General features: G+C 73.8%; 99 protein-coding genes, 4 tRNA genes, 3 pseudogenes and 1 riboswitch (2 of these 107 cut by a window edge). Of the genes and pseudogenes, 53 read left to right on the top strand and 53 right to left on the bottom strand.

Annotated features, from left to right (window positions below; genetic code table 11):
- From ACZ466_RS01805 to ACZ466_RS01770, 8 genes are all read right to left on the bottom strand, one after another.
- On the bottom strand, positions 1-498 hold the 5' portion of the coding sequence (locus tag ACZ466_RS01805; protein WP_378285490.1) for a methyltransferase domain-containing protein. It extends 117 nt beyond the left edge of the window; only the first 498 of its 615 coding nucleotides appear in the window; it begins with the start codon at positions 496-498; its stop codon lies beyond the left edge, outside the window.
- Between the two features lie 21 nt (positions 499-519).
- Positions 520-1,380 (bottom strand): hypothetical protein, encoded by an 861-nt coding sequence (locus tag ACZ466_RS01800; protein WP_378285489.1) that lies wholly within the window; start codon positions 1,378-1,380, stop codon positions 520-522.
- A gap of 10 nt (positions 1,381-1,390) precedes the next feature.
- Entirely contained in the window at positions 1,391-2,173 is a 783-nt protein-coding gene (locus ACZ466_RS01795) for a MerR family transcriptional regulator (RefSeq protein ID WP_378285488.1), read from the bottom strand.
- A 33-nt stretch (positions 2,174-2,206) separates the two neighbouring features.
- Positions 2,207-2,893: a hypothetical protein gene (locus ACZ466_RS01790; RefSeq protein WP_378285487.1), complete on the bottom strand. Its 687-nt coding sequence runs from the start codon at positions 2,891-2,893 to the stop codon at positions 2,207-2,209.
- 124 nt (positions 2,894-3,017) lie between these two features.
- Positions 3,018-4,409 (bottom strand): glycoside hydrolase family 5 protein, encoded by a 1,392-nt coding sequence (locus ACZ466_RS01785; protein WP_378285486.1) that lies wholly within the window; start codon positions 4,407-4,409, stop codon positions 3,018-3,020.
- A 17-nt stretch (positions 4,410-4,426) separates the two neighbouring features.
- On the bottom strand, positions 4,427-5,293 hold the full coding sequence (locus ACZ466_RS01780; protein ID WP_378285485.1) for a carbohydrate ABC transporter permease: 867 nt from the start codon (positions 5,291-5,293) through the stop codon (positions 4,427-4,429).
- Positions 5,290-6,165 (bottom strand): carbohydrate ABC transporter permease, encoded by an 876-nt coding sequence (locus tag ACZ466_RS01775; RefSeq protein ID WP_378285484.1) that lies wholly within the window; start codon positions 6,163-6,165, stop codon positions 5,290-5,292. Before ACZ466_RS01775 ends, ACZ466_RS01780 begins: the two co-directional genes overlap by 4 nt.
- A complete protein-coding gene (locus ACZ466_RS01770; RefSeq protein WP_378285483.1) occupies positions 6,162-7,478 on the bottom strand; it encodes an extracellular solute-binding protein in 1,317 nt (438 codons plus the stop codon). The genes ACZ466_RS01775 and ACZ466_RS01770 overlap by 4 nt, the downstream gene beginning before the upstream one ends.
- Before the next feature lie 182 nt (positions 7,479-7,660).
- Here ACZ466_RS01770 and ACZ466_RS01765 point away from each other — a divergent pair, with 182 nt between their 5' ends.
- Together ACZ466_RS01765 and ACZ466_RS01760 are read left to right on the top strand one after the other, a co-directional pair.
- Complete coding sequence (locus ACZ466_RS01765; protein ID WP_378285482.1) at positions 7,661-8,701, top strand: LacI family DNA-binding transcriptional regulator; 1,041 nt, start codon at positions 7,661-7,663, stop codon at positions 8,699-8,701.
- A 117-nt stretch (positions 8,702-8,818) separates the two neighbouring features.
- Entirely contained in the window at positions 8,819-10,003 is a 1,185-nt protein-coding gene (locus ACZ466_RS01760; protein WP_378285481.1) for a phospholipase D-like domain-containing protein, read from the top strand.
- Here the strand turns inward: ACZ466_RS01760 and ACZ466_RS01755 are convergent.
- Together ACZ466_RS01755 and ACZ466_RS01750 are read right to left on the bottom strand one after the other, a co-directional pair.
- Positions 9,992-10,840 carry an NAD-dependent protein deacetylase gene (locus ACZ466_RS01755; RefSeq protein ID WP_464042704.1) on the bottom strand — a complete coding sequence of 283 codons (849 nt, stop codon included), beginning with the start codon at positions 10,838-10,840 and terminating at the stop codon, positions 9,992-9,994. The genes ACZ466_RS01760 and ACZ466_RS01755 overlap by 12 nt on opposite strands.
- 33 nt (positions 10,841-10,873) lie before the next feature.
- Entirely contained in the window at positions 10,874-12,088 is a 1,215-nt protein-coding gene (locus ACZ466_RS01750) for an endonuclease/exonuclease/phosphatase family protein (RefSeq protein WP_378285480.1), read from the bottom strand.
- 211 nt (positions 12,089-12,299) lie between these two features.
- Here ACZ466_RS01750 and ACZ466_RS01745 point away from each other — a divergent pair, with 211 nt between their 5' ends.
- The 5 genes from ACZ466_RS01745 (at position 12,300) to ACZ466_RS01725 (ending at position 17,153) form a co-directional block, all read left to right on the top strand.
- Positions 12,300-13,685, top strand: a complete 1,386-nt coding sequence (locus ACZ466_RS01745) for a cytochrome ubiquinol oxidase subunit I (protein WP_378285479.1) — start codon at positions 12,300-12,302, stop codon at positions 13,683-13,685.
- Between the two features lie 2 nt (positions 13,686-13,687).
- The gene (locus tag ACZ466_RS01740; RefSeq protein WP_378285478.1) at positions 13,688-14,686 is read left to right on the top strand and encodes a cytochrome d ubiquinol oxidase subunit II; all 999 of its coding nucleotides are present in this window, start codon (positions 13,688-13,690) and stop codon (positions 14,684-14,686) included.
- A gap of 126 nt (positions 14,687-14,812) precedes the next feature.
- Positions 14,813-15,724 carry an SDR family NAD(P)-dependent oxidoreductase gene (locus tag ACZ466_RS01735; protein WP_378285477.1) on the top strand — a complete coding sequence of 304 codons (912 nt, stop codon included), beginning with the start codon at positions 14,813-14,815 and terminating at the stop codon, positions 15,722-15,724.
- A gap of 2 nt (positions 15,725-15,726) precedes the next feature.
- Positions 15,727-16,608 (top strand): amidohydrolase family protein, encoded by an 882-nt coding sequence (locus tag ACZ466_RS01730; protein ID WP_378285476.1) that lies wholly within the window; start codon positions 15,727-15,729, stop codon positions 16,606-16,608.
- Between the two features lie 89 nt (positions 16,609-16,697).
- On the top strand, positions 16,698-17,153 hold the full coding sequence (locus ACZ466_RS01725) for a MaoC family dehydratase (RefSeq protein WP_378285475.1): 456 nt from the start codon (positions 16,698-16,700) through the stop codon (positions 17,151-17,153).
- On the opposite strand, the gene ACZ466_RS01720 is transcribed toward ACZ466_RS01725, so the two are convergent.
- Entirely contained in the window at positions 17,144-18,067 is a 924-nt protein-coding gene (locus tag ACZ466_RS01720) for a PaaX family transcriptional regulator (RefSeq protein WP_378285474.1), read from the bottom strand. The two genes, ACZ466_RS01725 and ACZ466_RS01720, sit on opposite strands and share 10 nt — an antisense overlap.
- A gap of 38 nt (positions 18,068-18,105) precedes the next feature.
- Here ACZ466_RS01720 and ACZ466_RS01715 point away from each other — a divergent pair, with 38 nt between their 5' ends.
- Positions 18,106-18,909 (top strand): putative protein N(5)-glutamine methyltransferase, encoded by an 804-nt coding sequence (locus ACZ466_RS01715; RefSeq protein ID WP_378285473.1) that lies wholly within the window; start codon positions 18,106-18,108, stop codon positions 18,907-18,909.
- A 10-nt stretch (positions 18,910-18,919) separates the two neighbouring features.
- On the opposite strand, the gene ACZ466_RS01710 is transcribed toward ACZ466_RS01715, so the two are convergent.
- On the bottom strand, positions 18,920-20,116 hold the full coding sequence (locus tag ACZ466_RS01710) for a cytochrome P450 (protein WP_378285472.1): 1,197 nt from the start codon (positions 20,114-20,116) through the stop codon (positions 18,920-18,922).
- A 118-nt stretch (positions 20,117-20,234) separates the two neighbouring features.
- Between ACZ466_RS01710 and ACZ466_RS01705 the strand changes: the two genes are divergently transcribed.
- Complete coding sequence (locus ACZ466_RS01705; RefSeq protein WP_378285471.1) at positions 20,235-21,353, top strand: TetR/AcrR family transcriptional regulator; 1,119 nt, start codon at positions 20,235-20,237, stop codon at positions 21,351-21,353.
- Positions 21,354-21,433: 80 nt separating this feature from the next.
- A complete protein-coding gene (locus ACZ466_RS01700) occupies positions 21,434-21,730 on the top strand; it encodes a DUF1905 domain-containing protein (protein ID WP_378285470.1) in 297 nt (98 codons plus the stop codon).
- Here ACZ466_RS01700 and ACZ466_RS01695 read toward each other — a convergent pair.
- The 3 genes from ACZ466_RS01695 to ACZ466_RS01685 are packed head-to-tail and all read right to left on the bottom strand — an operon-like array spanning position 21,727 to position 24,068.
- Positions 21,727-22,521 (bottom strand): DUF4097 family beta strand repeat-containing protein, encoded by a 795-nt coding sequence (locus tag ACZ466_RS01695; protein ID WP_378285469.1) that lies wholly within the window; start codon positions 22,519-22,521, stop codon positions 21,727-21,729. The genes ACZ466_RS01700 and ACZ466_RS01695 overlap by 4 nt on opposite strands.
- The gene (locus ACZ466_RS01690) at positions 22,521-23,090 is read right to left on the bottom strand and encodes a hypothetical protein (RefSeq protein ID WP_464042703.1); all 570 of its coding nucleotides are present in this window, start codon (positions 23,088-23,090) and stop codon (positions 22,521-22,523) included. The genes ACZ466_RS01695 and ACZ466_RS01690 overlap by 1 nt, the downstream gene beginning before the upstream one ends.
- Before the next feature lie 27 nt (positions 23,091-23,117).
- Complete coding sequence (locus tag ACZ466_RS01685; protein WP_378285467.1) at positions 23,118-24,068, bottom strand: alpha/beta fold hydrolase; 951 nt, start codon at positions 24,066-24,068, stop codon at positions 23,118-23,120.
- A 209-nt stretch (positions 24,069-24,277) separates the two neighbouring features.
- On the opposite strand from ACZ466_RS01685, the gene ACZ466_RS01680 reads away from it, so the two are divergent.
- Positions 24,278-24,994 (top strand): hypothetical protein, encoded by a 717-nt coding sequence (locus tag ACZ466_RS01680; RefSeq protein ID WP_378285466.1) that lies wholly within the window; start codon positions 24,278-24,280, stop codon positions 24,992-24,994.
- Positions 24,995-25,003: 9 nt separating this feature from the next.
- Here ACZ466_RS01680 and dacB read toward each other — a convergent pair whose 3' ends face one another.
- Positions 25,004-26,578 carry a D-alanyl-D-alanine carboxypeptidase/D-alanyl-D-alanine endopeptidase gene (dacB, locus tag ACZ466_RS01675; protein ID WP_378285465.1) on the bottom strand — a complete coding sequence of 525 codons (1,575 nt, stop codon included), beginning with the start codon at positions 26,576-26,578 and terminating at the stop codon, positions 25,004-25,006.
- 217 nt (positions 26,579-26,795) lie between these two features.
- Between dacB and ACZ466_RS01670 the strand changes: the two genes are divergently transcribed.
- A complete protein-coding gene (locus ACZ466_RS01670) occupies positions 26,796-27,590 on the top strand; it encodes an SAM-dependent methyltransferase (RefSeq protein ID WP_378285464.1) in 795 nt (264 codons plus the stop codon).
- Positions 27,591-27,889: 299 nt separating this feature from the next.
- Here ACZ466_RS01670 and ACZ466_RS01665 read toward each other — a convergent pair whose 3' ends face one another.
- Both ACZ466_RS01665 and ACZ466_RS01660 read right to left on the bottom strand, forming a co-directional pair.
- Entirely contained in the window at positions 27,890-28,693 is an 804-nt protein-coding gene (locus tag ACZ466_RS01665) for an alpha/beta fold hydrolase (protein ID WP_378285463.1), read from the bottom strand.
- Positions 28,683-30,218, bottom strand: a complete 1,536-nt coding sequence (locus ACZ466_RS01660) for an MFS transporter (RefSeq protein ID WP_464042700.1) — start codon at positions 30,216-30,218, stop codon at positions 28,683-28,685. The genes ACZ466_RS01665 and ACZ466_RS01660 overlap by 11 nt, the downstream gene beginning before the upstream one ends.
- 92 nt (positions 30,219-30,310) lie before the next feature.
- On the opposite strand from ACZ466_RS01660, the gene ACZ466_RS01655 reads away from it, so the two are divergent.
- Complete coding sequence (locus ACZ466_RS01655) at positions 30,311-30,910, top strand: TetR/AcrR family transcriptional regulator (RefSeq protein WP_378285461.1); 600 nt, start codon at positions 30,311-30,313, stop codon at positions 30,908-30,910.
- A 15-nt stretch (positions 30,911-30,925) separates the two neighbouring features.
- Here ACZ466_RS01655 and ACZ466_RS01650 read toward each other — a convergent pair whose 3' ends face one another.
- Entirely contained in the window at positions 30,926-32,113 is a 1,188-nt protein-coding gene (locus tag ACZ466_RS01650; RefSeq protein WP_378285460.1) for an aminotransferase class I/II-fold pyridoxal phosphate-dependent enzyme, read from the bottom strand.
- 147 nt (positions 32,114-32,260) lie between these two features.
- Between ACZ466_RS01650 and ACZ466_RS01645 the strand changes: the two genes are divergently transcribed.
- The 5 genes and pseudogenes from ACZ466_RS01645 to ACZ466_RS01625 all read left to right on the top strand — a co-directional run bounded on the left by ACZ466_RS01645 (position 32,261) and on the right by ACZ466_RS01625 (position 39,517).
- On the top strand, positions 32,261-33,490 hold the full coding sequence (locus tag ACZ466_RS01645; protein WP_378285459.1) for a hypothetical protein: 1,230 nt from the start codon (positions 32,261-32,263) through the stop codon (positions 33,488-33,490).
- Positions 33,487-35,733, top strand: coding sequence for an MMPL family transporter (locus ACZ466_RS01640; RefSeq protein WP_378285458.1), 2,247 nt, complete (start codon positions 33,487-33,489; stop codon positions 35,731-35,733). Before ACZ466_RS01645 ends, ACZ466_RS01640 begins: the two co-directional genes overlap by 4 nt.
- Positions 35,730-36,794: a fatty acid desaturase family protein gene (locus ACZ466_RS01635; RefSeq protein WP_378285457.1), complete on the top strand. Its 1,065-nt coding sequence runs from the start codon at positions 35,730-35,732 to the stop codon at positions 36,792-36,794. The genes ACZ466_RS01640 and ACZ466_RS01635 overlap by 4 nt, the downstream gene beginning before the upstream one ends.
- Before the next feature lie 43 nt (positions 36,795-36,837).
- Positions 36,838-37,581: pseudogene (locus ACZ466_RS01630) on the top strand (5'-3' exonuclease); the annotation flags it as partial.
- A gap of 643 nt (positions 37,582-38,224) precedes the next feature.
- Complete coding sequence (locus ACZ466_RS01625; protein ID WP_464042697.1) at positions 38,225-39,517, top strand: DNA polymerase; 1,293 nt, start codon at positions 38,225-38,227, stop codon at positions 39,515-39,517.
- Positions 39,518-39,707: 190 nt separating this feature from the next.
- Here ACZ466_RS01625 and ACZ466_RS01620 read toward each other — a convergent pair whose 3' ends face one another.
- The gene (locus ACZ466_RS01620; RefSeq protein ID WP_378285455.1) at positions 39,708-40,166 is read right to left on the bottom strand and encodes a helix-turn-helix domain-containing protein; all 459 of its coding nucleotides are present in this window, start codon (positions 40,164-40,166) and stop codon (positions 39,708-39,710) included.
- Between the two features lie 238 nt (positions 40,167-40,404).
- Here ACZ466_RS01620 and ACZ466_RS01615 point away from each other — a divergent pair, with 238 nt between their 5' ends.
- The gene (locus ACZ466_RS01615) at positions 40,405-41,214 is read left to right on the top strand and encodes an SAM-dependent methyltransferase (RefSeq protein ID WP_378285454.1); all 810 of its coding nucleotides are present in this window, start codon (positions 40,405-40,407) and stop codon (positions 41,212-41,214) included.
- A gap of 5 nt (positions 41,215-41,219) precedes the next feature.
- Here ACZ466_RS01615 and ACZ466_RS01610 read toward each other — a convergent pair whose 3' ends face one another.
- The 4 genes from ACZ466_RS01610 to ACZ466_RS01595 all read right to left on the bottom strand — a co-directional run bounded on the left by ACZ466_RS01610 (position 41,220) and on the right by ACZ466_RS01595 (position 48,072).
- Positions 41,220-42,530, bottom strand: coding sequence for a serine hydrolase domain-containing protein (locus ACZ466_RS01610; protein ID WP_378285453.1), 1,311 nt, complete (start codon positions 42,528-42,530; stop codon positions 41,220-41,222).
- 112 nt (positions 42,531-42,642) lie between these two features.
- Positions 42,643-43,926, bottom strand: coding sequence for an SLC13 family permease (locus tag ACZ466_RS01605; protein ID WP_378285452.1), 1,284 nt, complete (start codon positions 43,924-43,926; stop codon positions 42,643-42,645).
- A 70-nt stretch (positions 43,927-43,996) separates the two neighbouring features.
- Positions 43,997-46,915 (bottom strand): FAD-binding and (Fe-S)-binding domain-containing protein, encoded by a 2,919-nt coding sequence (locus ACZ466_RS01600; RefSeq protein WP_378285451.1) that lies wholly within the window; start codon positions 46,913-46,915, stop codon positions 43,997-43,999.
- The gene (locus ACZ466_RS01595; protein ID WP_378285450.1) at positions 46,912-48,072 is read right to left on the bottom strand and encodes a pyridoxal-phosphate-dependent aminotransferase family protein; all 1,161 of its coding nucleotides are present in this window, start codon (positions 48,070-48,072) and stop codon (positions 46,912-46,914) included. Before ACZ466_RS01595 ends, ACZ466_RS01600 begins: the two co-directional genes overlap by 4 nt.
- A gap of 90 nt (positions 48,073-48,162) precedes the next feature.
- Here ACZ466_RS01595 and ACZ466_RS01590 point away from each other — a divergent pair, with 90 nt between their 5' ends.
- Together ACZ466_RS01590 and ACZ466_RS01585 are read left to right on the top strand one after the other, a co-directional pair.
- Positions 48,163-48,906: an IclR family transcriptional regulator gene (locus ACZ466_RS01590; protein WP_378285449.1), complete on the top strand. Its 744-nt coding sequence runs from the start codon at positions 48,163-48,165 to the stop codon at positions 48,904-48,906.
- Positions 48,907-48,988: 82 nt separating this feature from the next.
- A complete protein-coding gene (locus tag ACZ466_RS01585) occupies positions 48,989-49,381 on the top strand; it encodes a DUF6221 family protein (RefSeq protein WP_378285448.1) in 393 nt (130 codons plus the stop codon).
- Between the two features lie 12 nt (positions 49,382-49,393).
- Here ACZ466_RS01585 and ACZ466_RS01580 read toward each other — a convergent pair whose 3' ends face one another.
- From ACZ466_RS01580 to ACZ466_RS01570, 3 genes are all read right to left on the bottom strand, one after another.
- Positions 49,394-50,329 (bottom strand): AEC family transporter, encoded by a 936-nt coding sequence (locus ACZ466_RS01580; RefSeq protein ID WP_378285447.1) that lies wholly within the window; start codon positions 50,327-50,329, stop codon positions 49,394-49,396.
- Between the two features lie 111 nt (positions 50,330-50,440).
- The gene (locus ACZ466_RS01575) at positions 50,441-51,850 is read right to left on the bottom strand and encodes an amidohydrolase family protein (protein WP_378285446.1); all 1,410 of its coding nucleotides are present in this window, start codon (positions 51,848-51,850) and stop codon (positions 50,441-50,443) included.
- Positions 51,847-53,124: a CoA transferase gene (locus ACZ466_RS01570; RefSeq protein ID WP_464042693.1), complete on the bottom strand. Its 1,278-nt coding sequence runs from the start codon at positions 53,122-53,124 to the stop codon at positions 51,847-51,849. The genes ACZ466_RS01575 and ACZ466_RS01570 overlap by 4 nt, the downstream gene beginning before the upstream one ends.
- Before the next feature lie 57 nt (positions 53,125-53,181).
- Between ACZ466_RS01570 and ACZ466_RS01565 the strand changes: the two genes are divergently transcribed.
- A complete protein-coding gene (locus ACZ466_RS01565) occupies positions 53,182-54,225 on the top strand; it encodes an enoyl-CoA hydratase/isomerase family protein (RefSeq protein WP_378280859.1) in 1,044 nt (347 codons plus the stop codon).
- 10 nt (positions 54,226-54,235) lie between these two features.
- On the opposite strand, the gene ACZ466_RS01560 is transcribed toward ACZ466_RS01565, so the two are convergent.
- The 4 genes from ACZ466_RS01560 to ACZ466_RS01545 form a co-directional block, all read right to left on the bottom strand.
- On the bottom strand, positions 54,236-54,673 hold the full coding sequence (locus ACZ466_RS01560) for a nuclear transport factor 2 family protein (protein WP_378280860.1): 438 nt from the start codon (positions 54,671-54,673) through the stop codon (positions 54,236-54,238).
- Between the two features lie 67 nt (positions 54,674-54,740).
- Complete coding sequence (locus ACZ466_RS01555) at positions 54,741-55,517, bottom strand: Fpg/Nei family DNA glycosylase (protein ID WP_378280861.1); 777 nt, start codon at positions 55,515-55,517, stop codon at positions 54,741-54,743.
- Between the two features lie 44 nt (positions 55,518-55,561).
- Positions 55,562-56,158: a hypothetical protein gene (locus tag ACZ466_RS01550; protein WP_378280862.1), complete on the bottom strand. Its 597-nt coding sequence runs from the start codon at positions 56,156-56,158 to the stop codon at positions 55,562-55,564.
- 23 nt (positions 56,159-56,181) lie between these two features.
- Positions 56,182-56,685, bottom strand: a complete 504-nt coding sequence (locus ACZ466_RS01545) for a hypothetical protein (protein WP_464042690.1) — start codon at positions 56,683-56,685, stop codon at positions 56,182-56,184.
- A gap of 99 nt (positions 56,686-56,784) precedes the next feature.
- A riboswitch (cobalamin riboswitch) is annotated at positions 56,785-57,011 on the top strand.
- A gap of 110 nt (positions 57,012-57,121) precedes the next feature.
- On the opposite strand from ACZ466_RS01545, the gene metE reads away from it, so the two are divergent.
- Both metE and ACZ466_RS01535 read left to right on the top strand, forming a co-directional pair.
- Positions 57,122-59,407, top strand: coding sequence for a 5-methyltetrahydropteroyltriglutamate--homocysteine S-methyltransferase (gene metE, locus ACZ466_RS01540; protein WP_378280864.1), 2,286 nt, complete (start codon positions 57,122-57,124; stop codon positions 59,405-59,407).
- 91 nt (positions 59,408-59,498) lie between these two features.
- Positions 59,499-60,074: a helix-turn-helix domain-containing protein gene (locus ACZ466_RS01535; RefSeq protein WP_378280865.1), complete on the top strand. Its 576-nt coding sequence runs from the start codon at positions 59,499-59,501 to the stop codon at positions 60,072-60,074.
- A 23-nt stretch (positions 60,075-60,097) separates the two neighbouring features.
- Here ACZ466_RS01535 and ACZ466_RS01530 read toward each other — a convergent pair whose 3' ends face one another.
- The 4 genes from ACZ466_RS01530 to ACZ466_RS01515 all read right to left on the bottom strand — a co-directional run bounded on the left by ACZ466_RS01530 (position 60,098) and on the right by ACZ466_RS01515 (position 63,265).
- Positions 60,098-60,514, bottom strand: coding sequence for a PaaI family thioesterase (locus ACZ466_RS01530; RefSeq protein ID WP_378280866.1), 417 nt, complete (start codon positions 60,512-60,514; stop codon positions 60,098-60,100).
- Positions 60,511-61,152: a TetR/AcrR family transcriptional regulator gene (locus tag ACZ466_RS01525; RefSeq protein ID WP_378280867.1), complete on the bottom strand. Its 642-nt coding sequence runs from the start codon at positions 61,150-61,152 to the stop codon at positions 60,511-60,513. Before ACZ466_RS01525 ends, ACZ466_RS01530 begins: the two co-directional genes overlap by 4 nt.
- Before the next feature lie 60 nt (positions 61,153-61,212).
- Positions 61,213-62,655 carry a GntP family permease gene (locus ACZ466_RS01520; protein WP_378280868.1) on the bottom strand — a complete coding sequence of 481 codons (1,443 nt, stop codon included), beginning with the start codon at positions 62,653-62,655 and terminating at the stop codon, positions 61,213-61,215.
- Between the two features lie 61 nt (positions 62,656-62,716).
- Positions 62,717-63,265 carry a gluconokinase gene (locus ACZ466_RS01515; RefSeq protein WP_378280869.1) on the bottom strand — a complete coding sequence of 183 codons (549 nt, stop codon included), beginning with the start codon at positions 63,263-63,265 and terminating at the stop codon, positions 62,717-62,719.
- Between the two features lie 136 nt (positions 63,266-63,401).
- On the opposite strand from ACZ466_RS01515, the gene ACZ466_RS01510 reads away from it, so the two are divergent.
- A complete protein-coding gene (locus ACZ466_RS01510) occupies positions 63,402-64,136 on the top strand; it encodes a FadR/GntR family transcriptional regulator (RefSeq protein ID WP_378280870.1) in 735 nt (244 codons plus the stop codon).
- A gap of 782 nt (positions 64,137-64,918) precedes the next feature.
- On the opposite strand, the gene ACZ466_RS01505 is transcribed toward ACZ466_RS01510, so the two are convergent.
- The 6 genes from ACZ466_RS01505 to ACZ466_RS01480 all read right to left on the bottom strand — a co-directional run bounded on the left by ACZ466_RS01505 (position 64,919) and on the right by ACZ466_RS01480 (position 72,854).
- Positions 64,919-65,773 carry a geranyl diphosphate 2-C-methyltransferase gene (locus ACZ466_RS01505; protein WP_378280871.1) on the bottom strand — a complete coding sequence of 285 codons (855 nt, stop codon included), beginning with the start codon at positions 65,771-65,773 and terminating at the stop codon, positions 64,919-64,921.
- A gap of 26 nt (positions 65,774-65,799) precedes the next feature.
- Complete coding sequence (locus tag ACZ466_RS01500; RefSeq protein WP_378280872.1) at positions 65,800-67,266, bottom strand: family 2 encapsulin nanocompartment cargo protein terpene cyclase; 1,467 nt, start codon at positions 67,264-67,266, stop codon at positions 65,800-65,802.
- A 151-nt stretch (positions 67,267-67,417) separates the two neighbouring features.
- Positions 67,418-69,091, bottom strand: coding sequence for an alkaline phosphatase family protein (locus ACZ466_RS01495; RefSeq protein WP_378280873.1), 1,674 nt, complete (start codon positions 69,089-69,091; stop codon positions 67,418-67,420).
- 92 nt (positions 69,092-69,183) lie between these two features.
- Complete coding sequence (locus ACZ466_RS01490; protein ID WP_378280874.1) at positions 69,184-70,878, bottom strand: ArnT family glycosyltransferase; 1,695 nt, start codon at positions 70,876-70,878, stop codon at positions 69,184-69,186.
- Positions 70,879-71,439: 561 nt separating this feature from the next.
- Positions 71,440-72,033 carry a TIGR04222 domain-containing membrane protein gene (locus ACZ466_RS01485; protein WP_378280875.1) on the bottom strand — a complete coding sequence of 198 codons (594 nt, stop codon included), beginning with the start codon at positions 72,031-72,033 and terminating at the stop codon, positions 71,440-71,442.
- A gap of 77 nt (positions 72,034-72,110) precedes the next feature.
- A complete protein-coding gene (locus ACZ466_RS01480; RefSeq protein WP_378280876.1) occupies positions 72,111-72,854 on the bottom strand; it encodes an SDR family oxidoreductase in 744 nt (247 codons plus the stop codon).
- 95 nt (positions 72,855-72,949) lie between these two features.
- On the opposite strand from ACZ466_RS01480, the gene ACZ466_RS01475 reads away from it, so the two are divergent.
- Positions 72,950-73,648: a TetR/AcrR family transcriptional regulator gene (locus ACZ466_RS01475; protein ID WP_378280877.1), complete on the top strand. Its 699-nt coding sequence runs from the start codon at positions 72,950-72,952 to the stop codon at positions 73,646-73,648.
- Between the two features lie 13 nt (positions 73,649-73,661).
- On the opposite strand, the gene ACZ466_RS01470 is transcribed toward ACZ466_RS01475, so the two are convergent.
- The gene (locus ACZ466_RS01470) at positions 73,662-75,518 is read right to left on the bottom strand and encodes a cellulase family glycosylhydrolase (protein ID WP_378280878.1); all 1,857 of its coding nucleotides are present in this window, start codon (positions 75,516-75,518) and stop codon (positions 73,662-73,664) included.
- 77 nt (positions 75,519-75,595) lie between these two features.
- On the opposite strand from ACZ466_RS01470, the gene ACZ466_RS01465 reads away from it, so the two are divergent.
- Positions 75,596-76,204, top strand: coding sequence for a TetR/AcrR family transcriptional regulator (locus ACZ466_RS01465; protein WP_378280879.1), 609 nt, complete (start codon positions 75,596-75,598; stop codon positions 76,202-76,204).
- Between the two features lie 113 nt (positions 76,205-76,317).
- On the top strand, positions 76,318-77,892 hold the full coding sequence (locus tag ACZ466_RS01460; protein ID WP_378280880.1) for an amidohydrolase family protein: 1,575 nt from the start codon (positions 76,318-76,320) through the stop codon (positions 77,890-77,892).
- 15 nt (positions 77,893-77,907) lie between these two features.
- Here the strand turns inward: ACZ466_RS01460 and ACZ466_RS01455 are convergent.
- Positions 77,908-78,725, bottom strand: a pseudogene (locus ACZ466_RS01455) (SAM-dependent methyltransferase).
- A 478-nt stretch (positions 78,726-79,203) separates the two neighbouring features.
- Between ACZ466_RS01455 and ACZ466_RS01450 the strand changes: the two are divergent.
- Positions 79,204-79,419: pseudogene (locus ACZ466_RS01450) on the top strand (SAM-dependent methyltransferase); the annotation flags it as partial.
- 37 nt (positions 79,420-79,456) lie between these two features.
- On the opposite strand, the gene ACZ466_RS01445 reads toward ACZ466_RS01450, so the two are convergent.
- Positions 79,457-80,755 carry a cryptochrome/photolyase family protein gene (locus ACZ466_RS01445; RefSeq protein ID WP_378280881.1) on the bottom strand — a complete coding sequence of 433 codons (1,299 nt, stop codon included), beginning with the start codon at positions 80,753-80,755 and terminating at the stop codon, positions 79,457-79,459.
- A gap of 119 nt (positions 80,756-80,874) precedes the next feature.
- Here ACZ466_RS01445 and ACZ466_RS01440 point away from each other — a divergent pair, with 119 nt between their 5' ends.
- The 9 genes from ACZ466_RS01440 (at position 80,875) to clpB (ending at position 90,602) form a co-directional block, all read left to right on the top strand.
- Positions 80,875-81,807: a MerR family transcriptional regulator gene (locus tag ACZ466_RS01440; RefSeq protein WP_378280882.1), complete on the top strand. Its 933-nt coding sequence runs from the start codon at positions 80,875-80,877 to the stop codon at positions 81,805-81,807.
- 118 nt (positions 81,808-81,925) lie between these two features.
- Entirely contained in the window at positions 81,926-82,423 is a 498-nt protein-coding gene (locus tag ACZ466_RS01435) for an RNA polymerase sigma factor (RefSeq protein ID WP_378280883.1), read from the top strand.
- Positions 82,420-83,385, top strand: a complete 966-nt coding sequence (locus ACZ466_RS01430) for a YbgA family protein (RefSeq protein ID WP_378280884.1) — start codon at positions 82,420-82,422, stop codon at positions 83,383-83,385. Before ACZ466_RS01435 ends, ACZ466_RS01430 begins: the two co-directional genes overlap by 4 nt.
- 198 nt (positions 83,386-83,583) lie before the next feature.
- Positions 83,584-84,051 (top strand): Hsp20/alpha crystallin family protein, encoded by a 468-nt coding sequence (locus ACZ466_RS01425; protein WP_378280885.1) that lies wholly within the window; start codon positions 83,584-83,586, stop codon positions 84,049-84,051.
- Positions 84,052-84,274: 223 nt separating this feature from the next.
- Complete coding sequence (gene dnaK, locus ACZ466_RS01420; protein ID WP_378280886.1) at positions 84,275-86,161, top strand: molecular chaperone DnaK; 1,887 nt, start codon at positions 84,275-84,277, stop codon at positions 86,159-86,161.
- A 4-nt stretch (positions 86,162-86,165) separates the two neighbouring features.
- Complete coding sequence (locus tag ACZ466_RS01415; RefSeq protein WP_378280887.1) at positions 86,166-86,684, top strand: nucleotide exchange factor GrpE; 519 nt, start codon at positions 86,166-86,168, stop codon at positions 86,682-86,684.
- Positions 86,684-87,652, top strand: a complete 969-nt coding sequence (locus tag ACZ466_RS01410) for a DnaJ C-terminal domain-containing protein (RefSeq protein ID WP_464042683.1) — start codon at positions 86,684-86,686, stop codon at positions 87,650-87,652. The genes ACZ466_RS01415 and ACZ466_RS01410 overlap by 1 nt, the downstream gene beginning before the upstream one ends.
- Positions 87,652-87,960 carry a chaperone modulator CbpM gene (locus tag ACZ466_RS01405; protein WP_378280889.1) on the top strand — a complete coding sequence of 103 codons (309 nt, stop codon included), beginning with the start codon at positions 87,652-87,654 and terminating at the stop codon, positions 87,958-87,960. Before ACZ466_RS01410 ends, ACZ466_RS01405 begins: the two co-directional genes overlap by 1 nt.
- Before the next feature lie 2 nt (positions 87,961-87,962).
- Positions 87,963-90,602 (top strand): ATP-dependent chaperone ClpB, encoded by a 2,640-nt coding sequence (gene clpB, locus ACZ466_RS01400; protein WP_378280890.1) that lies wholly within the window; start codon positions 87,963-87,965, stop codon positions 90,600-90,602.
- A 562-nt stretch (positions 90,603-91,164) separates the two neighbouring features.
- Here clpB and ACZ466_RS01395 read toward each other — a convergent pair.
- The 3 genes from ACZ466_RS01395 to ACZ466_RS01385 all read right to left on the bottom strand — a co-directional run bounded on the left by ACZ466_RS01395 (position 91,165) and on the right by ACZ466_RS01385 (position 91,436).
- Positions 91,165-91,236 (bottom strand) — tRNA-Val (locus ACZ466_RS01395).
- Between the two features lie 31 nt (positions 91,237-91,267).
- Positions 91,268-91,338, bottom strand: a tRNA-Cys gene (locus tag ACZ466_RS01390).
- Positions 91,339-91,364: 26 nt separating this feature from the next.
- Positions 91,365-91,436, bottom strand: a tRNA-Gly gene (locus tag ACZ466_RS01385).
- Between the two features lie 130 nt (positions 91,437-91,566).
- Between ACZ466_RS01385 and ACZ466_RS01380 the strand changes: the two genes are divergently transcribed.
- Genes ACZ466_RS01380 through ACZ466_RS01370 form a run of 3 tightly spaced genes read left to right on the top strand, consistent with a single transcriptional unit; the run spans position 91,567 to position 94,074 of the window.
- Entirely contained in the window at positions 91,567-92,265 is a 699-nt protein-coding gene (locus ACZ466_RS01380; RefSeq protein WP_378280891.1) for an ArsR/SmtB family transcription factor, read from the top strand.
- Positions 92,262-93,368: a chorismate-binding protein gene (locus ACZ466_RS01375; RefSeq protein WP_378280892.1), complete on the top strand. Its 1,107-nt coding sequence runs from the start codon at positions 92,262-92,264 to the stop codon at positions 93,366-93,368. The genes ACZ466_RS01380 and ACZ466_RS01375 overlap by 4 nt, the downstream gene beginning before the upstream one ends.
- Complete coding sequence (locus ACZ466_RS01370; RefSeq protein WP_378281023.1) at positions 93,256-94,074, top strand: aminotransferase class IV; 819 nt, start codon at positions 93,256-93,258, stop codon at positions 94,072-94,074. Before ACZ466_RS01375 ends, ACZ466_RS01370 begins: the two co-directional genes overlap by 113 nt.
- Positions 94,075-94,093: 19 nt before the next feature.
- Here the strand turns inward: ACZ466_RS01370 and ACZ466_RS01365 are convergent, their stop codons facing one another.
- On the bottom strand, positions 94,094-96,736 hold the full coding sequence (locus ACZ466_RS01365; RefSeq protein WP_378280893.1) for a hypothetical protein: 2,643 nt from the start codon (positions 96,734-96,736) through the stop codon (positions 94,094-94,096).
- Between the two features lie 370 nt (positions 96,737-97,106).
- Between ACZ466_RS01365 and ACZ466_RS01360 the strand changes: the two genes are divergently transcribed.
- On the top strand, positions 97,107-99,980 hold the full coding sequence (locus ACZ466_RS01360) for a glycoside hydrolase family 38 N-terminal domain-containing protein (RefSeq protein ID WP_378280894.1): 2,874 nt from the start codon (positions 97,107-97,109) through the stop codon (positions 99,978-99,980).
- A 10-nt stretch (positions 99,981-99,990) separates the two neighbouring features.
- On the opposite strand, the gene ppgK is transcribed toward ACZ466_RS01360, so the two are convergent.
- From ppgK to ACZ466_RS01345, 3 genes are all read right to left on the bottom strand, one after another.
- The gene (gene ppgK, locus ACZ466_RS01355) at positions 99,991-100,917 is read right to left on the bottom strand and encodes a polyphosphate--glucose phosphotransferase (RefSeq protein WP_378280895.1); all 927 of its coding nucleotides are present in this window, start codon (positions 100,915-100,917) and stop codon (positions 99,991-99,993) included.
- A gap of 81 nt (positions 100,918-100,998) precedes the next feature.
- A complete protein-coding gene (locus ACZ466_RS01350) occupies positions 100,999-101,316 on the bottom strand; it encodes a DMT family transporter (protein ID WP_378280896.1) in 318 nt (105 codons plus the stop codon).
- A gap of 1 nt (position 101,317) precedes the next feature.
- On the bottom strand, positions 101,318-102,061 hold the full coding sequence (locus tag ACZ466_RS01345; RefSeq protein WP_378280897.1) for an SDR family oxidoreductase: 744 nt from the start codon (positions 102,059-102,061) through the stop codon (positions 101,318-101,320).
- Between the two features lie 269 nt (positions 102,062-102,330).
- Here ACZ466_RS01345 and ACZ466_RS01340 point away from each other — a divergent pair, with 269 nt between their 5' ends.
- Together ACZ466_RS01340 and sthA are read left to right on the top strand one after the other, a co-directional pair.
- Positions 102,331-102,942, top strand: coding sequence for a TetR/AcrR family transcriptional regulator (locus tag ACZ466_RS01340; protein WP_378280898.1), 612 nt, complete (start codon positions 102,331-102,333; stop codon positions 102,940-102,942).
- A gap of 59 nt (positions 102,943-103,001) precedes the next feature.
- Positions 103,002-104,411, top strand: coding sequence for a Si-specific NAD(P)(+) transhydrogenase (gene sthA / locus ACZ466_RS01335; RefSeq protein ID WP_378280899.1), 1,410 nt, complete (start codon positions 103,002-103,004; stop codon positions 104,409-104,411).
- A gap of 1 nt (position 104,412) precedes the next feature.
- Here sthA and ACZ466_RS01330 read toward each other — a convergent pair whose 3' ends face one another.
- A complete protein-coding gene (locus tag ACZ466_RS01330) occupies positions 104,413-104,829 on the bottom strand; it encodes an SsgA family sporulation/cell division regulator (protein ID WP_378280900.1) in 417 nt (138 codons plus the stop codon).
- 310 nt (positions 104,830-105,139) lie between these two features.
- Here ACZ466_RS01330 and ACZ466_RS01325 point away from each other — a divergent pair, with 310 nt between their 5' ends.
- The 8 genes from ACZ466_RS01325 (at position 105,140) to ACZ466_RS01290 (ending at position 110,998) form a co-directional block, all read left to right on the top strand.
- Positions 105,140-105,598, top strand: a complete 459-nt coding sequence (locus tag ACZ466_RS01325; protein ID WP_378280901.1) for a PGPGW domain-containing protein — start codon at positions 105,140-105,142, stop codon at positions 105,596-105,598.
- Positions 105,599-105,679: 81 nt separating this feature from the next.
- A tRNA-Val gene (locus ACZ466_RS01320) sits at positions 105,680-105,751 on the top strand.
- Positions 105,752-106,268: 517 nt separating this feature from the next.
- Complete coding sequence (locus ACZ466_RS01315; protein ID WP_378280902.1) at positions 106,269-106,520, top strand: Tn3 family transposase; 252 nt, start codon at positions 106,269-106,271, stop codon at positions 106,518-106,520.
- Positions 106,517-106,645, top strand: a complete 129-nt coding sequence (locus ACZ466_RS01310; protein ID WP_464044001.1) for a hypothetical protein — start codon at positions 106,517-106,519, stop codon at positions 106,643-106,645. The genes ACZ466_RS01315 and ACZ466_RS01310 overlap by 4 nt, the downstream gene beginning before the upstream one ends.
- A 321-nt stretch (positions 106,646-106,966) precedes the next feature.
- The gene (locus ACZ466_RS01305; protein ID WP_378280903.1) at positions 106,967-108,187 is read left to right on the top strand and encodes a tyrosine-type recombinase/integrase; all 1,221 of its coding nucleotides are present in this window, start codon (positions 106,967-106,969) and stop codon (positions 108,185-108,187) included.
- A complete protein-coding gene (locus tag ACZ466_RS01300) occupies positions 108,187-110,334 on the top strand; it encodes a tyrosine-type recombinase/integrase (protein ID WP_464044000.1) in 2,148 nt (715 codons plus the stop codon). The genes ACZ466_RS01305 and ACZ466_RS01300 overlap by 1 nt, the downstream gene beginning before the upstream one ends.
- Positions 110,331-110,744, top strand: a complete 414-nt coding sequence (locus ACZ466_RS01295; protein WP_378280905.1) for a DUF6262 family protein — start codon at positions 110,331-110,333, stop codon at positions 110,742-110,744. Before ACZ466_RS01300 ends, ACZ466_RS01295 begins: the two co-directional genes overlap by 4 nt.
- 110 nt (positions 110,745-110,854) lie before the next feature.
- Positions 110,855-110,998: a hypothetical protein gene (locus tag ACZ466_RS01290; protein WP_378280906.1), complete on the top strand. Its 144-nt coding sequence runs from the start codon at positions 110,855-110,857 to the stop codon at positions 110,996-110,998.
- A 107-nt stretch (positions 110,999-111,105) separates the two neighbouring features.
- Here the strand turns inward: ACZ466_RS01290 and ACZ466_RS01285 are convergent, their stop codons facing one another.
- Positions 111,106-111,798 carry a TetR/AcrR family transcriptional regulator gene (locus ACZ466_RS01285; RefSeq protein ID WP_378280907.1) on the bottom strand — a complete coding sequence of 231 codons (693 nt, stop codon included), beginning with the start codon at positions 111,796-111,798 and terminating at the stop codon, positions 111,106-111,108.
- Positions 111,799-111,987: 189 nt separating this feature from the next.
- Here ACZ466_RS01285 and ACZ466_RS01280 point away from each other — a divergent pair, with 189 nt between their 5' ends.
- Positions 111,988-112,427, top strand: partial view of an SDR family NAD(P)-dependent oxidoreductase gene (locus ACZ466_RS01280; protein WP_378280908.1) — the 5' portion only. 397 nt of this gene lie beyond the right edge of the window; only the first 440 of its 837 coding nucleotides appear in the window; the start codon lies at positions 111,988-111,990; its stop codon lies beyond the right edge, outside the window.

Here is a 112,427-nt window from a genome sequence, read left to right as displayed (position 1 = left end):
GGGGAGCAGGCACCATTCGGCGGGCAGCGACGGGCGCTCGCGGCGGGCGTCGGAGGTGAACGCCTCCCAGGCCAGGAGCCCGCCGTCCATCACCGCCTCGGCGGCCGGTCCGAACACCCTCCGGTCCCAGAAGCCGGTGCACACCACCAGCGCGAAGGCGCGCGGCGGCGGCGTCCACACGGCCAGGTCCGCGTGGACGAGGGTGATCAGGTCGCGCCGCCCGCGCCGCCCGGCCTCCTCGCCGAGCAGGTCCAGGGCGGTCTCGGAGACGTCCACCGCCGTCACCTCGCGGCCGGACCCGGCGGCCAGCAGGGCGCAGCCCGACGGGCCGCAGGCCAGGTCGAGGACCGGGCCGTCCGGGGGCGGCACGGCCAGCGCCCGCGCCGCCGCCGGGTGGGCCTTGAACGAGGGCCGCGGGGCGGCCTCGTACTTGGCGTTCCAGCGGAGCCGATCCGGATGGCCGGAAGGCACGGCGGGCACGGGCGGCGGGTGGTTCATGATCGGAAGACTACGCGGTCGTCACGGTTCGAGGGCGAGCTCGGGGGAGGGAGCGGGGGCGGGGGACGTGCGGAGGGCGGTCAGCGCGGCGGCGGGGTCGTCGGCGAAGAACCGGATCGCGCGGACCTCGGCGCGGGCGCCCATCGGCCGGACGATGGTGACCGGCTCGGTCAGTTCGACGACCAGGTTGGTCCGCGAGGCGACCACCACGGCGGCGGTGCCGTCCTCGACGCGGATGAGGCCGGTCTCGTTGAGGTTGCGGACGGAGCGGACCGCGGCGATCCGGTCCCGCGGAATCCGCGCGTCGAAGTACGCGCCGGAGCGCAGCCGCAGCTCGTCGCGGGTGACCACGTGCGGGCGGGTGACGCAGGCCGCCCACATCCCCAGCGCCATCAGCAGTCCGTACACGTCCACCACCAGGACCAGGATCCGCAGCCAGTCCGGCACGCCGAGCCCGCGCAGCAGGATCTCGAAGCCCACCAGCTCCACCGTCATCGCGAAGAGCCACAGCGACTGGGTGAAGGTCTGCTCGCGCGCGTAGGAGACCTCGACGGCGCCCTCGGGAACGCCCGACCGGCGGCGGGCCGCCCACAGCAGCAGGCTGTGGTTGCCCTTCAGCTCGAAGCCGGCCAGCCGGAGGACCTGCCGGGGGACGAGCCGGTCGCGGACCTCGCGCAGCGCCGCCCGGCGGTCGGCGCCGTCCCGGCGGGCGGCGGCGAACACCCGGCAGGCCACCGTGAGCTCCAGGGCCAGCACCGCCGGCACGGCGGCCTCGGCCGCCAGGATCAGCCCGGCGGGGACATCGGCCCCCGACAGCAGCAGGACGACCAGCGTCAGCTCGGCGGGGAACACGGCCAGTAGCGCGGCACGCGCGATCTTCACCAACACGTTGTCACCGTCTCTCCATGAGGAGGGCCACCATCCGCCGGAACACCGCGAGCTGGGCGGGCGGCAGCTCGCCCAGCAGCGTGTCCAGCCATTCGGCGCCCTGGACCTGTTCGGCGCCGGGCGCGCCCCCGCCCGGCGGCGCCAGGCTGTCGACCATCACGGCCGCCATCTCGGCCGGGATGTGATCGGCGAGGTCGGCCGCCAGCTCGGCGATGCGGGGATCGTCGGGCGGGACGCCGGTCAGCTCGTCCAGCCGCCGGTAGAGGTCCTCGCCGCGCTCGACCGCCGCGGGCTCGGTGAAGGGCCGGAACATCTCCAGGAACTCGGCCCGGGCCGCCTCGTCGACCCCGGTCTCGATCAGCGCGATCACCTGGCGGTCGAACTCGGCGAACTCCGACCCGCCGTGCGGCAGCGCGTCCAGCACCGCCGCCAGGTCCGGCGACACCGTCGACTCGGGGTGCAGGTCCGCCTCCGACAGCAGTGCCGCCAGCCGGGCCCGGCGGGCGGCGATGGCCTCCTGCTGCCTGGCCAGGTCGGCGTCCAGCTCCAGAAGCACCTCGCGCAGCTCCTTGCCCTGGTCGTCGGCCAGCACGTCGCGGATCTCGTCCAGTGACAGCCCCAGCTCCGTCAGGCGGCGGACGCGGGCCAGGGCGACCGCGTCCCGCAGCCGGTAGTCCCGGTAGCCGTTGGCCCGCCGCTCGGGCTCGGGCAGCAGGCCCAGATGGTGGTAGTGGCGGACGGTACGGGTGGACACCCCGACCAGCGCCGCGATCTCGCCGATCCGCATGCCTTCATTAGAAACGTTGACGTTGCGTCAAGGTCAAACCGGCGCCCCCGGGACGCCCGTGTGCAGCGTGTAGCGCCGGAAACCGAGCGGTGTCACCCCGTCCATCCGGGCGATCAGGGAGCCCAGCCGGTTGCCGCCCCGGGTGGACGCCTCGATCACCGCCTCGTGTGAGGCCGCGTCCGTGAACTCGGCGTAGTTGAGCATCCGGGAGCCGTCCACCGCGATGTGGAAGTGCGAGGCGAGGCCGCCCCCGGGCAGGTCGGCGCCGGCGAACTCCTCGATCAGGCCGTCCACCAGGGCGCGGGCGGCCCGCTCGTCCCGGGTGTCGAACCGGATGATCACGATGCTGCCGGGCGTGCGCCCCCGCGCGGTGAGACCGGTGCGGTACAGGCGGTACGCGGCGGGCTCGCGGCGCTCGACGCCCGGCGCGACCTCCCCGGTCAGCGGCGGGCGGCCGGTCTCGGCGAACCGGCGGTACGCCTCGTGGCTCCGCCACTGCTCGTACGCCAGGACCGCCGTACCGTCGTCGCTCACGTACAGATTCCGGGACAGGCAGCCGCCGGGGAGGGGAGCGGAGCGCCAGAGCCGCGCGAGGGCGGCGGCGCCCGCCCGCTGCCGCTCGCGGGTCCCCACGTCCCACTGGTCGATCAGGACGGCGCCCGCGTCGGCGCGGGAGATGTCGGGGTGCTGCTGCTCGGTGGTTCCGGCCGGACCGGTCACGTCGTGCTCCTCGGGTCGCTTCGTCGTACGGCGTCGTACGGCGTCGTACCGGAAGCTACGGGCGGGGCGGCCCGCGGAGCATCAGTCACGTGACCGGTCGCCGGGCGGCGGCCGTCCGGGCGGGTCAGCCGCCGAGCCGCTCGGCCAGGATCGAGACCAGCGGTTCGCGGCGTGCGCAGGCGGCGAGGGCGAACGAGTCGGCCAGCGCGTCCAGCCCGCCCTCGTCCAGGCCGCGGAACAGCTCCGCGTACTCCACGGTCAGCGGCTGCGCGAACAGCAGGTGGCGGACCAGGTCGTCGGTGAACTTGCGCCGCCCGAACGGGTAGGGGTCGAACCCGGGGAACTCCTCGGCCATGAAGGTGTGGAGGGGCTCGGTCAGATGCCGCACGCCCTCGCCGGTCGACCCCCAGTGATCGGCGCCGATCCGGTCCTTCTTCGCCTGGAACTCCCCGAACCGCCGCATGTAGGGGCTGTCCGGGTGGGCGTGCACCATTCCCTGGAGCCCGACGTCCTTGTACGTCCACAGCGACCAGCCCGCGCCGTGGGCGTCGTAGATGTCGAGCTGGTCCCGCAGGATCTGGTAGCGCTGCGCGTCCCGTTCGGGGTCGCCGGTGTAGACGGGGCCGAACTCGCCCACCCAGACAGGGGTTCCGGTGCGGCGCTGGTAGGCGGTCCGCTCCAGGAACTTGTCCTCCAGTTGGTCGCGGTCCACCCATTCGCCTTCGGTGCGGCCCGGGTAGGGGCCGCCGTACACGAAACCGGCGAGCGCGTAGTCGTGGCAGGTGTAGACGGCGTTCTCCGCCGGCTCCCCGAACATGTCGAACCGGGTGGAGTAGGTGTTGCCGTCCAGGAAGATCGTGTGGCGGGGGTCGGCCTCCCGGACCGCCTCCACCAGCCGGGCGTAGAACGGGCCGATGATCTCGCCGGTGGGATCGGCGGGCTCGTTGAGCAGGTTGTAGCCCGCCACCCACGGGTTCCCGGCGTAGCGGTCGGCGATGGCCCGCCACAGGTGGACGAGCCGGTCCTGGAAGTGGGCGTGCTGCCAGAACGCGGGCTCGTGCGTGGGGTTGTCGCTGTGCCAGTGGTGGTTCTGCGAGCCGGGCGCGGCGTGCAGGTCCAGCACGGTGTAGACGCCGTGCCGCGCGCAGTCGCCGACCACCCGGTCCAGGTGCCGGAACCCGTCCTCGATGATCTTGAAGGGGGCGAGGTCGTCCTCGAAGTGCCGGTAGTTCAGCGGTATCCGCACGCAGTTGACGCCGAGCGAGGCGAGGAGGGCCGCGTCGTCCTCGTTGAAGAAGGCGGTGAGGAGGCGGTCGAAGAAGCGGCGGTACCGCTCCTCGCCCAGCACGCCGCGCACCGCCCGCCGCATCAGCGTCTCGGTCGCCGGGTAGCCGGTGATGAAGTTCTCCATGTTCATCCACCCGCCGAGGCCCACGCCGCTCAGGCGCACGGGGGCGCCCGTCCCGTCGGCGAGCGTGCTGCCCTCCACGCGGAGGAACCGGTCGTCGTCGGTCATGCCCGTCTCCTTGGATCTCACTTGCCGAATCCCGCGGTCAGCCCGCTCACCAGGCGCCTGCGCCCGAGCACGTAGAAGAGGAACACCGGCAGCACCGACAGCGTCATCGCCGCCATCAGGGCCGGGACGTTGGAGGTGTACTGGCCCTGCAGGCTCCACAGGCCCATCGTCAGCACCCGCCGGTCCTGCGACTGGGTGAGCACCAGCGGGAAGAGGAAGCCGTTCCAGGCGTTGACGGCGACGTAGACCGCGACGGTGACCAGGCCGTGGCGGCTCAGCGGGATCACCAGCGTGCGCAGCGTCCGGGCGGGGCCGCCGCCGTCCAGCGCCATCGCCTCGTACAGCTCCTCGGGGATGTCGCGCAGCGCGCTGGTGAGGACCAGCACCGCCATCGGCAGCAGGAACGCCGCCGTGGGCAGCACGATCCCGGTGAGCGAGTCGTACAGGTGCATCCGGGTGATGATCAGGTACACCGGGACGATCACCGCCTGGGCGGGGATGGCCAGCCCGAGGAGCAGCAGCGAGAAGCCCGCGCGCACCAGCCGTCCGCTGCCGCGCACGATGGCGTACGCGGCGGGGAGCGCCAGGACCAGCACCAGCGCCACCGACGCCGCCGTGACGACGGCCGTGTTCAGCAGGTACCGCTCGAAGCCGCCGCCGACGACGGTGGCGTAGTTCTCGAACGTGGGCGAGGTCGGCGGGGACAGCGCCCCCGCCGTCAGGTAGTCCTCGCGGGTGCGCAGGCTCACCGCGACCAGGTAGTACAGCGGCAGCCCCACGACCACCAGCCACGCCAGCGCGCCGAGCGCGGCGAGCGGATTGGCGCGGCGCAGCCGGTGGGCACGGGGCGGCCGGTGGGTACGGGGCGGCAGGGCCGGGGTCACAGGCCCTCCCGCGTGCTGCGCATCCGGGCGAAGCCCGTCGCGCGGACGATGACGATCGACAGCGTCGTGCCGACCGCGACCAGCAGCACCGCGAGCGTGCTCGCGTACCCCATCTCGAAGGCGGAGAACCCGGTGAGGTACATGTGCAGCGGCAGCACGCGGGTCGCGGTGCCCGGCCCGCCCCCGGTCATCAGCAGGATCGTCTCGAAGTAGGTGAACGACCCCACCAGGATCAGCACCGTGGACGACACGATGGTGTTGCGCAGCTGGGGGAGGGTGATGGACACGAACCGCCGGACCCGCCCGGCGCCGTCGATGGCCGCCGCGTCGTACAGCATCGCGGGGATCTGCCGGGTCGCCGCCTGGTAGAGCAGCACGTGGAACGGGACGAACTGCCACGACACCACCAGCACCACGGCGGCCAGCGCCCGGGACGGCTCGCCCAGGATGTTGCCGTCGCGGGCGGCCAGCAGGGGGCCGACCAGGTCGGCCAGGCCGAAGGCGGGGTCCAGCAGCGACTGCCACAGCAGCGCGACCGCGGCGTTCGACATCAGCAGCGGCACGAAGAACACCGCGCTCAGCGCCGCCCGGCCCCGGCCGGGTCCGGCCGCCCAGACCCCGAGCAGCAGGCTGAGCGGGGTCTGCACGCACCAGGCCGCGACGGTGAGGATCGCCGACAGCCGCAGCGAGCCGGGCAGCGCGGCGTCGTCGCCCAGCCGGGCCCAGTTCGCCGTGCCCGCCCACTGCGGGACGCCGAGGCCGTTCCAGGTGGTGAGGCTGAGACAGGCCACCAGCGCCATGGGCGCCACCGCGAACACCGCGAAGTAGGCGATCGCGGGGGCGGCCCACAGCGCTCCCGGACGCTTGGTCATCTGACCTTGTCCATGGCGGCGGTGAACTCCTCGGGGCCGAGCTGCCCGAGGAAGAACTTCTGCAGGTTGGTCAGCAGGGCCTGCGACGCCGCCGGGGTCAGCGCCTGGTCCCACGACTGGGTGAACTCGGGCGCCGAGCCGACCAGGGAGTAGATGAACGTCGCGTACTCGGACTCGGGCGCGGTCCGCAGCGTGGGCTCCAGGCCCTTGATGGCGGGGATCTCGCCCACGCTGATGAGGCCCTTGACGTAGGCGTCGGAGGTCATGGACTCCTTGAGGAACCGGATCGCGCCCGCCCTGTCCTTGGACGCGGCGCCGACCGAGTAGTAGTTGGCCGGGTTGCCGACCACGTTGCGGGGGTCGCCGGTGCCGCCCGCGACGGTGGGGAAGGGCACCCAGCCCATCCGCTTGTTCTTGACGAACCCGGGGTTCTGGCCGAGCTGGGTCGCGTACTCCCACGAGCCCATCAGGTGCATCGCGGCCTTGCCCGTGGCGAACAGGGTGGAGGCGCCGCCCACGTCGTAGTCGACGGAGGCGAAGCCTGTGCCGAACGCGCCGCGGTCGATCAGCTGCCGGATCATCGTGAGGGCGCGGACGACCGCCGGGTCCCGCCAGGCGCCGGGCGTCCCGTCGGTGATCGCCTTGAACCTGGCCGGGCCGCCGATCCGGTCCAGCAGGTACTCCAGCCACATCAGCCCGGTCCAGCCCTGCGACCCGGCCAGCGCGAACGGGGTGATCCTGCGCGCCTTGAACGTGTCGACCAGCCTGAGCACGTCGTCCCAGGTCTTCGGGGGCCGCGCGCCCGCGGCCGCGAACACGTCCTTGTTGTAGAACAGCACGATCGGCTGCATGCCGCGCTCGGGGACGCCGTAGTAGCGCCCGCCCAGCTGCGCGGTCTTCATCACGACGGGGAGGAACCTGTTCAGCCAGGCCGGGTCCTTGGTGAACTCCGGGGTCAGGTCGGCGACCTGGCGGGCGTCCACGTACTGCTTGAGGTGGCCGCCGCCCCAGTTGATGAACACGTCCGGAGCGTTGGGCGCGCCCATGGCGACCTGCAGCTTCTGCTTGTAGGGGTCGTTGAGGAAGGTCTCCAGCCGCACCCTGGCGCCGGCGGACCTGTTGAACGCCGCGACGCCGTCCCGTTCCACCTTGTTGATGGCGTCGCCCTGCAGCGTCCACGCCCGGATCTCCCCGGAGGCCCCGCCCCCGGCCGGGCCGGAGGTGCCGCACGCGGCCGTGCCGGCGGCCAGCGCCAGCGCCGCCAGCGCGGCGATCAGCGGCCGCGGCCGCGTTCTGAACGAAACGTCGAACACCTTTCGCACCTCCCGAGGCGTCGCCCCCGGACCGCCGATGTTCTCGAAACATTGCCGATACATTTCGGAAAGTATGATCGGCCCGAACCCCTGTCAATACGGTGATTGTGCTTTTTCAAAAGCGCATCGGCCATCGAAAATTTTCGGAGTAGTATGCGGCCAACAGGAAGGCGAGGTCCACCTTGACGAACCGGAACCAGAGCGGACGGGACCGGCGGCGCGTCACGATCACCGCGATCGCCCGGGAGGCGGGCGTGTCGGTGTCGACGGTCTCCAAGGTGCTCAACGGCCGCGCCGACGTGGCCGACGGCACCCGCAGCCGGGTGGAGGAACTGCTCGACCGGCACGCCTACCCGCGGGCCAGGCGCCGCGGCTCCGAGCCCGCCGGGCTGGTCGACCTCGTCTTCGACGAGCTGGACAGCCCCTGGGCGGTGGAGATCATCCGCGGTGCCGAGGAGGTCGCGCACGGCTCCGGCGTCGGCACCGTCGTCTCGGCCATCCACGCCCGCTCCGAGCCCGCCCGGCAGTGGCTGGACAACCTGGAGCGGCGGCGGTCGGAGGGCGTCATCCTGGTCCTGGACGAGCTCACCCCCGACCAGCACGCCCGGCTCGGTGCGCTGAACGTCCCCTACGTCGTCATCGACCCGCGCGGCGAGCCCGACCCGGAGGTCCCCTCGATCGGCGCCGCCAACTGGGCGGGCGGGCTGGCCGCCACCCAGCACCTCATCGACCTCGGCCACCGCCGCATCGCCATCATCAGCGGCCCCTCCGGGATGCTGTGCAGCCGGGCCCGGCTGGACGGCTACCGCGGCGCGCTGGAGAGCGCCGGGCTCCCGGCCGACGCCGGGCTCGTGCGGCACGGCGACTTCCACCACGAGAGCGGCTACGTCCAGGCCGGGCTGCTGCTGGAGCTGCCCGACCCGCCCACCGCCATCTTCGCCGGCTCCGACCAGCAGGCCTACGGCGCGTGCGAGGCGGCCCGCGAGCGCGGCCTGCGCATCCCGCAGGACCTCAGCATCGTCGGCTTCGACGACCTGTCGGTGTCGCGCTGGTTCTCCCCGCCGCTGACCACCGTGCGCCAGCCGCTGGCCGAGATGGGGGCGCTGGCGGCGCGGATGCTGCTCCGCATGGCCCGCGGCGAGACCCTGGAGACCCACCGGGTCGAACTGGCCACTGAGCTGGTCGTCCGCGAGAGCACCGCACCCCCCGCGCCCCACCGGTAAGTTCGCCCGCCATTGACCTCTCCTTCACACGACCCGCCCCGGCCGGGCGAAAGCGCCCTCCAAGATCGGCTCGGCGACGGGACCGACGGCGTCCCGCGCGCGAAGGAGATCGGTTCCATGGCTGGGAAGTTCATGTCCGTGCTGGCCGCCACCGTGTTCGCCGCCGGAGGCGCGCTGCTCGCCGGCGGCGGTGCCGCGGCCGCCGCCCCCGCCCCCTGCGCGGACGCTCCCGAGGTCAAGGTCACGACCGGAGCCGTGTTCAGCGAGCCGGTGGGCGGCGACCCGGCCGCGATCGCGCAGCGGCTGTGCTCGCTGGTCGAGCAGACGCCCGCGGGCGCCACCGTCCAGGTCGCGCACTTCGTCATGTCGGGGACGGCGGGCACCGGCTTCGCCGACGAGCTGATCAAGGCGCACCGGCGCGGCGTCCGCGTGCAGGTCCTGGTGGACGGCGACACCCGCGGCGCGGCCGTGGCCCGGCGCCTCGCCGACGCGCTGGGCACCGACACCGCGGACCGCTCGTTCCTGCACGTCTGCACGGGCCCGATGTCGGGCGGGACGGCCGCGTGCATCGGAGACAAGGGCCAGCACAACAAGTTCTACCTGTTCTCGCGCGTGGGCCGGGCCAAGAACGTGGTGGTGCAGTCCTCGGCGAACCTGACCGACCTCAACTCCACCACGTACTGGAACAACGCGGTCACCCTCGTCGGCGACAAGCGGCTCTACGGCGCCTACTCGGCCTACTTCGCCGACCTCGCGGCCGAGCGCAAGAACCTCGACTACTACCGGACCGTGGACGCCCGCAAGGTGCAGGCGTCCTTCTTCCCGCGCGCCGGGACCGACGCCTCCACCGACCCGATCGTGGAGAACCTGGGCCTGGTGCGCTGCACGCCGGGCACCGCCATCCGGGTCGGCATGTCCGAGTGGGACGCCTACCGCGTCGCCATCGCCGAACGCCTCCGCGACCTGGCCCGCCAGGGCTGCACCGTCCAGATCGTCTACGGCATCGTCGACGACGAGGTCAAGCAGGTCCTCCAGAGCGAGCCCCGGATCGGACTGCGCGTCCTGGGCGGCGGAAGCGGCCTGCCCGGCCGGATCCACTCCAAGTACATGCTGATCGAGGGCTCGTTCGGCCGCGACGACCGCGCCCGCGTGGTGCTCACCGGCAGCCACAACTACAACCAGACCTCGCTGCGCCGCAACGACGAGGCCCTCCTGCGGCTGACCGACAAGACGATCTACACCCAGTACGTCCGCAACTTCACCACGATGCAGGCGGCGGCCCCCGCCGCCTCACCGGCCTGACGGGCGCACCAGGCCCGAGAGGGTGGGGCCCAGGGGGGCGTTCAGGGTCAGGAGGGCGTGTTCGTCTCCCCTGGTGGGGCCCTGGTTGATGATGGCGATGGGGATGTCCAGGGTGGCGGCGTGCCGGACGAAGCGCAGGCCCGACATCACCGTCAGGGAGGAGCCGAGGACCAGGAGCGCGCCCGCCCGTTCGGTCAGCGTGAAGCATTCCCGGACGCGCGGCCGGGGCACGTTCTCGCCGAAGAAGATCACGTCGGGTTTGAGCACCCCGCCGCAGCGGTCGCAGTCCACGGTCCGGAACGACTCGATCCGCTCGTCGCTCAGCGCGACGTCGCCGTCGGGGTTGATCGCGGCGGACTCGTCCCGCCAGCCGGGGTTGGCCTCGTTCAGCCGGTCGTGCAGGTCCCGGCGCGGGGAGCGGCGGCCGCAGCCCAGGCACAGGACGCGGTCGAGCCCGCCGTGCAGCTCGATCACGTCCCGCGCCCCGGCGGCCTGGTGGAGCCCGTCGACGTTCTGGGTGATGATGCCGGCGACCAGCCCGCGGCGCTGGAGTTCGGCCACCGCGCGGTGGCCGGCGTTGGGGTCGGCGCGGGCGATGTGCCGCCAGCCCAGGTGCCCGCGGGCCCAGTACCGGCGGCGGGCGGCGGCGCTGCCGACGAAGGTCTGGTAGGTCATCGGCCGGGCCTGCCGCCGGCGTCCGGTCTCCCCGCGGTAGTCGGGGATCCCGGACTCGGTCGACAGCCCGGCGCCGCTCAGGACCACCAGGTCCCCGTCGGCGACCAGGTCGGCCAGCATCTCCAGCCGGTGGCCGGAGGTGAGCGGGAGAGTGTCTGCCACCCTCCCATGGTGCCCGACGGGCGCGCCCGTCCGTCAGCGGCGGACGTCCAGCCAGACCAGGCGGTGGTCGGAGCTCGGGAACGGGTAGGCGCCGGTGAGGCGGGACAGCGGGTCCGACGCCACCGGCCAGAACACCCCGGCCCCCGTGGCCTTCAGGCCCTTGGAGGGCAGCACGTAGTCGGCCCGCAGGTTGCCGGGCGCGGTGTCGGCGAAGTCGGCGGTGTCGTAACGGGGGTCGCCCTTGTGCCCGGCGTTGGCGCCGCCCTGGAGCCGGCTCGCCTCGGCCGCGCCCTCGCTGGCGGGGCGCACGCCGGCGTTGACGCGGGGGTTGCCGAGCAGCTGCAGGATGGCGTGGTCGTGGCTGTCGCCGTCGTGCGGGTCGGCGTTCTGGTCGCCGGCGATCACGAACTCGGCGCCGGGACGCAGCCCGCCGCGCCGGCCCTGGTCGTCGTAGAGGTAGCGGCCGTGGGAGGGCCGCACGTAGTCGGCCCAGAGCCGGATCTCGTCGTGGTTGCGGCGGCCGTTGCGGTCCTCGGCGCCGTCGAACGTGGGCGGCGTCGGGTGGGAGGCCAGGAAGTGGACGGTGCGGCGGCCCAGCTTGATCGGCACGTCCCAGTGGCTCTTGGACGACAGCCGCACCGCCCCGAGCTCCTCGTCCGAGTACCAGCCGGGCGGGAGGGCCGCGCCGGGCATGTCCTTCCACAGGAACTTCTGGAACGTCCGGATGCCGCGGTGGTCGATCGGGTGCCGCGAGTAGACGACCATGCCGTACTGGCCGGGGAAGAAGCCGTAGCCGAGCGCGTCCTGCCCGTAGGCGTCGGAGCCGGGGGCCGTGGTGACGGCGCCGTCGTTGTTGAGGTCGTGTCCGGAGGCGACGCCGGTGTTGCTGGGCGCGGTGTACCGGTAGGGGTAGCGGATGGGGGCGGCGCCGTTGCGGCCCTGGGACAGGTAGTTGTCCTGGAAGAGCCGGGCCGCCTCGCCCCTCGCGTCGTAGTCGAACTCGTTGATGAGCAGGACGTCCGGCCGGGCCCGCTGGATGATCTCCGCGACGGTGGCGGCCTGCGCGTTGCCGGGGGTGGACAGGTCCTTGACCAGCTGCCCCTCGGTACCGCGGTTGAGGGACGCGTTGAACGTGGCGAACCGGACGTCCCGCCGCTCCCCGGCGTGGGCCGGGACGAGGGGCAGGGCGAGGGTGACCGCGGTCACGGCCGCGGACGCGGTGGCCGTGAGGGCGCCGGCACGGATCATGGGCTTCTCCTCGGAGATCGTCTCGCGCCGATGCTTTCATGACCGGGATGTCCGGAAGGGGGCTTGCAGGCGACGTGCCGGCGAATCGCTCGGCCGCCCGTCCCTGTCCCCCTCCCGTCCCCGCCCGAGGTGTCATCGCATGTGAGGGGGTATGCAGGCCCCGACCACACGCGGGGGAGGACGACATGGCGGTGTCGCCGGAGGGATCCGGGTGAGCGGGCCGCTGGCGGCGGTGGCCGCCGCCGCCACCGAGGCCACCACGGGGGCCGATCTCGGCGCCGCGCGGATGCAGATGGCGCTGTCGCTGGGCTGGCACATCGTCCTGGCCTGCCTGGGCGTGGGCATGCCGGCCATCACCCTGATCGCCGAGTGGCGCGGGCACCGCACCGGGGACGAGCACTACCGGCTGCTGGCCCGGCGCTGGGGCCGCGCGATGGGCGTGCTGTTCGCGGTCGGCGCGGTGTCGGGGACCATCCTGTCGTTCGAGATGGGCCTGCTGTGGCCGGGCCTGATGGGCACCTACGGGGAGGTCATCGGGCTGCCGTTCTCGCTGGAGGGCATCGCGTTCTTCATCGAGGCGATCTTCCTGGGCGTCTACCTGTACGCCTGGGACCGGCTGCCGCCCGTGCGGCACATGCTGACCGGGATCCCGATCGTGGTCGCGGGCGTGGCCAGCGCGTTCTTCGTCGTGACGGCCAACGCGTGGATGCAGCAGCCGACCGGGTTCGACACCGAGGGCGGCCGGATCGTGGCGGTGGACCCGTGGGCGGCGATGTTCAACCCGGCCACGCCGCCGCAGACCGTCCACATGATCCTGGCCGCGTTCATGGTGGCCGGGTTCACCATGGCGAGCGTGTACGCGGTGGCGATGCTGCGCGGGCGCCGGGACCGCTACCACCGGCTGGGGTTCCTGATCCCGTTCACCGTGGCGGCGGTCGTCACCCCGGTGCAGATCGGGGTGGGGGACTGGGCGGCGCACTTCGTGGCGAGCAACCAGCCGGTGAAGCTGGCGGCGATGGAAGGGGTCTTCGAGACCGCGCGCGGGGTGCCGCTGCACGTCGGCGGGGTCGCGATCGACGGCGAGATGCGGTACGCGCTGGAGATCCCGTACGGGCTGTCGCTGCTGGCGCACTGGAACCCGGACGCGGAGATCGCCGGGCTGAACCAGGTGCCCGTGGCGGACCGGCCGCCGGTGAACGTCGTGCACTGGGCGTTCCAGATCATGGTGGGGCTGGGGCTCGCGCTGCTGGCCCTGGCGGCCTGGGCGGCGTTCTGCTGGTGGCGGCGCCGCGACCTGCCGCGCACGCCGTGGTTCCTGCGGGCGGCGGCGCTGTCGGGCGTGGCCGCGGTGGTGGCGCTGGAGGCCGGCTGGGTGGTGACCGAGGTCGGGCGGCAGCCGTGGATCGTGTACGGCGTCATGCGCACGTCCCGGGCGGTCAACCCGGCGCCCGGCCTGGTGTGGGGGTTCGTGCTGGTCAGCGTCGTGTACGTGGTGCTGACGGTGGCGACGGTGTACGTGCTGCGGCGCATGGCCCGGTACCGGCCGGTGCCGATCGCGCCGCAGGAGCGCGACGTCACCGACTTCAAGGTGGTCTGACGATGCCGCTGCCGGAGATCATGCTGGTGGTGCTGTGGATCGGCCTGACCGCCTACGTGCTGTTCGGCGGCGCCGACTTCGGCGGCGGGGTGTGGGACCTGCTGGCCGGGGGCGCCGAGCGCGGGCGGCCGCGGCGGGCGCTGGTGGAGCACTCGATCGGCCCGGTCTGGGAGACCAACCACGTCTGGCTGATCTTCGTGATCGTGGTGACCTGGACCGCGGTGCCGCCGGTGTTCGCGGCGATCGCCTCGACGCTGTACGTCCCGCTGACGCTGGTGGCGCTGGGCATCATCGCGCGCGGGGCCGCGTTCGCGTTCCGCAAGGCGAGCACGGAGCTGTGGCAGCAGCGGCTGTTCGGCGCGACGTTCGCGTTCTCGTCGCTGGTCACGCCGTTCTTCCTGGGCACGGTGGCGGGCGCGATCGCCTCCGGCCGGGTGCCGCCGGGGATCGCGGCGGGCGATCTGCTGACCAGCTGGCTCAATCCGACCTCGCTCATCAGCGGGGTGCTGGCGGTCGGGGTCGCGGCCTACCTGGCGGCGGTGTTCCTCACCCGGGACGCCGAGCGCGGCGGCGAGCGCGGGCTGGCCGAGGAGTTCCGGCGGCGCGCCCTGGTCACCGGGGCGGTGGTCGGGGTGCTGTCGGTGGCGGGGCTGGCGGTGCTGCGCGCCGACGCGCCGGGGCTGTTCACCGAGCTGACCTCGGGGCGCGGGCTGCCGCTGCTGGTGGTGTCGGTCGTCGCGGGGCTGGCGTCGCTGGCGCTGCTGTGGCGGCGCGCGTACGTGGCCGTCCGGGTCACCGCGGCGCTGGCCGTCATCGGACTGCTGTGGGGCTGGGGGCTCGGCCAGTACCCGGACCTGCTGCCGGGGGTCCCGCTGGACGAGGCGGCGGCGACCGATTCCGTGCTGGCCGCCAGCCTGGGCGCGCTGGCCGTGGGCGCGCTGCTGCTCCTGCCGTCGCTGTGGTGGCTGTACTCGATGTTCCAGCGGGACCATCGCGCCTGACCGGTCCGGGCATCTCCGGCGAGCCGGGATGTAAGGCACATCATTGACGGCCGTAACGCATCTGACTAACTTCATGGGGTGGGTCAACCGATCCCGGGCCGCTCGCGGCCGTTCACAGGAGGATGCATGCTCAAGGGCAAGGTCGCCGTGGTCACCGGCGCCGGGCGCGGTCTCGGCAGGGCGTACGCCCGGGCGATGGCGGCCGAGGGCGCCGCGGTCGTCGTCAACGACATCGACGCCGGGGTCGCCGACGAGACCGTCGCGCTGATCGCCGGGGCGGGCGGCTCCGCGGTCGCCGAGACCGGCGTGATCGGAGAGTCGGAGACGGCCGACGCCCTGGTCGCGCGGGCGGTCGCCGAGTTCGGCCGGCTGGACGTCATGTGCACCAACGCGGGCGTCCTGCGGGACCGCACGCTGCGCAACACCGGCGACGAGGACTTCGACGCGGTCGTGCGCACCCACCTGCGCGGCACGTTCACCTGCGGCCGCGCCGCCGTCCGCCGGTTCCGCGAGCAGGGCGACGGCGGGCGGCTGATCCTGGTCGGCTCGCCGGCCGGTCAGCGCGCCAGCTTCGGCCAGACCGCCTACTCGGCGTCCAAGGCCGGGATCGTCGGGCTCGTGCGGACCTGGGCGGTCGAGTGCGAGCGGATGGGCGTCACCGTCAACGCCGTCATCCCCACCGCGCTGACCCGGATGGTCGCCACCATCCCCGGGCTCGGCGAGATCGTCGAGCAGGTCGAGCAGGGCGCCCCCGTCCCCGAGCACATGCGCCGCGGCGGGCTGGGCACCGCCGAGGACGCCGCGCCCGCCGTGGTCTTCCTGGCCTCCGACGCCGCCGCCGGGATCACCGGGCAGTGCCTGGCGGCCGGCGGCGACCGCGTCACCCTGTGGTCGCACCCCACCGAGGTCGCCACCGCCGTGCGGGACGGCGGCTGGACCCCCGAGACGCTCGCCTCGATCTTCCCGTCGGTGTTCGAGCCGCATCTGCAGGACTACACGCTGGCCCCGCCGCCCGGCGCCGAGACGGGAGGACGCTGACCATGGCGATCGACCTGGGAGCCGTCTCCGCCATCGACGTCCACGTGCACGTCCACGGCTCGGTCCGCCGGGACGCCGGGGAGGCGGGCGGCGAGACGCTCAAGGAGATGGCCGAGTACTTCCGCTCGGACGCCGTCGCCGCGCACACCGCCCGCGACATCGCCGCCTACTACCGCGAGCGGGGCATGGCCGCCGTTGTCTTCGGCGTCGACAAGGCCGGCGGCGGCGCCAACGAGCACGCCGCGGGCAACGAGGAGATCGCGGAACTGGCCGCGGAGAACTCCGACGCGCTGATCCCGTTCGCCAGCATCGACCCGGCGCGCGGCGCCGAGGGCGTCCGGGAGGCGCGGGAGCTGCTCGCCTCGCACCCCCAGATCCGCGGGTTCAAGTTCCACCCCAACATGCAGGGCTTCTTCCCGAACGACCCGTCGGTCTACCCGCTGTACGAGGTCATCGCCGAGCACGGCCGCATCGCCCTGTTCCACACCGGGCACACCGGCGTCGGGGCGGGCACCCCCGGCGGGGGCGGGATCCGGCTGAAGTACTCCAACCCGATGCACGTCGACGACGTCGCGGTGGACTTCCCGGACATGCCGATCATCCTGGCGCACCCGTCCTTCCCCTGGCAGGACGAGGCGCTGTCGGTGGCGATGCACAAGCCGACCGTGCACATCGACCTGTCGGGCTGGTCGCCGAAGTACTTCCCGCCGCAGCTCGTCCAGTACGCCAACACGCTGCTCAAGGAGAAGGTGCTGTTCGGCTCCGACTACCCGATGATCACGCCGGAGCGCTGGCTGGCGGACTTCGGGAAGCTCGACATCAAGCCCGAGGTGCGGCCGCTGATCCTCAAGGAGAACGCCGCCCGCCTGTTCGGCCTCGCCTGAACCGGGACCCGGCGCCGGGTCCGGGACGAGGACCAGGTAGAACGGCGGGACGCCCCCCGCATGAGCGATCGAGAATCCAAGGAGACACCATGCCGACGACCGCCGTTGGAGTGGAGGGCCTGCGCGCCCTCGCCGGGAAGCACCTCGGGCACAGCGACTGGATGGAGGTCACCCAGGAGCGGGTGAACCAGTTCGCCGACGCCACCGGCGACCACCAGTGGATCCACGTCGACCCGGAGCGGGCCGCCGCGGGCCCGTTCGGCGGCCCCATCGCGCACGGCTACCTCACGCTGTCGCTGGTGCCCTCCTTCCTCCCGCAGATCCTGGACGTTCAAGGCTTCACCATGGGCGTCAACTACGGCTGCAACAAGGTGCGCTTCCCCTCGCCGGTGCCGGTCGGCGCCAAGCTGCGCTGCGGGGCGTCCCTGGACGAGGTGGCCGAGGTGAAGGGCGGCGTGCAGATCACCCTCACGCTGACGTTCGAGGTCGAGGGCGCCGCCAAGCCGGCGTGCGTGGCCGAGGTCGTGCTGCGCAACTACCTCTGATCCGCTGAGCGACGCACACTGAGAGGAGTGGGCTCCGGGGACGGGGCCCACTCCAGGATCTCCCCGGCGATGCGCCGCGACGGCCCCTCGTAGGCGCGGCGCAGCCGCAGCGCGACGTGCTCGGCGCGCACGGCGGGCCAGTCGGCGGGCAGGTGCTCCACCGGCAGCCGCGGGTCCTCCCGGACCAGCATCAGCCACTCGGTGAGCAGCAGCAGCTGGCGGGCCAGGTCGTCGCGCGCCGCCGGGACCGGCTCGGGCCGGTCCCAGCGGTCGAGGAAGGCGCGGTAGCGGGCGGCCAGCGCGTCCAGGTCCCACGCGTCGGCGATCATCTGGTCGACGTCGGTGGGGGCGACCATGGTCGCCCGGAACGCCTTCACGTGGTCGACCACGTCCAGGCCCTCCAGTAGCCGGTCGACGTCGACGGCGGCGGGAGTGAGCCACAGGCCGTTCTGGAGCATCCCGAACCCGGCCCACGACAGCCTTGAGCGCAGCAGGTGCCGGTCGCCGCGCTGCCGTTCGGGCAGCGAGAAGCCCAGCAGGGTCCACCGGCCGTCCCAGTCGCGGTTGACCGCGGGCTGCCGCCAGATCCGGTCCTCGCCCTCGCCCAGCACCTCCCGGGCGTGCTCGGTCAGGCCGTAGAAGACGCGCTTGCCGTGGCGGTGGCGGGTGAGCAGGTCGCGCCGGGTCATCCGGGCGAGGGTGGAGCGGGCGGCGTGCTCCTTGACCCCGACCCGGTCGAGCACGGCGATCAGGCCGCCGGAGAAGACGGCCTCGTCGCGTCCGAGCAGGTAGCCGCCGCAGAAGGTGAGCAGCAGCGACTGCGGGCGCAGCCAGGGCGTCTCGGGCGCGTCCGGCGCGGCCGGGACGGCCGCGCGGCCGTTGCCGAATCCGCCGGATTTGTCGGTGACTGTCACGCTTCCCCATTGTCCCGGCCGGGTAGGGTGGTCGGCCCATGGCATCTCCCACTCCCTCCCTGACCGCCTCCGTCGTCGGCAGGCTGCGCGCCGCGGGCTGCGTGTTCGCCGAGGACGAGGCGCGGCTGATCATGTCCGCCGCCGCCACCCCCGAGGAGCTCGACGCGCTGGTGGAGCGCCGCGCGGCCGGGCTGCCGCTGGAGCACGTGGTGGGCTGGGCCGAGTTCGGCGGGCTGCGCGTGGCCGTCGACCCCGGGGTGTTCGTCCCGCGCCGCCGCACCGAGTTCCTGGTCGAGCGGGCCGTCGCGCTGGCCCGTGCCGCCGCGCGCCCGCCGGCGGTGGTCGTCGACCTGTGCTGCGGCTCGGGGGCGGTCGGCGCCGCGCTGGCCGCCGCCCTCGGACCGGTGGAACTGCACGCGGCCGACATCGAGCCGGCCGCCGTGCGCTGCGCGCGCCGCAACCTCGCCGGCGCGGGCGGCCGGGTCCACGAGGGCGACCTCTACGACCCCCTCCCGGCGGTGCTGCGGGGCCGCGTCGGCGTCCTGGCCGCCAACGTGCCGTACGTGCCGTCCGGGGAGGTCGGGCTGATGCCCGCCGAGGCCCGGCTGCACGAGCCCAGGGTGGCGCTGGACGGCGGCGCCGACGGCCTCGAGGTGGCGCGCCGCGTCATCGGCGGCGCGCCGGACTGGCTGGCACCCTGCGGGCACCTGCTGTTCGAGACGAGCGAGCGGCAGGCCCCCGCCGCCGTCGAGGCCGTCGAGGCCGCCGGGCTGGTCGCGCGGGTCGACGCGTCCGAGGAGCTGTACGCGACCGTCGTCACCGGGACCCGGCCGCCCGCCTGACCCGCGCGGGTCAGAGGTTCACGGGCAGCGAGGTCAGCCGCCAGTTCCCCGGGTCGGGCGCCCGCAGCTCCTCCACCGTGGCGGCGAGCTCCAGGCCGGGGAAGCGGCGCAGCAGCGCCGCCAGCGCGACCTCGGTCTCGACGCGGGCGAGTGAGGCGCCGAGGCAGAAGTGCGGGCCGTGCGAGAAGCCGAGGTGCCCCGCCCCGCCCCCGGCCGGGGCGCGGGCGATGTCGAAGCGGTCGGGGTCGCCGAACACGCGCGGGTCGCGGTTGGCCGCGGCGATCGAGACGGTGACGGCCTCGCCCGCCGGGATCCGCACCCCGCCGAGCTCGACGTCCTCGCGGGTGAAGCGGGGGACCGACAGCAGCGCGGGACCGCCCCACCGCATGACCTCCTCGACCGCCCGGGGCAGGAGGGCGGGGTCGGCGCGGAGCGCGGCGAGCTGGCCGGGATGCGACAGCAGGGCCGCCACGGCGTTGGCCACCAGGTTGGCCGGCGTCTGGCCCGCGATGACCAGGTGCCAGATCAGCGTGACCATCTCGGCGTCGGTGAGCTGGTCGGCGTGCCCGGTCTGGAGGCGGACCAGGTCGGAGATCACGTCGTCGCCGAGCTCGGCGCGGCGGCGCGCGACGGCGGCCCTGGCGCCCGCCATGATGCCGGGGATGGCCGCGGCGAACTCGGCGCCCGCGCTCGCCGCGACCGTGGCGCCGTACTCGCGCCAGCGCGGCCGGTCGGGCTCCGGGATGCCGACCAGCTCGCAGATCACGTCCATCGGCAGCGGCCGGGTGAAGTGCGGGACGAGGTCGACGGGGCCACCGCCCGCCCGCCCGGGCAGGCCGTCCAGGAGGCGGCCGACCAGGGGCTCGATCCGGGGCCGGAACGCGCCGGCGCGGCGGGCGGTGAACGCCGGGGACACCAGCCGCCGCAGCCGGGTGTGCTCCGGGCCGTCCATCTCGCCCATCGTGCGCATGTACGGCAGGCAGTCCTCGGGCACGTCGGGGCGCAGGTAACTGTCGGCCCGGAGCGCGAAGCGGGGGTCGCTGAGCATGTCCCTGGCCTCGGCGTGCCGCGTCACCAGCCACATCGTGCCGAAGCCCGGCATGGCCAGCCGGGCCAGCGGGGAGCGCTCGCGGGCCTCCCCGTACACGGTGAACGGGTCGCGCACGACCGCGGGGTCGGTCAGGTCGATCTCCGGCAGGTCGCCCATGCGGCGGCTCCGATCGGTCTCAGAGTTTCAGATGTGCAGAACAGATGATGACATCATCTGAATGCCGACGGTATCTTGCTTGCGGACGGACGGCAACGCGAGCGGAACGGGGAGGCCGATGGCCCGGCTCACGAGGGCGGAGACGCAGCGCCGCAACCGGGCGCGCGTCCTGGAGGCGGCCCGGGAGGAGTTCGCCGAGCGCGGCTACCGCGACGCCAAGATCGACGCCATCGCGGAGCGGGCCGAGCTCACCCGGGGCGCGGTCTACTCCAACTTCCCCGGCAAGCGGGCGCTGTACTTCGCCGTGCTGGCCGACCTCGCCGACCGCGAGCCCGCGCCGCCGCCCGGCCCCGGCGGCACGGCCGGCGACGCGCTCGCCGCGTTCGCCCGGGCCTGGGTCGCCCGGCTGCCGCTGGCCACCGACCAGCGCCACGGCGCGGCCCGGCTCGGCATGGACGTGCTCCCCGAGATCATCGCAGACGAGCGGCTCCGCAAGCCGTTCGCGCAGCTGATGAAGCTGGAGGCCGTCCTGCTCGGGCTCTGCCTGGAACGCCTTGGGCCGCCCGTCCCGCAGCACCTCCCCGGCGGCAGGATGGTGCGGACGGCCGAGACCGCGCTCACCACCCTGCAGGGCGCCGCCCAGCTGGCCGCGGCCGCGCCCGGCTTCGTCGAGCCGTTCGACATCGTCGGCGCCTGCCGGCGGCTCGCCGACCTGGAGACCGACGACCGCTGGCCGGTGCCGCCGATCGTCGCCAGAACCCGCCCGGCCGCCGACCCGTGGTCACCGCCGCCGCCCGCGACCGACGCCTTCCGCGGCGATCCGGTGCCGTTCACCGGCGACGGGGTGGTCGCGGTGCTGGGCCTGCACCGGCTGGCCGCCGCCGAGGAGGCCGTGCGGGCCGCGCCGCCGGGGGCCGAGGTCACCGCCGTCCTGGTCACCGGCGCCCCGGACGAGCTGGCACCGCTGGTCCGGCTCGTCCTGGCCGAAATGCGGGTGTGCCTGCGCCAGGCCGTGCCGGAGGAGGCGTGGCCGCGCCTGCGGATCGTCGTGGACGAGACGGGCGCGACGGCGGCCGCGGCCGGGGTGACGGCCGTCAGCGACGCCACCGAGACCGCGGTGCGGATCGAGTCGGGCCGGATCGTCGCCCGCGCCGAGGGCTTCGGCGCCTGCCACGCCGCCGCGACCTGGGGCCGCGAGGCCGCCGACAGGACCGCGGCCGGCCGGGAAAGCCGCTGACCCGCCCGCGATGAGTTTCGCCGGCCCGTCCGGTCCACCCCTGTGACATCGTTCCACCCGAGCGGGAGAAGAGGCAGGCCATGGGACGGCAGGAGACCAGCGGCACCGAGCTGGACAAGCGATTCACCGCGACCTTGGTCACCAGCCCGAACGAGGGCGGCTGGACCTACGTCGTGATGCCCGGGTCCGCCGAGTACTTCGGGACGCGGGGGCTGGTCAAGGTCCGCGGGACCATCGACGGGCATCCGTTCCGGAGTTCGTTCATGGCGCTGGGCGACGGCACGCACAAGCTGCCGGTCAAGGCCGACGTGCGCCGGGCGATCGGCAAGGGCACCGGTGACACCGTCACCGTCCACCTCTTGGAACGGCTGAGCTAGGCGCGGTGGATGCGGATGTCGCCGTAGGAGGTGCGGGCCCGGATCTCGACGGTCTCCTCCGACCCGCCCGGGCCTTCGGCGGCCTCCAGGCGCGAGGTCACCCTGCCGTACGCCGACACCGCGTCCACCCAGGCCGCGGTGCCCTCGCGGACGCCGACCTCCAGATCGCCGCCGGCGGTCTCCAGCAGGATCGACCCGCGGACCACCTCCCCGATCCTGATCCGGCCGTAGGCGGTCCTGGCGGAGAGGCCCGCCAGGGCGCGGTCGACGGAGAAGTCGCCGTAGGCGGTCTGGAGCCGCAGGTCGCCGCCGGCCGTGCCGACCGTGACCCCGCCGTTGGACGACTTGACCACCGCCGTCCCGTCGATCTCGCCGATCCGGACGTCGCCGTTGGCGGTGGTCACCTCGGACGGGCCGCCCAGCGCGTCGGCCGTGATGTGGCCGGAGGAGGTGTCGAGCCTGGACGCGCCGAGGCGGCCCTGGCAGCGCAGGTCCGCCATCCCGGCCCTGATGTCGACGCGCGAGCCGGACGGGAGCCGGACGGTGACGTCGACCGACCCGCCCGTCCCGAAGAACCGCCAGGCCCGTGTCTTGGGGGAGCGGATCGACAGCGCGCCGCCGGTGAACTCGACCCGGGTCTGCGCGGCGGCGTCCACGTCGGTGTCGCGGCCCCCGTCGGAGGGGCGCACCTCGACGACCGTGTCGGCGCGGTCGCCGGCCTCGATGATGACGTCACCGGCCGTGAGCTGGACGGAGGCGAGGATCGGCGCGGGGGTGGCGAAGACCGGCACTAGCGCACCCAGCCGGTGTAGCGCTGCCCGCCGAGGGGGCCGCTCGTGTGGCCCGAGCCCGAGCCGGTGCCGGGCGGGCGGCGCCGGTCGCGGTCCCGGCCCGCCGGTTCGAGCGCGGCGGTGACCGCCCGGACGAGCCAGGCGTTCACCGACAGCCCCTCCCGGCCCGCCGCCTCCTCGATCCGCGGCTTGAGATGGTCGGGGACGCGCAGGGTGATGCGCGAGGTGCCGCCGTCGTCGGCCTCCGGGGCGGGTGGGGGAGCGGCGGCCGGGGGCGGCTCGGCGGCCGCGCCGGCGGCGTCCTCGCCGCCGGCCGCCGGGCCGGCCGGCGGTGGCGTCACGACGAAGCCGGGGTCGAGCCCGCGCAGCCGGACCTCGACCGAGCCGGGCGCCAGCTCCCGGGTGATCTCGTCCGTGGCGTCGGACAGCGCCTTGAGCAGCGCCAGCCGGGCCGCCGACTCCAGCGTCGCGGTCAGCCGCCCGGCGAGGTCGCGGACGTCCTGCCCCCCGGCCGCCGCGGCGGTCTCGAGCTCCCGGCGCAGATGGTCGACATACGGCGTGAGATCCATGACGTCATTATGGCGTCAACCCCCGGGTCAGCGCGTCGCGGGCTCGGGGAGGCGCAGCGCCTTCCGCACGAACCGCTCGATGGTCTCCCAGGTCGGCGGGGGCGCGTCCGCGACGACCCCGTCCCGGCCGTCCTCGGTCCACCGGACGGTCTGCCCCGCGGCCCGCGCCGGGTCGGTGACGTAGGGGTGCTCGTGCCCGACCCCGGGGAGGGAGTGGAACGTGGCGCGCCCGCCCGCCCTCCTGACCGCCTCGAACAGCAGGGCGCTCTGGTTCTCCGGCACGAGCGGGTCGGCCTGCCCGTGCAGGAGCAGTAGCGGGGGCGTGCCGCGCGCCGCGTACCGGGTCGGATCGGCGCGCCGCACCTCGTCCGGGTGCTCCTGGACGGGAGCGCCGACCAGCCGCGACTCCGGCGAGCGTGGGTCGTTGTGGCCGTCGGTGGTGCGCATCATGGCGTTGAACCGCTCGCGTGCGCCGGGCGGCATGTGCTCGTCCATGCGGAGGAAGTCGGTGGGGCCGTAGAAGTCGACCGCGGCCTGGACGCGGCTGGAGGGGCCTCGCACCCCGACCTCGCCCTCCAGTTCGGGCATGCCGGAGGTGACGGCCGCCATCGCCGCGACCCAGCCGCCCGAGGAGTTCCCCATGATGGCGAAGCGCTCCGGGTCGAGGCCGAAGCGGTCCGCGCCCGCGCGCAGGAAGCGGACGGCCGCCTTCACGTCGTGCAGCTGCGCCGGGAACCGCGCCTGCGAGCTGGAGCGGACGCTGACCCCGGCGACCGCGAACCCGGCCGCGGTGAAGTGGCGGGCGGCCTCCTCCGCCCCGGCCTTGCCGTCGTCGCTCAGCCACGCCGACCCCGACGACCAGATCACCAGGGGCCGCGGCGCCCCGGGAACGGCCCGCTCCTCCGGGAGATAGAGGTCCAGCAGGTGGCCGCGGCCGCCCGCGGGATCCGCCTCCGCGTACGCCACATCCTTGATCACGCGCGCTCCTCCGCCCGGCCCGCGCCCGGCGGCGCGTCCGCGGCCGGGCATCCACGCGAACCTCCCATGACGGCGGCCCTCCGGCCCGGCCGCCTTCCGCCCAGCGGAAGGCTCGCGCGGAGACCGTCGCTCCCTGCGCGCCACTAGCATGAGCGGTTCCGTCCATCCGGGCATTGGCGACAACCCGAAGGAACGTGATGATCTGGTCGATGTCGATGAGCACGCGCTGGGCCGAGGTCGACTGCGACTTCGGCGTCTGGCTGCTGCTGCCCCGCGAGATCCCCCCGGACCTGTGGCCGGACGACCTGTCCTGGGCGATGGACCAGGCGCAGGCCGTCTGGGACGACTCCGGGCTGCGCCACCGCCGCAGGGACGTCAAGAACCTGGTCACGCTCCTGCTGAACTACCGCTCCTTCATGGCCGGGCGGGCGTGGAGCCACATGGCCTACCTGCACATGCCCGACCCGCGGATGGAGCCGCTGGCCGCGTCCGTGAGCGTGTGGCGCGCCCAGGGCGAACGCGACGACGCGCTGCGCTTCTACACCGGCGCAGACCTCCCCGGCACGGACGGGCCGCCGGAGGTTGCGGAGTTCCCCACCGAACACCTGGGCGCGGGGCTCCGGGCCATGTCGCGGCCCGCGACGCTGCGGCCGTCGGCCGACGCGGAGGAGGCGTCCGCCACCGTGCTGAGCTACGCCTGGCGGGTGGAGGACGACACCGACGTGAGCCTGTTCCTGCTGTCGCCCGACGCCGCCCGCCTGCGCGAGGCCGTCCCGGACGTGGACGCCTTCGCCCGGGGCATCCGCGTCGTCCCGGATCCGGAGGGGGAGGGCGCCGCCGACGAGGAGGAGGACGAGGTCCTCATCGAGGCGCCCTCCTACCTGCACGTGCTCGACCGCATGGAAGAGCTCACCGGCGAGGGCTGACGCCCGCGGTCAGCAGGTCATCGTCCAGGAGCATTCGAGTTCGGGACCGCTCGACGGCGCCCGGCGCGGGGTGACGGTCCGCTCGGCGGCCTCGGGCCCGCCCGCCAGCCGGACGGCGAACCTGTCCTCGATGTCCTTGGGCGCGGCACCGCCCGAGTAGCCGTTGAGCACGAGCGAGAAGATCAGCCGCCGTCCCGACGGGTCGCGCACGTAGCCCGACAGCGCCGTCACGCCCGTCAGCGTTCCGGTCTTGGCGCGCACGTTGCCGGCCGCCGGGGTGCCCGCCATCCGCTTGGCCAGCGTTCCGCCGACCATCGGATCCGGGTCGCCCGCGACCGGCAGCGCCCGGTGCCAGGCGGGGAACCAGTCCTTGGACCGCGCGTTCGCCAGGAGGGCGGCGATGTCGCGGGGCGTGGTCCGGTTGGAGCGGGAGAGGCCGGAGCCGTCGGTCAAGTCCGTCCGCGCGGGGGAGACGCCCTGGCCGGCCAGGTACTTCTCGATGACCGGGAGCCCGGCCCGCCAGCTTCCCTCGCCCTTGGCCTTGCGGCCGATCGCCTTCACCAGGATCTCGGCGATGACGTTGTTGCTCAGCTTGAGGAACGGGGCCGTCAGCTGCGAGAGCGGCATCGAGTCGCGGGCGGCCAGCGCGGCGGCGCCGCGCGGCGTCCGACCGCGCGAGGTCGTGCCCGCGACGCTGACGCCGTGCCTGCGCAGCGCGTCGCGGAACACGTCGGCCGCGTACAGGGCGGGCTCCTCGACCGTGCGCAGCAGCTCGGCGGGAGCGCCGCCGCTCGGGTGCGAGCCGGTCACCACGATGGTGTTGGCCCCGGCGGGGCGGTCGACCGTCAGCGTGGAGGGGGAGCCCGCGGCGCCGGTCGTGGCCCGGTTGTCCACCTTCACCACGCCGGTGGGCGGGTCCAGCGCCACCGTGACCGGCCTGCCCGCGGCGCCCGGCGCGACCGTCACCTTGACCGAGCCGGCGTTGAAGCGGTCGTCGGGCGAGATGGTCAGCGCGGAGATCTGGGCGGCGTAGGCGTAGGGGAAGTCCCCGGGCTCCCAGCCGGGCGCGGTGCGCTGGGAGTCGAACCAGGCGTCGTCGGCGACGAGGTCGCCGGTGACCCGGGTCACGCCGCGTCCGGCGACGCGGGCGGCCAGCCGGTCGTAGTCGGCGGCGCGCATGGTGGCGTCGCCGGTGCCCTTGAGGTAGAGGTCCCCCTTGATCGTGGAACCGGCCTTCTTGGACGCGTACACCCCGGTGCGGAACCGGTAGCCCGGCCCCAGCAGCGCGAGCGCCGCGGCGGAGGTGTGGAGCTTCTGGTTGGACGCGGGCATCAGCGGCGCCGCGGCGTCCCGCTCGTACCGGACCTCGCCGGTCCGCACGTCCCGCACCAGGGCGCCGACGCCGGCGCCCTTGAGCCGCTCGTCGGCCAGGATGGCGTCCAGGTCCGCCTTCAGATCGCCCGCCCGCGCGGCGGTGGGCTCGGCCACTGTGGAATCGGCGCTGGAGGCGAACGCGGTCACCGCGACCACCGCCGAGGCCACCAGGGTCGCGAGCGCACCGCCCGCCGAACGACGCAGCATCATGGCCCAAGACTGTAGAGGCGTGTGTTGCCCCGGGGAGGGAGGAGACGCGAAGAGTCCGCGCCTCGTTACGGCTTTCTCACTTCGCCCGGACCCTGCCCGATCCCCGCGCCCTGGCAAGGTTGGTGTGGAAATCTGGTGCGGCCCGGCCGCGGCGCCGGGCCACGGGCGCGTCCCCCCACGCGCGCCCGACCCCCTCGCTCCCCTGCTGGAGGTCACCGTGACCAGCGACGACGAGCCGCGGGCGGACATCGACGCCACCGTCCCTCAGTCGGCCCGCATCTGGAACTACTGGCTCGGCGGCCGGAACAACTACGCCGTCGACCGCGCCGCCGGCGACGAGGTCCTGCGCGTCTACCCGGAGATGCCCGACGCGGCTCGCGCCGCCCGCCACTTCATCGCCCGCGTCGTCCGCCATCTGGTGGGCGGCGCCGGTATCCGGCAGTTCCTGGACGTCGGCACCGGCCTGCCCACCGTCGACAACACCCATGAGATCGCGCAGCGCGAGGCGGCCGACTGCAAGATCGTCTACGTCGACAACGACCCCCTGGTGCTGGCGCACGCCCGCGCCCTGCTGACCAGCTCGCCCGAGGGCGCCACCGTCTACGTCGACGCCGACCTGCACGACCCCCGCACGATCCTGCGCGAGGCCGGGCGGACGCTCGACCTCGGCCGCCCCACCGCGCTGATGCTGATGGGCATCCTCGGGCACATCGACTACGGCACCGCGCGGGCGATCGTCCCGGAGCTGATGGCGGGGCTCCCCTCCGGCAGCCATCTGGCGATCTACGACTTCACCGACACCAGCGCGGGGGTCAAGGAGGCCGAGCGCCTCTACGAGGAGAGCGGCACGCTGCCCTACCATCCGCGCCCGCTGGAGCAGATCGCCGGGCTCTTCGAGGGCCTGGAACTCCTGTCCCCCGGTGTGGTGGAGGTGTCCCGGTGGCGGCCCGACCCCTCGCCGTTCCCTCGGGTCGAGGTGGACGTGGCCGGAGGCGTCGCCCGCAAGCCCTGACGCCCGCGCCGGCGGCCTCAGCGGCGGGCGTGCGCGGCGTCCAGCGGCAGGCCGGCCCACCGGCAGACGCCCCGCGTGAGCACCTCGGCCGCCTCGTCGAACAGCACGACGCGACCGCGTGCCGTCCCATCAGCCGGGTGCGGACGAGCGGGCCCTCGGCGTCGCGCCACCGGTCGGGCAGCCAGGAGTACCCCTCGCTCAGGAGGGCGAGCGTGCTGTCGGTCACCGGTCGTCTCCGAAAGTCCATTGGCCGCGCATGCCCTCGCCGCCGACGCGCAAACGCGGGCCCCGTCGTGCGGCTACGGCGTGGCGAGCGTGCCGAGGAACTCGCGGACGGCGCCGGCGAACGCCACCGGGTCGTCGTCGTGCGGCCAGTGCCCGCAGCCGGGAAGCTCGCGCAGGACGGTGCCGGGCCGCCGCCCGGCCATCTCCCGGACCATCGACGTGGGCAGCACGAAGCTGTCGGGCCCGTGCACGAGCAGGGCGGGGCAGGTGGAGCCGAGCCAGTCGGGCCACCAGTCGCCGACCAGCGCCTCCTGCGACTCCACCATGGCGTCGTGGTCGAACAGGAACCCCCAGCCGTCGTCGCGTTCGACGGCGCTCTCCAGGAAGTAGCCCGCGTCGGGGATGCCGTGGGCCTCGACCTGGCGGCGCAGCTCGTCCAGGGTGGGGGCGCGGCGGGGCCAGGGGCGGACGTCCAGGACCGGGTGGGGGATCTCGGGGCGCCGGTTGAGCGCGCCGCCCTCCTCGTTCACCAGGGCCCGGACGAGAGCGGGGTGGCGTGCCGCGAGCCGGAAGCCGAGGACGCCGCCCATGGAGTGCCCGACGACGACAACCGGGCCCAGGCCGAGCCCGCGGACGAACGCGGCGACGTCCTCCAAATAGTCGTCGGGAGCGTAGCCGTCGGCGTGGTTGCTGTGCCCGTGCCCGCGCAACTCGAGCGCGATGACGCGGTGGGCGGGGGCGAGCGCGGCGGCCAGCGGCGCGAACATCCGGGCCCGCCCGAAGTGGCCGTGCAGGGCCAGGACGGGCGTCCCCGTCCCGCCGAAGTCGATGTAGGCCAGGCGCAGCCCGCGCACATCGGCGTGGGATTCAACGGTCATCGTCGTTCCTTCCTTTCCCGGGTGGGATCGCGGTGATGGCGGCGGCGGCGAGCGCGACGGCGGCGGCGACCAGCGCGGCACGGCCGAACCCCTCGGTGAACGCCTCGCGCGCGGTGGCGGCGAGCCGTTCGCCGGCGGGCCCGCCCAGTGCCCGCGCCGCCGCCGTGACGCCCGAGATCGACTCGCTGGGGGAGGCGTGCGCGCCGGGCGGCAGCGCGCGTGTCACCGGCTCCAGGCGGCGGGCCAGATGCCCGGCCAGGACGCTGCCGAGGACGGCGACGCCAAGGCTGCCGCCGAGTTTGAAGGCGGTCTCGTTCAGCGCGGCGGCGGAGCCGGCGCGGTCCCCGGCAGCCGCGGCCATGACGGCGGTGCTCGCCGTGGTGACGGTCGCGGCGTTGCCCGCCGCGAGCAGGGCGAGCGCCACCAGCAGCGGCCCATCCTGGCCGGAGCGCGCGGCGGCGGACGCCAGCGCGAGGCCGAGGGCGGTGACGGCCAGGCCGCCCGCCATCGTCCGGCGGAGGCCGAACCGGGCGGCCAGGCGCGGGGTGAGCGGGACCATGCCGAGCTGCCCGCCGGCGAGCGGCAGGAGCAGCAGCGCGGTCGCGGACGGCGAGTGGCCGCGCACGTCCTGGAAGTACTGCGTGACCAGGAACAGCGTGCCCATCAGGCAGAAGAACCCGGTGGCGGCGGCGGTCAGGGCGGTCCAGGCCGGTGGTGCCGCGCGCTCGCCGGCCGGGGGCCGTTCCAGCAGCGGCTGCGCGGCGGTCCGCCGCCGCAGCGCGAACCCGGCGAGCAGCGCCGCGCCCGCGATACCGGCGGCCGGGGGCGGGACGGCGGCGGGCGGCCCGTGCCCCGGCGCCTCGATGACGGCGTAGACCAGGGCCACGAAGCCGCCGGAGAGCAGCAGCGTGCCGGGAACGTCCAGCGGGCGCGGCGCCCCGGCCCGGGAGGCGGGGACGACGAGCGCGACGGCGGTGGCGGCGCCCGCCACGGCCGCGACGTTGGCCAGGAACAGCGAGCGCCACCCGGCGTGCTCGACCAGCAGCCCGCCGGTCAGCGGGCCCAGCACCACGCCGAGGCTCGCCACCCCCGCCCACGCGGCCATGGCCCGGGGCAGCGCGTCGCGCGGGAACACCTCCCGCACGATCGACAGCGTGGCCGGCATGATCATCGCGTTGCCCGCGCCGAGCAGCGCGCGGGCGGCGACGAGCTGGCCCGGCGACCGGGAGAGGGCGGCCAGCAGCGAGGCCGCGGCGAACACCGCCAGCCCGCCGAGCAGGATCCGGCGGCGCCCGTACCGGTCGGCCAGCGCGCCCATCGCCATCAGCAGCGACGCCAGCGCCAGCACGGTGGACTCGGTGATCCACTGCAGCTGGCCGGTGGTGGCGCGCAGGTCGCGGGCGATGGCGGGCAGCGCCACGGTCACCGCCATCACGCTGACGCTCATGACCAGCAGCGCGGCGCAGAGCGCGGCCAGGATCGCGCGGCGGCGCGGATGGCCCGCGGAAAGGTCGGGGGAGGGCATGGCGGATTACCATAACGACTGTTTTGCGATTTGCATAACGGTCGTCATGTTCTTAGGGTGGGCCCGTCCCGACGACCGTGAGGAGGGCCGCCATGGCCAGGCCCGCGGACCCCGCGCGGCGCACCGAGCTGCTCGACGCGATCGTCGACTACCTCGCCGAGAACGGCATCGCCCAGCTGTCCCTGCGCCCTCTCGCCAAGGCCCTCGGGCACAGCACCTACGTGCTCACCCACCACTTCTCGACCAAGGACGACCTCATCACCGCCGTCCTCGCCCACATCGACCGGAGGCAGAAGGGCAGGCTGCGCGCGCTGCCCGGATGGGACGAGGGCCGCGGCCTGGGCGCGGTGATCCGGGCCTCCTGGGAGTGGCACCTCGCCGAGGACCTGCCGCTGACCCGGCTGCTGCACGAGATCGAGGGGCTGTCGGCCGCCGGGCGGCTCAGCGGGCCGTACGTGCCCACGATGCTGGGCGACCGCGCAGGGTTCGTGGCCGAGGCGCTGCGCGACCACGGCGTCCCCGAGGAGGTGGCCCGCCGGAACGCCACCCTCCTCAACGCCGCCTACGCCGGGCTGCAGATCGACTACCTCACCACCGGCGACCGCGAACGCGTGGAGGAGGCCCTGGACGACCTCGTCGCGCTCGCCGACGCCTGGACACGCGGAGGCGAACCGGCGGATCCGCCCGGCTGAACCGGCGCCCGGGGGTCAGCCGATCAGGTTCAGTCGGCGGCCCGCGGCGGCGAAGGCGTCCAGGATCCGCTCCACCTGCGCGCCGGTGTGGCTCGCCGTGACGGCGACGCGGATCAGGGCGTGCCCCTCCGGCACCCCTGGAGGGATCATCGCGTTGGTGAACACGCCCTCCTCGAACAGCTCCCGCCACAGCCGCAGGCACGCGAAGGTCTCGCCCACGTGCACCGGGATCGTCGGGGTGCCGTCCCGGCCCGCGGCGAACCCGAGCGCGGCCAGCTCCGAGCCCACCCGCTCGGCGGTCGCCAGCACGCGCCGGCGGCGCCCGGGCTCGGTGCGGATGATGTCCAGCGCGGCCAGCGCCGCGGCGGCGGACGGCGCGGGCAGCGACGCCGAGAAGATCGCCGCGCGGGAGTGGTGCCGCAGGTAGCGGATGACCGGCTCGGGCCCGGTCACCGCGCCGCCGACCGTCCCGAAGCACTTGGAGAAGGTCAGGGTGTGCAGGTCGACCGCCGACCCCTGCCCGTAGTGCTCGGCGGCGCCGCGCCCGCCGGGGCCGAGCACGCCGATGTCGTGCGCCCCGTCCAGGACGACCCGCGCGCCGTGCTGCGCGGCGAGCTTGCTGATTCCGGGCAGGTCGCACAGGTCACCGGTGGTGGAGAACATGCCCTCGGTGAGGATGATGAGCCCGGCCCCGGGGTCGGCGGCCTCCAGCAGCCGGCCCAGATGCCCCATGTCGTTGTGGCGGAACCGGCGCAGCCGGGCCTGCCCGAGCCGGGCCGCGTCGATCAGCGAGGCGTGGATGTACCGGTCGGCCAGCAGCGCGTCGCGCGGGCCCAGCAGCGGGCAGAGCGCCAGGTTGGCCTGGAAGCCGGTCGGGGTCACCAGCGCCGCCTCGTGCCCGAGGAACGCGGCGAGCTCCGCCTCGAGCTCCTCGTGCAGCGCGAGCGTGCCGTTGGTCAGCCGCGAGCCCGACGTCCCCGTGCCGAACCGGCCCAGCGCCTCGGCCGCCGCCGCCGTCGTGCGCGGGTCGGTGGAGAGGGCCAGATAGTCGTTGGAGCCCGCCATCAGCATCGGCCGCCCGCCGATGCGGACCTCGTTCGGACCGGCGCGCTCGTCGATCCGGTGGTAGTACGGATTGAGGCCCATGCCGGTGACGATGTCGTACTCGCGCCAGGAATGGCACTTGTCGAAGGCGTCCACCACGTTGCCGCGTCCCCTCTCCCGTGACCACGCACTGTGATCGGCCGAATCTGGATGATCTCCGAGCGGCCGGGGCGGGGCGAGCGTCCCTCCTGGTGGTTGCGTTCTATTGATCGACTTTTGGTCGACGGTGCGCGACGGAGAGTGATCATGTCGCACATACTCGTGTGCATGTCGTACGACGTCCGGCCAGGCACGGCGGACCGGCCCCCGGCCCCGCCCGAGGGCCGGCCGGCGGCCCGGACGGTGGACGCGCCCGCGGCCCGCCCGGTCCGCACCCGGCGGGACCGGCGCCGGTTCGTGGAGCTGCCCTACCGGCTGCACGCCGGCGACCCCGCCTTCGTGCCGCCGCTCCGCCGCGACTGCCGGCGCCTGCTCGACCGCCGCCGCAACCCCTTCTTCGACTACGGCGAGGTGGAGCTGTTCACCGTCGAGGCGCGGGGACGCGTCGCGGGACGGATCGCGGCGGTCCACAACCCGCGCCACAACGAGGTCCACCGCGCCCGCGACGGCTTCTTCGGCCTGTTCGAATGCGCCGACGACCCCGCCGTGGCGGGCGAGCTGTTCGACGCCGCCGCCCAGTGGCTGCGCGGGCGCGGCCTGCGCACGATGCTCGGCCCGGTCGGCTTCACGATGAACGACGAGTGCGGCCTGCTCGTGGACGGCTTCGGCACCCCGCCGCGCGTCCTGATGCCCTACAACCCCGACCACTACCCGGCGCTGCTGGAGCGGTGCGGTCTGGAGAAGGCCAAGGACCTGTGGACGTGGGAGCGCGACAGCGTCCCGCTCGACCCGCGGATGGTCCGCATCGCCGAGCACGTTCAGCGGCGCAACGGGCTCTCCGCCCGTCCCGTGAACCTGCGCGACTTCGACGCCGAGCTGGCCCGCATCAAGCGGGTCTACGACTCGGCGTGGCAGGACAACTGGGGCTTCGTCCCGATGACCGACGCCGAGATCGACGCGCTGGCGCGGCGCCTGCGGCGGATCGTCGACCCCGGCCTCGTGCAGCTGGTGGAGGCCGGCGGCGAGCCCGTCGCGGTCGGCCTCGGGCTGCCCGATCTCAACCAGGCGCTGCCCGCCGCGCGGGGCAGGCTCGCCACGTTCGGCGTCCCGATCGGGGCGGCCCGGCTGGCCCTGGCCGCGCGGCGCGTCGACCGGGTGCGCGGGATGCTGTTCGGCGTCGTCGCCGAGTACCGCCGCCGCGGCCTGGAGGCCCTGCTCTACACCCGGCTGTGGGAGGCGGTCGCCGCCGGCGGCTACACGGGCGGCAGCATCGAGATGGGCTGGACGCTGGAGGACAACCAGCCGATCGCCCAGAGCATGCGGGCCGTCGGATGCGAGCACGCCAAGACCTACCGCATCTACCGGCGGGACCTGTGAAGGGCGACGAACGGTTCCGGCGCGCCCGTCTGGTCCTGTGGCTGGCGGCCGCGGGGTTCCTGGCGGCGCTGGTCGCGGGCCACGACGTCCACGACCGGCTGACCCCGGGCGGCACCACCGCCATCGGGGCGGAGTCGGAGCGGTCGCGCGAACTGCTGGAGAGCGACTTCCACGCGGGCGATCCGGACCTGGTCCTCGTCGCCCGCTCCCAGGTCCCGGTGGACGATCCGCGCGCCGCCGAGGCCGGACGGAGCCTGACGGCACGGCTCGCCCGAACACCCGGGGTCGTCCACGCGATCTCCTACTGGGACGCGCGGGCGCCGTCCCTGCGCGGCCGGGACGGGCGCGCCGCGCTGCTCCTGGTGCGCCTGCAGGGCGACGACATGCGCCGCATCGCCGCCGCCCGGCGCGTGGTCCCGCGGGTCTCCGGCCGCACCGGCCCGCTGACCGTCACCGCGACCGGAAAGGCCCAGGTCAGGGCCGAGACCCAGGACCGCAGCGAGCGCGACCTGCGGCGCGCCGAGCTGGTCGTCGCCCCGCTGACCCTGGCGATCCTGCTGGTGGTCTTCGGCGGCCTCACCGCCGCCGTGCTGCCCCTGCTGGTCGGGGCGCTCGCCGTCACCGGCACCATGGCGGTGCTGCGGCTGCTCAGCGCGTTCACCGAGGTGTCGGTGTTCGCGATGAGCATCGCCAGCGCGCTGGGCTTCGCGCTCGCGCTCGACTTCAGCCTGTTCATCGTCACCCGCTTCCGCGAGGAGCTCGCGGCGGGGTTCGGGACGCGCGCGGCGATCACCGTCACCATGCGCACCACCGGGCGGGCCATGGCCTACTCGGCCGTCACCGTGTCCCTGTCGCTGGCCGCGCTGCTGCTGTTCCCGTTCACGATCCTGCGGTCGATCGCCTACGGCGGCATCGCCGTCACGGTGCTGGCCGCCGTGGGCAGCCTCGTCGTGCTGCCCGCCGTCCTGGTGCTTCTGGGCGAGCGCGTCAACGGACTGGCGATCCCCGGGCCGTGGCGCGCCGGGCGCCCGGCCCGTCCAGACGCCGCGCCCGGTCCCTGGTTCCGGATCGCCACGGCCGTGATGCGGCGCCCGCTGAGCGTGGCGATCCCCACCGCGCTGCTCCTGCTCGCCCTCGGCTCGCCGTTCCTGGACGTCCGGTTCGGCACCTTCGACGACCGGCTGCTGCCCCCCGAGGCCCCGGCCGCGCAGGCCGCCAACCAGCTGCGCCGCGACTTCGACGCGCGCGACAGCGTCGCCGCCACCACCGTGGTCCTGCCGGAGGAGCGCGTGGCGCCGGACGATCCCGTCGCGGCCGCGCGTCTGGACGGCTACGCGCGGCGCCTGTCGTCCGTGGCCGGCGTCGTCCGCGTGGACGCCGCCACCGGGTCGTACGCGCGCGGCGCCCGCGCCGGGGACGCGCCGCCGGGTGCCGCCGCGCGGTTCGTCCGGCCCGGCGCGCCCGGGACCTGGCTGGCCGTGTCCACCGCCCACGAGCCCTACTCGGTGGAGAACGGCGAGCTGGCCGAACGCGTCCGCGGCCTGCCCGCCCCCGGCCGGGCGCTGGTCGGCGGGCCGGGCGCCGAGCTGGCCGACGTCCGCGCGGGCATCGCCGTCACCCTGCCCGCCGTGCTGGGCCTGATCGCGCTCACCACCTTCCTGCTGATCAGCGCGCTGACCGGGAGCATGGTGCTGGGCGCCAAGGCGCTGCTGATGAACGCGCTGAGCCTGGGCGCGACCTTCGGCGTGCTCGTCCACATCTTCCAGGAGGGCCATCTGCGCTGGCTGGTCGGCGGCTTCTCCGTCTCCGGCAGCACCGACGCGCTGGTCCCCGCGCTGCTGTTCTGCGTCGCCTTCGGGCTGTCGATGGACTACGAGATCTTCCTGCTGTCGCGGATCGTCGAGGAGCACCGCCGGACCGGCGACACCCGCCTGGCCGTCGCCACCGGCCTGGAGCGCACCGGCCGGCTGTTCACCTCGGCCGCCGTGATCTTCGCCGTGGTGATGGCCGCGCTGGCCACCTCGGGCCTGGCGCTGCTGAAGATGATCGGGGTCGGGCTCGCCCTGGCCGTGCTGCTGGACGCCACGCTCGTCCGCGGCCTGCTGGTGCCCGCCGTCATGCGGCTCGCGGGCCGCGCCAACTGGTGGACGCCGTGGCCGCGGGGCCGCGCGTTCCGGCGGTACCGCGTGCCGCCGCCGCGCGTCCCGGAACCCGGCGCGACGAGAGAGCGGGTGCCCTCATGAGCGGAGAGTTCTCGGTCAGGCGGGCGCACGCCCTGGTGGGCGACCTGTTCACCCCGCGCCCGGCCGTCTACTGGGCCGACCTGGCCGCCTCCTTCACCGTGAGCGCCGCGGCGTTCTGGGCGGCCCGCCCCGCCGGGTACGCGACGCCGGCCGGGGCGCTGCTGTTCGCGGTCTCGACGCTGGCCGCCTACCGGTGCGCCGCGTTCATCCACGAACTCGCGCACCTGCGCGGGAGACAGGCGCTGCGCCGGTTCCGGCGGGGCTGGAACCTGCTGGTGGGGATCCCGTTCATGATGCCGGCGTTCATGTTCGACGCCCACGTCAAACACCACAGCGTGCGCTCCTACGGCACCCGCGACGATCCCGAGTACCGGCCGCTGGACAGGCTGTCGAGGGGCCGGGCGCTGGCGTTCCTGGGCTCCTCCTTCGTGCTGCCGCTCCTGGCGCCGGTCAGGTTCGGGCTGCTCACCCCCGTGGCGCTGGTCAACGCGCGGCTGCGCCGCCACCTGTACACGCACTTCACGACGCTGAAGATCGACCTCGACTACGTGGGCGGCGTCCCGGCCGACCGCCGCCAGGCACGCGCGTGGCTCGTCCAGGAACTGGCCTGCGCGCTCTGGGCCGCCGTCGCCGCGGCGCTCCTGCTCACCGGCGCGATCCCGGTGGAACGCGCCGTCCAGGCGTACGCGGTCTACAGCGCCCTGCTGCTGGTCAACGCGGTCCGCACGCTCGTCTCCCACCGCTGGAACGGCGACGAGGAGCCGATGGACCTGGTCGACCAGATGATGGACAGCATCAACCACCCGCGCCGCCCCCTGCTGACCGAACTCTGGGCGCCGCTGGGGCTGCGGCTGCACGCCCTCCACCACCTCTTCCCGGGCATGCCGTACCACGCCCTCCCCGAGGCGCACCGCCGCCTCAGCGCCGCGCTCCCGCCCGGCTCGGCCTACCACCGGACCGCCAGCGACGGCCTGCCCGCGTCCGTCGCCGCCCTCTGGAACGGCACCGGACGCCGCCCGGACGCCCCGCCGCGGGCCGGCGAACCCCTCACCACCCCCTGACCAGGCGTTCTGTTCTGTCAGGGGCGCCTGCCAGGATGGATCTATGACCGACCGGCCCCGACTGCTCCTGCTGGACGGCCACTCGCTGGCCTACCGGGCGTTCTACGCGCTGCCCGTGGAGAACTTCAGCACGACCGGGGGCCAGCCGACCAACGTGGTCTACGGCTTCGCCAACATGCTGGCCAACGTGCTCCGCGACGAGCGGCCCACGCACGTCGCGGTCGCGTTCGACGTCTCCCGGCGGACCTTCCGCACCGAGGCCTACCCCGAGTACAAGGCCGGGCGGGCGCGGTCGCCCGCCGAGTTCCACGACCAGCTCGCCCTCCTCGACCGGCTGCTCGCGGCCATGAACATCACCGCGCTGCGGGTCGAGGGCTACGAGGCCGACGACGTGATCGCGACCCTGGCCGCGGCGGCGGAGTCCGGCGGCTTCGAGGTGCTGGTCAGCACCGGCGACCGGGACGCCCTGCAGCTGGTCAGCCCGGACGTCACCGTCCTGTACTTCTACCGGACGGCCACCGACGTGATCCGCTACACCCCCGAGCTGGTCGAGGAGAAGTACGGGCTGACCCCGCGGCAGTACCCCGACTTCGCGGCGCTGCGCGGCGACCCGTCCGACAACCTGCCCGGCATCCCCGGCATCGGGGAGAAGACGGCCGCCCGGTGGATCAGGGAGTTCGGCTCGCTGGCCGAGCTGCTCGACCGGGCCGGCGAGGTGCGCGGCAAGGCGGGCGAGAAGCTGCGCGCCGCGCTCGGCACGGTGCGGCTCAACCGGCGGCTGACCGAGCTGGTCCGCGACGTCGACCTGCCCGTCGGCCCCGGCGACCTGGGGCGCAGGCCGTACGACCTGCCCGCCTTCGCCGCGCTCCTCGACGAACTGGAGTTCCGCAACGCCAGCCTCCGGCAGCGGCTCTTCGCCGCCGACCCCGGCGGCGGCGCGGCCACGCCCGGCCCGGGCCCCACCCCCGGTGCCGAGGCCGAGGCCGGTGCCCCGGCGCGCCCGCTGAGGGGCCGCGAACTCGGCCCCGGCGAGCTGCCCGGCTGGCTGGGCACCAGGGCCGGCGCGGCCGGAGCACCGGTCGGGCTCGCCGCCGACCTCGCCTGGCAGCGGGGCGAAGGCGAGATCACCCGGATCGCGCTGGCCACCGGCGACGGCTACGCGGCCGCCTTCGAGCCCGCCCGGATGACCGCCGCCGACGAGCGCGCCTTCACCGCCTGGCTCGCCGACGAGGAGCGCCCCAAGGCGCTGCACGACGTCAAGGCGCTGCTGCGCGGGTTCGACGCGCGGGGGCTGGCGGCTCGGCGGCGTCGCCGTCGACACCGCCCTGGCCGCCTACCTCCTCCTGCCCGGGCTCGCCGCCTACGGCATCGCCGACCTGTCGGCCCGCTACCTTGGCCGCCGCCCGGCCGCCGACGGGCCCGCCGGGCTGATGCTGCGAGCCCGCGCCGTCCTCGACCTGGCCGGCCGGTTCGGCGACGAGCTCGCCGGCACCGGCATGGACGAGATGCTGCGCGAGGTCGAGCTGCCCCTCTCGGCCCTGCTGGCCCGCATGGAACGCACCGGCGTCTTCGTCGACGAGCCGCTGCTGCACGAGCTCGACCGGCGGTTCGCCGACGCGATGGAGCGCGCCGCCGGCGAGGCCGCGCAGATCGCCGGCCACCCGTTCAACCCCGGGTCCACCAAGCAGCTCCAGCAGGTGCTGTTCGAGGAGCTCGGGCTGCCCCGCACCAAGAAGATCAAGTCCGGTCACTCCACCGACCTGGACGCGCTGACCTGGCTGGCCGGCCAGACCGACAACGGGCTCCCGCAGATCCTGCTGCGCCACCGCGACCAGTCCCGGCTGCGGATGACGGTGGCCGGGCTGATCAGGGAGATCGGCGCGGACCGCCGGATCCACACCACCTTCCAGCAGACCGTGGCCGCCACCGGGCGGCTCACCTCCACCGAGCCCAACCTGCAGGTCATCCCGATCCGCACCGGGGAGGGCCGGCTCATCCGCCGGGCGTTCCTGCCCGGCGAGGGCTTCGCGTCGATCCTGACCGCCGACTACGGCCAGCTGGAGCTGCGGATCATGGCGCACCTGTCGCGGGACCTCATCCTGCTGGAGGCGTTCGCCTCCGGGGAGGACCTGCACACGACCATGGCCGCGCGGGTGTTCGGCGTCGCCGCCGGCAGCGTCACCCCCGACATGCGTCGCAAGATCAAGGCGATGTCGTACGGGCTGGCCTACGGGCTGTCGGCGTTCGGCCTGGCCAAGCAGCTCGGCATCGCCGTGGCCGAGGCCCGCCCGCTGATGGACGCCTACTTCGAGCGGTTCGGCGGCGTGCGCGACTACCTCGACCACGTGGTCGAGGAGGCGCGCCGCACCGGCTACACCCGCACCGTCCTGGGCCGCCGCCGCTACCTCCCCCACCTGTCCAGCGAGAACCGGCAGCGCCGCGAGACCGCGGAGCGGATGGCGCTGAACGCCCCGATCCAGGGCTCGGCGGCCGACATCGTCAAGATCGCGATGCTGCGGGTGGACGAGGCGCTCGCCGCCGCCGGGCTCCGCACCCGGCCGCTGCTGCAGGTGCACGACGAGATCGTGTTCGAGGTGGCCCCCGGCGAGCGCGACCGCGCGGCCGAACTGGTGCACGACCGGATGACCACCGCCTACCCGGTCAGCGTGGGCCTGGAGGTCGCCATCGGCACCGGCGCCGACTGGAACGCCGCCGCCCACTGACCGGGGAGAAGCCGGGCGGCGAGGTGGCGGGCCCGGTCGGCCTGCCGCGCGAGCCCGATCGCAAGAGGCCGACCGCGCGGCGGCGGGCCGGGAGCTCTCGGCAGTGGGGCGGGAGCTCTCAGGCAGCGCGGGCGGGAGGGCTCGGGCTCGGAAGGGCTGGGGCTCGGGAGGGCTCGGGCAACGGGAGGGCTCAGGTGCGGGCGTCGCCGGGGGAGTCGTCGTCCGGGGGCGGTGGCGCCAGCCCTTCGAGGCGGCGGACCTGCTCGATGATGGTCCGCACGGCGTCCAGGCCGGTGGGGGACAGCCCGGCCGCCCGCAGCGCCACGCCGCGCACGCCGGTGTCGCGGAGCGCGGCGAGCGCGGTCAGCTCCTCGTCCACCCGCCGGGTCGTCTCCTCGTCGAAGAAGTAGGCGGGCGGCACGCCGAAGAACCGGGCCAGCGCCTCCAGGTGCTTCAGCGTCGGGTTGTCGCGCTCGCCCCGGCGCAGCAGCGAGAGGTACTGCGCGGAGATGTCGGTGCCGGCGTCGCGGATGCCCGCCGCGACCTCCTGGTTGGTGTAAGTCCCGCGCCCCGGTGGGACGATCGTGGCGAACAGGTGGTTCAGCCGGTCGGCCAGCGTCGTCCCCGGGGCCGGGCCCGTCCTGTCCACGCTCGCTCCCTCCCGCCGGTCGGTCCGGGCCTGCGTCCCTCACCCGGGCGCGGTGCGCCACTGTCGTTTAGGCTGACGATCGGAGAAACAACACCAGTTTAGCCCGCATCGGCACAGGCGATGCAACTGTTGTTGCTGAGATTTCGTGATCGGGCAATGTGAGTTGACTCGATCGCCGTCCGGTGATTTCCTCGGGTGATCCGGCACACCCGCCGCGACGGGACGAGAGGAGGCCGCCATGCCCGAGGCCGCGTTCGAGGCCGCCGCCGGCTTCGACGCCCTGCGTCCCAGCTCCGCCCGGATGTACGACTACTTCCTGTCGGGCAAGGACAACTACGCGGCCGACCGGTCCCTGGCCGAGCGGCTCAGGCGGGCGGCGCCCGTCGTCCGCGTCCTGGCCAGGGCCAACCGCGACTTCCTCCTGCGCGCCGTGCGGACGCTGGCCGCCGAGGCCGGAATCGCCCAGTTCCTCGACATCGGCTGCGGCCTGCCGGGGTGCGACAACGTGCACCAGGCCGCCCGCCGGGTCCTCCCGGGCGCCCGGGTCGCCTACGTCGACAACGATCCGATGGTGGTCGCGCACGCCCAGGCGCTGATGGCCGCCGACGGCGGGACCGTCGCCTTCCAGGCCGACCTCAGATCGCCGGAGGCCCTGCTCGCCGACCGCAGGCTGCGCGCGGTGATCGACCTGGAGCGGCCCGTCGCCGTCCTGCTGACCGCCGTCCTGCACCACCTTCCCGACGAGGACGACCCGCACGGCCTCGTCGCCCGCGTCCGCGACGCGCTCCCGCCGGGCAGCCATGTCGTCGTCTCCCACGCCGAGACGACGCCCGCCCTCCGGCACGCCGCGGCGCTGCACAACGCCGCCGACACCCCCTTCGTGCCGCGCACGCGCGAGAGCGTCGCCGCCTTCTTCGACGGAATGGAGCCGCTCCCGCCGGGAATGGACGCCGCGATCCGGTGGCGGCCCGACGACGCGGGGAACCGCCTCGCCGGGATCGCCCGCGTCCCGCTGCTGGGCGGCGTGGCCCGGATCCCCGGCGGCTGACCGGGTCAGAGGTACCTGCTCCACAGGTCGGTGGCGGGCCAGGTGCCGATCCCGTTGGCCACCTTGTGGAGCGGCGCGCTGAAGTCGTCGTAGGTGTAGGTGAACGCGGACGGGTCGTCGCGCTGGTCGAACAGCAGCGCCCAGGTGACGCCGTCGTACCGCCGGGTCACGATCGTGCTGGTCCCGGGCAGGCTCCCGGAGTGCCAGGTGTTGCGGCCCCCGGCGACGTCCCGGACGTGCCACCCGAAGCCGTAGTAGGAGCCGCCGGAGTTGAGCCCGGTCTCCGGCTTGGCGAACACCGCCGCCACCGAGGACGCGGTCAGCACGCTGGTGGTGGCGTCGAAGATCCTGGTGAAGCGGACGTAGTCGACCGCCGAGGCCAGCCACGTTCCCGTCGCGATGCGGTTCTCGGCGTTGAACGTCCCGTAGGGCCCGGGGACGGTCGTGCCCGCCGCGTCGAACACCGACCGGCCGGTCTCCTGGGAGAAGTAGGGCACCTCGCCCGGCGCCCGCCCGCTCTTGAGCGACCTGCCGGGCCGGGCCCGCGTCACGCCGGCCGGGGCGAACACGTTCCGCTGGACGTAGTCGGCGTAGCTCATGCCGGAGACCTTCGCCACGATCTCGCCCAGCAGCAGGTAGCCGTGGTTGCTGTAGGCGAAGGCGGATCCGGGGTCGTGCTCCAGCCGCAGGCCGGCGCCGTGCCGGACCAGGTGCGCGCGGGTGATCGGGAGCGGCACGCCGAGCTGGGCGGCGATCTGCCGGTCCCGGTACGTGGGGTCGCCGGAGATGTCGCGGTCCCAGCCGCCCAGGTGCTGCAGGAGGCGGCGGACGGTCACCTGCGGCAACCTCGGGTCCAGGGTCTGGCCGGGCGGCGGCGTGAGGGTGAGCAGGCTCGTGACCGAGGCGGACAGGCTGAGCCTGCCGTCCTGGACGAGCCGCGTGACGGCCGCCGCGGTGACCGCCTTGCTGAGGCTGGCCAGCCGGAACAGCGAGGTGGGCTGAGTGGTGAAGGAGGTGTCGTCGCTCCAGGTGTAGCCGCGCGCGTGCAGCAGCCTGCCCTTGCGCATGACCGCCAGCGAGCCGCACGGGATGCCGCGGTCCTGCATCAGCTTCTTGACCGCCGTGTCGAAGCCGCCCAGCCCGGCCCCGGCCGTCCCGGTGACCTTCCAGGTGCGGGCCGCGGCGGCCCCCGCCCGGGTCGCCGTGCCCGACGCCGTGCCGCAGCCGGCCAGCAGGGCCGGGCCCGCCGCGGCGCCGAGCCCGGCGAGCCCCAGCAGCCTGCCGAAATCCCGCCGGTTCAGCGGTTCGTCCACCATCGTTCCCCCATGATCGATTTGATCGGATCACGGAACCTAGCGCGGTCCCGGCGGGTCCGGCGGGGTTTCGGGCGACTCGTGGACGGAGCGTTCAGGCGGGTGGAGCCGGTGTTCAGCCGAGCCACCCCGGCGCCACCAGGACCAGCCAGGCGGCGGGCGGGGCGACCAGGGTGACGGCGGCGCCGTACCGGAGCAGCTTGCGGTAGAACAGGTCGCGTTCCATCCCGCGCACGTTGGCGACCAGCAGCGCCCCGGTGGTGGAGAACGGGCTGACGTCGACGATGGCCGAGGAGATGGCCAGCGCCGCGACCACCCCGGCCACCCCGATCTCCCCGCTGAGCAGGAACGGCACGGCCAGCGGGATCAGCGCCCCGAGGATGCCGACGGTGGAGGCGAACGCCGACACCACCGCGCCCACGTAGCAGATGAGCAGCGCGGCCAGCAGCGGCGCGCCGATGCCGGCGACCGCGTCGCCGACGTAGTCGATGGTGCCCATCTCCTCCAGGACGCCGACGTAGGTGACGACCCCGCCGATGAGCAGCACGGTCGGCCAGGCGATCTTCTCGACCGCGCCGCGGTGCGCGTCCGGGGAGGTGATCGCCAGGACGACGGCCACGGTGATGGCGACCAGCCCCACGTCCAGGTCGAAGGCGAGCGTCGCGACGCAGAGCCCGACGATGCCGGCGAGGGTGAGGATCTGGTGCGGGGTCAGCCGCAGGTCCGCGGTGTCGTCCGCGGTCTCGTCCCCGCCGTCGTCCGGTTCCGTGCCGGGCGGCCGGGTGTGGCGGCGGTGCAGCAGGGCGAGGCCGCCGAAGGCGACGAAGGCGATCGCGGCGGCGGCCAGGTTGAACAAGAAGCTGCCCGCGAACAGCGCGACGTCGTTACCCGGCAGCCTCGCCTTGTCCAGGACGCCGTTGACGATGCCGCCCAGGACGCTGATCGGGGAGAACGCCCCCGCGTTCGTCCCGTGCGCGACCAGCACGCCGATGAGCATCGCGTTGATGCCGTACTCGGCGGCGAACCCGAACGCGATCGGCGCGAGGATCGCCGCGACCGCCGGGGCGGGCGCGCCGATGGCGGTGAACAGCGCGGCCAGCAGGAACATCACGACCGGGATCGCCACGATCCGGCCGCGCACCGCGCGCACGGACGCGCGCACGAGCCAGTCGACCGTGCCGTTGTTGGTCGCGATCGCGAACAGGTAGGTGACCCCGACGAGGATCACGAACAGGCCGCCGGGGAAGGCGCCGACGATGTCGTCCTCGGACATCCCGGCGACCAGGGTGCCGACGAGGAACGCGCCGGTCAGCGCCAGCGCCCCCAGGTTGATGGGCAGGACGGTGCCGATGACGAACATGATCACCAGCGCCAGGATCGATACGAGCTCGGCGGACACGGGTGCGCGTCTCCGTTCTCCCCCGAGGTTGTGGGTGGGCGGTGGAGTTCAGGACGGGCCGGCGGAGGGCTCAGGACGGGGCGAGCGCGCGGTGCAGCAGCTCGACGGGGTGGACGGCGGAGCGCCCGCCGCCGTGCGCGATCTGCTGGCGGCACGACACCCCGGTGGCGGCGACCAGCGTCTCCGGCGGCTCGGCGGCGAGCGCCGGGAACAGCCGCAGTCCGCCGATCCGCATGGACAGCTCGTAGTGCTCGGACTCGAACCCGAACGACCCGGCCATCCCGCAGCAGCCGGCGTCCAGCTCCTCGACCTCGGCGCCGGGGAGGCGTTCGAGCAGCGCCCGGGACGCGGCGGTGCCGGTGACGGCCTTCTCGTGGCAGTGGCCGTGGAACAGGATCCGGCGGCCCCGGGTGAACGCCTGCGGGTCCAGGACGAGGGAGCCGTCGTCGACGGCCTCGACGAGCAGTTCGGGCACGAGCCGCGCCGCCGCGGCGACGGCGGCGACCCGCCCGTCGCCGGGCAGCAGCGCGGCGTAGTCGTCCCGCAGCGTCAGCAGGCAGGACGGTTCGACGCCGGCGATGGGCACGCCGCGCGCGGCGGCGGGGGCGAGGCGTCCGACGGTCGCGGCGGCCTGCGCCCGCGCCTGGTCGAGCAGGCCCTTGGACAGGGCGGGACGGCCGCAGCAGCCCTGCCCGTGCAGCCGGACCCGCCAGCCCGCCCGTTCCAGCAGTTCGACGGCGGCCCGTCCGACACCGGGCTCGGTGTAGGCGGTGAACGAGTCGGCCAGCAGGATCAGGTCGCCGCGCGGGAACGGGCCCGCGGGCCGGGGCCGCCGGTTGTACCAGCGGGCGAGCGTGGCGCCGTGGAAGCGCGGCAGCGGCCGGTGCCTGGTGACGCCGAGCCGCCGGTCCAGCACGGCCCGTGCCGCGCCGATCCGGCCGGGCAGGTTGGACAGCGGGGCCAGCGCGGCGCCGATCCGGTTGAGGGCGCGGATCGAGGCGAACGCGCGTGCGCGCGGCGGCGTCCCGTGCGCCTGGTGGTAGTGGTGCAGCGCCTCGCTCTTCAGCGCCGCCATGTCGACGCCGAGCGGGCACTCGGACGTGCACGCCTTGCACTCCAGGCACAGGTCGAGCACCTCGTGCAGGCGCTCGTCGCCCAGCGCGGCGGCCGGGTCTGGCTCCGACAGGGCCTTGACCAGGGCGTTCGCCCGTCCCCGCGTGGAGTGCTCCTCCTCGCGGGTGGCCATGTACGACGGGCACATCACCCCGGCGCCGTCCTTGCGGCACACGCCGATGTTCTGGCAGCGGTCGGCGGCGTCCCGCATCCCGCCCGCGCCGAACTCCAGCCGGGTGGTCAGCGGCACGGCGACGGGGAGCGCGCGGTCGCGCAGGTTCTCGGTCATCGGCGGCGCGTCGACGATCTTGCCGGGGTTGAGCCGGGCGGCCGGGTCGAACAGCCGCTTGACCGCCCGCATGTCCTCGTACGGCCCGTCGCCGAACAGCCGCCGGTTGAACTCCGAGCGGGCCAGGCCGTCGCCGTGCTCGCTGGAGTTGACGCCGCCGTACCGGGCGACCAGTTCGGCGATCTCCCCGGCGACCGCGCGCATCGCCTCGACCTGCCCGGGCCGGCGCACGTCGACGAACGGCCGGATGTGCAGGCAGCCGACCGAGCAGTGCCCGTAGAACCCGGCGTGCAGCCCGTGCCGGTCCAGGATCGCGGAGAACTCGCGGATGTAGGGTTCGAGCCGGTCGGGCGGCACGGCGGTGTCCTCGACGAACGCCAGCGGCCTGCGGGTGCCGGTGCTGGAGGCCATCAGCAGGCCCAGCCCCGCCTTGCGCACCTTGCGGACGGCGGCCTGCGTGTCCGGGGTGAGGGCGCGCAGCGTGTGGTAGCCGTGCCCGCCGCGGCGCCAGGCTTCGGCGAGTTTCCCGACCTGCGCGGCGACCTGGGCGTCGTCGTCGCCGAAGAACTCCACGAACAGCAGGGCGCGCGGGTCGCCCTCCAGGATCCGGGAGAGCCCGGCGTACTCGACGCGCTCGCGGGACAGCCGCAGGATCGCGTCGTCCATCAGCTCGACGGACGCGGCGTCCAGGGCCAGCGCCTCGCCGGTGGCGGCGATCGCCGCGGGCGTGGACGCGAAGTGCCCGACCGCGATGGCGCGCGCCTGCGGCCTGGGCACCAGCCCGACCTCCGCCTCGGTCACCACGGCGAGCGTGCCCTCCGACCCGACGATCAGCTTGGCGGGGTCGAGGCGCCCGCCGCCGGCCGTCAGGTCGAGCGCCCGGTCGAGCCGGTACCCGCCCGAGTGCCGCCAGTACGGCGGGAAGCCGTCCGCCCGTGCGGCGCTCCGCTCCAGCAGCCCGGGCAGCTCGCGGTGGACGCGCCCCGCCAGGCCGCCCGCGCGGCCCCGGCGGCGGGCCTCGTCGAGGGAGACCGGTTCCAGCCGCGCCGCCGTTGCGTCCGACAGCACCACGTTGAGGCGCTCGACATGGTCGATCGTGGAGCCGTACAGCACCGAGTGGCTGCCCGCCGAGTTGTTGCCGATCATCCCGCCGATGGTGGCGCGGTCGCTGGTGGAGGTGTCGGGGCCGAACACCAGCCCGGCGTCCGCGACGGCCCGGTTGAGCTGGTCCTGGACGACCCCCGGCTGCACCCGGGCCCGCCGCGCCTCCGCGTCCACCGCCACGATCCGGTTCATGTGGCGCGAGCAGTCGAACACGATCGCCCGCCCGACCGCCTGCCCGGCCAGGCTCGTCCCGCCGCCGCGCGGCAGCACGGGGACGCCCAGCCGCGCGGCCGTCCCGACGATCGCGGCGATGTCGCCCGCGTGCCGGGGGAACGCGACGGCGAGGGGCTCGATCGCGTACATGCTCGCGTCGGCGGAGTAGAGGTGGCGGGTGTAGGCGTCGATCCGTACCGAGCCCTCCAGGACGGGCGCGAGCGCGGCCTGGATCTCCTCGGGCGCGGCCTCGTCCCGCGCGGTGGTCACGATGCCTCCAAAGAAGTCAGCGCGGCCGTCACTCCGCCGCGTTCGATCGGGACCCCGGCGGCGGCCAGCCCCATCTCCACCCCGCACAGCGTCCCGGCCAGCGACAGGTCGTCGAAGTGGCCCAGGTGGCCGATCCGGAAGACGCGCCCGGCCAGCCTGCCGAGCCCGGTGCCGAGGGACATGTCGAAGCGCTCCAGGATGACGCGGCGGACCTTGCCGGCGTCGTACGGCTCGGGCAGCAGCACCGCCGTGAGCGAGCTGGAGTACTCGCGCGGGTCGGCGCAGAGGATGTCCAGGCCCCAGGCGCGCACCGCGCTGCGGGTCGCCGCGGCGTGCCGGTCGTGCCGGGCGAACACCGCGGGCAGCCCCTCCTCTTCGAGGAGGGCGAGCGCCTCGCGCAGCCCGTACAGCAGGTTGGTCGGGGGTGTGTACGGGAAGTGGCCGTCGCGGTTGGCGGCCAGGATCGGCTCCCAGTCCCAGTACGAGCGGGGGAGCCGGGCGGTGCGGGCGGCGTCCAGGGCCTTGCCGCTCACCGCGTTGAAGCCCAGGCCGGGCGGCAGCATGAGGCCCTTCTGGGAGCAGCCCACCGTGACGTCCACGCCCCACTCGTCGTGCCCGTAGTCCATCGAGGCCAGCGAGGAGATCGTGTCGACCAGCAGCAGCGCCGGATGCCCGGCCCTGTCCATTGCCGCCCGCACGTCGGCGACGCGGCTGCGGACCCCGGTCGAGGTCTCGTTGTGCACCACCATGACCGCCGCCACGTCATGGCCGCGGTCGGCGGCGAGGCGGGCGCCGATCGCGTCCGGGTCGGCGCCGTGCCGCCAGTCGCCGGGCAGGAACTCCACGCGCAGGCCGAGGCGCTCGGCCATGTCCCGCCACAGCGTCGCGAAGTGGCCGGTCTCGCAGGCCAGCACGCGGTCGCCGGGGGAGAGGGTGTTGACCAGCGCCGCCTCCCACGCCCCCGTGCCCGAGGACGGGTAGACGATCACGGGGCCGCGGGTGCCGAACACCGGTTTGAGGCGTTCCAGCAGGTCGAGCGCCAGCGCGGCGAACTCCGGGCCGCGGTGGTCGATGGTGGGCGCCGCGAGCGCGCGCAGCACCCTTTCGGGGACGTTGGTCGGGCCGGGGATCTGCAGGTGATGCCGCCCACCGGGCACGCGCGTCGCCTCCTCGCTGTACCGTGATACGGCACATGTTCCGTGTGAAGGTACGCGGATCGTAGATTCGGATGTTCCGGGAGTCAACGCATGCAGAACGTCGTGAACGCGCTCCGGGTCCTGGAGGAGGTCGCGGTCCGGCAGCCCGCCGGGGTAGGCGAGCTGTCCCGCGTGCTGGGGCTGCCCAAGAGCACCGTGCAGCGCGCGCTGCGGACGCTCGACACGGCCGGCTGGATCCGCCCCGCCGGGGGCGAGGTCACCCGCTGGGTGCTGACGGCCAAGGCGCTGCACGTCGGACGGCACGCCAGCGGCGAGCTGAGCCTGCGCGACGCCGCCGTCCCGGTGATGGAGGACCTGCGCCGGCGCACCGAGGAGACCATCCACCTGGCCGTCCCCGAGGGCGACAGCGCGGTGCTGATCGAGCGCCTGGAGACGCCCAAGGTGGTGCGGATCATCCTGCCGCTGGGCAAGGCGCTGCCCGTGCACGCCTCCGCCAACGGCAAGGCGATCCTGGCCCACAGCCCGCCGGAGACGATCGAGCGGCACCTGGCCACCGGGCTGCCCCGCCACACCGGCACCACCGTCACCGACCCCGAGGCGCTGCGCGCCGAGCTGGCGCTGATCCGGAGCCGCGGGTACGCGACCAACGGCGGCGAGTGGCGCGAGGACATCGCCGCGGTCGCGGCGGCCGTGCTGGGACGCGACGGCAGGCCCGTCGCCGGGCTGAGCGTCTCCGTCCCGGCGATGCGCATGACGCAGGAGCGCTATCCCGAGTACGGCCGGCTGGTCGTCCAGGCCGCCGCCACCCTCGCCGACCGGCTCGCCGCCCGCTGACCGCCTGTCCGGGAGGTGACCGATGGGTCGCTTGCTGCCGGTTCGGGCCCTTCGTACCGCCGCACAGGGCAGGATGGCCCCCATGGACCTGGTGGAGTTCCTCAGAGCCCGGCTGGCCAAGGACGAGCAGATCGCCCGTGCCTGCTCGGGCGCGTCCTGGACGGCCTCGCCCTCCGGCACGGTCCACCTCGACCCGGCCGGGGGCGGCGAGCCGTCGGGCAGCGGGTTCGTGGCGTCGGTGGAGAACGGCGCCTACGCCGAGTTCATCGCGCGGTACGACCCGGACCGCGCGCTGCAGGAGGTCGCCGCGCGGCGCCGGATCGTCGACGACTACGAGAAGGGCGCGTGGGTGCTGGAGCAGGGCCAGCGCACGGAGGCGGCCGAGGCCGCCCACGCGGCCCGGCTCGCCGTCCTGCGCCTGCTCGCGCTCCCCTACGCGCACCACCCCGAGTACCGGCAGGAATGGCGCCCCTGAGACCCGGCGCGGTCAGGCCAGCAGGCCGCCCAGCGTGATCATCACGGGGATCGACAGCAGCGTGCTGGCCAGGACGGCGCTGCGGGCCAGCCGGGTGGCCGTGCCGTAGTGCACCGCGTAGACGTAGATGTTCTGGGCGGTGGGCAGGGCCGCGAACAGCGTCGAGGCCAGCAGCGCGCCGCCGTCCAGCCCGAAGGCGTACCGTCCCGCGAGGTAGGCGACGGCCGGCTGCAGGAAGATCTTCAGGACGACGGCCAGCGCGATGTCGCGGCGGACCCCGGCGTCCTCCTCCTCGGCGTGCCTGCGGCCGCGCAGGCTCAGCCCGTAGGCGATCAGCGCGACCGGCACCGCCGCCCCGGCGACCAGTTCCACCGGGCGCATGAGCGGCTCCGGCGGCTCCACGCCCGCCACCGCGACGCCCAGGCCCAGCAGCGACGCCACCGTCAGGGGGTTGCGCAGCGGGCGCAGCAGCGCCGCCCGCACCGCGTGGGCGCGCCCGCCCTCACCGGCGCCGCCGTCCAGCACCAGGAACGCCACGGGCGTCATCACCAGCAGCTGGAACAGCAGGATCGGCGCGACCAGCGCGCCGTCGCCCAGCACGTAGACGCTGACCGGGATGCCGAGGTTGCCGGCGTTGACGTACGACGAGGCCAGCACGCCGATGGTCGTCTCGGACCGGCGGCGCCGCAGCACCCAGCGCGCCGCCGCCAGGTACACCGCCTGGACCGCCGCCACCGCCAGCACGTTGACCGGCAGCACGGGCGAGAAGATCGAGCCCAGGTCGGCGGTGGCCACCGTGGTGAACATGAGCGCGGGCGTGGCGACGAAGAACGCCAGCCGCGACAGGACCAGCTCGTCCTGGGCGCGCAGGACCCCGGCGACCCCCGCCAGGTAGCCCAGGAGCGCGACCGCGACCAGCGCGGCGAACGCCGTGACGACCCCCGCCAAGGCGGCGGCCCGCGCTCAGGTCCGCGCCATGGAACGATCCACGGCGGGAGTTCGGGGGAGAATGACGGCTCCTGGGGGCGATGCGAGGAATGCGGCTCGGTACGAGATTACCTAGATCAGGACGCGGCCTTCGACAACGACCGAGCGGACGAGCGCGGCCTCGGGGCGGCGCAGGGCCTCGGCCAGCGGCGCGTGCAGCAGGACGAGGTCGGCGGGCGCGCCCACACGCACCTGCCGTACGGGGCCGCCCGGGTCCTCGGGAGGCGTGAGGTACGCGCGCAGCGCGGCGCGCGGGCCGATCCGTTCGGTCTCCCCGGCCACGGCGCCGGACCGCGTGCGGCGCCGGACCGCCGCGTCCATCACCTGCCAGGGGTCCAGCGGGCCGTACGGCGCGTCGCTGGAGAGACCGACGCCGACGCCCGCGTCGAGCAGTGCGGCGCACCGGTAGAGGTCGGGGTGGTCCTCGGCGGGCAGGTCGCGCAGGTAGTCGTCGCCGCGGTCGGCGAGGAAGCCGGGCTGGGTCACCACCCGCAGCCCGCGGCGGGCCAGGTCGTCGACGAGCTCGGCCGGGACGAGCGCCGCGTGCTCCACCCGGTCGCCCGGCAGGTGCCCCGCCTGGTCGAGCGCGACCAGCAGCAGGATCAGCGCCTCGCGGGTGACGCAGTGCACGGCCACGGGACGGCCGCGCCGGTGCGCCGCCCCGATCCGCCCGGCGAGATCGTCGAGGGAGGGCAGGCCGGAGTCGGCGATCACGATCTTGTACGGGCCGGTGGTGACGCGCGGATGGGACGCGGGGGAGGCGGCCGCCTCCTCCAGCGGCGTCCCCAGCAGGTGCAGGCGCTGCGGGAGCGTCCCCTCCCGGACCGCCCGGTCGAACGCGGCGAGCGCCCCGGCGTCCAGGTCGGGCGTGGCGTCGGTGACGGCGGTGATCCCGAACCGGGTCAGGGCGCGTGCGACGTCGTCCAGGGGAACCGGGCCGGTCCGGGGCAGGCGCGAACGGAGCCAGTCGTCGGCCCGCCACAGCCGCCCGGTCGGCGCTCCGTGCTCGTCACGCTCGATGCCGGGATGGTCGCCGGCGGCGATGCCGGCCGCGGTCAGCGCGGCGGTGTTGAGCGTCCAGAGGGCGCCGCTGCGGTGCTGGACGCGCACGGGCCGGCGCGGCTCCAGCCGATCGAGGGCGGCGGCGTCGAGATCGCCCGCGACCGGCTCGGCGTACCCGACCCCGCGGATCCAGCCGTGCTCGTCGGGGGTCGCGGCGCGGAGGGCGCGGGCGAGCCCGTCCGGGTCGTTCACCTCGGGCGGCCCGCACAGCGCCGAACGACTCCGGGCGGCCAGGGCGTGCAGATGCAGATGGTGGTCGCACAGCCCGGGGAGCAGCGCGCCGCCGCCGCAGCCGACGACGCGCTCGCCCGGCTCGCGGGACAGGCCGCCGCCGATCTCGGTGACCCGGCCTCCGGCGACCCGGACGTCGGCGCGCTCGCGCCCGCCGATCTCGGCGTCGCGCAGCAGCAGCCCGGTCACGGGACCGCGATCCCCAGCCCGCGCAGGACCTCCGCGGTGTCGGCTCCCATCTCCGGCGCCTCGCCCGAGCCGCCGGCCGGGGGTTCACGCCTGGCCGGGAGCACGACGGGGGCCGGGCCGTCGGCCGTCTCCACGCTCCAGCCGCCGCGGCCGTCCGGGACGGCCGCGGGCGAGGGGACGGGAGCGTCGCCCGGATCGAGCGTCGAGGCGACCACCCGCGCCATCGCCACGTCCCACAGCACGCCGCCACCGCCGGGCGGGGCGGTCGAGGCCAGCACGGCGGCGGTGAGCCCGGTGAGCGGGTCGGCGATCGCGTCCCCGCAGAACAGCGGCGCCCCGGACGGGTCGCGGCAGACCAGTCCGGCGGCGGCCGCGACGTCGTCGCCGAACCCGACCCGGTCGGCGGCGCGCCCGTAGGCGGTGATCGAGACCCAGGAGGTCCCGGCGGCGACGGCGGCCCCGGCGTCCAGTCCGAACCGGGCCAGGGCGCGCGGCCGGGACGCCTCGATGACGATGTCGGCCGCCGCCACGAGCGCCGCCAGCGCCCGCCGGCCCTCGCCGGCGCCCGGATCGAGCGCCACCGAGCGGTGCCCCGCGTGCAGCAGCCGGTAGAACCCCGGGTCGCCGCGGCGCGCGCCGTCGGGCCTGCCCGGGACCTCCACCTTGACGACCCGCGCTCCGGCCAGCCCGAGCAGGTGCGCGCACAGCGGGCCCGCCCACAGCGCGCTGAAGTCGACCACCAGCGCCCCTTCGAGCGGGCGCGGCTCGAGCGGGACGGGCGGCGGCGGGGGAGCGGGGGCGCGCACGACCGGTCCGGCGGCGACCCCCAGGAGCCCGGCCCGTTCGGCCAGTTCGGCGCCGGTGTGCTCGCGCAGCCAGGCGGTCACCGCGGGCCAGGGGTCGTCGCCCACCTCCGCGCACGCCAGCGCGCCCAGCAGCGCCGGGTCGTCGGGACGGGCGCAGGACACCGCCGCCCAGCCGTCGGCGGTCGGCAGCAACCGGCAGGCGCCGCCCGCCGACACCCCGCCGCGCCGCCGCAGGCCGAGATGGGCGGCGCGCTCGGTGAGCAGCCGGGCGCCGTCCAGCCGCACGGCACGGCCCGTGCCGGAGGTGTGGGCGGCGAACCGCTCCGCCAGGGCCCGCGCGGCGGCGGCGCCGCGGCCGGGCGGCACCAGCGGCGGCCCGTCCGGCCGGCCGGCCAGCGCTACCGCGCCGGAGGCGGCCCACGCGGCCTGGGCCTCGCCTGGCGTGGGCCCGCTCACCTGCGTCGGCATGGCCCGACGATACACTCCGCCACCGCGGAGCCCTGCGACCACCAAGGGAGGACGGCGATGGGCGGACCCCTGCGCGTCTCACCGGCCGAGCTCGCCGACGGAGCGTCCGGCGGGCCGCTGTTCGACGAGGACGGCGCCGTCCCCGTCCCGCTCGTCGCCGTCGATCTGGACGGCGCGGCGGACGGCGAGCTCGCCGGACGGGCGGCCCGGCACGCTCGCGAGGCCGACCGGATCATGATCGGCGTGCTGCCCCCCGGCGCGCCCCCGCCCCCTCCCGAACTCCTGGACGCCCTCGACCTCACCCTCACCGGCCCGGACGTCGGCGCCGGACGGGAGACGGTCGCCGTGCCCGACCCCGAAAGGACGCTCCGCGAGCTGGACGCGGCGGCGGCGCGCAACCCGCAGGCCGCCCTGGTGCTGCGGGACGTGCTCCGGACGACGCCGCTGCTGCCCGTCCAGGCCGCGCTGGACGTCGAGTCCTACGCCTACTCCACCCTGCTCGGCGGCCCGGAGTTCGCGCGCTGGCTCACCGCGCGCGGCCCGCGCCCGCTGCCGCCCTCCGTCCCGGACCCGGTCCTGGTCGAACGGACCGGCGACGGGCTCCGCATCACCCTCAACCGGCCGGAGCGGCGCAACGCCTACGGCCGGCAGCTCCGCGACGCGCTCACCGACGCGCTCCGGCTCGCCCTCCTCGACGACGGGATCGCCCGCGTCGTGCTGGAGGGGGCGGGGCCGTCGTTCTGCGCGGGCGGCGACCTGGACGAGTTCGGCACCACCCCCGACCTGGCCACCGCGCACCTGATCCGCACCCGCGGCGGCGCCGGGCGGCTCGTCCACCGGCTGCGCGACCGGATCGAGGTGCGCGTCCACGGCGCCTGCGTCGGCGCGGGCATCGAGATCCCCGCGTTCGCCGGGACGCTGGTCGCCGCCCCGGACGCCGCGTTCCGGCTGCCGGAGGTGGCGATGGGGCTGATCCCGGGAGCGGGCGGGACGGTGAGCATCCCGCGCCGCGCCGGCCGCTGGCGCACCCTCTACCTGGCGCTGTCGGGCACGGCGATCGACGCCGCCACCGCCCGCCACTGGGGCCTGGTCGACGGCTGAAGCCGCTCGGTCAGGAGGCCATGACCGAGTCGGCGGCCATGCCGTCGGTGCTGACGAACCGGTGCTCGAACAGCCACCGGTCGCCCACGGGCACCAGCGTGTCGCGGTAACGGCCCCAGTGGTCGGGGCCGTGCGCGTTCATCACCAGGAAGTAGGCCGCCGTCCGGACCCGCTCCGGGGTGACCTCCTCGAACCGCACGTTGGCCACGAAGTGCCGGATGATCCCCGGGACGCCGCGGCTCGGGGCCGAACCGCGCTCGGCCACCCCCGACAGCATCGCCGTGATCGCCTCCCGTCCGGCCAGGGTCTCGCCGCTGCGCAGCTCCAGCACGCCGTCCTCGGTGAACGTCGCGGCCAGGTCCTCGATCCGGCCCCGGTCCCCGGCGTGGGTGTAGGCGGCCAGCGTGTCGCGGACGCGCTCGCGCGCCACCAGTTCCCAGGTCTCCACGGGCCCTCCCCAGTGATCGTCCGCGGCGAGTGTACTTCGCGCCCGATCCGGGGCCGCGAGGAGGGGATCACGACGGCTGACAGGTGGAGCACCAGACGGTCCGGCGGCCGGAGACGCGGCGGCTGGACAGGGGCGTGCCGCAGCGGGGGCAGGGGGCCTCGGGCTCGTCCCGGACGCCGGTGAGCCAGGTGTCGCGCGGCGGGACCCGCTCGGCCCGCACGGAGTCCCGCAGCACCTTGCGCATCGCGCGGTGCAGCGCGTCCAGGTCCTTCTCGTCCAGGTCGGCGGCGCCGCGGAGCGGGTTGACGCGGGCGCGCCAGCAGATCTCGTCGGCCAGCAGGTTGCCCAGGCCCGCGATGAGGGACTGGTCGGTCAGCGCCGTCTTGAGCCTCGCGCGCCGGCCCGACAGCAGCTCCCCGAGGCGCCGCCGCGTGACCTGGAGCGCGTCCGGGCCGAGATCGTCCAGCGTCCGCTGGGCCTGCGCCCGGTCGGCCGCGAGGTGGACGCCCTGGAGCTTGCGCATGTCGCGGAAGCGCAGCTCGCCGTCGTCAAGGCGCCACGCGACCCGGTCGTGCGGGTGCCTCGCCTCGCCCGCCGGATGCCAGGACAGCGAGCCTGTCATGCCGAAGTGCAGCATCAGCACGGGCCCCTCGGCCGGAGCGAGCAGCCATTTGCCGTGCCGTCGCGGATGCTCGAAGCGGTGCCCGCGCAGGGCGTCGCCCAGCCCGCGCTCGCCGACGCCGCGCAGGACGCCCGTGTCGTACACGCGCACGGACCTGATGGGCTCGCCGGCGTGCTCGTCCAGTACCCGGCGGAATCCCTCCACGTCAGGGAGCTCCGGCATACGGTCGGCGTACCCGCCGGCCGCCGTTCAACCCCGGGCGGGGGTCAGGCCCCGGTCATGAAGTCCGCGACCAGCTCGGCCGGGTTGGCGGCCTCGGTGAGCTCGAACATCTCGTCGGGGGCGAACATGTCGTAGAGGATCACCGGCACCGGGCGCCCCAGGGCCTTGACGATGCGGCCGTCGGAGTGGAGCCGCGCGGCCAGATCGACGCACAGCTCGTGGAACCGCCGGTCGAGCCGCTCATCGCGCCCGTCGCGCTCGTCCTCGGACAGGTCGTCGCCGTCCTCGTACCAGAGGCCCTGGTCGGCCGCCTCCCGCCGGTGCAGTTCGGCGCCGGCCGGGTCGTGCTCGGGATCGTGCCCGGCGATGCGGACGCCCTCCAGTCCGGACGGCGGGAAGTAGGCGTAGCTCCAGCGCGCCTCCCACGGGCCGGGCGGGTTCGGCGCGGCGAGCACCGCCGCCACCTCGGCCTCGGTGTTGTAGCCGACGGCCAGGTAGGGGAACCGGGCGTCCTGGTCGACGCTGTCGATCCGGAAGGTGACGCAGTAGATCCCCGGCCCCGCGTCGCCGGGAAACTCCTCCAGGGCCCGCAGCGTCTCCTGCTCCATGTGCCGCCGGAAGGTCGTCGGGGGTGTCGCCATGCCGGAACTCTAGTGCCGGACGATCAGCGGCTGTCGCGCCTCGCCTGGCGGCGCGCCCCCATGGCCTTGCTGGACGCGCGCTGCTTGGGCAGGACGGGCTGCGAGGGCGCGCGGTCGTGCGTCTGGGATCGCATCCTGCGCCCGGCGGTGTCCTCCGGGACGGCCCGGGCGGGGCCGGGGTCGCGGCCCGCGCGGGCGTTCCGGAGCCGCTCGGCCTTGAGGTCGGCGGCGCTGCGCCGGGCCGCCTTGGCCACGTAGCGGCTCACCCGCGCCAGCGCGTCCTCGAACACCTCGGCCTTCTGGGCGTTGCGGGTGTTGCCGGGCCGGGCGGCGCCGCGTCCGCCGACCTCCTCGACACGGGACGCGGCGGCCCGCCGGTACTGCTTGACGTGCTTGTTGCGGGCACGCCGGACACGGTCGTGCACCTCCAGAAGATCGTCCTCGCCCAAGTCCTCCAGGCGCTCCCGCTCCGTCTCGCGGACCAGGGCCTGCTCGTTGTCCGTCATCGAGTTGATCAGCGCCTTCATCGCGCCCCCCTCGGGATCCACCGGTATGGCCGGTCCTGCCCACCGGTGCCGCGTCCACACCGGGACGACCCGTTTTCGGCCCGCGCCGGACGCGGCGCCTATACTCCGCCGTGCGGATGGTTCACCCGTCCCCGGTGGAACGGGGCGGGTGTCGTAAGAGGGAACCCGGTGGGAATCCGGGACTGCCCCGCAGCGGTGAACGGGAACGACCGCCGTCTATGGCACTGGGCCGCACCGGCCTGGGAAGCGACGGCCAGTAGGACGCGACTGCGACAGCAGGCGCGGCGCCCGTGAGTCCGAAGACCTGCCTCCGCCCGCGCGCCGGCCGGCGCGCGGTGGTCCGTGGCTCCGCGGGAGGGCCCGGGACGCGGCGGCGCGCCCGCCGCGCTCCGCCCTTCCGTGTCGCCGCGGTGATGGCACGCGAGGGAGAGACGCCATGAACACGACCGTGCTCGGCTACCCGAGGATCGGCGGGCGCCGGGAGCTGAAGAAGGCCACCGAGGCGTACTGGGAGGGCCGCGCCGGCGCCGCGGAACTCGCCGAGACGGCGGCGGGCCTGCGCCGCGAGACCTGGGAGACGCTGCGCGAGGCGGGGGTCGGCCTCATCCCGTCCAACACCTTCTCGCTGTACGACCAGATGCTCGACACGTCCGTGATGGTGGACGCGGTGCCCGACCGGTTCCGGCACCTGCGGGGGCTGGACGCCTACTTCGCGATGGCGCGCGGAGCCGAGGGCGTGGCGCCGCTGGAGATGACCAAGTGGTTCGACACCAACTATCACTACATCGTCCCTGAGGCCGGGCCCGGTACCCGGTTCCGCCTGGCCGACGGCGCGCGGGCCAAGCCGCTCGCCGAGTACGGCGAGGCCCGCGCGCTCGGCATCGAGACCCGGCCGGTGCTGGTCGGCCCGCTGACCTACCTGCTGCTGTCCAAGCCCGAGCCCGGGGCGCCGGACGGCTTCCGCCCGCTCGACCTGCTCGACTCCCTCGTGGAGGTGTACGCCGAGCTGCTGGAACGGCTGGCCGGGGCGGGCGCGGAATGGGTGCAGCTGGACGAGCCCGCGCTGGCCGCCGACCGCACCCCCGGCGAGCTGGCGGCGCTGCGCCGCGCCTACGACCGCCTGGCGGGCCTGCCGTCCCGGCCGCGGCTGCTGGTGAGCACCTGCTTCGGTGAGATCGGCGAGGCGCTGCCGGTGCTGGCGGCCACCCGGGTCGAGGCGATCGGGCTCGACCTCGTCGCCGGGCCGGGCAACCGGGAGGCGCTGGGCGCCATCGGCGGCATCGGCGCCAAGACCCTGGTCGCCGGGGTCGTGGACGGCCGGAACGTGTGGCGCGCCGACCTGAACGCGGCCATGGCCGGCTGCGCCTCGCTGCTGGGCCTGGCCGCCGAGCTGGTGGTGAGCACCTCCTGCTCGCTGATGCACGTCCCCCTCGACCTCGACGCCGAGACCGGCCCGGACGGCGGCGGCCTGGACCCGCGGCTGGCCGGGCGGCTGGCGTTCGCCCGGCAGAAGGCCGGAGAGGTCGTCCTCATCGGCAGGGCGCTGCGCGAGGGCCGGGACGCGATCGCCGGGCACCTCACCGGGCCCGCCCCGGACGGGGAGTTCGTCAACGCCCGGGTGCGGGCCAGGCTGGACGCCCTCGGCGACGGCACCGCTCGCCGCGACCACGCCGAGCGCAGGCGGGCGCAGCTCGACCTGCCGCCGCTGCCCACCACGACGATCGGCTCGTTCCCGCAGACCGCCGGGGTGCGGCGCGCCCGGGCCGACCACCGCGCGGGCCGGATCGACGACACGGCCTACGAGGCCGTGATGCGGACCGAGATCGACCGGGTGCTGGCCCTCCAGGAGGACATCGGGCTGGACGTCCTCGTGCACGGCGAACCCGAACGCAACGACATGGTGCAGTACTTCGCCGAGCGCCTGGACGGCTACGCGCACACCGTGCACGGCTGGGTCCAGTCGTACGGCAGCCGGTACGTGCGCCCGCCGATCCTCTTCGGGGACGTGTCGAGGCCCGAGCCGATGACCGTCCCGTGGACGACCTACGCCCAGTCCCGCACGACCAGGCCGGTCAAGGGCATGCTCACTGGTCCGGTCACCATGCTGGCCTGGTCGTTCGTCCGCACCGACCAGCCCCTGGCCGAGACCGCCCGCCAGGTCGCGCTGGCCCTGCGCGAGGAGATCCGCGACCTGGAGGCCGCCGGCATCCGGGTCATCCAGGTGGACGAGCCCGCGCTGCGCGAGCTCCTGCCGCTGCGGCGCGCCGGGCACGCCGCCTACCTGGACTGGGCGGTCGGCGCGTTCCGGCTGGCCACCTGCGGCGCCGCCGCGTCCACGCAGATCCACACGCACATGTGCTATTCGGAGTTCGGCGAGATCATCGACGCGATCGGCGCGCTGGACGCCGACGTCGCCAGCGTCGAGGCCGCCCGGTCCCGCATGGAGCTGCTGGCCGACCTGAACACCGCCGGTTACCGGCAGTCCATCGGCCCCGGCGTGTACGACATCCACTCGCCGCGCGTGCCCGGCGTGGCGGAGATGGAGGAGGCGCTGCGCCGCGCGCTGCGGGCGGTGGACGCCGACCGGCTCTGGGTCAATCCCGACTGCGGCCTGAAGACCCGCGCGTACGGCGAGGTGGAGCCGGCCCTGCGCAACATGGTCGCCGCGGCCCGCCGCGTCCGGGAGACGCTGGAGGAGCCGGGCGTGCCGCGGAAGTTCTGAGTCCGGGGCCGCCGGGCCCCGGGCCCGGCGGCGCCGGTCACCGGCACGCCCGGACTTGCAAGCGGGCGTGCCGGTTCGGCAAGTTGGAGGCATGGACGAACTGGACGACGTGCTGGCCGCGGTGGGGCCGCGCCTGCGGGAGCTCCGCCGCGGGCGCGGCGTCACCCTGGCCCGCGTCGCGGAACTGACCGGCATCTCCGAGAGCACGCTGTCCCGGCTGGAGAGCGGCCGGCGGCGGCCCAACCTGGAGCTGCTGCTCCCGCTGGCCCGCGTGTACGGGGTCGCGCTGGACGAGCTGGTCGGGGCGCCGCAGACCGGGGATCCGCGGGTGCACTTCAGCCCGGTGCGCCGGCACGGGCGGACGTTCATCCCGCTGACCCGGCGGGCCGGCGGGCTGCAGGCGTACAAGATGATCATCCCGGGGCAGGACGGGACGGCCGTGCCCGATCCGAAGACGCACGAGGGCTACGAGTGGCTCTACGTCCTCGACGGCCGGCTCCGCCTCGTTCTCGGCGACCGGGAACTGGTCATGAAGCCGGGGGAGGCGGCGGAGTTCGACACCCACGTCCCGCACTGGATGGGCGCCGCGGACGCCGGGCCGGTCGAGCTGCTCATCCTCTTCGGCAGCCAGGGCGAGCGGGCCCACGTGCGCGCCCGTCCCGCCTGAGCCGGGCGGGCGGCGCGCGCCGGTCACGCCGGGGCGGCGGACGGCAGGAAGAGCGCGGTGACCGTGGCGATGACGCGGGTGGTCGCGAACGTCGCGGTCCCGGCGCGCAGCCTGCGTCCCGCACGCGTGGGGGAGATGGTGACGTCGACCCATTCCCCCTCCCGCGCGGTGCCGAGCAGGTCGCACGACAGGTTGACGGTGATCAGCGGGACCGGGGGATCGCTGCGGGTGGCCAGGGCCCGCCCGATCGCCACGTCGCCGATCGCGGCGATCGCGCCGCCGTGCAGGAAGCCGCGCGCGTTCATCTTGGGCCCGTCGACGGTGAAGCCGACGTGCAGCGGATCGGTGGGGTGCTGCTCGAAACCGCCGATGGCGGTGAGCAGCGGGCTCGGGCGCTCCCACGGAACGAACCCCGGCCGCCCCGCCCTGTCCTCGGTCATGTCTCCTCCGGAGAGTCGAGGCCGCCCGCACGGGACGACGCCCGGGTGGCGTCGCGGAGACCGTGCAGCGACGCGGTGAAGGTGAGGCGGAAACGGCGGTCGCACTCCTCGGATCCGCCGCCGAGCAGCCCGGACGCTTCGAGGCCGACCAGGCCCTGCACGACGGCGAAGAGGCCGACGGCGACGTCCCTGGCCGCTCCCTTCGGCCGTCCGGGGCCCAGCAGCGCCGCGACCCGGCCGACCACGACCCCGTAGATCGCCTCCGCCGACCGCACGTCCTGCTCGCCGGGGCTGAACTCGGCGAACGGCCGGGAGAACATCACCTCGTACAGCGCCGGGTGCCGGCGGGCGAACGAGCGCACCGCGAACGCGAGCGCGACCACGTCCGCCTCGGGATCGCCGGTGGCCTCCAGGGCCCGCAGGTCCGCGGCGAGCCGGGCGAAGCCCGCGGCGAAGATCGCCCGGATCAGCCCCGGCTTGCCGCCGAACAGCTCGTTCACCGCCGCCAGCGACGTGCCGCCGCCGGCCGCGACGGCACGGGTGGTCACGGCCCCGGTCCCGCCCTCGGCCAGCAGCCGGGTCGCGACCGAGAGCAGTTCGTCCCGCAGCGCGCCCGTGCGCACCTTCCGCCGTCCCACCGGGCCACCGTAACCGATTTCGGATCAGCGATCCAGAAAACGGCGGCCCGGCGGGCCCGGTCAGATGACCAGGCTGAGCGCCATCACCAGGACCAGCCCGCTCACCGAGATCAGCGTCTCCATCACCGACCAGGACTTGATGTTCTGCCCGACGGTCAGCCCGAAGTACTCCTTGACCAGCCAGAACCCCGCGTCGTTCACGTGGGAGAAGAACAGCGAGCCGGCGCCGATGGCCAGCACCAGCAGCGAGGTCTCGCCGGTGTCGAGGGTGGTGACCAGGGGCGCCAGGATGCCCGAGGCGGTGACGGTCGCGACCGTGGCCGACCCGGTGGCCAGGCGGATCAGCACGGCGACCAGCCAGGCCAGCAGGAACACCGACAGCGCGCTGTCGTCCACCCAGTCGGCGACGAGCTTGCCGATGCCGGTGTCGACCAGGGTCTGCTTGAACCCGCCGCCCGCCGCGACGATCAGCAGGATGCCGGCGATCGGCGGCAGCGACCGCTCCAGCGAGGTGGCGATCGCCTGCCGGTCCATGCCCGAGCCGAGGCCGAAGGTGAACATCGCGACGACGACGGCGATGAGCAGCGCCACCAGCGGCGTGCCGAGGTAGTCGAGCACGGTGCGGACGCCGTTGCCCTCGTCCAGGAAGATCTCGGCGAGGGCCTTGCCCATCATCAGGGCGACCGGCAGCAGCACGGTGACCAGGGTGACCCCGAACGAGGGCCGGCGGACGGCGCCCGCGAGGCCGTCCTTCCCCTTGGCGGCGCCCGCGGCACCGCCGTCCTCGGCCTTCCCCTTGACGGCGTCCCCGGCGGGGGCCTGCGCGGTGTCGTACAGGGCGGGGGCGGGGACGTCCACCCAGCGGGCCGCGTACTTGGCGAACAGCGGCCCGGAGACGGCGATGGTGGGCAGCGCGACCAGCACGCCCAGCCCGAGGGTGACGCCGAGGTCGGCCTTCAGGGCGTCGATCGCGACGAGCGGGCCCGGATGGGGCGGGACGAGGCCGTGCATGGCCGACAGCCCGGCCAGCGCCGGCACCCCGATCTGGATCAGCGACAGCCCGGAGCGGCGGGCGACCAGGAAGATGACCGGCATCAGCAGCACCAGGCCGATCTCGAAGAACATCGGCAGCCCGATCAGCGCGCCGACCAGCGCCATCGCCCAGGGCAGGGTGCGCGGCCCGGACCGGCCCACGATCGTGTCGACGATCTGGTCGGCGCCGCCGGAGTCGGCCAGCAGCTTGCCGAACATCGCGCCGAGTGCGATGAGGGCGCCGACGCCGGCCGCGGTGCTGCCGAAGCCCTCGGCGAAGCTCTCGACCGTGTCGGCCATCGGCAGCCCGGCGAGGGCCCCGACCAGCAGCGAGCCGACGGTCAGGCTCAGGAACGGGTGCACCTTGAGGTAGGTGATCAGCGCGATGATCAGCACGATGCCGGCGAGCGCCGCCGGCACGAGCCGTCCGCTCGTTGCGGTCTGCGCCGCGGCGAGCGCGGTGAGGTCCATGGCTCATCTCCTCTGGTTCTCCGGGGACCGGGTCCCGGATGGGGGGTGGGGGAGCGCCCGGTCAGGGCCGGGTGCGGCCGGGGGAGGCCGCGGCGAGGTAGGCGTCCACCAACCGCTCGACGGGGGCGTCGAGGTCGAGGACGATCCCGTGCTCGTCCGGCCCGAGCGGCTCCAGGGTCTGGAACTGGGAGTCCACGAGCGAGGCCGGCATGAAGTGGCCCGGCCGCGCCGCCACCCGCCGCCGCACGGCCTCGGGGTCGCCGTGCAGGTGCACGAAGGCGACCTCGGGGGTCCGCTCGCGGAACAGGTCGCGGTAGCCGCGCTTGAGGGCGGAGCAGGTCACCACGCCGCCGGTGCGCGCGTGCTCGGCGAGCCAGGCCGCGATCGCCCGCAGCCACGGCAGCCGGTCGGCGTCGTCGAGCGGGACGCCCGCCGACATCTTGGCGATGTTGGCCGGGCCGTGGAAGTCGTCCGCGTCGGCGAACGCCACCCCCAGCCGCCGGCTCAGCGCCGTGCCGAACGTCGTCTTCCCCGACCCCGCGACGCCCATGACGACCAGCAGCGGGGCGGGGGACGCGGGCGGGGGCGCGGGGGCGGGGCGGGCGGACATCGGGACGACCTTTCAGCTGATGTTTGCGTGAGTGTGGCATGTATCATCAGCTTTTAACAAGATGTCAGCCTAAAAGATCTGATCTTTAGCCCGCGAAGCCGCTACCTGCGGCTCAGTCATGTGATGATTGGGGATCATGGCGGACAACGGCCCGGTGAGCGGCCTGCACGGCAGCGTCCTCGACCGGCTCGGCATGCTGATCACCTCCGCGGACCTGCGCCCCGGCGAGGTGCTGCGGATCGAGCAGCTGGAGTCCCGCTTCGGGGTGTCCCGGTCGGTGATCCGCGAGGCGATCCGGGTGCTGGAGTCGATGGGCATGGTGACCAGCCGCCGCCGGGTCGGCATCACGGTCGCCCCGCGCACCGGCTGGAACCTGCTCGACCCGCGCATCATCGGATGGCGCCTGGACGGCGGCGGACGGGACGAGCAGCTCCGGTCGCTCGGCGAGCTGCGCCGCGGCGTCGAACCGGTCGCCGCAGCCCTGGCGGCCGTGCGCGCCACCCCCGCCCAGTGCGGCACGCTGACCGGCGCGGTCATGCAGATGTCGGTGCACGGCAGGTCCGGCGACCTGGAGGCCTACCTGGAGGCCGACATCCTCTTCCACCGCACGCTGCTGGAGGCCTCCGGCAACGAGATGCTGGCGGCGCTCACCAATGTCGTCGCCGCGGTGCTGACCGGCCGGACCCACCACCACCTGATGCCCGCGCACCCGGAGCCGACCGCGATCCGCTGGCACGCGGAGGTGGCGCAGGCCGTCCAGTCCCGTGACGCGGCGGCCGCCGAACGCGCCATGCGCGACATCGTCGAAGAGGCGACCCAGGCGATGCTCGGCCCCGACACCTCGAACCACCCCGCCCCCGAGCCGGCCTGACGGGACCCGGCCATGGGACGGTGATGGCCGCCACCGCGATGGCGGACGGCGGTGCGCCGAACGCCACGCGGGGCGCTGCAGGTGTCGCCGAGCCCCGGGCCAAGGCGCAGCGCCCGTATTCTGCGCGGCGACAACTCACCGGTCGGCAATGCGCTCGCGCGGGGCCTGAAGCCGCTTTGAGATAGGCCCCGGCGTGGCGGGCCGCGCGACAGCAACGTGCCGCGCGCCCGATGAGCTGGCCGAGCAGCGACCATCGCGGCGAGCAGGCCGGGCGGGGCGCTGGCGCGGCGCCGGCCTCGCTCACCGACCGTCCCCAGCACGGCCGCACGCGCCCGCCAGCGGGCTGCCTGCAAGGTCGCCACCCGGCGGAACGCTCGATCGGCTCGTCGATCCGTGCCACCGCGGGGTTCCAGCCGGCGGGGAGCCGGTGGCGGCGGGTGCCACGCCGACCCTGAAACACCGGCGTGCGGGTCACATGGCCGTGGAGCGCCGTAGCCCGGCGTCGGCGACCGGATGGTGATGACCCTTCGAGCCCGCCCAGCAGTGCGGCGAATGACTCGCGGCGGCGGGCTCCATCGGGCAGGGACGCGATGCAGAGGGCGGAAGGCCTGGGGGACGGGGGGTGGTGGGTGCCAGGCATCTCTGCCTGGCCGGGACGCGAGAGAGGGGTGAGGCGGGGGCGGGGCGCCGTTCGGATGCCGGGTGTGCCCGCCGCCGTCCGCGAGCCGTCGGGACCCACCAGATGGTCCCTCAACGCCCGTCCGCGGGCCGGGGACGGAAGGTCAGACCCGGTCGGCCGCGATGAGGAGGTACTGGAAGCTCCCGCTCTTGTAGGCGTCGAGGAAGGCCGACTCGATGCCGGTGGCCAGCGTGGACTTGGCGCGCAGCTCCCAGTACGGGATGGTGGCCGCCGTGAGGTCCACGACACCGGCGGGGATCAGGCGGTTGGCCGACAGCTCCCTGAAATAGGTGCTGCGCGGGTGGACGTCGCAGATGTAGTGCGCGTTGATCTGGCTGACGGCCCTGGACGGGAGCCCGTAGGCGTCGTTGTAGCAGCCGGTGATGCACACGTACCGGCCGCCGCGGCGCAGCTGCCGGGCGTGCTCGGCGAACAGCAGGGCCAGCTCGACGTACATCGTGCTCTCGTTGTTCCAGATGGCCTGGAACGCGCCCGTCTCGAAACCGGTGTCGAGCATGTTCCGCAGGTGGAAGCGCACTTTGTCGTCCACGCCGCGCTGCTTGGACTGGTCGTTGGCGAAGGCGACCTGGGACTCGGAGATGGAGATCCCGTCCACCTCGCAGCCGAACCGGCGGTTGACCACGAGGCTGGAGCCCCCGCGCCCGGAGCCGGCGTCCAGGACGCGGTCCGCGGACGTGAGCGGCCCTAGATGGCTCATCAGGAACTCGGTCTGGGCGCACTCGAGGCGGTGCAGCTCCTTGATGGTCCTTTCCTCGCGGGTGTCCTCCGGGCCTTCGAGGACCGACCAGTCGACATCGCCCACCCCGTAGTGGTGGTGGTAGATGCCGTCCACGTCCCCCAGCCTCAGGTTGACGGGGTTCTTCTCAGCGTTCCAGTAGTCGGCGACGGAGCGCTGGTAGAGGCTGTCGAGCACGGGGAGCGTAGGGGAGGAGGTCATGTACACCTTTCCTTTCGTGGGGATCGTCACTTGTAGCGGTCAGAGGAGGCGTGCCATTCGAGACCTCCCGCCATCCATGACTGCACGCCCTGCAGGAACCGCTGGAGCTCGGGGGACGGGATGCTCGCCAGCTCCTTCTGGCTGGCCTCGAATCCGCGGACGAAGTCGTTGTGCAGGGCGACGGCCGATTCGATCGCCTCGGGGAGCGGGCAGTTCTCCTCTTCGGCGATGAGCAGGACGACGTTGCAGTCCGGCAGGTCGTCGGCGGCCTCCCGCTCCACGGAGTGGAGGTCGTTCACGATGACCGACGCCGTGCCCGCCTGCATGACGGCGCGGTGCACCCTGGGCTCGTAGAAGAGGTCGGCGCCCAGGTGGTAGCCGCCCACGATGTCGATCAGCGTCATCGACGTGTAGAAGCTGTCGTGCTGCCGCGCCGCGAGGTAGCGCCACACCGGGGGGAGCTCGCCGAGGTGCCGCCAGGCCGCGTAGGCGGTCCAGCTCACGTACATCTGGAAGGTGGTGTTGCAGATCCGCATGACCTGGGACGGGGAGGCGTGGCGGCGCAGGTGCGCGGTGGCCGACGCGAACGCCCGGAGGACCGGGTCGGCCTCCAGGGCCTCGTCGAGCTGCCGGGTGTACTTGCCGGCGGGCGGGGGCGCGTCCATCGCCGACATCACCAGCGCGAGGCGCGGGGGCAGTTTCGTCGGGGTGGCCCCGAGCTCGCTCTCGTCCGCGTAGTAGTCGTCGCTGGCCCACCAGGCGGCGTTCACCTGGGCCCCGAGCAGCAGCAGGTCGACGTCGTCGGTGTCGGCGTGGCAGAGCGTGGAGAGCCGCCCGAACCCGGCGTTGCGGAACTGCTCCAGGTGGCCGGCGTAGATCCCGACCTCCTCGGCCCAGGCCACCAGCCGGTCGTTGACCTCGCGGGCGAGGACGTCGTCGATCCGCGCCGTGATCGGGCAGTACAGCGGTGAGAACGACCCGTCGCCCCATGGCCGCTCGGCGTAACCGGGGGACACCGGGCCGCCCACGCGCGCCGTCTGGGGCCGGTAGGGCGACGGGGGGCCGCCGCATTCGCCCGCGTCCACGGCCGTGAAGGGGATGCGGGGCACGTGGAGGCCGCCCAGCGTGCCGCCCAGCGCGCCGGTCAGCGCGTCGGACAGGACGCCGGGCAGATCGCCGGGCGGGAAGCCGTCCGGGAGGCCGGGCGGAAGGGGGGACGGGAGGCCCGAGGGAACGGGGGACGGGAGGTCGGAGGAGCCGGACGAAGCCGCGTCGGACACGTCACCGGCGGGCTCGGGGACGCTCGGGCGGAGCAGGTCCACGACGCGGGCGGCCGCCGTTCCCAGCCCCGACGGGCCGTGCGGAAGCCGGCCCAGCCCCGCCGCCGGCGTCTCGGCCCGCACCTCCGGCACCCGCTCCGGCACCGGCTCCGGAGGCGTCTCCGCGATCGTGCCGTCGGCGCCGGGCGCGGGTACCTCACGTGTCTCAACCATGCTCTCCTGCCTCAGGCATCGGGGGCTCGGAGACAGTTACTCATAGCTCCGGTGCAACTACAACAGGCGATACCCTGGCGTGATGGTGACAGTCTGTGCCCGGCCGTGAGGGATGAGTGTTTCCGTCTGGAGTGAGCCGGTCCGTGCTCCGTCAGCTCCGCGGGCCGAACGCGGTCAGGAAGCGGTCGCGGAAGGTGTGCATGGGCCACACGGGGGCGTCCGGGCCGGGCCTCAGGCCGTCGTGCCAGCCCCAGCCGGAGATCCGCTCCAGCACGGCCGGGTCGCGGGCGACGATCGTGATGGGGACGTCACGGGTGGCGCCGTCCCCGGTGATGAGCGGGGCGGGCTGGTGGTCGCCGAGGAAGACGAGGACGAGGTCGTCGTCGCCGTACTTCTCCATGTAGGAGATGAGGGTGTTCAGCGTGTACTCGATGGAGCGCCGGTACTCGGTGCGGACCCGGCCGCGGTCGGGCCACGGGGGCATGCCCGCCCCCGGCATGCCGTTGAAGACCGAGCCGTCCCCGACCCGGTCCCAGTCGACGAGGCCGGACACCGACGACCAGGGGGCGTGGCTCGACACGAGGGGGATCTCCGCCATGACCGGAGCGCGGTCCCGCCTGGCGCGTTCGAGGCGTTCGAAGGCCGACAGGGTGTACTGGTCGGGCATGGTCGCGAAGCTGAAGCGCGGGCCGCGATACCCGAGGTTGCGGGAGTCGTAGACCTTGTCGTAGCCGAAGAAGTCCCCCTCCGGCCAGGCCCGGGTGATGCCCGGCATGACCGCGACGGTGCGCCAGGACGCCCGGCGGAACGCGCCGTTCAGCGTCAGCCGGTCGCTGGAGACCAGGCCGCGGTAGCGCTGCTGGTTGTCGATCCACAGGCCCGACAGCAGCGTCGCGTGCGCCAGCCAGCTGCCGCCGCCCGCCGTCGGCGAGGTGAGGAAGCCGCTCCGGGACGCGAAGCCCGCCTCGCGCAGACGGCGGCCTCCGGCGTCCAGCAGCGCGCCGACCTGCGGCGCGTACTGCGGGTCCTGGACGGCGTCGCGCCCGTAGCTCTCCACGAAGGCGACGACGACGTCCTTGCCGCGCAGTCCGGTCAGCAGGTCCGTGCCCGGGGTGCCGCGGTGGGCGTCGACGGCGGCCTGTGCGGCGAACACTTCCTGGTCCCGCAGGCCGGCGCGGATCTGGACGGCGCGGTCGTAGGCGAGGGAGGTTGGCCCGCCCCCGGCGACGGGCGTGTCCGGGACGATCTGCACGCCGGACGCGGCGCACAGCGCCCAGGCGATCCCGAGCACCGAGGCGGAGCCGGCCGCCGTGCCGCCGTGCCGGACCGCCGCGCCGGACAGGCGCAGCACCGACAGCGTCATGAGGACGACCACGGCGACGGCCAGGGCAGCGGCTGCGGCCACGGCGGCGACCGCCCCGGCCCCGCCGGCCGACTCCTCGACGAACTCCACCGCCGCCTCGATCGAGATCCAGTCGAGGACGGGGTCGAACGGCCGTGCCAGGACCGCCGAGAAACCCAGGTCCATGACCTTCGACACGGTCAGCAGCCCGAGAAGCGCCCCGCCCACCCCCGCCAGGACGCGCCTCGCACGCGCGGGGGCGAGCAGCAGTGCGGCCACGCCGAGCGCCGCTTCCAGGGGAAGGCGCACGAACCCGGCGGGTGTGAGGGCGTCGGCCTCGTCCGGGAGGAGCAGGGCGAGCAGCACCAGGCCGAAGGCCAGCGCGGTGGCGACGCGTGCCCTGAGGGGACGCCTGCCGGAGGGCGGCGGTTCGCCGTCCACGGCGCGATCGGCCGCGGACTCGGCGCGGGTGAGCAGCGGCAATCCGGGCGTCCTCCGTGTCGTCCCCACTGACCCACCGACTGTACGGCCGGAGGCGGGTCCCGGCGGCCGGTTTCCGGGCGCCGGGACCGAGATCACCGGCGGTAGATCGTGATCGAGTGGCCGACCGCGTCGATCCGCTCGCCGGTCCCGATCAGGGCGGCCAGCCGTCCGGAGGCCTTGGCGACCGAGCTGTCGGACACCACGAGCAGCCCGCGGACCTGGTCCGGCGGGACGCGGAGCGGGTCGGAGGCGCGGATGCCGTAGTGGGACGGCGCGCCGCTGCCCTTGTAGACGAGCCAGATCCGCTCGCCGGGATACCGCTCCCGGAGGCGGTCGGCGAGCCGTCCCAGGTCCTGGCCCCAGTCGACGTTGGAGTCGTGCAGGCGCTGGTGGGTCTTCGGCGGCCCGCCGAACGCCTCGTTGGAGTACGGCAGGTAGTAGGGGAAGGCCCGCAGCGAGCTGGCCGCGACGAGCACGACCAGGACCGCCGTCACCACCGGCGCCCCCCGCCACCGGAGGGCCGCCGTGCCGGCCGCCGCGACCGCCAGGAACACCGGGACGAAGATCGCGTAGCGGACGCCGAGGTCGCGCGAGCCGTTCATGGCCACGGCGAGCAGCACGGCCGCGGGCACCAGGACGTACGGCGCCGCCGCCCGCAGCCGGGGCACCGCGGCCATCGTCGCCGCGCCTCCCGCCCACAGGGCGAGCATGCCGAGGGGCGTCTTCACCAGCAGCGCGGCCGGCAGGTAGTACCAGAGCGAGCCCGAGTAGTGGCGGCCGAACAGGAAGCCGCCCCAGGTCCGGTCCTCGAACCCCCACTGGATGAGCATGCCGTCCCGGTACGGCCGGGGGAACGGCAGCGAGTTCGCCGCGAGCGCGCGCAGCCCGTCCACGGCGGGCATGCCCGGGGGCGTGGCCCACCGCAACCTGGGGTCGACGGCGAGGTAGCTCGCCCACACGACGGCGACCGCGACCACGCCCGTCACCGCCGCGGCCGCGAGGAGCCGTACCACGCCGGGCCGCTCCACGCCCTCATCATCGGGCTGCCGCCGGCCGTACGCCCAGACCGACAGCACCGCCAGCGCCAGCAGGACGGGGACGGCCGCAAGCGTGCTCATCTTCGTGGCCAAAGCCGCGCCGAGCGCCGTCCCGGCGAGCGGGAGGTAGAGGACCGGCCGCCGCCGTGCCCGCCACAGCAGCCACGCCGACGTCAGCAGCAGCCCCGTGGCGAGGACGTCGAGCGTGGCCAGCGATCCGTGCGCGATGACGTCGGGCGAGAACGCGTACAGCGCGAGGGCGGCCAGCCCTCCGGCACGGCCCGCGAGGTCGGCGGCGAACGCGAACACCACCAGCCCGAACAGCAGCGTCAGCACGATCATCGGCAGCCGCGCCATCAGCAGCAGGTGCTGCGGGTCGTTGCCCGACTCGTACAGCAGGCGCCGCCCGAGGTCCTCCTGCGTGCCGGTGAAGGCGGGGTCGAGGCGGGGGTCGGCGAACGCCAGCCCGGCCCCCATCACGAGCTTGCCCAGCGGCGGGTGCTCGGGGTTGTACCGCAGGCTGTGCTGCTGCGTGTAGACCACGGCCGCGCCCGCGTACACCGGTTCGTCGATGGTCGGGGACTGCTGGACGGCCGTCGTGACCATCGCCGCCGCCATCTGCGCGAGCAGCACGAGGACGGCCAGCACCGTGAGCGGGCGGCGGTGCCGCCGCAGCGCCTCCCACCGGCTCGGCCGAGTTCGGGTGCTTGGCGCCGCGAGCGGGTCGGACACGGCGGTCGGCGCCATCATCACCCTCTTCCTTCCCGCCGTCCCACGCGGCGCGTCGCCGGCACGGGCGCACGCCGGCCCGCCCCCCTATGTTCCTACGCGCGCCACGCCGCCACCGGTTCAGCCGACACGCCAGCACAGCTCAGACGGCCACCACCGGGACGCAGAACGCGCGGGCGGCCGCCGCCAGGGCCGTGACCAGGCTGAGCGCCACCGCGACGGCGACCGAGGGGCCGGGGCTGCGGGGTGCCTGTGGCTGGGGTCGGCCAGGCCACGGGGGCCCCTGTGACTCAGGCCGTGGGGGTACCTCGGGCTTGGGGCGGCGGTGCCTGTGGTTCGGGATCAACTATGGGTGTGCGGGGCTTGAGGTTCCGTGTCGGTCGGCCAGCGGCCCGTGGCTGGTTGTGGCGCCGGGGGTGCCAGCGCTGCGGGGGAGGTTGTGGCTCTAGGGCACGGTAAGAGGAGTCTTCGGTTGGGGGTTGGCCAACGTAGCGGAGGCTTGGCGGGGAGGCCGGGGGAGCTTGAGGTCGGGTTGGCTAGGGCTCGTGGTGGGCTTGCGGGTCGGGGGCGGTTGGTCGGGGTTCAGTCGCTGCCGCCTCCTCCTCCGCCTCCGGAGTCGTCGCTACCGCCGCCGTAGTTCCGGGCTGGGGGAGTGGTGTCGTAGGTGACGGTTCCGCCGTACCAGGTCCGGCGCGTCTGTTGGCGAGGGGCGAAGATCCGGCGCAGGTCGTCATCGTCGTCGATCCCCTCGACGCCCAGGACCGCCATCCGGTATCCCTCGGGTGGCGAATCGGCCAGTTCCTCCGATCGGCGGCGGCCGTTCCTCGACAGCACCGGGCGCCCTCCGCGCCGTGAGCGGCGCAGCAGGTTCCGGTCTTGCAGGCCGGCGGCGATCTCCTTGATCTCGGGGGACTCGGCGAGCTTCTGGACGAGGTTGGGCAGGGTCATGCCCTTGCCGGGAACCGCGTCGAGGAGCGCACGCTGGACGGGGTCCTGCGCGCGGTGCTCCAGCACCGTGACCCTGGGCCTGGCGACGGTGACGGTCACCCCGCCCTGCCGGCGCAGCGCGGCGAGGGCCACCATGACGACGCGCTCCGCGCCGCCGCGCAGGTAGGCGGCCTCGTAGAGGTCCAGCTCCCCAGCCATGCGTACCGTCCTCTCGCTTCTCGTGATCACCTCATGATCGTTTGCGGTCGGACGGGCGATGTGTCCGGAGACGCTTTTGGCCGCGTGCGGCCACGCGCCGTTCGGTGTCAGGCGATGCCGCCGTTGGCGTAGACGGTCTGGCCGTTGATCCAGCGCGCGGGGCCGGCGAGGAAGGAGACGACCTCGGCGATGTCGCCGGGCGTGCCCAGGCGCTCCAGGGGGTTCATCTTCGCCATCCGGTCGACGGTCTCCTCGTCCTTGCCGTCCAGGAACAGGGCGGTGGCGGTGGGGCCGGGGGCGACGGCGTTGACGGTGATGTCACGGCCGCGCAGTTCCTTGGCGAGGATCAGGCTGATCGCGTCGACGGCGCTCTTGCCGGCCGCGTACGCCGCGTAGGAGGGCAGGGCGAGCCTGGTCACCGAGGTGGAGAAGTTGATGATGGCGCCGCCGGAGCGGACCCGCCGCGCGGCCTGCTGGTCGACCACGAAGGTGCCGCGGATGTTGGTGCGGTGCATGCGGTCGAGCGCGTCGAGGTCGAGGTCGGCCACGGTGCCCAGGAGCATGATGCCGGCGGCGTGGACCACCACGTCGACGCCGCCGAAGGCGCGCTCGGCGGTGTCGAACAGCTCCGCGACGGCGTTCTCGTCGGCGACGTCGGCCCTGACGGCGATCGCCCGGCCGCCCGCCGCGGTGATCTCGGTGACGGTCTTCTCGGCTTCGGCGTCGTTGCCGGCGTAGGCGATCACCACGGCCTGGCCGTCGGCGGCCAGGCGCTGCGCCGCCTGCCGGCCGATGCCCCGGGATCCGCCGGTGACGATCGCGACGCGCTGGGGCTGGGTTGCGGTGCTCATGAACACGGTCCCTTCGTGCGGTAGCGCTGGTAATGGAATCATGGTATCGATGATACGTCAAACGACGATAACGCCTGGTTGGTATCGTCGATATCGTGGATACGCAGAACACCGCGCGGGAGCGGATCGTCCGGGCCGCGGCCGCACTGCTCGAGGAGGGCGGCCGCGAGGCGGTCTCCACCCGGGCGGTCAGCGCGGCGGCCAAGGTCCAGCCCCCGGCGATCTACCGCCTCTTCGGCGACATGCAGGGGCTGCTCGACGCGGTGACCAGCCACGGCATCGCCGAGTACCTGCGCACCAAGACCCAGCGGGAGCACGCGGCCGATCCGGTGGAGGACCTGCGCCGCGGGTGGGACCTGCACGTGGAGTTCGGCCTCGCCCACCCGGCCCTCTACACGCTCTTGTACGGCAATCCGCGTCCGGGGGTGGAGCCGCCGGCCGCCAGGGAGGCGGGCGAGATCCTGGCGGGCCTCGTCCACCGGGTCGCCGAGGCCGGACGGCTCCGCGTCGGCGTCGACGAGGCCGCCCGCATGATCCACTCGGCCGGGTGCGGGGTCACCCTGACGCTGATCGCCGCCGGGCCCGGGCATCGCGATCCGCACCTGTCACCCCGTAGCCGCGAGGCCGTCCTCGCCGCCGTGACCACCGGCGGCGCCATCGTCGCGGAGGCCCCCTCGCCGGTTCCCCACGCGGTCGCGCTCAAGGCCGCACTCCCCGCCATGGAGGCGCTCACCCCCGCCGAGAAGGTCCTCCTCGGCGAATGGCTGGACCGGCTCACGCGCCCCGCTGGTTGAGGCCGGTTCCACCTCACCCGGTCGAGCCGGGAGGGAAGTGGCGGCCTGTCCAGGCGGCCAGTTCGGCGCGGGCCGCGGCGAGTCGCTCGGGCGTCGCGGTGGCGGTGCTGACGATGAGGGCGAAGTGCGGCGTCCCGGCGGTGTCCGCCGGAGGGGTGAGTTGCAGCCGGTGCGCCGACTCGGCGCCGACCTCGCGGGTGGCCTTGACCGGCCCCGAGCCCGGGACGCCGTCGAACGTGCCGAGATCGCTGACGACGGTGGTGCCCGCCGGCGCGAACGACCGCGGCAGGTGCAGGTCGGTGGACGCCGCGGTGGCCGACCCTCTCCACACCAGTACGCCGAACTGGCGGTCCTTGACCAGCGCGGCGACGTTGGGCAGGGACGAGGGCACGGTCAGCCAGGCCTGCTGCCGTCCCGCCCCGGAGCGCGCCAGGTCCTCGTAGGCGAAGGCCAGGGTTTCGCCGTTCACCGCCGAGGGGTAGAGCCGGTCCAGGACGCGCGGGTCCAGCCGGAGCGTGACGTTGCCCGCGTCGTCGGCGGCCACGACCGAGTGGTCCTCGTCGTTCCACCCGTCGCCTTCGGTCTGCACCTTGTCGGGGTTGCCGTTCATCAACTCGTGGTGGCGGCCGCTGTAGACGTCCCAGTGCCACTGCATCGCCGACAGCACCTGCCCGCCGGCGGCCGGGCCGTTCCACCAGTTCCGGCCGGGGACGCCGTAGTCCATCGCCTGGTACATCGCCCGGATCATCCACGGGGTGCGGTCGCTGCCCGACCCGGAGAGCTTGTTGCCGAACTCCGAGACCAGCGGCGCGGTGCCCAGTTCCGCGGCCCGCTGCCGGATCTCGTTCATCGGCGCGTCGTAGGTCCCGTCGGACGCCGGGGTGGGGTCGAGGGTCATCCGCGCCCCGTCGTAGTAATGGCTGTTGAAGACCATCCGGGGACCCAGGCGCCCGACCGACGCCATGCCGCCCTCCTCGAAGAAGGTGGTGTTCCAGAAGACCAGCGGCTCGACGAAGGCGGGCTTGGCCGTCCAGCCCGCCTCGTCCATGGCGGTGCGGAAGCGCTGGTAGAACGGCATCAGATGGGTCTTCTCCCACTCCAGGCCGCTCTTGCCGTCCAGGCCGCCGTCGAAGGGTTCGTTGAAGGGGTCGAACCCGATGATGCTCTCGAAGGCCTGCGCGGGGAGCTTCTGCTTGAGGTGGGTCATGGTCGCCTTGGCCTGCGTGAGGAAGGCGTCCTGGACGCCGACCGGCCCGGCCGCCGTCGTCAGGACCCGGTTGCGCCAGAAGTCGCGGGCGGCCTGGCGCACGGCCGCGTTGTTCTGCATGTTCTGCCCCCACAGCAGGCAGATGCCGCAGGACTCCTTCGGATAGTTCCCGGCCCGGATCACCCATGCGGGGGCGCCGTCACCGGTGTACCAGCTGCCGGCGTTGAACAGGTGGGAGGAGTACAGGTCCTGGTGGTAGTCCAGCAGGACGCGGAAGCCCCGGTCGGTGAACGCCCTGATCTGCGCGGCGGCCCGGTCGAGATAGGCGTGGTCGATCCGGTCGGGGGCCGGCTGCACGCCCTCCCAGCTGATCAGGAAGCGGATCGCGTTGGCGCCGGTCAGGTCGCGCATCGCCTGCGCGGACCTGGCGGCGTCGGCCGTGCCGCGGAACGGGAGCAGGCCGTTCTCGTACAGCTTGGTGCTGCCCGAGACGTTGAAGCCGCGCAGCGTGACCTCGCGGCCGTCGCCGTCCCGGAACACCCAGCGCCCCCCTTGGGGGGAGACGACGACGGTGCCCTGCTCCTGCGCGGCGAGGGCCGGTGCGGGGGTGAGTGCCAGGAGTGCGGCCGAGACGATCGCGAGGGCGGCGCGGAGCGCGGGCATGGGCGGGAGCCTTTCGCCTGGGGCGGGGCTCCACTGTGCAAGAATCTTCTTGCACACGCAAGAGCTATCTTGCCTCCGTGCCATCCACCACACGCGAGCGCATCCTGGACGCCGCCCTGGAGCTGATCCAGGAGCGCGGCTTCGGCGGCACGACCGTCACCGGCATCGAGGAGCTGGCCGGGCTCTCTCCCGGCAGCGGCAGCTTCTACCGGCACTTCCGGTCCAAGGAGGAGGTGTTCCGGAGCGTCTTCGAACGGGAACTGGACCGCGCCCGGCGGCACCGCGAGGCGTTCGAACGCGGACCCGTCACCGCCGACCCCCGCGACGCGCTCACCCGCCGCCTCCTGCAGCAGCTCGACTACCTCGCCCGGATCAGGCCGCTGATCACGCTGCTCGCCCGCGAGCACGGCAGGTTCCCCGAGCTCACCCGCACCGTCCGCAGCGCGCTCCTGGACCAGGGCATCGCCGAGGAGGCCGACCACCTGGCACGGGACCTGCCGGGCGCGCCCGGCCACGACGACCCGCACGCGCTGCTCGCCGTCGTGGTCTCCGCCCTCACCGGATACCACCTGTCCTCGGAGTTCTTCGGCCGTCCACCGGCCGGCATCGACCCCGCCCGGTTCGCGACCGCCCTGGCCGCGCTCATCACCGGCCCCCCGCAGGAGGCGTCCCGCACCGACGGGTGAGGCCGGGGCGGAGTGGCGGGAACCGGCCAACGCTCCGATCTCCAGGACCGTCGCCGCGCCTCCGGGATTTGCTGGTCGGAAGATCGGCGTACCGGCCTGAGGAGGGTGTGGCGTTGGGAAGCGACAGCACGCACGAGGGGAACGGGACCGAAGCCGGTCGGCGCGATTTCCTGCGCTGGCTGTCGCTGGCGGGGGCGGGGCTGGGCGCGGGCCTCGCGGCCGGCGGCGCGCTGCCCCTGATCCCCGCGGCGCAGGCGCGGGCCGCGATGCGGCGGGGCGAGGTGCTCGTGCTGAACGGCGCGACGGTGATCGACGGCACCGGGGCGCCCCCGCGGCGCGACACCACCGTGGTGCTGGTCGGCGACCTCATCGCGTGGGTCGGCCCGCGGCGCGAGGTGCCGCTGCCGGCGGGCGCCCGGGTCGTGGACGCGCGCGGCAGGTTCGTCGTCCCGGGCCTGTGGGACATGCACACCCACTGGACGGTCCTGGAGAAGATCGTCCCGCCGCTGTGCCTGGCGAACGGCGTCACCGGGATCCGCGAGATGTGGGGCTACCCCGAGGTGCGCGCGGTGCGCGAGCGGATCGACCGCGGCGAACTGCCCGGCCCGCGGATCGTGATGGCCAGCACGATCATCGACGGGCCCGTCACCCTGCTCGGACCGCCCGCGGAACTGGTGGGCACGGCCGCGGAGGCGCGCGCGGCGGTGCGCCGGGCCAAGGAGGACGGCTCCGACTTCATCAAGATCTACTCGTATCTGAGCCGCGAGTGCCTGGAGGCGGTCGCCGACGAGGCGCGCCGGGTCGGCCTGCCCTTCGCCGGGCACCACGTGTACCGGATGCCGGTCGGCGAGGTGAGCGACGCGGGCATGCGCAGCTTCGAGCATCTGCACGGCATCCCGGTCCCGCTGTCGAGCAGGGAGGCGGAGTTCCGCGCGATCATGGACGGGACGCCGATGGACCCGGCCGATCCGCGGGCGTTCTTCAAGACGATGCGGGAACTGGAACGGCAGGCCGCGGCCACCTACAGCCCGGGCAAGGCCGCGAGGATGTTCGCCCGGTGGGTCCGCAACGGCTCCTGGCAGTCGCCGACGCTGACGGTCAACCGGGTGATGTCCTCGCCGGCCGACACCTTCGCCGATGATCCGCGCCTGAAGTACATCCCCCGCGACCTGCGTCCCGGATGGGCGAGCGCGGTCAGGGTCTACGCGCCGTCGACGCCGGAGGAGATCGTCCGGCAGCGCGACTTCCTGCGGTTCCGGCTGGATCTGGTCGGGGCGATGGACCGCGCGGGCGTCGGGCTCCTGGCCGGGACCGACTGCGGGAACCCCTACTGCTTCCCCGGCTCGGGCATCCACGACGAGCTGGAGCTGCTGGTCGAGGCGGGGCTCACCCCGATGCGGGCGCTGCGCACGGTGACCCGGGACGCCGCGCGCTTCCTGGGCCGCGAGGCGACGATGGGCACGGTCGCCCGGGGCAAGGTCGCCGACCTGGTGATCCTGGACGCCGACCCGCTGGCCGACATCCGCAACGTCCGGCGGATCGACTCCGTGGTGACCAAGGGCCGTCTCATCACCCGCGAGGAGCGCGCACGGATGCTGGCCGGCGTCGAGGCCGCCGCGGAGGAGCCGGTGGCCTCGACGCTGCGCTCGCCCGCGCTGCCGGCCTGCGGCTGCCTCCCCGCCGGCTGACCCGCGCCGGCGGTGTCACCCGCCCTGAACGCGCTTGCGCAGGACGCCGCCGTACTCGTACACCTTGGGGTCGAGCCTGGAGGCGCCCTCGTACCGGGCGATCTCGGCGGGCACCGGCGGGAGCGGCGGCTGCAGGTCCATGGGGCGCCACCGCTCCAGGTTCACCAGGCCCGGTTCCACCGGATCCAGGTCGGACAGCAACCGGTCGACCTCGGCCGGGGTGCGGGTCTGCCAGGGGATGCCGGCGGCGGTGACGCGCTCGGTCATCAGCGCGCCCTCCGCCGGGTCCTCGCACACCACCTGGGAGAACGTCAGGTGGCTGCCCGGCGCCGCCCGGTCGAGGATCGCGGTCAGCACGCGGCGCGGCTCGAACGCGTCGGGCAGGTGGTGGCCGACCGACAGGAACAGCACGGCGACCGGCTCGTCGAAGTCGATGAGCCGCCGCAGGTCCGGGTGCGCCAGGATCTCTCCTGGTCGCGCATGTCGGCGGTGATGACGGCGGTGGTGGCGTTGTCGGACAGCAGCGCGCGGCCGTGCGCGAGCACGACCGGGTCGATGTCGACGTACACGACGCGGGCGCCGGGGGCGATGCCCTGGGCGACCTGGTGGACGTTGCTGTCGGTGGGGAGCCCGCAGCCCATGTCGACGAACTGCCGGATTCCCGCTTCGAGGGTCAGGTACCGGACGGCCCGGTAAAGGAACAGCCGGTTCTGCCGGGTGATGTCCAGGCCCGCCGGGAAATGTTCGAGTTGAGTCCTGATGAACTGCCGGTCGACCTCGTAGTTGTCCTTGCCGCCCAGCAGCCATCCGTAGGCGCGCGCCGAGGTCGGCACGTCGCTCGGAGTTCCGGGCAGGGCGGGGCTCTGGCTGTCGGTCACTGAGCGTTTCCCCCGTTGACGTTCCGGTTCCGGGACTCGGCGTTTCACCGGAAACCGTACTCCTTCCGCCCGCACCGCGTGATCTTTTGCGGACGATCCGGCCGCCGCGACCCGAATTAGCGGAATTTCGGCCGGGCCACCCGATTGACCGGCGATTCGATCGGTACGACACTGAAAAGCGCAGGTAAAGCCATTCGGGCGAGGAGGTGCTCGATGGACAGGAAGTGGTATCGCTGGCAGGACTGGGTCGCGCTCGTCGCCGGTCTCCTGGTCGCCGTTCCGGAGACGCGGACCAGGCGGTCCGCGCACGCCTGACCGGCCGGTGAAGGACGACGAACACAGTCGCCGGCCAGGCCCGCGGCCCGGCCGGCGACGAAGGGCGAAGGGATTTCGCCGGCGCGATCCCTTCGACCGGCGACGCGCCGGCGGGAGAATGGCCCGTCCCGCCGCCGAGTCCGATCTTCGCGGGCCAATCGCCTCACATCGCAGGCCATTCGCTATACGGTCTTCTCGCCGGGTCCGCACGGCCGCCGACGCCGCTCTCAAGGCGCCGCCCGAACTGCGCGCCATCGCCCGGGAGAACCGGGCCTTTCTGGAACGGGCCGTCCGGCACCTGGTGAAGTCCGGGGTCAGGAAGTTCCTCGATATCGGCACCCCGCTGACCGCCTGGCCGGCCGGGCCGGGCCTCACTCCAGATGGACGATCGGCGGCGGGTAGTCGACCGTGCGCCGGCGCGCCGCCGGAAGGGTCCACGGCCGGTGGACGCGCGGCGGCTCGAGGTCCGCGAGCTCGGGGACGTACCGGCGGACGTAGTCGCCCGAACGGTCGAACCGGGCCGCCTGCCGCAGGGGGTTCATGACCCGGTTCGGGCGGGTGTCGTTGCCCGTTCCGGCCACCCACTGCCAGTTGCCCGCGTTGTCGGCGATGTCGCCGTCCGCCAGCAGGTCGCCGAAGTGCCGCAGCCCCTCCCGCCAGTCGACCTCGAGGTTCCGGGTGAGGAACGAGGCGGTGATCAGGCGGGCGCGGTTGTGCATGAACCCCTCGCGGCGCAGCTGGCGCATCCCCGCGTCCACGATCGGGACGCCGGTCCTGCCGTCGCGCCAGGCGGCCAGGGCGTCCTCGTCCCGGTTCCAGCGCCGCCCGCGCGGCCGGTAGTCGCGCCGGGGGAGGTCGGGGAAGGCCGCGGCGACCTGGTGGTGGAAGTCCCGCCAGGCGAGCTGCCGCCGCGGCCCCTCGGGCACGGCGTTCGCCAGTTCCAGCGGGGAGACGCAGCCGAACCGCAGGTACGGGCTGAGCCGCGAGGTGCGGTCGGCGGCGAGGTCGTCGTGGACGTCGTCGTAGTCCGCGGCGTCCTGGGCCAGCCAGGCCTCCATGCGCGCGCGTCCCGCCCGCTCCCCGCCTTCGGCCAGGTCGGGGGAGGGCGTTCCGGAGGTCAGGGAGGCCAGGCGCGGCAGCGCTCCGGGCCGGACACCCGGGGCCGGGCGCAGCTTCCGGGGCGTGTCCGCGACCGGCCGGTGCCGTGCCGCGGACCAGGCGCGCCAGTACGGCGTGAACACCCGGTAGTGGTCGCCGCCCGCCGGGGTGAGGGCCCCCGGCGGGACCACCGTGACCCCCGGGCAGGCCGTCACCTCCAGACCGGGGGCGATGCCGCGCAGCGCCGCCAGCCGCCGCGTCGCGTACGCCGACCGGTCGTCGGCGAGGAACACGGTGCGCGCCCCCGTCTCCCCGGCCAGCCGCGCGACCTGCGCCGCCGGGTCGCCGCGCCGCACGACCAGGTCGCCGCCCAGGCCGCGCAGCGACTCCCGCAGGTCGGCGAGGCTGTCGTGCAGGAAGCGGACGCGGTTGGGCGCGGCGAACCGCCCGTCCAGGATCGCGTCGTCGAGGACGAACAGGGGCACGACCCGGTCCGCCCGGCACGCCGCCGCCAGCGCCGGATTGTCGCGTATCCGCAGGTCCCGGGTGAACAGCATGAGCGAGGTCTCCATCACCCGGTTCTTCGGGACGGGGCCCGCGCCCGGATGCGTCCGGTGCGATCGTTCCCGCCGAACACCTGGTAGACCGTACGCTTTGCGACCGGGAGTCGACGAGCGGGACAGGAGGCGCATTGGGCGGGCCCCCGGACCAGGAGGCCGGGCTGGGCGTGGGCGCGGTGGCGCAGCGCCTCGGCGTGGCCGCGTCCACGCTGCGCACCTGGGACCGCCGGTACGGCATCGGCCCCAGCCGCCGCAGTTCGGGCAGCCACCGCCGGTACGCCCCCGCGGACGTCGCCCGGCTGGAGATCATGCAGCGGCTGATCCTGGAGGGCGCCCCGCCGGGCGAGGCCGCCCGGGTGGCGCTGGAGGCGCCGCCCGCCGGATCGCCGGCGCCGCGGGCCCACGGTGCCGGCGGCAACCGGATCCCCGTCGGCGAGCAGCCGGGCACCGCGCGGTCCACGGAGGTCCGCGGCCTGGCCAGGGCCGCGATGGCGCTGGACGCCCCGGCGATGGCCCGCGCCGTGCGGAGCGCGCTCGAGCGCGACGGGGTCGTGCGGGCCTGGGACGGGCTGTTCGTGCCCGTCCTCGACGGTATCGGCCGCAAGCACGCCGCGACCGGCGACTGCGTGGACGTGGAGCATCTGCTGTCCGGGGTGCTGCTGGAGTGCCTGGCCGAGGTGCCGCCCCCGGCGTCGCCCTTGAACACGCGGCCCGTCCTGCTCGCGTGCGCTCCCGAGGAGCAGCACAGCCTGCCGGTGTACGCGCTGGCCGCCGCGCTGTCGGAGGCCGGCGTCGCCGTGCGGCTGCTGGGCGCGCGGGTGCCGCCGCGGGCCCTGGCCTCCGCCATCCGGCGGAGCGGCCCGTGCGCCGTCTTCGTCTGGTCGCAGATCGCCGAGACCGGCGACCCCGGCTGGCTGGACGATCTTCCCCGGGCGCGCCCGGCGGTCAGGCTCGTGATCGGCGGGCCGGGCTGGGCGGGGGACCGGCTGCCGGAGGCGGTCCGGGTGGTCGCCAGCCTGCCCGAGGCCGTCGCCGAGCTGGAGTCCGCCAGCGGGTCGTCCTGACCCGTTTGTCCTGATCCAGGCAGGTCATTCCGCTTCTTTTGCCCACCCTCGGTTGCGCACGCCCCCACTCTTCGACTATGAACAAGTTTTGAAGCGGTTTATCGCGGAGGGGTGGACGATGACTCTCGGAGAGCGGCTCGCACGCGGCGACGAGGCGGCGCTGACCGAGTGCTACGGCGCGCTCGGCCCGCTCGTCCGCCGCGTCGCGGCCAGGCTGGTGCCAGGCCACGCCGTGGACGACGTCGTCCAGGTCGTCTTCCTGGAGGTCTGGCAGTCCCGGGGGCGCTACGACCCGTCCCGCGCCCTGGAACCCTGGGTCCTGTCCATCGCCCGCCGGCGCGCCATCGACCGGCTGCGCGCCGAGGCCCGCCATTCCCGCCGGACGGTGCCCCTGGAGGAGGACGCCCGGATCCGCGACGAGACCCCGGCCATCGACATCGCCTGCGACGTGCGCGAGGCCCTGGGCAGGCTGCCCGCGCCGCAGCGCCAGGCGCTCGTCCTGGCCCACTTCGGGCAGCTGACCCAGCCGGAGATCGCCGACCGGCTGGCCATCCCGCTCGGCACCGTCAAGGCCCGCACCACCCGCGGGCTCCGCAGGCTGGGAACACTCCTGTGAGCGCCCACCCGCGCCCCCGGCTCGCGGTGTCCAGCTGCCTCCTGGGCGCCCCGGTCCGCTACAACAGCGGCCACAGCCGGGACCGCTTCCTCACCGGAGCGCTCGCGCCGCACGTGGACTGGGTGCCCGTCTGCCCGGAGATGGAGATCGGCCTGGGCGCGCCCAGGCCCACCCTGCGCCTGCTCACCGGCGGCCGCCTCGTCACCAAGGACCGCGCCGCCGACCACACCGACGCGATGACCGGCCTGGCGCGGGGCAGGATCTCCGACCTCACCGACATCGACGGTTATGTCCTGAAATCGCGCTCGCCCAGCTGCGGGCTGCTCGGCCTGCCCCGCTACGCCTCCGGGCGGCCGGGCGAGCGCACCGACGGGCAGCCGGTGGACCGCCGCGGCCGCGGCGTGTGGGCCGGGCTCGTCCAGGACGCGCTTCCCGACCTGCCCGCGGAGGAGGACGGGCGGCTGCGCGACCCGGTGCTGCGCGAGCACTTCATCGAACGCGTCTTCGCCCAGGCCAGGCTGCGCGAGCTCTTCGACGGCGACTGGCGCCCCCGCGACCTCGTCGACTTCCACAGCAGGCACAAGCTGCAGATCCTCGCCCACGACCCGGCCGGCTACCGGACGACCGGCCGGATCGTCGCGCGGGCGGGCGTGCGGGACCGCGGCAGGCTGGAGGCCGACTACCGCCGCGCCTTCGGCGAGGCCTTCGCCGTCCGGGCCGGGCGCGGGCGGCACGGCAACGCGCTCCTGCACGTCCTGGGCCCCCTGAGCGAGCGGCTCGACCGGACCCGGCGCCACGACATCGTCACCACGATCGAGGCCTACCGCCGGGGCGAGGCGCCGCTGAGCGTCCCGATCGCCCTGCTCCGCCACCACGCCGAAGGCGAGGACCACGACTACCTGGCCCGGCAGACCTACCTGGACCCCTTCCCCGCCGATCTCGTCCTCCGCCACCACCTCTGACGCGGCAGGCGCCGCCGGAACCGCTCCAACGTCGACCGCGTCACCGATCACGCTGACGCGCGTCCTCAGGCCGGGTGGTTCCTCCGCCGCCGCCCCGGAACTACTCGGATTGAGGATGTGGCCCCCACGCGGGTCCGGCGAGCATCGAGGGCGAGGAGGGGGTGCCTGCCCGGGCACCCCAGCGAAGGAGGTTTCGCGATGACGCAGCAACCCGTTCGCCGGACCGGCGGCAGGAACGTCGCCGTGTACGACCCCGCCCGCCAGTTCGAGGAGCTGCACGACCAGATGGGCCAGCTCCTGAACCTCGCCTTCGGGCTGCCCCCGGGCGTCCAGGCGCAGGTCGAGGGACCCTGGATCCCGGCCGCCGACGTGTCCGAGAGCGAGGACGCCTACATGGTCGAGATCGATGTGCCCGGCGTGCACAGGGAGGACCTGGACATCCAGCTCAACGACCGCGAGCTGACGGTCGCCGGGGAGATCGTCGAGAAGGAGCGCGCCAAGCTCCGCCGCCGCACCCGCAAGGTGGGCCGGTTCGAGTTCAGCGGCGTCCTGCCGGGCGATGTGGACGCCGACAGGGTCGAGGCGAAGCTCGAGCACGGCGTGCTGACCCTGACGCTGCCCAAGGCCCAGGCCGCCAAGCCGAAGCACATCGAGGTCTCCCGCTGACCGCCCGCCCGCGGCCACGCGTGCCGGCGTGGCCGCGGACCGCGGCTGACCGGCCGCGCACGCCGCCGGATCCGTGCGGCCGCCGGAGCCGTGCGGAAGGGCCCGTCAGGTCGGGGGATGTGGACGGCGCGGGAACGTGCCGACCCTGGGAGGTGCGGGCGCCGGGCGGAGGGCTCGGGGCGCCGGAACCGCCGGGAACGGAACCGGAGGAGGGTACGGAGCGATGGCGAAGGCAGTCGGAATCGATCTCGGCACGACGAACTCGGTCATCGCCGCGATGGAGGGCGGCCAGGCGAACGTGATCCCCAACGCCGAGGGCGCGCGCACGACGCCCTCGGTGGTGGCCTTCACCGAGCAGGGCGAGCGGCTGGTGGGCCAGCTGGCCCGGCGCCAGGCGATCCTCAACCCGAAGGGGACGATCACCTCGGCCAAGCGCTTCATCGGCCGCAAGTACGACGAGGTCACCAGCGAGATGAGGGCGGTGTCCGCCGACGTCGTGGAGGGGCCGGACGGGGCGGTGCGCTTCGACGTGCGCGGCCGGACCTACGCGCCGGAGGAGATCTCGGCGCTGGTCCTGCGGAAGCTGGCGGAGGACGCGGGCCGGTACCTGGGGGAGAAGGTCACCGAGGCCGTGATCACGGTGCCCGCCTACTTCAACGACGCCCAGCGCCAGGCGACCAAGGACGCGGGCCGGATCGCCGGCCTGGAGGTGCTCCGGATCATCAACGAGCCGACCGCGGCGGCGCTGGCCTACGGGCTGGACAAGCGGGCCGACGAGAGCGTGCTGGTGTTCGACCTGGGCGGCGGCACCTTCGACGTGAGCCTGCTGTCGATCGGCGACGACGTGGTGGAGGTCCGCGCCACCTCCGGCGACGGGCACCTGGGCGGCGACGACTTCGACCGCCGCGTGGTGGACCACCTGGCCGAGGAGTTCAAGCGCGAGAACGGGATCGACCTGCGCGAGGACCCGCAGGCGCTGCAGCGGCTCTTCGAGGCGGCCGAGAAGGCCAAGGTGGAGCTGTCGTCGGTCACCCGGACGCATGTGAGCATGCCGTTCATCACCGCCGACGCGAGCGGCCCCAAGCATCTCGACACCACGCTGATGCGCTCGACGTTCGAGCAGATCACCGCGGACCTGGTGGAGCGGTGCACCGGCCCGGTGAAGCGGGCCATGGCCGACGCCAAGGTCACCGCCGACGACATCGACGAGGTGATCATGGTGGGCGGCTCCACCCGGATCCCCGCCGTGCAGGAGCTCGTCCGCCGGCTGACCGGCGGCAAGGAGCCCAACCTCACGGTCAGCCCCGACGAGGTCGTGGCGCTGGGCGCGGCCATCCAGGCGGGCGTGCTCAAGGGCGAGGTGAAGGACGTCCTGCTCCTGGACGTCACCCCGCTGTCGCTGGGGCTGGAGACCCTCGGCGGCGTGATGACCAAGGTCATCGAGCGCAACACCACGATCCCGGCCCGGCGGACCGAGACCTTCAGCACCGCCGAGGACGACCAGACCGCCGTGGACGTGGTGGTGCTCCAGGGCGAGCGCGAGCGGGCCGCCGACAACCGGGTGCTGGGCCGCTTCCGGCTGGGCGAGATCCGGCCCGCCTCGCGCGGTGAGCCGCAGATCGAGGTGACCTTCGACATCGACGCCAACGGGATCCTCGACGTCGCGGCGCGGGACAGGGACACCGGGGCCGAGCAGACCATCACCATCAGCGAGAGCGCCAACCTCGACACCTCCGAGATCGAGCGGATGGTCGCCGAGGCGGAGCGGCACCGCGACGAGGACGCCCGGCTGCGCGAGCTGATCGACGCCCGCAACGAGCTCGACTCGGCCGCCTACCAGGTCGAGCACCGCGTCCAGGAGATGGGCGACGCGGTGCCCGAGCACGAGCGGGCGCGCGCCGGGATGCTGGTCGGCGACGCGCGGCAGGCGGTCAAGGAGGAGGCGCCGCTGGACCGGATGCGCTCACTGAGCGGCGAACTGCGCCAGCTCTACCACGGCCTGGGCGCCGCGGGCGGATCCGGCCGGACGGGCCCCTCGGGAACCGGCACCGGAGACGAAGGCGGAGGCGGCGACGATGTCATCGACGCCGAGTTCACCACGTCGGACTGATCCCGTGGCTGGGGAGCACGGGACGCGGGACGACCGCCCCGGGAACGCCGAGCCCGAGACCACGATGGATCCCGCGCTCGCCGACGCCCACGAGCGGGTCGCGGAACTGGAGGACCTGCGCCGCCGCGCCCTCGCCGACCTCGACAACGCCCGCAAGCGGGCCGCCCGCGACCTGGACCGCGAGCGCGAACGGGAACGCGCCCGGGTGGCGACGGAATGGCTGGCGGTCCTCGACAACCTGGAACGCGCGCTCGCGCACGCCGGATCCGACGCGCACGCCGTCATCGACGGCGTCCGGGCGGTGCGGGACCAGGCCGTGGGGCTGCTGGACCGCCTGGGCTACCCGCGCCGCGACGAGTCGGGCGTGCCCTTCGACCCGTCCAGGCACGCCGCCGTGGGCACCCGCGCCGGGACGGGCGCGCCGCCCGGCACCGTGGTGGAGGTCGTCCAGCCCGGCTACGGCGACGGGGAGCGGCAGCTGCGTCCCGCGATGGTCGTCGTGGCGGCGGAAGAGGACGGCTGATGGCACCGGTCCGCGACCCGTACGAGGTGCTGGGAGTGCCCCGGGACGCCGACCAGCCGCAGATCCAGCGGGCCTACCGCGGGCTCGCCCGCGAGCACCACCCCGACGTCAACAAGGACCCCGAGGCGGAGGAGCGTTTCAAGGACGCCTCCGAGGCGTACGCGATCCTGTCCGACCCGGACAAGCGGCGCCGCTACGACGCCTTCGGCCCCGACTTCGAGCGCGTCCCGGAGGACGTGGACCCGGAGACCTGGGCCCGTGCCCGCGCCGGGGCGGGCGCCGGCCCGTTCGGCGGCTTCGGCGGCGGCTTCGAGGGCGGCGCGTACGAAGGGGGCCGGTACGAAGGCGGCTTCGAGGGTGCCGGCATCGAGGACCTGCTCGGCGGCCTCTTCGGCGGTCGCAGGGCCGGCCGGGCCGGCTGGGGCGGCCCCGCGCCGGGCGCCGACCAGGAGGCCGAGCTGGAGGTGACGGTCGAGGAGGCGTACCGGGGAGGCAGGCGGACGCTCACCCTGGGCGGCGGCTCCCGGCGGCGCACCGTCGACGTCGCCATCCCGCCCGGGGTCACCGACGGGCAGCGGATCAGGCTGGCCGGGCAGGGCGGCCGCGGCATGGAGGGCGGCCCGGCGGGCGACCTGTACCTCGTCGTCCGCCTCGCCCCGCATCCCCGCTACCGGGTCGAGGGCCGCGACCTGCACGTCGACCTGCCGCTCGCGCCGTGGGAGGCGGCGCTGGGCACCACCGCGCCGGTGGACACCCCCGGCGGTGAGGCCAAGGTCGGCGTGCCGCCCGGCTCGTCGAGCGGCCGGCGTCTCCGGCTGCGCGGGCGCGGCCTGCCCGATCCGCGCGGCGCGCCGGGCGACCTGTACGCCCGGGTGCGCGTGCTGGTGCCCGGGAAGCTCACCGGCGAGGAGCGGCGGCTGTTCGAGGAGCTGGCCGCCGCCTCGTCCTTCGACCCGCGGAGGCGCTGATGCCCTACGCCATCGTCCATGTCCGCCCGGCCGCGCTCGACCTGGAGTCGTTCGCGCGCGCCACCGGCACCCATCCCGACCTGGTGCGCAGGCTGGTGGTGCTGGGCGTCCTGGACGCCCGGCAGGGCCCGGACGGGCGGCTGTGGTTCGCGCCCGCCCAGGTCGCCCGGATGGCGCGCGTCCGCAGGCTGCGCGCGGGATTCTCGCTCAACTACACCGCCCTGGGCCTGGTCATCGACCTGCTCGACCGCATCGCCGTCCTGGAGGAGGCGCTCCGCGCCGGACCCGGACCCGACTCGGAAGGATGATCGTGGACATCGACCGGCTGACGCAGAAGTCCCAGGAGGCCCTGCGCGAGGCGCAGAGCAAGGCGCTCGAGCACGGCCACACCGAGGTGGACGGGGAGCACCTGCTGCTGGCACTGCTGGACCAGGGGGACGGCCTCGTACCGCGGCTGCTCGACGAGGCCGGGACCGATCCCGGCCTGCTGCGCGCCGACCTGGAGGACGATCTGCGGCGGCGCCCCAAGGTCACCGGGCCGGCGGCGCAGCCCGGCCAGGTGCTGGTCACCCAGCGCCTGGCGCGGCTGCTGGACGCGGCCGAGCGCGAGGCGCGCCGGCTCAAGGACGAGTACGTCTCGGTCGAGCACCTCATGATCGGGCTGCTGGACGAGGGGCCGGGGACCGCGTCCGAGCGGCTGCTGCGGCGGCACGGGCTGAACCGCGAGCGGTTCCTGGAGGCCCTCACCGGGGTCCGCGGCCACCAGCGGGTGACCTCGGCCACGCCCGAGCAGGCCTACGAGGCGCTGGAGAAGTACGGGCGCGACCTGGTCTCCGACGCCCTGGCGGGCAGGCTGGACCCGGTGGTCGGGCGCGACTCGGAGATCCGCCGGGTGATCCAGATCCTGTCCCGCAAGAGCAAGAACAACCCGGTGCTCACCGGCGACCCCGGAGTCGGCAAGACCGCGATCGTGGAGGGCCTGGCGCAGCGGATCGCGCACGGCGACGTCCCCGAGGGGCTCAAGGACAAGACGGTCTTCAACCTCGACATGGGCGCCCTGGTGGCCGGGGCGAAGTACCGGGGCGAGTTCGAGGAGCGGCTGCGCGCCGTCCTGGGCGAGGTCCGCGCCGCGGAGGGCCGCATCCTGCTGTTCGTGGACGAGCTCCACACGGTCGTGGGCGCCGGCGCCACGGAGGGGGCGATGGACGCCGGGAACATGCTCAAGCCGATGCTGGCCCGCGGCGAGCTGCACATGATCGGCGCGACCACCCTCGACGAGTACCGCAGGCACATCGAGAAGGACGCGGCGCTGGAGCGCCGTTTCCAGCCGGTGCTGGTGGACGAGCCCTCGGTCGAGGACACCGTCTCCATCCTGCGCGGCCTGCGCGAGCGGCTGGAGGTCTTCCACGGGGTCACGATCCAGGACGCGGCGCTGGTCGCGGCCGCGACGCTGAGCCACCGCTACATCTCCGACCGGTTCCTGCCCGACAAGGCGATCGACCTGGTCGACGAGGCGTGCGCGATGCTGCGCACCGAGATCGACTCCATGCCGTCCGAGCTGGACGGGCTCACCCGCAGGGTGATGCGGCTGGAGATCGAGGAGGCGGCGCTGGCCAAGGAGGACGACGCCGCGAGCCGGGACCGGCTCGCGGACCTGCGCGGGGAGCTGCGGGAGGCGCGCGCCGAGGCCGACGCCATGCGCGCCCAGTGGGAGGCCGAGCGGCGGTCGCTGCGGCACGTCCAGGACCTGCGCCGGGAACTGGAGCAGGTCAAGCAGGAGACCGACCGGGCCGAGCGCGACTACGACCTCGGCCGGGCGGCCGAGCTGCGCCACGGCAGGCTGCCCGAGCTGGAGCGCAGGCTGCGGGCCGAGGAGGAGCGGCTGGCCGCCAAGCAGGGCGGGCGGCGGCTGCTGCGCGAGGTCGTCACCGAGGGCGAGATCGCGGGCATCGTGTCCCGCTGGACGGGGATCCCGGTGAGCCGGCTGCAGGAGGGCGAGCGGGAGAAGCTGCTGCGGCTGGACGAGATCCTGCACGAGCGGGTCATCGGCCAGGACGAGGCGGTCCAGGCGGTGGCGGACGCGATCCTGCGGGCCCGTTCGGGCATCAAGGACCCGCGCCGCCCGATCGGGTCGTTCATCTTCCTGGGGCCGACCGGCGTCGGCAAGACCGAGCTGGCGCGCACGCTGGCCGCGGCGCTGTTCGACACCGAGGACAACATGGTGCGCATCGACATGAGCGAGTACCAGGAGCGGCACACGGTGAGCCGGCTGGTCGGCGCCCCGCCCGGGTACGTGGGCTACGAGGAGGGCGGGCAGCTCACCGAGGCCGTCCGCCGCAAGCCGTACTCGGTGGTCCTGTTCGACGAGATCGAGAAGGCGCACACCGACGTGTTCAACCTGCTGCTGCAGGTGCTCGACGACGGCCGCCTCACCGACTCCCGGGGCCGCACGGTCGACTTCCGCAACACCGTGCTGATCATGACGTCCAACATCGGGTCCGGCCACCTCCTGGACGGGGTGACTGCGGACGGCGAGGTCAAGCCGGAGGCGGAGAGCCGGGTCATGGCCGAGCTGCGCGCCCGCTTCCGCCCCGAGTTCCTCAACCGGGTGGACGACATCGTGCTGTTCAAGCCGCTCACCGAGGCGCAGATCGAGCGGATCGTGGACCTGATGTTCGAGGACCTGCGGGCCCGGCTCGCCGACCGCCGGATCGGGCTGGAGGTGACCGGCGAGGCCCGCCGGGTCATCGCCGCGCAGGGCTACGACCCCGTGTACGGGGCGCGGCCGCTGCGCCGGTTCATCGCCCGCGAGGTGGAGACCCGGATCGGCCGCGCGCTGATCGCCGGGGAGGTCCGGGACGGCATGGTGGTGCGGGTCGACGCGCGGCACGGCGAGCTGGCCGTCGGCCTGGAGCCTCCGGCCCCGGCCTCCGAGGACGCCGCGTCCTAGAGGCGCAGCGCGGCGAGCCCGGGTGGCGAGTTCGAGGTCGAACCGCCTCTCGGGATCGGACAGCTCGTGCCCGGTGAGCATCCTGACCCGCCTCACCTTCGAACGGCGCGGCTGAACCAGCCCCCTGTCGCCCGTGAGACCACCGTGCACGTGGGGGTGAGTTCGCTCCCCGGGGTCAACACGGCGAGGGTCCAGTGGGGAGGGAGGCGGGCCTCGGACCGGACCACGGACCCGTGGGAGCGGAGCGACCACACCGGGGGTTCCAGGGGGTCGCCCCCTGGGCCAATACGACGAGAGCCCAGCGGGGAGGGAGGCGGAGCCTCGGACCGCACCACGGCCCGTGGGAGCGGAGCGACCACACCGGGGGTTCCAGAGGGTCACCCCCTGGGCCAACACGACGAGAGCCCAGTGGGGAGGGAGGCGGGCCTCGGACCGGACCACGGGCCGTGGGAGCGGAGCGACCACACCGGGGGTTCCAGGGGGTCGCCCCCTGGGCCAACACGACGAGAGCCCAGCGGGGAAGGAGACGCAGTCTCCGACCACACTGGGCCCAGGGATCGAGTGGGCGATACTGGGATTGAACCAGTGGCCTCTACCGTGTCAAGGTAGCGCTCTCCCACTGAGCTAATCGCCCGCGAGCGTGCCCCGCAGGGGCGCGTTCGTTGAGGTGGAGACGGGATTTGAACCCGTGTACACGGCTTTGCAGGCCGTTGCCTCGCCTCTCGGCCACTCCACCAGAGCGAGACTGTTGCCTCACCTCAGAGCGGAAGACGGGATTTGAACCCGCGACCCTCACCTTGGCAAGGTGATGCTCTACCCCTGAGCCACTTCCGCTTGTGCTGCTCGGGGCCGGGGCCCCTTGCGGCGACGGGAAGAACATTAGCGTGTCCCGGCCGCTTCCCCAAACTGGATTACGGGGGTGGTTCGAGCGGCGTCGAAGCGTGAGCCGCCTAGGGTCGGACATATGACCGGTTATCAGGCGGACATCGCGCCGGTCGCGGCCCTGATGGGGGACCGCGGGCGGGCGGCGATGCTCACGGTGCTGCTGGACGGGCGGCCGCTGGCGGCCGGGGAGCTGGCGCGGACGGCGGGGGTGAGCGCGCAGACGGCCAGCGCGCACCTGGGGCGGCTGCTGGACGGCGGGCTGGTGACCGTGATCAGCCAGGGGCGGCACCGGTACTACCGGCTGGCGGGCCCCGAGGTGGCGGAGGTCATCGAGGCGCTGAGCCGGATCAGCCCCGCGGTGGAGGTGCGGAGTCTGCGGCAGTCGAGGGAGGCGCGCAGGCTGCACCGGGCGCGCAGCTGCTACGACCATCTGGCCGGTGAGGCGGGTGTCGCCCTGTACGCGGCGCTGATCGGGGGCGGTCTGATCGAGGCGGCCGCGCGGGGGGCGGCGTCGTTCGACGCGACGGTGAAGGGCGAGGAGCGGTTCGGCGAGCTGGGGATCGACGTCGGCGGCCTGCGGCGGGCGCGGCGGCGGTTCGCGGGGGAGTGCCTGGACTGGACGGAACGGCGGCCCCATCTGAACGGGGCGCTGGGGGCTGCCCTGCTGTCGCGGTTCCTGGAGTTGGAGTGGCTCGAACGGGGGAAGGGCCGCGGGCTGTGCGTGACCGAGGCCGGCGACAAGGGGCTGGCCGATTCGTTCGGGTGCGTCCTGCCGTGAACGAGTTCGCCTACGTCGGGGGCCGGCTGGCCACCGGGCTGGTGGATTTGACCTCCGATCCCGGCGCGCTGGAGTCGCGGGGCTGGTGGGCGGTCGTCGTCACCTACGAGGGCAAGGTCACCTGTGCCCGGTTCGAGCATGTAAGGCAGGGGCCTCATCCCAGGGGACGTTGGGCGCCGCCAGGCGAGTGGATCACGTCGCTGGACGAGGCGGCCTACATGCAGGGGGTCGAACGCATACGGGAGGCCATCGGGGAGGGCATCGTCTACCAGGCCAATCTGTGCCGGGTCCTGAGTGCGCCCATGGGACGGGACGCGGACATCGCGGGGCTGGGTCAGAGGCTGGTGGAGAGGCATCCGGCGCCGTACGCGATGACCCTCCGGCTGCCCGGCGTCGAGATAGCGAGCGCCTCCCCGGAGCTGTATCTGGCGCGGGAGGGGGAGGTGGTGGAGTCGCGTCCGATCAAGGGGACGGGCCGTACCGAACAGGACCTGCTGCCCAAGGACCGGGCCGAGAACGTGATGATCGTGGATCTGGTCCGCAACGATCTGGGCCGGGTGGCCGGGGTCGGGTCGGTGACGGTGCCGGAACTGTGCGCGGTGGAACGGCATCCGGGGCTGGTGCACCTGGTCTCGACCGTCCGGGCGCGGCTCGCGCCGGGGAGCGGCTGGCCGGAGCTGGTGGCGGCCACGTTTCCTCCCGGTTCGGTCACCGGCGCGCCGAAGTCGAGCGCGCTGGCCTTGCTGGATGCGCTCGAACCTGTTCCCCGCGGGCCGTACTGTGGGGCCATCGGCTGGGTGGACGCGGACTCCCGGCGCGGGGCCCTGGCGGTCGGGATCCGGACGTTCTGGGCCGAGGAGGGCCTGCTGCGGTTCGGTACCGGGGCGGGGATCACCTGGGGGTCCGAGCCGGCCCGTGAATGGCGCGAGACCGAGCTGAAGGCGGCTCGGCTATTGGAGGTGGCTGCCGGTGGCGGCGGTGCGGGGCAAGATCTGGCTCAACGGGGACCTGCTCGATCCCGACCAGGCGCTGGTGTCGGTGTTCGACCACGGGATGCTGGTGGGGGACGGGGTCTTCGAGACGGTGAAGGCCACCAACGGTGAGCCGTTCGCGCTCACCCGGCACCTGCGGAGGCTGGCCCGTTCGGCGGCCGGGCTGGGGCTGCCCGAGCCCGACCAGGACGCGCTGGCGCACGGCGCCCTGGAGGTGCTGGCCGCGGCGCCCAAGTGGCCGCTGGCCCGTCTCCGGATCACCTACACCAGCGGGTACGGGCCGCTCGGGTCCGACCGGGGGACCGCCGGGCCGACCCTCTCGATCATCGCGGCGGAGCAGAAGCCGTTCCCCGCGACGGCGGCGGTGACCGTGGTGCCGTGGCCGCGCAACGAGCGGGGCGCGCTGAGCGGGCTGAAGACGACCTCGTACGCGGAGAACGCGCTGGCGCTGGCCTACGCCAAGGAGCGCGGCGGCGGCGAGGCGATCTTCGGGAACCTGGCCGGGAACCTGTGCGAGGGCACCGGCACCAACATCTTCGTGGTCCGCGGCGGCCGGCTGGTCACGCCGCCGCTGTCGTCGGGCTGCCTGGCCGGGGTGACGAGGGCGCTGGTGCTGGAGTGGTTCGGCGCCGAGGAGGAGGACCTCCCGCTGGAGGACCTGTACCGGGCCGAGGAGGCGTTCCTGACCTCCACGACCCGTGACGTCCAGCCGATCGGCCTGGTCGACGGAACGGGGCTGCCCGCGGCGCCCGGCCCGGTCACCGCCAAGGCGATGGAGGCGTTCAAGGCCCGTTCCGCGGAGCTGATGGATCCCTGACGCGCCCGCTCCGCGCGGTTCAGGCGCGTCGTGCGTCGCGCCGCTCCCGCAGCACGGACTCCCAGCGGTCGAGCGAGGCCGAACGGTCGAGCCAGTACTCCGACTCGACGGGCGACGGCCCGGCCACGCCGCGCACCTCCAGCCAGCGTGCGGCGACCTCGGCCAGTCCGGGGTGGCAGTCCTGCTCGCGCACGTGGTCCATGAGGGCCTGCGCCGCCTCCAGGACCTCGGAGTCGGTGCCGTCGACGGCGGCGAGGAAGGTGCGGGCCAGCAGCACCATCCACCGATCGGCGAGCCCGTTGCTGGCGTTCAGCAGCTCCTCGCCCTGCACGATGAGCGCGTGCGGGTCGGCGGCCGGGTGCGTTCCCGTGCGCGCCACGCCCCGCCAGATGTGGGTCTGCGCGATGCCCACGCCCACCTCCAGGGCGCGGTTGACCTGGAGGGCACGGTCGAGGACCGTCTCGGCGTCCAGCGGGCGGCGCAGGGACATCACCATGCCCAGGTGCCGCCAGCCGGTGTCGCGCAGGACACCGCCCTCCTCCAGTTCGGGATCGTCGATCAGGTAGTGGAAGCACTGCTCGGCGGCGGCCAGATCGCCCTGCAGCATGTGGAACTGGCCGAGCAGGTCCAGCGCCTGCGCCCGGTGGAAACCGATCGTGGACGTGCGGTTGGGCAGCGCCCAGGCGAGGAGGCGCCGGCCGTCGCCGCGGATCCAGCTGATCCAGGCCAGGTCCTTCTCCGCGGTCTCCCGCAGGGTGCTCGGCGCGGCGGCGACCTCGGCGGCCAGCTCCTCGGCGTCGCGGTAGCGTCCGACCTCTTCCAGCGCCTTGACGTACCGGTGCTTGATGAAGAGCCGGGCGTACGGGCTGACGCGCGGGTGGGACGCCGCGCGCTCCAGCAGGCGCGCCGAGGCCTCCCGGTCGCCGAGGCTGCGCTGGGCCATGCCCTGGCAGGTGAGGACGAACGCCTCCAGCGGATGCCCCGGGGGGACCGTGAAGGACGAGACGGCCTCCAGCGCCCCGGTGTGGTGGTGCAGCCTCAGCGCGTAGGCCATGTCGTACAGCCAGTCGGGAACCTTGCCGGTCCGGAGCGAGAGGCGCCCGGCGGCGCTGAAGCCCTGGATGAGCCGGGCCGGGTCGGCGGTGGTGGGGTCCTTGACGTCCCCGCGGAGGCGGGCGCGCAGGTCGTCGACCATGCGGTCGGCCGCGACCCGCCATTCGTTCTCCGACCAGGCGTCGTCGGTCTCGGGGTCGTGCTCGCGGACGGCGTCGCGGATGTACTCGTCGACCGACCGCTGGAGCCAGCCCGAGTCCTCGACCTGCACGATCGGCCGCGCCAGGAAGCGCTCGACGGCCGCGTCGCGGACCTCCGGCACCGCCGCCCTCAGCAGTTCGGCGTCGAATCGGTCGACCATGGACGAGGCGCGCAGCAGGGCGCGCTCCTCGAATGTCAGATCACGCATCACGCGAATAACCATTTCCGCGAACGTCCCCCCGAACCCTTCCGGATCGGGCGACTGTCCGCTTGCTGCGAGTTGATCGAAGTATTCCGCCGACAGTTCCAGGTAGAGGGGAACGCCCCCGGACGAGTCGATGATCTTCTGGCGGATGGGTCCGGGGATGGCGGGTTCGCCCTCGTGCGTCAGCCGGAACCGCAGGTAGCCGTCGGCGTCGTCGTCGCTCAGGCCGGACAGCCGCTGCTGCAGTGACGCGAAGGGCGCCGGGGGCGCGACGGCGAGCACCGGCCAGTAGTTGGAACCGCTGTAATGAATGGCTCCATGATGACCGTCGCCCCAGGTCAGGCGGTTCCGGCCGGTGATCACGAACAGGACGTTGGGCATGAGGTACAGGAGCCTGGAGAATTGGTCCTCCAGGCATCCCTGTACCCGTTGCTGGCCGTCCACCCGTTCGAAGGTGTCCATGAAGACAACGGTCTGGAGCGGTTCGCCCTGGTGGTGCTGCGCCAGATCCCAGGAGAGGAGCGCGGGCAGGAAGGGGAGCATGTCGCGGGGCGATTCGGTTTCCAGGACCTCGGCGAAACCCGGGCACTCGGTCAGGAGCCGGTCCCGCCGGATCTTTTCGCGGATCCTGCCGACCAGCAGTCCGGTGGCCTGCCTGGCCAGCCCGGCCAGGGGGACGGGGCCGAGCAGCGCGTTGAGGGACTCGTCGAGTTGGCGCGGCAGTTCCAGCGCGCCGTTGAAACGGCGCAGCGCCGAGTTGCGTTCGAGGACGGCCCGCATCGGCAGGCCGGGATGGCTGCGCTGCCAGTAGACCGTCAGCGCCAGGTCGAAGGCAGGGCAGTGCCCGAGATGCTCGCCCACCGCCGAGCGGATGATGATGACCAGGGTCTCCAGGTCGGTCAGCGCCGGGTCGTCCAGGTTGATCCGGCAGACCGGCCTCCTGGAGGCGGCGTTCTCGTGCTCTCCGTCGCGGAATCGCTTTTCCAGACGCTTCGAGAGAGATGTCTTGCCGATCCCGCCCAGCCCGTAGAAGACGAGGAGGTTCCGCCGCTGCGGCGGTGCGGTGGCCGCGGGGTGCGCGTGGTCGCCCAGCCGGTCGACGGCGGCGTCGAAGGCGTCGATGTGCCGCTTTCGGTTGACGAATACCTCGCTGACCGTGATCGGGGAAGCGCGCCGCTGGTCGAACAGGCGGTCCAACTCCATCCGGGAGCATCCTCCTTGCCGCGTCGGCGCTCGGGAGTGAGGAGAAAGCGGCCGATCCGCGAATGAGACGCGATCCGGGAGCGCGAGGTTCCCTCTGAGAGCGAGGGGGCGGCCGCCGGGCATTTCGGCTGGGAGCCTATCCCGGAGTTCACGCCGTGCCGATGCGCGGCCGGTCACGACATTGTCGTGCGGCCGGAATCGGTCAGAATCCCAAGTGGTGTGGATAAGCTCAGGTCAGAGGGGGTGTCCAACGCGCCGCCAGGGGCTGGGGAGGGCGTCCGAGGTTCGGTCGAGCGGACCGGGAATGCCATGTGGGGGCATGGAACGTGGGGATTCGTACAGTGCGGCCGAGTAATACCGGGATCGGACGGTGGGCCGGGTGAAGCCGGAGGGCCGTGCCGATGATTCGATCGTCGTCGTACCGCATACGCATTGGGACCGGGAGTGGTATCTGCCGTTCCAGCGTTTCCGGATCCGGCTCGTATCGATGCTCGACGCGGTCGTCGAACAGATGGAAGGCGATCCGCGCTGGTGCTTCACGCTCGACGGCCAGATGGCGGCGGTCGACGACTATCTGGAGGTCCGTCCCGAGAACCGCGGGCGCGTCGCGGCGCTCGTCCGGGAGGGGCGCCTCGCGGTCGGGCCGTGGCAGATCCTGCACGACGAGTTCCTGTGCTCCGGCGAGACCATCGTCCGCAACCTGCGGCTCGGCCTGAGCCGGGCCGAGGAGTTCGGCGCGGCGATGGCGGTGGGCTACCTGCCCGACCAGTTCGGCCACTGCGCGCAGACGCCGCAGATCCTCCTGCAGGCGGGGATCGCGCACGCGTGCGTGTGGCGGGGCGTCCCGGCGCGCGTGCGGAACCACGCCTTCGCCTGGGAGGCGCCCGACGGCTCGGTCGTCCGCGCCGTGTACCTTCCCGAAGGCGGTTACGTGAACGCGGCCTGGATGTTCGGCCGCGACGTGGTCCAGGACGAGCCCGTGCCGCGGGGCGGGGCCGGCCCGCCGCTCTACCGGAAGGCGGCCGAGTTCGTCCGGCGGATGCGGCCGTGGCGGCCCGAGGGCGGCGCGCTGCTGGCGATGTACGGCGCCGACCACACCGCGCCGGCCGGCGACCTGGCCGACCGGATCGCCGAGGCCGGGCTGCCGATGCGGATGGACACCCTCGCCGGGTACTTCGCCGCCGAGCCGACCTCCGTGGACGGGCTCACCCGCGTGCGGGGCGAGCTGCGGTCGCACGCGCGCGCCAACCTCCTGCCCGGGGTGATCTCGGCCCGCGTGCACCTCAAGCAGGCGCTGAGCCGCGCCGAGCGCCTGGTCGAACGGCAGGCCGAGCCGCTGGCCGCGCTCTGGCACACCGGCCCCGCGCGGCGCTTCCTCGACCTGGCCTGGCGCCGGATCATCGAGGCCGCCTGCCACGACTCGGTCACCGGCTGCGGGAGCGACGAGACCGCCGAGCAGGTCGCGGCGCGCACGGCCGAGGCCGAGCAGCTCGGGCGCGCGGTCTGCGACCTGGTCACCGCCGAGTGCGCCGCCGCCGTCCCCGTCGACGGGTATGTGGTGTTCAACCCCAGCCCGTGGCCCCGTACCGGCCTGGTCACGCTGGACGTGCCCGCCGCCGCCCCCGGCGACCGGGCCGGTTCCGGCGGCCCCGCGCTGCGCACGGCGGACGGGCGGCGCGTCCCGGCGCAGATCCTGGAGAAGGCGCCGACCGTGCTGGACGACGCAGTGCACCCCGCCCGCGACCTCCCGCTCGTCCTCGAACGGATCTCCGGGAACACGCTGTTCGGCCAGGAGATCCGCGACTGGACGGTGTCGGCCGCGGACCGCACGCTGACCTTCCAGGTGACGCGGCGCGCCGAGACCCGCTTCGACCTCGCCGCCCTCAAGGAGCGGCTGCGCGACGCGGACGGGGCGTGGCGCGTGCGGATCCTCGCCGACCCGCGCTGCACGGTGGCCGCCCTCGTCGAGACGCCGCCGCTGGGGCTCACCAGCGTCGCTCCGGCCGCGCGAGGGGAGATGGCGCCGCCGTTCGACACGCCCGTCCAGGCCGAGACGGGCGCCGCGACGGTGACACCACCGGGCCTGGGCACGGCACCGGGGTCGAGGCCGGGGCCCGCGGGCGCCGGGGTCGCGCTCGACAACGGGCTGCTGCGCGTCGAGGCGCGCGCGGACGGCACCCTGACGCTGCGGACCGCGAGCGGCGAGGTGATCGAGGGCCTCGGACGCGTCGTGGACGGCGGCGACCTCGGCGACACCTACAACCACGCCCCGCCGCCCCGCCGCGACCGGCTCGTCGACACCCCCGCCTCGGTGCGCGTCGACCCGGTGTGGCCCGGGCCGCTGGTGGGGGCGTTCGACGTCGTGCGGACCTACGGCTGGCCGGTCGCGGGCGACGTCCGGCGAGGCACCCGCGCCGAGGCCGAAAAGGACGTGGTCGTCACCACCCGGGCCGAGCTGCGGGCGGGCGAGCCGTACCTGCGCCTGTGGGTGACCTTCGACAACCCCTGCGACGACCACCGGGTGCGCCTGCACCTGCCGCTGCCGAGGGCGGCGCGCTCGTCGTTCGCCGAGGGGCAGTTCGCGGTCGTCGAACGCGGCCTCACCGCCGAGGGCGGCTTCGGGGAGCGCCCGGTGCCCACCTTCCCCGCCTCCGGGTTCGTGGCGGCGGGCGGGCTGGCCGTGCTGCTGGAGCACGTCACCGAGTACGAACTGGTGGGCGAGGGGCGCGAGCTGGCGCTGACGCTGCTGCGCTCGGTCGGGCACCTGTCCCGCCACCGCAACCCCTACCGCGACCAGCCCGCGGGCCCCCAGCTCGCCACGCCGCGGGCGCAGTGCCGGGGCGAACGGACCGTCGGCCTGGCGATCATGCTCTACCGCGCGCCGGACGGCGAAGGCCCCGGCCACGAGGTGCAGGCGGCGGCCGAGACCTACCGCCACGACCTGCTCGCGGCGCCCGGCTACGGCCCGCGCTCCGCACCGCTGCCGCCGCCGGTCGCGGGCCCGGAGATCGGCGGGCGCGGCGTGGTGATGACCAGCCTGCGCGAGGTAGGCGACGGGCTGGAGGTACGCCTCGTCGCCCAGCGGGCGACGGGCACGACGGCGTTCCTCAGAGGAGGGTTCGGCGAGGCGGCCAGGGTCGACCTGCGCGGCCGCCTCACGGCGCCGCTGGAGGTCGGCCCCGGCGGCACCGTCACCCTTCCCCTGCGGCCCTGGGAGATCGCGACCGTGCTGCTGCGCCGCTGACCGTCCGGCGTCACTCGTCCCGCGCGGGCCTGGCGGGCAGGCCCAGCCGGGCGCGCGAACCCGCGAGCACGGGGCCGTCCTGGCGGCGCCGCGCCTCCCGCCTCCCGGCCGGCGGCCCGGTGGGCCCGCCGGCCCGTCCGCGGGGGCCGGGAACGCGCTCGTCGCTCTCGTCGCCCGCGCCGGCCGCCGCGCCGGCGGCCATCGCCGCACCGACGATGCCCGCGTTGTTGACCAGCGCCGCCGGCACGATCGGCGCCCGCACCCCGCTGATCAGCGGCAGGAACCGGTCGGCCTTGCGGCTCACCCCGCCCCCCACGATGATCAGCGACGGCGCGATCAGCGCCTCCATCCGGGACAGGTACTCCGACAGCTTCGCGGCCCACTTCTCCCAGCTCAACCCGTGGTCCGTGCGGACCCGCGCGGCCGCCCGCGCCTCACCGTCCTTGCCCCGGATCTCCAGATGCCCGAACTCGGTGTTGGGCACCAGCACGCCCTCGGTGAACAGCGCGCTGCCGATCCCGGTGCCGAGGGTGAGCACCACGACCGTGCCGCCCCGGCCCTTCCCCGCGCCATGGCCCATCTCGGCGATGCCCGCGGCGTCCGCGTCGTTCAGCAGCGTCACGGGCACCCCGGTGGCGTCGCGGAACAGCGTCCCGGCGTCCAGCCCGATCCACTTCTTCGACACGTTGGCGGCCGACCGCGTCTCCCCGTCGACCACCACGCCCGGGAAGGTCACGCCGACGGGCCCCGTCCAGCCGAAGTTCCGGACGATCTGCCCCACGACCTCCGCGACCGGCTCGGGATGGGCGTGCCGCGGGGTGTCGATCCGCAGCCGTTCGGTGGTCAGCGCCCCGGTGGCGGGGTCGACCGGCGCGCCCTTGATCCCCGAGCCGCCGATGTCGATGCCGAGGACCGGGACGTCCGTGATCGTGCTCAAGCTGCCCATGCCTTACCAGTGCCCGCCGGGACGGCGCTTAAAGGGGCGTCCAGGGAAGATCGTCCTGGCGGGCCGGGGCGCTCAGCCCTCGACGGCCTTCAGCCCGATCACCCCCACCAGGATCAGGGCCAGGCAGAGGACGCGCGCCGGCGACGCGCTCTCGCCCAGGGCGACGATCCCGGTGACCGCCACGCCGAGCGAGCCCAGACCCACCCACACCGCGTACGCGGTGCCGACGGGCAGGTCCCGCAGCGCCACCGTCAGCACCACCACGCTCAGCAGGCACACCGGCACGCCGACGACGGTCGGCCAGAACCGGGTGAAGCCTTCGGACTGCTTCAGCGCGGTCGCCCACACCAGCTCCATCAGAGCGGCCGCGACCAGCAGAATCCACGGCATTTCAGGCCGTCACGCCGCCGTCGACGGGGATCGCGGCGCCCGTGACGTAGTCCCCGCCGGGCCCCGCCAGGTGCGCGACCATCACGGCGACCTCCTCGGCGCGCCCGTACCGGCCCAGCGCGATGAACTCCTTCTCCTGCTCGGCCTCGGGGGAGTCGGCGGGGTTCATCTCGGTGTCGATCGACCCCGGCTGGACCAGGTTGGCGGTGATGCCGCGCGGGCCCAGGTCGCGGGCCAGCCCGCGGGTGAGGCCGAGCAGCGCCGCCTTGCTCGTCGAGTACAGCGTCCAGCCCCCGTACGGCACCCGCTCGGCCAGCGAACTGCCGATGCTGACGATCCGCCCGCCCGCGCCCAGATGCCGGGCGGCGGCCTGGGACGCGACGAACACGGCCCGCACGTGGATGTTCAGGGCCCGGTCGACCTCCTCGGCCGTGACGTCCTCCAGGGGGCCGAACGGGGCGATCCCGGCGTTGTTGACGAGGATGTCGAGCCCGCCGAACTCCTCCGCGGTGCCGTCCACGCCCGCCACGACCGCGTCCGGATCGGCGGCGTCGGCCCGCAGGGCGATCGTGCGTCGGCCGCCCGCCTCGATCTCGTCCACCACCTTCCGGGCGCGGTCGGCCGCGTGCACGTAGGTGATCGCGACGTCGGCCCCGTCCCGGGCCAGGCGCAGCGCGATCGCGGCACCGATACCGCGCCCGCCCCCGGTCACCAGGGCCTTCTTCCCCTCCAGCGGCCTGTCCATCCCATCGCCCCTCTCTAATCGGAGAGTTCTCCGCTTCTGTGCCCCACACGCTAAGCGGAGGACTCTCCGGATGCAAGCCCGGACCGGAGGGCTCTCCGGTTCGATAGGCTCCCGACCGGGAAGAAGGAGCCCGGAAGAGGTGCCCGGTGAGCGACGAACGCGCGGCCGCGCGGCGCGGCGGACGAACCCCCGACTCAGACGAGCGGCCACGGTCCGAAGACGCCGGCCCCCTGCCCCTCACCAGCGACCGCGGACACCCTGAGAGCACCGTGAGCAAGGGCGAACGGGCGGGGCGCGTCGAACGGGCCGACGCCGCTCAGAACCGCCGGAAGATCCTCGCCGCCGCGGCCGACCTGCTGGCCTCGCGCGGCGTCGAGGCGCTGTCCATGGACGAGGTCGCCCGAGTCGCCGGCGTGGGCGTCGGTACGGTCTACCGGCGCTTCCACGACCGCGCCGGCCTCGTGTACGCCGTCGTCGACGACCGCGAACGCGAATTCCAGGAGAGCTTCCTCCAGGGCCCGCCGCCGCTGGGCCCGGGCGGCCCCGGAACACCGGACGCGCCCCCCGCCGAACGGATACGCGCCTTCCTGCACGCCCTCGCCGACCGTACCGAGGCCCAGTCCGAACTCCTGGAGATGGCCGAGATGGACTCGGCCGACGCGCGCTTCCGCGACGGCTGGTACGCCCTCTACCAGAGCCACCTGGCCACGCTCATCGGCCGGATCCGGCCCGGTGCCGACGCCCCGTACCTGGCGGACGCCCTGCTCGCCCCCCTGGCGGCCAACCTCTTCCGCTACCAGCGCCACGTCCGGGGCATGCCGCTGGAGCGCATCAAGGCGGGCCTGGACGCGCTCCTGGACGGGATCCGGGAACCGGGCTGACGGATTCGTGGCCTGGAGACCCTTATGAGATCCCCTCATATCCGGTCAGACTGGGATCCGTGAGCGATTTCGATCTTCTCGTGCTCGGATCGGGACCCGGCGGCCAGCGGGCGGCCATCGCCGCCGCCAAGCTGGGCCGCCGGGTGGCCGTCGTCGACCGCCGCAACATGATCGGCGGGGTCTGCATCAACACCGGGACGATCCCGTCCAAGACCCTGCGCGAGGCCGTCCTCTACCTGACCGGCCTCAACCAGCGCGAGCTGTACGGCCAGAGCTACCGGGTCAAGGAGGACATCACCGTCGCCGACCTCGGGATGCGCACCCAGCACGTGATCGGCCGGGAGGTCGACGTCATCCGCAGCCAGCTCGCCCGCAACCGGGTCACCGTGCTGCCCGGCACCGGCCGCTTCCTGGAGCCCAACGCGGTCGGCATCGGCGACGGCGGGGACCACGACCGCGAGCAGAAGGTCACGGCGGACCGGATCGTGATCGCCACCGGCACCCGCCCGGCCCGTCCCGACACCGTCGAGTTCGACGACCGCACGGTCATCGACTCCGACGGGATCATCAACATGGACCGCATCCCCGAGACCATGGTCGTGGTCGGCGCCGGGGTGATCGGCATCGAGTACGCCTCGATGTTCGCCGCCCTCGGCACCAAGGTCACCGTGGTCGAACGGCGCGAGCGGATGCTGGAGTTCTGCGACCTGGAGATCGTCGAGGCGCTCAAGTACCACCTGCGCGACCTGGCCGTCACCTTCCGCTTCCGCGAGACCGTGTCCTCGGTCGAGCGGATGCCGCAGGGCGCGATCACCGTCCTGGAGAGCGGCAAGCGGATCCCCGCCGACACCGTCATGTACTCGGCCGGCCGGCAGGGGATGACCGACGAGCTCGGACTGGAGGCCGCCGGGCTCGCCGCCGACCACCGCGGCCGGATCAAGGTGGACGAGCACTACCGCACCGAGGTCCCGCACATCTACGCGGTCGGGGACGTGATCGGGTTCCCGTCGCTGGCCGCGACCTCGATGGAGCAGGGCCGGCTGGCCGCCCACCACGCCTGCGGCGAGCCCGTGCACGCGATGGACGAGCTGCAGCCCATCGGGATCTACACGATCCCGGAGATCAGCTTCGTGGGCCGTACCGAGGACGAGCTGACCGAGGCCAAGGTGCCCTTCGAGGTGGGCGTCTCCCGCTACCGGGAGCTGGCCCGCGGCCAGATCATCGGAGATTCCTACGGCATGCTGAAGCTGCTGGTCTCACCGGAGGACCGGCGGCTGCTGGGAGTGCACGTCTTCGGTACCGGGGCCACCGAGCTGGTCCATATCGGGCAGACCGTCATGGGCTGCGGCGGAACGGTCGACTACCTGGTCAACGCCGTCTTCAACTACCCCACGCTCGCCGAGTCCTACAAGGTCGCGGCGCTGGACGCGATGAACAAGATGCGGCACATCGCCCGGCTGGGCGGATGACTCAGGACGGCCAGAGGATGTTCTCCAGCTCGGCGTCGATGTCGATGTACTCCGTCTCCCGCCCGGCCGGCACCACCTCGTAGGTGCGGTGCAGGAAGTCGGCCAGGGGGGACAGGGGGGCTTCGAAGAGTGCGTTCCCGAAGGGGGACGACAGCGCGATGTGCAGCGTGTCGTCATCGGGCCCCCCGGGCCACACCTCCACGTCGCCGTCCCCGACCTTGCGCACGATGCCGACGGTGAGCAGCTCACGAGCGAAAATCCACTCCACCGGCTCGTCCTCGCCAACGTAGAAGGCCATCCGGATGGCGTACGGATCGTCGGCCGCGTACTCCAGGCCTGCGAGCAGGGGGACGGTCGTGCGGTCAGGGACGACGAGACGAAGGCCCAGCTCTGCTGAGACGGTGGTGCTGCTGTTCATGGCCACTTTCCTTCAGACGTCGGTCCCGCTGGCGCGCGGGCGTTCCGATGGGCTCACTCCCACCCACGGACATCCCCGCGATCTATGACGGCTAACTGCGCGAACACGAGGGAACATTCCAGCCCCGGCGCCCTGTGTGACCTATCTCACAACCTGAAAAAGTACTCCTGACCTGGGCAAAAACGGACCAAACGCCTGTGTGGCGGGGCTTGACGCCGCTCAACATGTGTGACGATCGGGAGGGCCTGGATAGTTGCCCGATCGGCGTGGGCGGCCCGAAGCGGCCAGGCCCGTGGCTTACAGTAAAACCGTGGCGATTAACCATGAAAACGAGGTCCCGGCCGCCCCGGCCGAGGTCCCGGCTCCGCCCGTCGCCGGGGAGCCGAGGATGTACCTGAGGTTCCGCGAGTACGTCCGGCGGAACGCGCTGCTCAACACCACCTGGCGAATCGGCGTCTTCACCGTCGGCGCGACCGTCCTGGTCGGCGGCCTGGTCATGATGGTCGCCCCCGGCCCCGGCATCCTCGGCATCATCGTCGGCCTGGCCATCCTCGCCACCGAGTTCGCCTGGGCCCAGCGCGCCCTGCACCGCGCCAAGCAGGCCGCCGAGAAGGCCAAGGAGAAGGCCCTCGACCCCCGCGCCAAGCGCCGCAACACCATCCTCGCCGTCATCGGCGGCATTCTCGCCGGCGCCGCCGTGATCGCCTACCTCGTCGTCTACGACTTCACCCTGCCGTGGGACATCCGGGACTACAGCCCGTGGAACTGACCGGCACCGCGCTCGATGCGCGAACGACCCCCGGAATGCGCTAGAGTCATCGACGTCGGAACGCCGCAGGGCGGACCGCCAGGGCGATTAGCTCAGTGGGAGAGCGCTTCGTTCACACCGAAGAGGTCACTGGTTCGAACCCAGTATCGCCCACCCCCACGCCACAGGCCCTCCCGCACACTCGCGGCAGGGCCTGAGTGATCAACTGGGAGAAATTCGGGAGATCATCTTTCTCCCATCCCCATGAGGTCACCTAGAGTCGACCCTCGATCGTCACTCTCTGTAAAGACGATCAAGGTGGGCGACCCGTCAGGATCACCCACCCCGATCTCAGCGGTTCACGCGCTCACGGCACGCGCTGAAGGTCGCGCACCCTTCTGAGCACTGGCCAGGGGTTCGTTGAGGATCGGCACGGGGGAGGACGGGCCAAATCTGAGGCGCTCGAGCAGCGAGGTCCTGGAGGATCTCGGGAATGGCGTCCTCGGCCATCCACGTCTTGTGGCCGTGGCGCAACCCGTGCGGAGTGAGGCCGTCCAGCAGAGGCAGCCCAGGGACCCCACCGCCCACGCAGCACGCTAGGCCATCTTCGGCTGGGCCACCCGCTACAACACCCGCCGCAGGCACTCCCGCCTCGGACAACTCTCACCGATCGACTACGCGAGAAGCACCGGTGGCCTGCTCGCTGCCGCCTGAAAACGGTGTCCACATTCCGGGGGGAAGCCCCGAGATCCTCGGCAACGCCACCGACACCCACGGGGTGACGCCGGTGCACTTCGCCCTGTTTGACCTGCTGGGGTTGCAGCTGTCGCCGCGGATCCGGGACCTGGGCGAGATCAGCCTGTACCGGACCGGCCCGGCAAGTGTGCGCGGCGTTCCCACTGGCGGGGCCGCTGCTGACCCCGGCGCGTCAACACCGAGCTGATCGGAGCGCACTGGGACGATGTGCTGCGGCTGGCGGGGTCGCTGAAGTTCGGGCACGCCACGCCTCGCTGCTGGTCGGCAAGCTGTCGGCGGCGGGGCGGCAGAACGCGCTGGCGGCGGCGCTGAAGGAGTACGGGGCGCTGCGCCGCACGGTCTACGCCGCCCGTACCTGTCGGATGCGGCCTACCGGCGCATGATCTCCCGGGGGCTCACAAGGGCGAGTCGCTGCACGCGCTGAAGCGAGATGTGCTGTACGGCCACGAGGGCGCGGTGCGCGCCCGGCACCTGGAGCAGCAAACCGAGCATGCCTGACGCTGGTCACTAACGCGGTGGTGACCCGTTATCCGGGGTGGGAGGAGGCCGTCTGCAACGCGGCATGAACGGGCTTTTCGGGAGGTGTTGCCGTTCGCTGCGTAGGGGTTATCTGTGGTCCTTACGCTACCGGCCGTGACGACAGTGACGGGTGGGATGTGCCGGGCGCAGCGGCTGGTGCTGCCGGGCGGGGAGCGTACGTGGACGGTGCTGGGCCGCGACTGTCGGCCGGTCGCCTCGGCTGAGGAGTACCTGGAGTATCTGCGGGTGCAGCGGTGCTCGCCGAACACCGTGAAGTCCTACGCGCGGGCGCTGGCGTTGTGGTGGGAGTACCTGGAGCAGTACGGACTGAGCTGGGACGCGGTGACGCTGGAGGACTTCGGTGGGTTCTTGAGCTGGCTGCGGACCGGGGAGGGCCCACAGGTCGCCTCGATCGAGCCGCGCACGTCCAGGTTCGCCGAGTCGACCATCTCGGTGCGATTGCGGGCGGTGACGTCGTACTACGGCTACCACCAGCTCAACGGTGTCGAGGTCGGCGAGGATCTGCACCGGATCGTGCACGGCCGGGGCGGGAGTTACAAGCCGCTGTTGGAGCACATCGCACGGCGCAAGGGCCGTCGGCAGGCCGTGATCCGGGTCCGCCAGCCCCGGGCGGCGGCCCCGCCCACGTTGACGCCGCGGCAGATCGAGCGGATCTGCGAGGTCTGCGCGAGGTGGGACGATGAGGCCCGCGAGTGGAGGGGCTCGGTACGCAACCGGCTGCTGTGGTCCCTGCTTGCCGAGTCCGGGCTGCGGCTGGGTGAGGCGCTGGGGTTGCAGCATCGCGACTGGTGCACTGGTCGAGGAGACACTCCGTTCATCGAGATCGTGCCTCGCGAGAACGAGCACGGGGTGCGGGCCAAGAGCGGGTACCGACGGCTCTACATCTCCGACGAGGTCGACCGGCTCTACGGCGAGTACGTGTGGCAGCTGTGCGAGGCAGGCGCTGACCTGGCTATCGAGGACTTCGACGCCTCCCACGTGTTCGTCAACCTTGGCCGCGAGCCCCGCTTCGCCCCGTGGAAGCCCGACAGCGTCTATGACCTGGTGGACCGGCTGCGCCGGGAGCTCGCCGGCCAGGTCCCCGAGGGGTGGACGCCGCACTGGTTCCGTCACTCGCACGCGACCGCCCTGCTGCTTTCGGGGGTTCCGGTGCACGTCGTCAGCCGTCGGCTCGGGCACGCGGACGTTCAGACGACCTTGAGCACATACGCGCACGTCACCGAGGACGCCGAGCTGAGGGCGGTCGCGGACTGGGCCAAGCTCACCGCCGGCTGGCGGGCCGCCCAGGACGCGAGTCAGATCGGGCGGTGCTGATGGGGTCCAAGCAGTTGCTGGAGACCATGCGCGATGACTCCGGCTGCTACGAACCCGGGGTCCTGGACGCTCTCTGGGCGGCGGTCCCCGCGCAGTTCCGCACGGTGAAGCTGAGCTCGGCCGACCTTTCCGGCCAGGACATGGCGGTGTTCAGTCTCAACACCAACGCCCGCGGGTTCCGGCTCCGATTCAGCCTCCTGCCAGAACCGATGGATCGTGAGCTGGCTTGGTGCTGCTGGCGGATCATCGAGTTGGGCGGCCGGATCCCGGTCTCGGCGTTGCAGTCCCTGATCCGCTGGCTGGCCAGCACGGTCGAAGACCACCCCGCCTTCCGAGGCTCTCTGATGGAGCAGACGCCTCGGGAGTGGGAACGGGTGGTGGCGGCCACTTACGCACGCCGCAAGGGCGCCCTGCCGGGCAAGAACTGGGTGCTCAACACCACCACGTTGCTGCGGCGCTGTTACCGGTTGCTCTGGACGGCCTATGACCAGCGGCCATGGTGGCGCCGGGAGCAATGGAGCCTCGAGCCGGACCCCCGGATCCCGCGCCGCCCGCACGAGCCGTCCCAAGGCCAGAGTCTGCACTTCCACACGCTGGAGCCGGAATGGCTTCGCGTCGGAGTGCAGTGGTGGTTCAAGGTCTCGCTGGAGACCGGCGCGCTGACCTGGACGAGCCTGCGATCTATCCGCTCGGGGATCGGCGTGTTCTCCACCTGGCTCACCGCGCAGGGGCCGACGCCCCCCTGGCTGAGCGAGGACCCGGCAGGGGTCCGGGTGCTCATGCTCGAGTTCCTCGGCCACGTCCGCACGCTGAAGGCGAGCACCGGCCCCAACCGCGGCAAGCCCCTGTCGGATCTGCGGGTCAACGACATCGCCACCAACGTCGAGCAGTTCTACCTGTTCATGCACGACCAGCGCGACAGCGCCGCGCGGGCCCTGGACGAGCCCGGCTGGCTCCAGCTCGGCCCCCAGCACGCCAAGCTCTGGCGACGGGGCGAGACCCGGCGCACGACGGTCAGCCCAGAGCGCCGCGAGGTCATCGACGACACCGCGTTCTCTCAGATCATGGCCAACCTGCACCTGATCGGCGCCCCATTCGACGAGGGCGGCTTTGCCGACGAGCAGGCGATGCGCATCGTCATGCTGGTGGCCCGGACCGGACGGCGCGTCAGTGAGATCCGCATGCTCGATCGTCAGCCCTTGCTGCCGCTGGACCGGCTCTCCGCCCCTGACGAGGACGATGGTGAGGGGTTCGTCGCCAAGCTGCGCTACCAGCAGACGAAGATCGACGGAGCACCCGACACCATGCTCGTCGACGCTGAGATCGCCGCCATCATCGTTGAACAGCAGCGCTGGGCGGATGAGCACCTCGGGCCACGCTGGGCGCCAGGCGTGACGCCGACCTACCTGTTCCTGGCCGCCAGGATGAACCGCAAAGCCGATCGCCACTACCCCTACGAACGGATCAACGCCCTCCTCAACGAGTTCGCCCAGCGGCTGGACATCCGCGACAGCACCGGACGGCTGGTCGACTTCAACCGCGCCCATCGCTTCCGCCACACCAAGGCCACCAGCCTGCTCAACGCCGGCGTCCCGCTGCATGTCGTCCAGCGATACATGGGACACCTGACGCCCGCCATGACGATGGAGTACGCCGAAACCCTGGCCGAGACCCACGAACGCGAGTTCCTGCGCTACCGGAAGATCACCGCCGACGGCCGTGACCTGCAGGTCGACCCGCGCGATCTCTACGACATGCTGGAGCTGGACAAGCGCACCGACCGGATCCTGCCCAACGGATGGTGCCTGCTGCCGCCCCGGCAAACCTGCGACAAGGGCAACGCCTGCTTGACCTGCGAGAAGTTCACCACCGACGCGAGCTTCCCGCCCGAGCTGAAACTCCAGCAGCAGCGCACCGGCCAGCTCATCGACGAACGCAGCCAGGCGTTCAAGGCCCGCACAGGGCAAGAGATGAGCTGCGACAACGTGTGGTTGGCCGGACGCCTGCAAGAACAGGATGCGCTCGGCCGAATCATCGTCAAGATCGAGCAGACCCGACTCGCGGATGGGACCGTCCAGGCCGTCCGCGGCGCCGGGGTCGCCGCTCGCACCGACGCCATCACCCGCGAGCCGGAGGCGCGATCGTGAGCCGAGGCAACCCCGACAATCTCCGCGCGGCGGCGGCGGCCAAGAGCGCAGCCGCCAAGGCTCGCGCCGAGCAAGGCCTCCGCGACATGATCCGGCGAGGTGACCCCATCACCTTCCGCGGCCTGGCCCAAGCCGCCGGCGTCTCCCTCGACTTCCTCTATCGCAACACAGATCTCCGCCGCCGGGTCGAGCAACTGCGTGACCAGCGGCGAGGAAGGCCACCGGCAGCCCGTCCCCAGGAGATCGACCCTGACCAGCCCAGCAGTGTGGTCCGCACCCTCACCGCCCAACTCGCCGACCTCAAACGCCGTCACCGCGACGAGGTGACCGCGCTCAAGCAGGCCCTGGAGGCCGCACATGGCGAGAACCTCGAACTGCGACGCCGCCTCGGCCCACGAGCCGCCGAATAGGCCAGCGCTTCACTCACAGACGCGACCGCAAGCAATCCACCAGGCAAGACGCCACCAACCAAGATCACAACCCCGGATACGCTCTGGACGACGGAGTACCACGGCTGGCGGTGGCGTCGATGCGCGCGGCCGGGCGCCGTATTGACGACCAGGTGCCGGCCCACATCTTCGGCTCGATCGACGTCGAGGGCGAGCTCGCCCGGCTCGGTCCCACCGGGTACCGGCCCCTGCGGGTGCGCGACACCTTGTTGTGACCTCGTTCCGGGAGCGCTGATGATCACGTGGCGTGGTCGATGATCTGGTCGGCCTCCGAGCAGCGATCGGAGTTGCCGGAAGCGGCAGGGGGCGGGGTGACCTGCGGTCAGCGGGTGCGTGGTGGGGCGGCGCCGGTGCGGGCGAGGGTGCCGGCGATGAGGGTGGCGACGGTCTGCTGGAGGGTGGGGGTGAAGTCCATGCACAGGGCGGCCAGGGCGGGGTCGGCGGCGTAGGCCTGGAGCATGGCGGGTGAGGGTTGCGAGTGGGTCCAGATGGCGCCGGTGACCATGATGGCCTGGGCGCAGACCTGCTGGGCGGCGTCGCCGAGTTCCGGCAGGCGGGTGCGGGTGAGTTCGGTGAGCGCGCTGAGGTTGGCGGCGGCGGCCTTCTTGTAGCGGGCGGCGACGTCGGCCGAGACGTTGTGCTCCAGGACGCCGGCCTGGGCGCTGAACAGGTCGCACAGCACCTGCCGGTCGGCCAGGGAGGTCGCGTACACCGCGGCGAAGTCCTCGGTGCGCCGCCCGACGGGGGCGGCGGGGTCGAGGGCGGCGTCCAGGAGGGCGGGCAGATCGGTGTTCCATTCGGCCCAGGCGCGGTCCAGCAGTTCCAGCAGGATCGCCTCGCGTGATTCGAAGTAGCGCAGCACGTTGGACTTGGCCATGCCCGCCCGGCGGCTGAGCTCGTTGAGCCCGACGCGGGCGATCGGCAGTTCGGTGAGCATCCTGGCGGTGGTGTCGAGGATCGCCTGCCGCCGCTGCTGCCGCTGCTCTTGGCTGCGCGCCCGCTGGAAATCCGCCATGACCCCAGTTTAGCGACCACCGGTCTTTTGACAAGCGACCGCTGGTCTCTTAACGTGGGCGGTGTTCAAGCGACCACCGGTCGCTAAGAGCGTGACGCGTGTCCCTGTGCCGTTGTCGGGGTGGTGGCCGGGTAGCTGCCCAGGTGGGTGATCCACGCACCGCCGATTCGAAAAGAACCGAGGTAAGACATGTCCAAGGTCTGGTTTGTCACCGGAAGCTCCCGCGGCCTGGGCCGCGCGATCGTCACCGCGGCCCTGCAGGCCGGTGACCGGGTGGTCGCCACCGCCCGCAGGCCCGCCCAGCTCGACGACCTGGTCGAGCGCTACGGCGACCGGATCCGCGCCCTCGCCTTGGACGTCACCGACGACGACGCGGTACAGCGCACCGTGCAGGAGGGGTTGAAGGCGTTCGGCCGCTACGACGTGGTGGTCAACAACGCCGGCTACGCCGACCTGGCGTCGGTCGAGGACGTCACCCTGGAGGACTTCCGCGCGCAGATCGACACCAACTTCTACGGCGTCGTCCACGTCAGCAAGGCCGTGACGCCGATCCTGCGCGAGCAGGGCTCGGGGCACATCTTCCAGGTGTCCTCGCTCGGCGGCCGGATCACCTCGGCCGGCCTGACCGC

This window comes from Actinomadura rugatobispora (assembly GCF_055379765.1).
Note: the sequence above shows the minus strand (reverse complement) of the source record. Positions and strands in the feature narration are given on the sequence as shown.

What these genes read in the sequence shown, in the direction of transcription:
- ACZ466_RS01365 (WP_378280893.1), bottom strand. Translation starts at nt 96,736, where the DNA reads ATGGAGTTGGACCGCCTGTTCGACCAGCGGCGCGCTTCCCCGATCACG.
- ACZ466_RS01795 (WP_378285488.1), bottom strand. Translation starts at nt 2,173, where the DNA reads ATGCGGATCGGCGAGATCGCGGCGCTGGTCGGGGTGTCCACCCGTACC.
- ACZ466_RS01300 (WP_464044000.1), top strand. Translation starts at nt 108,187, where the DNA reads ATGGGGTCCAAGCAGTTGCTGGAGACCATGCGCGATGACTCCGGCTGC.
- ACZ466_RS01760 (WP_378285481.1), top strand. Translation starts at nt 8,819, where the DNA reads ATGGCTGGGAAGTTCATGTCCGTGCTGGCCGCCACCGTGTTCGCCGCC.
- ACZ466_RS01655 (WP_378285461.1), top strand. Translation starts at nt 30,311, where the DNA reads ATGGCCAGGCCCGCGGACCCCGCGCGGCGCACCGAGCTGCTCGACGCG.
- ACZ466_RS01585 (WP_378285448.1), top strand. Translation starts at nt 48,989, where the DNA reads ATGGACCTGGTGGAGTTCCTCAGAGCCCGGCTGGCCAAGGACGAGCAG.
- ACZ466_RS01635 (WP_378285457.1), top strand. Translation starts at nt 35,730, where the DNA reads ATGAGCGGAGAGTTCTCGGTCAGGCGGGCGCACGCCCTGGTGGGCGAC.
- ACZ466_RS01735 (WP_378285477.1), top strand. Translation starts at nt 14,813, where the DNA reads ATGCTCAAGGGCAAGGTCGCCGTGGTCACCGGCGCCGGGCGCGGTCTC.
- ACZ466_RS01690 (WP_464042703.1), bottom strand. Translation starts at nt 23,090, where the DNA reads ATGGATCTCACGCCGTATGTCGACCATCTGCGCCGGGAGCTCGAGACC.
- ACZ466_RS01445 (WP_378280881.1), bottom strand. Translation starts at nt 80,755, where the DNA reads ATGGAGACCTCGCTCATGCTGTTCACCCGGGACCTGCGGATACGCGAC.
- ACZ466_RS01550 (WP_378280862.1), bottom strand. Translation starts at nt 56,158, where the DNA reads ATGGCGACACCCCCGACGACCTTCCGGCGGCACATGGAGCAGGAGACG.
- ACZ466_RS01510 (WP_378280870.1), top strand. Translation starts at nt 63,402, where the DNA reads ATGGCGGACAACGGCCCGGTGAGCGGCCTGCACGGCAGCGTCCTCGAC.
- metE (WP_378280864.1), top strand. Translation starts at nt 57,122, where the DNA reads ATGAACACGACCGTGCTCGGCTACCCGAGGATCGGCGGGCGCCGGGAG.
- ACZ466_RS01435 (WP_378280883.1), top strand. Translation starts at nt 81,926, where the DNA reads ATGACTCTCGGAGAGCGGCTCGCACGCGGCGACGAGGCGGCGCTGACC.
- ACZ466_RS01715 (WP_378285473.1), top strand. Translation starts at nt 18,106, where the DNA reads ATGGCATCTCCCACTCCCTCCCTGACCGCCTCCGTCGTCGGCAGGCTG.
- ACZ466_RS01500 (WP_378280872.1), bottom strand. Translation starts at nt 67,266, where the DNA reads ATGGTTGAGACACGTGAGGTACCCGCGCCCGGCGCCGACGGCACGATC.
- ACZ466_RS01570 (WP_464042693.1), bottom strand. Translation starts at nt 53,124, where the DNA reads ATGCCGACGCAGGTGAGCGGGCCCACGCCAGGCGAGGCCCAGGCCGCG.
- ACZ466_RS01545 (WP_464042690.1), bottom strand. Translation starts at nt 56,685, where the DNA reads ATGAAGGCGCTGATCAACTCGATGACGGACAACGAGCAGGCCCTGGTC.
- ACZ466_RS01470 (WP_378280878.1), bottom strand. Translation starts at nt 75,518, where the DNA reads ATGCCCGCGCTCCGCGCCGCCCTCGCGATCGTCTCGGCCGCACTCCTG.
- ACZ466_RS01380 (WP_378280891.1), top strand. Translation starts at nt 91,567, where the DNA reads ATGACCGGTTATCAGGCGGACATCGCGCCGGTCGCGGCCCTGATGGGG.
- ACZ466_RS01555 (WP_378280861.1), bottom strand. Translation starts at nt 55,517, where the DNA reads ATGCCGGAGCTCCCTGACGTGGAGGGATTCCGCCGGGTACTGGACGAG.
- ACZ466_RS01725 (WP_378285475.1), top strand. Translation starts at nt 16,698, where the DNA reads ATGCCGACGACCGCCGTTGGAGTGGAGGGCCTGCGCGCCCTCGCCGGG.
- ACZ466_RS01610 (WP_378285453.1), bottom strand. Translation starts at nt 42,530, where the DNA reads ATGGTGGACGAACCGCTGAACCGGCGGGATTTCGGCAGGCTGCTGGGG.
- ACZ466_RS01665 (WP_378285463.1), bottom strand. Translation starts at nt 28,693, where the DNA reads ATGACCGTTGAATCCCACGCCGATGTGCGCGGGCTGCGCCTGGCCTAC.
- ACZ466_RS01700 (WP_378285470.1), top strand. Translation starts at nt 21,434, where the DNA reads ATGGGACGGCAGGAGACCAGCGGCACCGAGCTGGACAAGCGATTCACC.
- ACZ466_RS01565 (WP_378280859.1), top strand. Translation starts at nt 53,182, where the DNA reads ATGGGCGGACCCCTGCGCGTCTCACCGGCCGAGCTCGCCGACGGAGCG.
- ACZ466_RS01405 (WP_378280889.1), top strand. Translation starts at nt 87,652, where the DNA reads ATGCCCTACGCCATCGTCCATGTCCGCCCGGCCGCGCTCGACCTGGAG.
- dacB (WP_378285465.1), bottom strand. Translation starts at nt 26,578, where the DNA reads ATGATGCTGCGTCGTTCGGCGGGCGGTGCGCTCGCGACCCTGGTGGCC.
- ACZ466_RS01350 (WP_378280896.1), bottom strand. Translation starts at nt 101,316, where the DNA reads ATGCCGTGGATTCTGCTGGTCGCGGCCGCTCTGATGGAGCTGGTGTGG.
- ACZ466_RS01785 (WP_378285486.1), bottom strand. Translation starts at nt 4,409, where the DNA reads ATGACCGACGACGACCGGTTCCTCCGCGTGGAGGGCAGCACGCTCGCC.
- ACZ466_RS01505 (WP_378280871.1), bottom strand. Translation starts at nt 65,773, where the DNA reads ATGACCTCCTCCCCTACGCTCCCCGTGCTCGACAGCCTCTACCAGCGC.
- ACZ466_RS01490 (WP_378280874.1), bottom strand. Translation starts at nt 70,878, where the DNA reads ATGATGGCGCCGACCGCCGTGTCCGACCCGCTCGCGGCGCCAAGCACC.
- ACZ466_RS01530 (WP_378280866.1), bottom strand. Translation starts at nt 60,514, where the DNA reads ATGACCGAGGACAGGGCGGGGCGGCCGGGGTTCGTTCCGTGGGAGCGC.
- ACZ466_RS01680 (WP_378285466.1), top strand. Translation starts at nt 24,278, where the DNA reads ATGTCGATGAGCACGCGCTGGGCCGAGGTCGACTGCGACTTCGGCGTC.
- ACZ466_RS01615 (WP_378285454.1), top strand. Translation starts at nt 40,405, where the DNA reads ATGCCCGAGGCCGCGTTCGAGGCCGCCGCCGGCTTCGACGCCCTGCGT.
- ACZ466_RS01345 (WP_378280897.1), bottom strand. Translation starts at nt 102,061, where the DNA reads ATGGACAGGCCGCTGGAGGGGAAGAAGGCCCTGGTGACCGGGGGCGGG.
- ACZ466_RS01645 (WP_378285459.1), top strand. Translation starts at nt 32,261, where the DNA reads ATGTCGCACATACTCGTGTGCATGTCGTACGACGTCCGGCCAGGCACG.
- ACZ466_RS01285 (WP_378280907.1), bottom strand. Translation starts at nt 111,798, where the DNA reads ATGGCGGATTTCCAGCGGGCGCGCAGCCAAGAGCAGCGGCAGCAGCGG.
- ACZ466_RS01705 (WP_378285471.1), top strand. Translation starts at nt 20,235, where the DNA reads ATGGCCCGGCTCACGAGGGCGGAGACGCAGCGCCGCAACCGGGCGCGC.
- ACZ466_RS01730 (WP_378285476.1), top strand. Translation starts at nt 15,727, where the DNA reads ATGGCGATCGACCTGGGAGCCGTCTCCGCCATCGACGTCCACGTGCAC.
- ACZ466_RS01660 (WP_464042700.1), bottom strand. Translation starts at nt 30,218, where the DNA reads ATGCCCTCCCCCGACCTTTCCGCGGGCCATCCGCGCCGCCGCGCGATC.
- ACZ466_RS01750 (WP_378285480.1), bottom strand. Translation starts at nt 12,088, where the DNA reads ATGATCCGTGCCGGCGCCCTCACGGCCACCGCGTCCGCGGCCGTGACC.
- ACZ466_RS01515 (WP_378280869.1), bottom strand. Translation starts at nt 63,265, where the DNA reads ATGTCCGCCCGCCCCGCCCCCGCGCCCCCGCCCGCGTCCCCCGCCCCG.
- ACZ466_RS01330 (WP_378280900.1), bottom strand. Translation starts at nt 104,829, where the DNA reads ATGAACAGCAGCACCACCGTCTCAGCAGAGCTGGGCCTTCGTCTCGTC.
- ACZ466_RS01625 (WP_464042697.1), top strand. Translation starts at nt 38,225, where the DNA reads ATGCTGCGAGCCCGCGCCGTCCTCGACCTGGCCGGCCGGTTCGGCGAC.
- ACZ466_RS01425 (WP_378280885.1), top strand. Translation starts at nt 83,584, where the DNA reads ATGACGCAGCAACCCGTTCGCCGGACCGGCGGCAGGAACGTCGCCGTG.
- ACZ466_RS01740 (WP_378285478.1), top strand. Translation starts at nt 13,688, where the DNA reads ATGCCGCTGCCGGAGATCATGCTGGTGGTGCTGTGGATCGGCCTGACC.
- ACZ466_RS01775 (WP_378285484.1), bottom strand. Translation starts at nt 6,165, where the DNA reads ATGACCAAGCGTCCGGGAGCGCTGTGGGCCGCCCCCGCGATCGCCTAC.
- ACZ466_RS01480 (WP_378280876.1), bottom strand. Translation starts at nt 72,854, where the DNA reads ATGAGCACCGCAACCCAGCCCCAGCGCGTCGCGATCGTCACCGGCGGA.
- ACZ466_RS01520 (WP_378280868.1), bottom strand. Translation starts at nt 62,655, where the DNA reads ATGGACCTCACCGCGCTCGCCGCGGCGCAGACCGCAACGAGCGGACGG.
- ACZ466_RS01590 (WP_378285449.1), top strand. Translation starts at nt 48,163, where the DNA reads ATGCAGAACGTCGTGAACGCGCTCCGGGTCCTGGAGGAGGTCGCGGTC.
- dnaK (WP_378280886.1), top strand. Translation starts at nt 84,275, where the DNA reads ATGGCGAAGGCAGTCGGAATCGATCTCGGCACGACGAACTCGGTCATC.
- ACZ466_RS01710 (WP_378285472.1), bottom strand. Translation starts at nt 20,116, where the DNA reads ATGGGCGACCTGCCGGAGATCGACCTGACCGACCCCGCGGTCGTGCGC.
- ACZ466_RS01535 (WP_378280865.1), top strand. Translation starts at nt 59,499, where the DNA reads ATGGACGAACTGGACGACGTGCTGGCCGCGGTGGGGCCGCGCCTGCGG.
- ACZ466_RS01410 (WP_464042683.1), top strand. Translation starts at nt 86,684, where the DNA reads ATGGCACCGGTCCGCGACCCGTACGAGGTGCTGGGAGTGCCCCGGGAC.